General features: G+C 65.1%; 100 protein-coding genes (2 of these 100 cut by a window edge). 53 read left to right on the forward strand and 47 right to left on the reverse strand.

What is annotated here, in order from left to right; genetic code table 11:
• On the reverse strand, positions 1-132 hold the start of the coding sequence (locus I6F17_RS02710) for a peptide ABC transporter substrate-binding protein (RefSeq protein ID WP_225124012.1). It extends 1,560 nt beyond the left edge of the window; only the first 132 of its 1,692 coding nucleotides appear in the window; the start codon lies at positions 130-132; its stop codon lies beyond the left edge, outside the window.
• Between the two features lie 219 nt (positions 133-351).
• On the opposite strand from I6F17_RS02710, the gene I6F17_RS02715 reads away from it, so the two are divergent.
• Positions 352-984 carry a cupin domain-containing protein gene (locus I6F17_RS02715; protein ID WP_225124011.1) on the forward strand — a complete coding sequence of 211 codons (633 nt, stop codon included), beginning with the start codon at positions 352-354 and terminating at the stop codon, positions 982-984.
• Between the two features lie 30 nt (positions 985-1,014).
• Here the strand turns inward: I6F17_RS02715 and I6F17_RS02720 are convergent, their stop codons facing one another.
• Positions 1,015-2,040 carry an AraC family transcriptional regulator gene (locus I6F17_RS02720; RefSeq protein ID WP_225124010.1) on the reverse strand — a complete coding sequence of 342 codons (1,026 nt, stop codon included), beginning with the start codon at positions 2,038-2,040 and terminating at the stop codon, positions 1,015-1,017.
• Between the two features lie 187 nt (positions 2,041-2,227).
• Here I6F17_RS02720 and I6F17_RS02725 point away from each other — a divergent pair, with 187 nt between their 5' ends.
• The 6 genes from I6F17_RS02725 to I6F17_RS02750 all read left to right on the forward strand — a co-directional run bounded on the left by I6F17_RS02725 (position 2,228) and on the right by I6F17_RS02750 (position 11,004).
• Positions 2,228-2,677, forward strand: a complete 450-nt coding sequence (locus I6F17_RS02725) for a cupin domain-containing protein (protein WP_036042217.1) — start codon at positions 2,228-2,230, stop codon at positions 2,675-2,677.
• A 100-nt stretch (positions 2,678-2,777) separates the two neighbouring features.
• Positions 2,778-4,268 (forward strand): NAD(P)/FAD-dependent oxidoreductase, encoded by a 1,491-nt coding sequence (locus I6F17_RS02730; protein WP_225124009.1) that lies wholly within the window; start codon positions 2,778-2,780, stop codon positions 4,266-4,268.
• Positions 4,269-4,350: 82 nt separating this feature from the next.
• Positions 4,351-5,421 (forward strand): hypothetical protein, encoded by a 1,071-nt coding sequence (locus I6F17_RS02735; protein ID WP_225124008.1) that lies wholly within the window; start codon positions 4,351-4,353, stop codon positions 5,419-5,421.
• Between the two features lie 67 nt (positions 5,422-5,488).
• A complete protein-coding gene (locus I6F17_RS02740) occupies positions 5,489-6,469 on the forward strand; it encodes an NAD-dependent epimerase/dehydratase family protein (RefSeq protein WP_225124007.1) in 981 nt (326 codons plus the stop codon).
• A gap of 173 nt (positions 6,470-6,642) precedes the next feature.
• Complete coding sequence (locus I6F17_RS02745; RefSeq protein ID WP_225124006.1) at positions 6,643-7,839, forward strand: efflux RND transporter periplasmic adaptor subunit; 1,197 nt, start codon at positions 6,643-6,645, stop codon at positions 7,837-7,839.
• A gap of 12 nt (positions 7,840-7,851) precedes the next feature.
• Positions 7,852-11,004 (forward strand): multidrug efflux RND transporter permease subunit, encoded by a 3,153-nt coding sequence (locus I6F17_RS02750; protein WP_225124005.1) that lies wholly within the window; start codon positions 7,852-7,854, stop codon positions 11,002-11,004.
• 209 nt (positions 11,005-11,213) lie between these two features.
• Here the strand turns inward: I6F17_RS02750 and I6F17_RS02755 are convergent, their stop codons facing one another.
• Positions 11,214-12,386 carry an MFS transporter gene (locus I6F17_RS02755; protein WP_225124004.1) on the reverse strand — a complete coding sequence of 391 codons (1,173 nt, stop codon included), beginning with the start codon at positions 12,384-12,386 and terminating at the stop codon, positions 11,214-11,216.
• Positions 12,387-12,447: 61 nt separating this feature from the next.
• Here I6F17_RS02755 and I6F17_RS02760 point away from each other — a divergent pair, with 61 nt between their 5' ends.
• Positions 12,448-13,299, forward strand: a complete 852-nt coding sequence (locus tag I6F17_RS02760; RefSeq protein WP_225124003.1) for a helix-turn-helix transcriptional regulator — start codon at positions 12,448-12,450, stop codon at positions 13,297-13,299.
• Between the two features lie 224 nt (positions 13,300-13,523).
• Entirely contained in the window at positions 13,524-14,876 is a 1,353-nt protein-coding gene (locus I6F17_RS02765; RefSeq protein ID WP_225124002.1) for a malonyl-CoA decarboxylase, read from the forward strand.
• A 191-nt stretch (positions 14,877-15,067) separates the two neighbouring features.
• Here I6F17_RS02765 and tarD read toward each other — a convergent pair whose 3' ends face one another.
• The 5 genes from tarD to I6F17_RS02790 all read right to left on the reverse strand — a co-directional run bounded on the left by tarD (position 15,068) and on the right by I6F17_RS02790 (position 19,067).
• Positions 15,068-16,237 carry a D(-)-tartrate dehydratase gene (gene tarD, locus I6F17_RS02770; RefSeq protein WP_225124001.1) on the reverse strand — a complete coding sequence of 390 codons (1,170 nt, stop codon included), beginning with the start codon at positions 16,235-16,237 and terminating at the stop codon, positions 15,068-15,070.
• 171 nt (positions 16,238-16,408) lie between these two features.
• Positions 16,409-16,651: a DUF3297 family protein gene (locus tag I6F17_RS02775; protein ID WP_036007363.1), complete on the reverse strand. Its 243-nt coding sequence runs from the start codon at positions 16,649-16,651 to the stop codon at positions 16,409-16,411.
• Positions 16,652-16,662: 11 nt separating this feature from the next.
• The gene (locus tag I6F17_RS02780) at positions 16,663-17,139 is read right to left on the reverse strand and encodes a glutathione peroxidase (RefSeq protein WP_225124000.1); all 477 of its coding nucleotides are present in this window, start codon (positions 17,137-17,139) and stop codon (positions 16,663-16,665) included.
• A 2-nt stretch (positions 17,140-17,141) separates the two neighbouring features.
• A complete protein-coding gene (locus tag I6F17_RS02785; RefSeq protein WP_225123999.1) occupies positions 17,142-18,542 on the reverse strand; it encodes an amidase family protein in 1,401 nt (466 codons plus the stop codon).
• Positions 18,543-18,809: 267 nt separating this feature from the next.
• Positions 18,810-19,067, reverse strand: a complete 258-nt coding sequence (locus tag I6F17_RS02790; RefSeq protein WP_036007354.1) for a hypothetical protein — start codon at positions 19,065-19,067, stop codon at positions 18,810-18,812.
• A 263-nt stretch (positions 19,068-19,330) separates the two neighbouring features.
• Between I6F17_RS02790 and pqqA the strand changes: the two genes are divergently transcribed.
• The 10 genes from pqqA (at position 19,331) to I6F17_RS02840 (ending at position 29,324) form a co-directional block, all read left to right on the forward strand.
• On the forward strand, positions 19,331-19,411 hold the full coding sequence (gene pqqA / locus I6F17_RS02795; protein ID WP_007595659.1) for a pyrroloquinoline quinone precursor peptide PqqA: 81 nt from the start codon (positions 19,331-19,333) through the stop codon (positions 19,409-19,411).
• 130 nt (positions 19,412-19,541) lie between these two features.
• Entirely contained in the window at positions 19,542-20,471 is a 930-nt protein-coding gene (gene pqqB / locus I6F17_RS02800; RefSeq protein ID WP_225123998.1) for a pyrroloquinoline quinone biosynthesis protein PqqB, read from the forward strand.
• The gene (pqqC, locus tag I6F17_RS02805; protein ID WP_225123997.1) at positions 20,468-21,247 is read left to right on the forward strand and encodes a pyrroloquinoline-quinone synthase PqqC; all 780 of its coding nucleotides are present in this window, start codon (positions 20,468-20,470) and stop codon (positions 21,245-21,247) included. The genes pqqB and pqqC overlap by 4 nt, the downstream gene beginning before the upstream one ends.
• Positions 21,248-21,258: 11 nt before the next feature.
• Complete coding sequence (gene pqqD / locus I6F17_RS02810) at positions 21,259-21,570, forward strand: pyrroloquinoline quinone biosynthesis peptide chaperone PqqD (RefSeq protein ID WP_225123996.1); 312 nt, start codon at positions 21,259-21,261, stop codon at positions 21,568-21,570.
• On the forward strand, positions 21,567-22,748 hold the full coding sequence (pqqE, locus tag I6F17_RS02815; protein WP_225123995.1) for a pyrroloquinoline quinone biosynthesis protein PqqE: 1,182 nt from the start codon (positions 21,567-21,569) through the stop codon (positions 22,746-22,748). Before pqqD ends, pqqE begins: the two co-directional genes overlap by 4 nt.
• Entirely contained in the window at positions 22,738-23,724 is a 987-nt protein-coding gene (pip, locus tag I6F17_RS02820) for a prolyl aminopeptidase (RefSeq protein ID WP_036042235.1), read from the forward strand. Before pqqE ends, pip begins: the two co-directional genes overlap by 11 nt.
• A 13-nt stretch (positions 23,725-23,737) precedes the next feature.
• Positions 23,738-24,415 (forward strand): DUF4286 family protein, encoded by a 678-nt coding sequence (locus I6F17_RS02825; RefSeq protein WP_225123994.1) that lies wholly within the window; start codon positions 23,738-23,740, stop codon positions 24,413-24,415.
• 240 nt (positions 24,416-24,655) lie between these two features.
• Positions 24,656-26,455 (forward strand): FAD-dependent oxidoreductase, encoded by a 1,800-nt coding sequence (locus tag I6F17_RS02830; RefSeq protein WP_036042239.1) that lies wholly within the window; start codon positions 24,656-24,658, stop codon positions 26,453-26,455.
• Complete coding sequence (locus tag I6F17_RS02835; protein WP_225123993.1) at positions 26,425-28,272, forward strand: 2-oxoacid:acceptor oxidoreductase subunit alpha; 1,848 nt, start codon at positions 26,425-26,427, stop codon at positions 28,270-28,272. The genes I6F17_RS02830 and I6F17_RS02835 overlap by 31 nt, the downstream gene beginning before the upstream one ends.
• Positions 28,269-29,324, forward strand: a complete 1,056-nt coding sequence (locus I6F17_RS02840) for a 2-oxoacid:ferredoxin oxidoreductase subunit beta (RefSeq protein ID WP_036042243.1) — start codon at positions 28,269-28,271, stop codon at positions 29,322-29,324. The genes I6F17_RS02835 and I6F17_RS02840 overlap by 4 nt, the downstream gene beginning before the upstream one ends.
• On the opposite strand, the gene I6F17_RS02845 is transcribed toward I6F17_RS02840, so the two are convergent.
• Together I6F17_RS02845 and I6F17_RS02850 are read right to left on the reverse strand one after the other, a co-directional pair.
• The gene (locus tag I6F17_RS02845) at positions 29,325-29,771 is read right to left on the reverse strand and encodes a DUF4399 domain-containing protein (RefSeq protein ID WP_225123992.1); all 447 of its coding nucleotides are present in this window, start codon (positions 29,769-29,771) and stop codon (positions 29,325-29,327) included.
• A 17-nt stretch (positions 29,772-29,788) separates the two neighbouring features.
• Positions 29,789-31,354, reverse strand: coding sequence for an SUMF1/EgtB/PvdO family nonheme iron enzyme (locus I6F17_RS02850; RefSeq protein WP_225123991.1), 1,566 nt, complete (start codon positions 31,352-31,354; stop codon positions 29,789-29,791).
• 304 nt (positions 31,355-31,658) lie between these two features.
• Here I6F17_RS02850 and I6F17_RS02855 point away from each other — a divergent pair, with 304 nt between their 5' ends.
• The 6 genes from I6F17_RS02855 (at position 31,659) to I6F17_RS02880 (ending at position 34,443) form a co-directional block, all read left to right on the forward strand.
• Positions 31,659-32,291, forward strand: coding sequence for a hypothetical protein (locus I6F17_RS02855; RefSeq protein WP_225123990.1), 633 nt, complete (start codon positions 31,659-31,661; stop codon positions 32,289-32,291).
• Positions 32,292-32,330: 39 nt separating this feature from the next.
• A complete protein-coding gene (locus I6F17_RS02860; RefSeq protein WP_036042249.1) occupies positions 32,331-32,780 on the forward strand; it encodes a DsrE family protein in 450 nt (149 codons plus the stop codon).
• 216 nt (positions 32,781-32,996) lie between these two features.
• A complete protein-coding gene (locus tag I6F17_RS02865; protein ID WP_036007297.1) occupies positions 32,997-33,320 on the forward strand; it encodes a metalloregulator ArsR/SmtB family transcription factor in 324 nt (107 codons plus the stop codon).
• Positions 33,317-33,745, forward strand: coding sequence for an SRPBCC domain-containing protein (locus I6F17_RS02870; RefSeq protein WP_036042251.1), 429 nt, complete (start codon positions 33,317-33,319; stop codon positions 33,743-33,745). The genes I6F17_RS02865 and I6F17_RS02870 overlap by 4 nt, the downstream gene beginning before the upstream one ends.
• A gap of 42 nt (positions 33,746-33,787) precedes the next feature.
• The gene (locus tag I6F17_RS02875) at positions 33,788-33,991 is read left to right on the forward strand and encodes a hypothetical protein (protein ID WP_036042253.1); all 204 of its coding nucleotides are present in this window, start codon (positions 33,788-33,790) and stop codon (positions 33,989-33,991) included.
• Positions 33,992-34,002: 11 nt separating this feature from the next.
• Positions 34,003-34,443 carry a DUF1801 domain-containing protein gene (locus I6F17_RS02880; protein ID WP_036042257.1) on the forward strand — a complete coding sequence of 147 codons (441 nt, stop codon included), beginning with the start codon at positions 34,003-34,005 and terminating at the stop codon, positions 34,441-34,443.
• A 63-nt stretch (positions 34,444-34,506) separates the two neighbouring features.
• Here the strand turns inward: I6F17_RS02880 and I6F17_RS02885 are convergent, their stop codons facing one another.
• Genes I6F17_RS02885 through I6F17_RS02895 form a run of 3 tightly spaced genes read right to left on the reverse strand, consistent with a single transcriptional unit; the run spans position 34,507 to position 39,293 of the window.
• Positions 34,507-36,045, reverse strand: a complete 1,539-nt coding sequence (locus tag I6F17_RS02885) for a SpoVR family protein (protein WP_036042255.1) — start codon at positions 36,043-36,045, stop codon at positions 34,507-34,509.
• Positions 36,042-37,319 carry a YeaH/YhbH family protein gene (locus I6F17_RS02890; RefSeq protein ID WP_193374965.1) on the reverse strand — a complete coding sequence of 426 codons (1,278 nt, stop codon included), beginning with the start codon at positions 37,317-37,319 and terminating at the stop codon, positions 36,042-36,044. The genes I6F17_RS02885 and I6F17_RS02890 overlap by 4 nt, the downstream gene beginning before the upstream one ends.
• Before the next feature lie 30 nt (positions 37,320-37,349).
• Positions 37,350-39,293, reverse strand: a complete 1,944-nt coding sequence (locus I6F17_RS02895) for a PrkA family serine protein kinase (protein WP_036007284.1) — start codon at positions 39,291-39,293, stop codon at positions 37,350-37,352.
• 853 nt (positions 39,294-40,146) lie between these two features.
• On the opposite strand from I6F17_RS02895, the gene I6F17_RS02900 reads away from it, so the two are divergent.
• Genes I6F17_RS02900 through I6F17_RS02930 form a run of 7 tightly spaced genes read left to right on the forward strand, consistent with a single transcriptional unit; the run spans position 40,147 to position 48,339 of the window.
• Positions 40,147-42,996: a bifunctional transaldolase/phosoglucose isomerase gene (locus I6F17_RS02900; protein WP_225123989.1), complete on the forward strand. Its 2,850-nt coding sequence runs from the start codon at positions 40,147-40,149 to the stop codon at positions 42,994-42,996.
• A gap of 14 nt (positions 42,997-43,010) precedes the next feature.
• Positions 43,011-44,009, forward strand: a complete 999-nt coding sequence (gene gnd / locus I6F17_RS02905; RefSeq protein ID WP_225123988.1) for a phosphogluconate dehydrogenase (NAD(+)-dependent, decarboxylating) — start codon at positions 43,011-43,013, stop codon at positions 44,007-44,009.
• A gap of 28 nt (positions 44,010-44,037) precedes the next feature.
• A complete protein-coding gene (gene zwf / locus I6F17_RS02910) occupies positions 44,038-45,549 on the forward strand; it encodes a glucose-6-phosphate dehydrogenase (protein ID WP_225123987.1) in 1,512 nt (503 codons plus the stop codon).
• Positions 45,549-46,298, forward strand: a complete 750-nt coding sequence (gene pgl / locus I6F17_RS02915; protein ID WP_225124037.1) for a 6-phosphogluconolactonase — start codon at positions 45,549-45,551, stop codon at positions 46,296-46,298. The genes zwf and pgl overlap by 1 nt, the downstream gene beginning before the upstream one ends.
• Positions 46,285-46,827 carry a gluconokinase gene (locus I6F17_RS02920; protein ID WP_225123986.1) on the forward strand — a complete coding sequence of 181 codons (543 nt, stop codon included), beginning with the start codon at positions 46,285-46,287 and terminating at the stop codon, positions 46,825-46,827. Before pgl ends, I6F17_RS02920 begins: the two co-directional genes overlap by 14 nt.
• Complete coding sequence (locus tag I6F17_RS02925; protein WP_225123985.1) at positions 46,824-47,636, forward strand: HAD family hydrolase; 813 nt, start codon at positions 46,824-46,826, stop codon at positions 47,634-47,636. The genes I6F17_RS02920 and I6F17_RS02925 overlap by 4 nt, the downstream gene beginning before the upstream one ends.
• A gap of 25 nt (positions 47,637-47,661) precedes the next feature.
• Positions 47,662-48,339 (forward strand): phytanoyl-CoA dioxygenase family protein, encoded by a 678-nt coding sequence (locus I6F17_RS02930; RefSeq protein ID WP_225123984.1) that lies wholly within the window; start codon positions 47,662-47,664, stop codon positions 48,337-48,339.
• A 17-nt stretch (positions 48,340-48,356) separates the two neighbouring features.
• Here I6F17_RS02930 and I6F17_RS02935 read toward each other — a convergent pair whose 3' ends face one another.
• Positions 48,357-50,159 (reverse strand): glycoside hydrolase family 15 protein, encoded by a 1,803-nt coding sequence (locus I6F17_RS02935; RefSeq protein WP_225123983.1) that lies wholly within the window; start codon positions 50,157-50,159, stop codon positions 48,357-48,359.
• A 30-nt stretch (positions 50,160-50,189) separates the two neighbouring features.
• On the reverse strand, positions 50,190-52,151 hold the full coding sequence (malQ, locus tag I6F17_RS02940; protein ID WP_225123982.1) for a 4-alpha-glucanotransferase: 1,962 nt from the start codon (positions 52,149-52,151) through the stop codon (positions 50,190-50,192).
• A 204-nt stretch (positions 52,152-52,355) separates the two neighbouring features.
• Here malQ and I6F17_RS02945 point away from each other — a divergent pair, with 204 nt between their 5' ends.
• Genes I6F17_RS02945 through treY form a run of 6 tightly spaced genes read left to right on the forward strand, consistent with a single transcriptional unit; the run spans position 52,356 to position 66,371 of the window.
• Entirely contained in the window at positions 52,356-54,302 is a 1,947-nt protein-coding gene (locus tag I6F17_RS02945; protein ID WP_225123981.1) for a maltotransferase domain-containing protein, read from the forward strand.
• Positions 54,303-54,313: 11 nt separating this feature from the next.
• Positions 54,314-57,607: a maltose alpha-D-glucosyltransferase gene (gene treS / locus I6F17_RS02950; protein WP_225123980.1), complete on the forward strand. Its 3,294-nt coding sequence runs from the start codon at positions 54,314-54,316 to the stop codon at positions 57,605-57,607.
• On the forward strand, positions 57,600-59,738 hold the full coding sequence (glgB, locus tag I6F17_RS02955; protein WP_225123979.1) for a 1,4-alpha-glucan branching protein GlgB: 2,139 nt from the start codon (positions 57,600-57,602) through the stop codon (positions 59,736-59,738). Before treS ends, glgB begins: the two co-directional genes overlap by 8 nt.
• A 3-nt stretch (positions 59,739-59,741) precedes the next feature.
• Positions 59,742-61,820: a glycogen debranching protein GlgX gene (glgX, locus tag I6F17_RS02960; RefSeq protein WP_036042309.1), complete on the forward strand. Its 2,079-nt coding sequence runs from the start codon at positions 59,742-59,744 to the stop codon at positions 61,818-61,820.
• Positions 61,817-63,568 (forward strand): malto-oligosyltrehalose trehalohydrolase, encoded by a 1,752-nt coding sequence (treZ, locus tag I6F17_RS02965; protein ID WP_225123978.1) that lies wholly within the window; start codon positions 61,817-61,819, stop codon positions 63,566-63,568. Before glgX ends, treZ begins: the two co-directional genes overlap by 4 nt.
• Before the next feature lies 1 nt (position 63,569).
• Positions 63,570-66,371 (forward strand): malto-oligosyltrehalose synthase, encoded by a 2,802-nt coding sequence (gene treY / locus I6F17_RS02970; RefSeq protein WP_225123977.1) that lies wholly within the window; start codon positions 63,570-63,572, stop codon positions 66,369-66,371.
• Positions 66,372-66,373: 2 nt separating this feature from the next.
• Here treY and I6F17_RS02975 read toward each other — a convergent pair whose 3' ends face one another.
• A complete protein-coding gene (locus I6F17_RS02975; RefSeq protein WP_036007246.1) occupies positions 66,374-66,691 on the reverse strand; it encodes a polyhydroxyalkanoic acid system family protein in 318 nt (105 codons plus the stop codon).
• A 181-nt stretch (positions 66,692-66,872) separates the two neighbouring features.
• Between I6F17_RS02975 and I6F17_RS02980 the strand changes: the two genes are divergently transcribed.
• A complete protein-coding gene (locus I6F17_RS02980) occupies positions 66,873-67,037 on the forward strand; it encodes a DUF3309 family protein (protein ID WP_225123976.1) in 165 nt (54 codons plus the stop codon).
• 107 nt (positions 67,038-67,144) lie between these two features.
• On the opposite strand, the gene ligD is transcribed toward I6F17_RS02980, so the two are convergent.
• The gene (gene ligD / locus I6F17_RS02985) at positions 67,145-69,817 is read right to left on the reverse strand and encodes a DNA ligase D (RefSeq protein WP_225123975.1); all 2,673 of its coding nucleotides are present in this window, start codon (positions 69,815-69,817) and stop codon (positions 67,145-67,147) included.
• 118 nt (positions 69,818-69,935) lie between these two features.
• Here ligD and I6F17_RS02990 point away from each other — a divergent pair, with 118 nt between their 5' ends.
• Positions 69,936-70,820, forward strand: a complete 885-nt coding sequence (locus I6F17_RS02990; RefSeq protein ID WP_225123974.1) for a Ku protein — start codon at positions 69,936-69,938, stop codon at positions 70,818-70,820.
• A gap of 172 nt (positions 70,821-70,992) precedes the next feature.
• On the opposite strand, the gene I6F17_RS02995 is transcribed toward I6F17_RS02990, so the two are convergent.
• The 8 genes from I6F17_RS02995 to I6F17_RS03030 all read right to left on the reverse strand — a co-directional run bounded on the left by I6F17_RS02995 (position 70,993) and on the right by I6F17_RS03030 (position 80,114).
• A complete protein-coding gene (locus tag I6F17_RS02995) occupies positions 70,993-71,682 on the reverse strand; it encodes a response regulator transcription factor (RefSeq protein WP_225123973.1) in 690 nt (229 codons plus the stop codon).
• Complete coding sequence (locus I6F17_RS03000) at positions 71,679-74,402, reverse strand: sensor histidine kinase KdpD (RefSeq protein WP_225123972.1); 2,724 nt, start codon at positions 74,400-74,402, stop codon at positions 71,679-71,681. The genes I6F17_RS02995 and I6F17_RS03000 overlap by 4 nt, the downstream gene beginning before the upstream one ends.
• A 40-nt stretch (positions 74,403-74,442) precedes the next feature.
• Complete coding sequence (locus I6F17_RS03005) at positions 74,443-75,048, reverse strand: K(+)-transporting ATPase subunit C (RefSeq protein WP_225123971.1); 606 nt, start codon at positions 75,046-75,048, stop codon at positions 74,443-74,445.
• Between the two features lie 111 nt (positions 75,049-75,159).
• Positions 75,160-77,277 carry a potassium-transporting ATPase subunit KdpB gene (kdpB, locus tag I6F17_RS03010; protein ID WP_225123970.1) on the reverse strand — a complete coding sequence of 706 codons (2,118 nt, stop codon included), beginning with the start codon at positions 77,275-77,277 and terminating at the stop codon, positions 75,160-75,162.
• Positions 77,278-77,300: 23 nt separating this feature from the next.
• The gene (kdpA, locus tag I6F17_RS03015; protein WP_225123969.1) at positions 77,301-79,004 is read right to left on the reverse strand and encodes a potassium-transporting ATPase subunit KdpA; all 1,704 of its coding nucleotides are present in this window, start codon (positions 79,002-79,004) and stop codon (positions 77,301-77,303) included.
• A gap of 113 nt (positions 79,005-79,117) precedes the next feature.
• The gene (locus tag I6F17_RS03020; RefSeq protein WP_035698142.1) at positions 79,118-79,207 is read right to left on the reverse strand and encodes a K(+)-transporting ATPase subunit F; all 90 of its coding nucleotides are present in this window, start codon (positions 79,205-79,207) and stop codon (positions 79,118-79,120) included.
• Positions 79,208-79,218: 11 nt separating this feature from the next.
• Positions 79,219-79,374 (reverse strand): hypothetical protein, encoded by a 156-nt coding sequence (locus I6F17_RS03025; RefSeq protein WP_225123968.1) that lies wholly within the window; start codon positions 79,372-79,374, stop codon positions 79,219-79,221.
• Positions 79,375-79,532: 158 nt separating this feature from the next.
• The gene (locus I6F17_RS03030; RefSeq protein WP_225123967.1) at positions 79,533-80,114 is read right to left on the reverse strand and encodes a TetR/AcrR family transcriptional regulator; all 582 of its coding nucleotides are present in this window, start codon (positions 80,112-80,114) and stop codon (positions 79,533-79,535) included.
• A gap of 84 nt (positions 80,115-80,198) precedes the next feature.
• Here I6F17_RS03030 and I6F17_RS03035 point away from each other — a divergent pair, with 84 nt between their 5' ends.
• The 3 genes from I6F17_RS03035 to I6F17_RS03045 all read left to right on the forward strand — a co-directional run bounded on the left by I6F17_RS03035 (position 80,199) and on the right by I6F17_RS03045 (position 83,267).
• The gene (locus I6F17_RS03035; protein ID WP_225123966.1) at positions 80,199-80,939 is read left to right on the forward strand and encodes a crotonase/enoyl-CoA hydratase family protein; all 741 of its coding nucleotides are present in this window, start codon (positions 80,199-80,201) and stop codon (positions 80,937-80,939) included.
• An 84-nt stretch (positions 80,940-81,023) separates the two neighbouring features.
• A complete protein-coding gene (gene upp / locus I6F17_RS03040) occupies positions 81,024-81,659 on the forward strand; it encodes a uracil phosphoribosyltransferase (RefSeq protein ID WP_225123965.1) in 636 nt (211 codons plus the stop codon).
• Positions 81,660-81,692: 33 nt separating this feature from the next.
• Positions 81,693-83,267, forward strand: coding sequence for an AMP-binding protein (locus I6F17_RS03045; RefSeq protein ID WP_225124036.1), 1,575 nt, complete (start codon positions 81,693-81,695; stop codon positions 83,265-83,267).
• Between the two features lie 20 nt (positions 83,268-83,287).
• Here I6F17_RS03045 and I6F17_RS03050 read toward each other — a convergent pair whose 3' ends face one another.
• Positions 83,288-84,454: an acyl-CoA dehydrogenase family protein gene (locus tag I6F17_RS03050; protein ID WP_225123964.1), complete on the reverse strand. Its 1,167-nt coding sequence runs from the start codon at positions 84,452-84,454 to the stop codon at positions 83,288-83,290.
• Positions 84,455-84,550: 96 nt separating this feature from the next.
• Here I6F17_RS03050 and I6F17_RS03055 point away from each other — a divergent pair, with 96 nt between their 5' ends.
• Together I6F17_RS03055 and I6F17_RS03060 are read left to right on the forward strand one after the other, a co-directional pair.
• Positions 84,551-85,054, forward strand: coding sequence for a MaoC family dehydratase (locus I6F17_RS03055; protein ID WP_338076419.1), 504 nt, complete (start codon positions 84,551-84,553; stop codon positions 85,052-85,054).
• Complete coding sequence (locus I6F17_RS03060; RefSeq protein WP_225123963.1) at positions 85,054-85,905, forward strand: CoA ester lyase; 852 nt, start codon at positions 85,054-85,056, stop codon at positions 85,903-85,905. The genes I6F17_RS03055 and I6F17_RS03060 overlap by 1 nt, the downstream gene beginning before the upstream one ends.
• 31 nt (positions 85,906-85,936) lie before the next feature.
• Here the strand turns inward: I6F17_RS03060 and I6F17_RS03065 are convergent, their stop codons facing one another.
• Positions 85,937-86,338, reverse strand: coding sequence for a hypothetical protein (locus I6F17_RS03065; RefSeq protein WP_225123962.1), 402 nt, complete (start codon positions 86,336-86,338; stop codon positions 85,937-85,939).
• A gap of 264 nt (positions 86,339-86,602) precedes the next feature.
• On the opposite strand from I6F17_RS03065, the gene I6F17_RS03070 reads away from it, so the two are divergent.
• Both I6F17_RS03070 and I6F17_RS03075 read left to right on the forward strand, forming a co-directional pair.
• Positions 86,603-86,821 carry a hypothetical protein gene (locus tag I6F17_RS03070; protein ID WP_225123961.1) on the forward strand — a complete coding sequence of 73 codons (219 nt, stop codon included), beginning with the start codon at positions 86,603-86,605 and terminating at the stop codon, positions 86,819-86,821.
• Entirely contained in the window at positions 86,818-86,994 is a 177-nt protein-coding gene (locus I6F17_RS03075; RefSeq protein WP_225123960.1) for a hypothetical protein, read from the forward strand. The genes I6F17_RS03070 and I6F17_RS03075 overlap by 4 nt, the downstream gene beginning before the upstream one ends.
• A gap of 232 nt (positions 86,995-87,226) precedes the next feature.
• Here the strand turns inward: I6F17_RS03075 and I6F17_RS03080 are convergent, their stop codons facing one another.
• The 4 genes from I6F17_RS03080 to I6F17_RS03095 all read right to left on the reverse strand — a co-directional run bounded on the left by I6F17_RS03080 (position 87,227) and on the right by I6F17_RS03095 (position 89,951).
• Positions 87,227-88,297 (reverse strand): trypsin-like peptidase domain-containing protein, encoded by a 1,071-nt coding sequence (locus I6F17_RS03080; protein WP_225124035.1) that lies wholly within the window; start codon positions 88,295-88,297, stop codon positions 87,227-87,229.
• A gap of 200 nt (positions 88,298-88,497) precedes the next feature.
• Positions 88,498-88,833 carry a hypothetical protein gene (locus tag I6F17_RS03085; protein ID WP_225123959.1) on the reverse strand — a complete coding sequence of 112 codons (336 nt, stop codon included), beginning with the start codon at positions 88,831-88,833 and terminating at the stop codon, positions 88,498-88,500.
• A gap of 86 nt (positions 88,834-88,919) precedes the next feature.
• Positions 88,920-89,411, reverse strand: coding sequence for an Hsp20/alpha crystallin family protein (locus tag I6F17_RS03090; RefSeq protein ID WP_225123958.1), 492 nt, complete (start codon positions 89,409-89,411; stop codon positions 88,920-88,922).
• A gap of 78 nt (positions 89,412-89,489) precedes the next feature.
• Positions 89,490-89,951, reverse strand: coding sequence for an Hsp20 family protein (locus I6F17_RS03095; RefSeq protein WP_036042370.1), 462 nt, complete (start codon positions 89,949-89,951; stop codon positions 89,490-89,492).
• A gap of 309 nt (positions 89,952-90,260) precedes the next feature.
• Between I6F17_RS03095 and I6F17_RS03100 the strand changes: the two genes are divergently transcribed.
• A complete protein-coding gene (locus I6F17_RS03100; protein ID WP_225123957.1) occupies positions 90,261-91,823 on the forward strand; it encodes a hypothetical protein in 1,563 nt (520 codons plus the stop codon).
• Here I6F17_RS03100 and I6F17_RS03105 read toward each other — a convergent pair.
• The gene (locus I6F17_RS03105) at positions 91,812-93,113 is read right to left on the reverse strand and encodes an MFS transporter (RefSeq protein WP_225123956.1); all 1,302 of its coding nucleotides are present in this window, start codon (positions 93,111-93,113) and stop codon (positions 91,812-91,814) included. The genes I6F17_RS03100 and I6F17_RS03105 overlap by 12 nt on opposite strands.
• 363 nt (positions 93,114-93,476) lie before the next feature.
• Between I6F17_RS03105 and I6F17_RS03110 the strand changes: the two genes are divergently transcribed.
• From I6F17_RS03110 to I6F17_RS03120, 3 genes are all read left to right on the forward strand, one after another.
• Positions 93,477-94,691, forward strand: a complete 1,215-nt coding sequence (locus I6F17_RS03110; protein ID WP_225123955.1) for an ABC transporter substrate-binding protein — start codon at positions 93,477-93,479, stop codon at positions 94,689-94,691.
• 8 nt (positions 94,692-94,699) lie between these two features.
• Positions 94,700-96,433, forward strand: a complete 1,734-nt coding sequence (locus I6F17_RS03115; protein WP_225123954.1) for an FAD-dependent oxidoreductase — start codon at positions 94,700-94,702, stop codon at positions 96,431-96,433.
• Positions 96,434-96,510: 77 nt separating this feature from the next.
• Positions 96,511-97,305, forward strand: coding sequence for an IclR family transcriptional regulator (locus I6F17_RS03120; RefSeq protein ID WP_225123953.1), 795 nt, complete (start codon positions 96,511-96,513; stop codon positions 97,303-97,305).
• A gap of 152 nt (positions 97,306-97,457) precedes the next feature.
• Here the strand turns inward: I6F17_RS03120 and I6F17_RS03125 are convergent, their stop codons facing one another.
• The 4 genes from I6F17_RS03125 to I6F17_RS03140 form a co-directional block, all read right to left on the reverse strand.
• A complete protein-coding gene (locus I6F17_RS03125; protein WP_225123952.1) occupies positions 97,458-98,237 on the reverse strand; it encodes an SDR family oxidoreductase in 780 nt (259 codons plus the stop codon).
• A gap of 139 nt (positions 98,238-98,376) precedes the next feature.
• Positions 98,377-99,120 (reverse strand): aspartate/glutamate racemase family protein, encoded by a 744-nt coding sequence (locus I6F17_RS03130; RefSeq protein WP_225123951.1) that lies wholly within the window; start codon positions 99,118-99,120, stop codon positions 98,377-98,379.
• Positions 99,121-99,129: 9 nt separating this feature from the next.
• Positions 99,130-100,395 carry an FAD-binding oxidoreductase gene (locus I6F17_RS03135; protein WP_225123950.1) on the reverse strand — a complete coding sequence of 422 codons (1,266 nt, stop codon included), beginning with the start codon at positions 100,393-100,395 and terminating at the stop codon, positions 99,130-99,132.
• 4 nt (positions 100,396-100,399) lie between these two features.
• Complete coding sequence (locus I6F17_RS03140; RefSeq protein ID WP_225123949.1) at positions 100,400-102,061, reverse strand: thiamine pyrophosphate-binding protein; 1,662 nt, start codon at positions 102,059-102,061, stop codon at positions 100,400-100,402.
• 213 nt (positions 102,062-102,274) lie between these two features.
• On the opposite strand from I6F17_RS03140, the gene I6F17_RS03145 reads away from it, so the two are divergent.
• Positions 102,275-102,964: an aspartate/glutamate racemase family protein gene (locus I6F17_RS03145; protein ID WP_225123948.1), complete on the forward strand. Its 690-nt coding sequence runs from the start codon at positions 102,275-102,277 to the stop codon at positions 102,962-102,964.
• Between the two features lie 30 nt (positions 102,965-102,994).
• Here the strand turns inward: I6F17_RS03145 and I6F17_RS03150 are convergent, their stop codons facing one another.
• The 6 genes from I6F17_RS03150 to I6F17_RS03175 all read right to left on the reverse strand — a co-directional run bounded on the left by I6F17_RS03150 (position 102,995) and on the right by I6F17_RS03175 (position 108,877).
• Positions 102,995-103,780 carry an ABC transporter permease gene (locus I6F17_RS03150; RefSeq protein ID WP_225123947.1) on the reverse strand — a complete coding sequence of 262 codons (786 nt, stop codon included), beginning with the start codon at positions 103,778-103,780 and terminating at the stop codon, positions 102,995-102,997.
• A complete protein-coding gene (locus tag I6F17_RS03155) occupies positions 103,777-104,589 on the reverse strand; it encodes an ABC transporter permease (RefSeq protein ID WP_225123946.1) in 813 nt (270 codons plus the stop codon). The genes I6F17_RS03150 and I6F17_RS03155 overlap by 4 nt, the downstream gene beginning before the upstream one ends.
• 68 nt (positions 104,590-104,657) lie before the next feature.
• Complete coding sequence (locus I6F17_RS03160; protein WP_225123945.1) at positions 104,658-105,704, reverse strand: ABC transporter substrate-binding protein; 1,047 nt, start codon at positions 105,702-105,704, stop codon at positions 104,658-104,660.
• Between the two features lie 21 nt (positions 105,705-105,725).
• Positions 105,726-107,033 (reverse strand): FAD-binding oxidoreductase, encoded by a 1,308-nt coding sequence (locus tag I6F17_RS03165; protein WP_225123944.1) that lies wholly within the window; start codon positions 107,031-107,033, stop codon positions 105,726-105,728.
• Positions 107,034-107,047: 14 nt separating this feature from the next.
• Entirely contained in the window at positions 107,048-107,764 is a 717-nt protein-coding gene (locus I6F17_RS03170; RefSeq protein ID WP_036042390.1) for an HAD family hydrolase, read from the reverse strand.
• A 33-nt stretch (positions 107,765-107,797) separates the two neighbouring features.
• A complete protein-coding gene (locus I6F17_RS03175; RefSeq protein ID WP_036042391.1) occupies positions 107,798-108,877 on the reverse strand; it encodes an ABC transporter ATP-binding protein in 1,080 nt (359 codons plus the stop codon).
• Between the two features lie 210 nt (positions 108,878-109,087).
• On the opposite strand from I6F17_RS03175, the gene I6F17_RS03180 reads away from it, so the two are divergent.
• Positions 109,088-110,026, forward strand: coding sequence for a LysR family transcriptional regulator (locus I6F17_RS03180; protein ID WP_225123943.1), 939 nt, complete (start codon positions 109,088-109,090; stop codon positions 110,024-110,026).
• A 140-nt stretch (positions 110,027-110,166) separates the two neighbouring features.
• Here I6F17_RS03180 and uxuA read toward each other — a convergent pair whose 3' ends face one another.
• The 5 genes from uxuA to I6F17_RS03205 form a co-directional block, all read right to left on the reverse strand.
• The gene (gene uxuA, locus I6F17_RS03185; RefSeq protein ID WP_225123942.1) at positions 110,167-111,357 is read right to left on the reverse strand and encodes a mannonate dehydratase; all 1,191 of its coding nucleotides are present in this window, start codon (positions 111,355-111,357) and stop codon (positions 110,167-110,169) included.
• A gap of 72 nt (positions 111,358-111,429) precedes the next feature.
• Positions 111,430-112,479, reverse strand: coding sequence for an L-idonate 5-dehydrogenase (locus I6F17_RS03190; protein WP_225123941.1), 1,050 nt, complete (start codon positions 112,477-112,479; stop codon positions 111,430-111,432).
• Positions 112,476-113,882 carry a TRAP transporter large permease gene (locus I6F17_RS03195; protein WP_036042393.1) on the reverse strand — a complete coding sequence of 469 codons (1,407 nt, stop codon included), beginning with the start codon at positions 113,880-113,882 and terminating at the stop codon, positions 112,476-112,478. The genes I6F17_RS03190 and I6F17_RS03195 overlap by 4 nt, the downstream gene beginning before the upstream one ends.
• A 4-nt stretch (positions 113,883-113,886) precedes the next feature.
• Positions 113,887-114,465, reverse strand: coding sequence for a TRAP transporter small permease (locus I6F17_RS03200; RefSeq protein ID WP_036042394.1), 579 nt, complete (start codon positions 114,463-114,465; stop codon positions 113,887-113,889).
• Positions 114,466-114,685: 220 nt separating this feature from the next.
• Positions 114,686-114,765: the 3' end of a sialic acid TRAP transporter substrate-binding protein SiaP gene (locus tag I6F17_RS03205; protein ID WP_225123940.1), read on the reverse strand. 898 nt of this gene lie beyond the right edge of the window; 80 of the gene's 978 nt are visible here — the last part of the coding sequence; its start codon lies beyond the right edge, outside the window — the gene reads right to left on this strand; its stop codon occupies positions 114,686-114,688.

Genomic DNA, 114,765 nt, shown 5'->3' on the forward strand with positions numbered 1-114,765 from the left:
GGTCTGTGCGAAGGCGTTCCCTGAAAGCGTCCAGCCTGCGGCTGCGCCCGCGCCAAGCTGGAAGAATTGACGGCGATTCGGAATGCCGAGATGCCCTGCCGCAACGCCGAACTTGCCGGTGTTGTCTACCATGACCCACTCTCCGATCCGCACGCGGCACCGTCTCCCGCGCCCCCGAGACCCCGGCAAAGGGACAAGGAGTGGGCTTTAGTGCTTCTAAATTTTTCTGGCAAAAGTTCATCACGACTAAATACAGCTGTCAATCGCATTGCTAGAATGCTCCAGCTTTTCACTCCGATTAACGCCACGGGCGCGACGCCCGAGGGCTGAGATGATGCATGGGAGAGCGACATGGATGGTCGCGGCGATACAAACGGCAGCAAGGACGCTTCGGCGATCGAAGCTGACGATGCGGTCGACCAGCGCCTGGGTGAAACCGTGCGACTGCTGCGTCAGCGCGCCGGCCTGTCGATCCAGGACGTCGCCAACAAGACCGGCCTGTCGACCGGCATGATCAGCCAGCTCGAACGTGCGCGCGCGATGCCGTCGATCCGCACGCTGCGCCTGCTCAGCATCGCGCTCGACGTTCCCATCTCCTATTTCTTCGAGAGCAGCGATCCTGCCGAAGCGCCGCGCTACACCGTGCGCAAGAACGCCAGGCGGCTGCTGCGGCTCACCGCCAGCGGCGTCGTCAAGGAAGCGCTGACGCCGGAAGGCAAAGGCCAGCTCGAGCTCTACGAGCTCACGCTCAATCCCGGCGCCTCCTCCGGCACCGACTTCCTGCAGCACACCGGCGAGAAGGCGGGCTACATCCTCTCGGGCAGCCTGCGGCTGTGGCTCGACAACCAGGCCCATGTGCTGGAAGCCGGCGACAGCTTTCGTTTTCCGAGCATCGTGCCGCACATGTTCGACAACCCGACCCAGCAGGTGGCGCGCGTGATCTGGGTGACGACGCTGTGCCAGACCGACTCGCCGGCGGGTTGAGGCCCGGCATCCAGGCCTGGTGATACGGACCTAGCTCATCCTTCGCCGCAGCGTTGCCGAGGGCGTCTCGCCGAATTTCTCGCGGTAGGCGCCGGCCATCCGGCCGAGATGGGTGAAGCCGAGATCGAAGGCGATCTCGGTGATGGAGGCATCGGGGGCGGCTTGCGCGAGGCGCGCGTGGAGGCCGGCGAGGCGCATGTCGAGCAGCATCTGCGAGATCGACACGCCGAAGTGGCGGCGGAAGCCGAGCTGGAGCGCGCGGATGCCGATGCCGGCCACGCAGGCGAGCTGCGCGAGATCGAGCGGCTCGCCGGCACTGTCTGCCAGATGGTCGCGCGCGGCGCGGAGCGCGCGGGGCAGACGCTCGGCCTGCCCCGAGAACGTTTCAATCGCATCCGACAGGCCATGCCGCTGCCGGTTGAGCAGATGATCGAGCAGCGCTTCGCGCCAATCGGCCATCGCGGCCGGCGAGAGCCGGCCTGATGGCCCGAGGCGCTCGGCGAGCGTCATCAGCTCGGCGAGCCTCGTCTGCAGGGCCCGCCCGGACGGCGCATCCAGCTCGATCACCGGATCGAACTCGACCCTGCCTGCCGCCCTGCCCGACAAGGCCGCGGCGCGCTGCTCGACCATGCGGCGATCGAGCAGCAGGATCGCCTGCGCACAATCGCTCCACATCATCCGGGTCGGAATCGTCGGCGACAGCAGCGACGCGATCCGCCCCGGGGCCGCATCGAGCTCACGACGACCGGCACGAATGCGGGCGCTGCCAGCAAGCGGGACCTGCACCAGGAAGAAGCGCTCGAGGCAGCCCGGATCGATGCTGACCGCTCCGCCATAGGCGACGTAGTTGATGGAGAAACCCTCGAACGCCGCGCAATTGTGCCGGGCCGAGAAGCCGGCCGCGCGCGCCTGTGTCGGCTTGAGATCATGCGGGCAGAAGATGCGCCCGATCTGCTCGGCCGCCTCGTCGACGTCATCAGTGGTGACGCGGGCGAAGGCCGCAAGCCGTTCGGCTGCAGAGGCTGTTGCGCTCATTTCCAGCTCGGCTGCGGACATCGTCGACCATGCTTCGCGCCCGGAATTCCTTTAAGCCTATAATAGTTCCGCGGGGGCGAAAAGGGCGGAGCTCGCAAATTCGTCGTGCTGCATGGCAATAGGTTCATCCGGATTCGTTTAGCGGATAGACAGGCGGTCCGTCCTCGGACGATGCTCCGTCCCCGCCGGAATCCATGAGGAGCAAGCCATGACTGCACTCGAAAAAGGCATCACCGCGAACGGCACAGGCTACGGCGGCAAGAGCTGGAACATCCTTGGCCAGGTCTATTTCCCCAAGGCCGTCACCGACTCCACTTTCGCGTTCGAGACCAACAGCGATCCCGGCCAGTTCGTGCCGGTGCATATCCATCCGACCCAGGACGAGTTCATCCTGGTGCAGGAAGGCACGCTCGATCTCAAGCTCGACGGTCAATGGGTCAAGGCCAATGCCGGCGACCTCGTGCGCATGCCACGCGGCATCCCGCACGGCTATTTCAACAAGTCCGACAAGCCGTGCCGCGCGCTGTTCTGGGTCTCACCGATGCAGAAGCTGGAGGCGCTGTTCAACCAGCTGCACAATCTGACCGACCCGGCCGAGGTCGTGCGCATCTCGGCGCTGCATGAGGTCGACTTCCTGCCGCCTGAGGCCAACGACTAGCCGTCGCCGCTTCCTCCGCTTGCATCTGCTTGCAGCCCCGGCCGGCCGCGCCTTGTGGCCGAACGCGGCCGCTTGCGCGCCAAACACATCGAGCAATCCCATGGTCAGCCCAAAACATGTCTGCGTGATCGGCGCCGGAGTCTCCGGCCTTGCCGCCGCGAAAGCATTCTCCACCCGGGGCCACCGCGTCACCATCGTCGAGCGCAGCTCAGATCTCGGCGGCGTCTGGGAGCCGGCGCGCTCCTACCCCGAGGTGCAGACCCAGAGCCCGAAGGAGCTCTACCGCTACACCGACCGCGCCATGCCGGATGCCTATCCGGAATGGCCGACCGGGCCGCAGGTCCACGCCTACCTCGCCGACTATGCCAAGAGTTTTGGCCTCGAGCGCATGCTGCGGCTCAACACCGAAGTCGCCGGCATGGCGCGCCGTGGCGACGGCAGGCCGGGATGGACGCTTGCCTTGAAGGACAGGAACGGCACGACCACGAGCGAGGATTTCGATTTCGTTGCGGTCTGTACCGGGCAATTCAACGAGCCACGCGAGCTGCATTGCCCCGGCGAGGACGGCTTTCTGGCGCAGGGCGGCCAGATCCTGCACTCGTCGAAATACGGCGATCCGACCCTGGCGAAGGAACGCCGCGTCGTCGTGCTCGGCGGCTCGAAGTCCGCAACTGACATCGCCGTGAATGCGGTGAAGTCGGGCGCCCGCGAGGTCACGATCGTGATGCGCGAGCCGGTCTGGCGCATTCCCTATTTCATCGGCGGTCTCGTGAACTTCAAGCGCATCCTCTACATCCGCGCCCAGGAGGAGATGTTTCCGGGCTGGGGCATCGGCGCGATGGGACGGCTCGCGCACCGCATCGCCGCGCCGCTGGTCTGGGCCAATTGGCGCGGGCTGGAGAGCCTGTTGAAGGCGCAGCTCAAGCTCGGCCGCTGCAAGATGGTGCCGAAGGAGCGCATCGAGGACGGCGTCAACTGCTCGGTGCCCATCGCAACGCCGGGCTTCTACCCGATGGTCGCCGACGGCCGCATCAAGGCCGTGTTCGGCACGTTCGATCATTATGAGGGCGACAGCATCGTGATGAGCGGCGGCGAGCGCGTGGGCGCCGACGTCGCCGTGCTCGCGATCGGCTACAAGCTCGGCGTGCCGTTCCTGCCCGAGGCCTACCGGCAGAAACTGGTCGATGCCGACGGGCAGTACCGGCTCTATCGCCTGATCGCCAATCCGGATCTGCCCGAGCTCGGCTTCGTCGGCTTCAACTCCTCGTTCTGCACCGTGCTCTGCGCTGACCTCGCGGCGAACTGGCTGGTGCGTTATGCCGACGGCCAGCTCGCCAACCAGCCGTCGGCCCAGGCGATGCGCGACAACATCGAGATGATGCTGCACTTCAAGCGCGTCGAGCGCCCGGCCGCGGGCGTCTATGGCGGCCTCTGCGTCGCCCCCTATCACTACCGCCATTTCGACGAGCTGATGGCCGATATCGGCGCGAAGAACCAGAAGACCGGCGGGCTCAAAGGACGCTTCCAACCTCCGGATGCGGATGCTTACGGCAAATTCCTCGCGACGGCGCCGGACTATCGGGCGGCGTGAGAGGAGAATTGCGGCAGCTCGCCTCCGGAGTCTACGATCTCGCTGGCCATCGAATCGACGGGAACCAGCCACAGGATCGGTCATGGGATCGAGACGACTTGCCGCCGCGGCGCTTGCGGCCGTTGCCTTCTTCGTGGCGGCGCCGGTCGATGCGCAGAAGGCACCGTCGCCGCAGCAATCGGCGGCGCTCGCCACTTACGAGCGCGCGCTCGGCGACTTCAAATCCGTGCTCGCCGAGCGGCGGCGCCAGATCGAGGCGAAGCAGCCGCTGCCGAACCTGCCGGGGCAGGCGCTGTATCTCGCACGCGTCGCCGTCATCAGCAGCTACAAGGACTTGACCGACGTCACGCCGTCGCGGATCGGCCGGCCCAACAAGTTCGAGATTCCCCCGGCCTATTTCGACGCCGACATCGAGCCGCTGGTCGAGGAATACGGCAGGCTGTTCGACATCATGGAGGCGCCGCCTGCCGGCGCGCAGAGCTCGCCGACGCCGTTCAAGGACGTCGTCGATCTTGCGGTCGCGATTGCGCGCGCCAAGGGCCTCGCTCCCGAACACGCCGAAGCTGCCGGGCGGATCAGCCTCGGGCTGTTCTTTGCGGAGACCAACGGCAAGCAGAATGTCCGCAATGCACGCTCGAACACCTATATGGGCAGCTTCCAGACAGGCCCCTCCGAAGACCGCAACGGCCGGCGGAAATGGGAGGCCATCAAGAGCGACATCGCCGCGATCGATCCGCACCTGAGCGCGCGCGACGACAAGGAAGAGGCGCGCGCCCGCGGCATCGATCACCGCTTCAACCACTGGACCAATGTGCGCGACGGCCTGATGAACGCGCACGCCGATCTGTTTCGTGAGATCCCGAAAGTCGTGAAGACGCTCCCTGATACGATCGACCAGATGAAGCTGTTCGAGCTGATCCAGATCGTTCCGACCCCGACGCGGTCGGCGCTCAAATCGGGCGATCTCCTGAACTACCGGGTGTCCAGCCCCACGATCATGAAGCACCTGCGCAACAACAGCATCTTTGCCTTCGGACGGGCCGACCGGGCGAAAACCTCGGCAAGCTACCGCGAAATCCTGGCTGCGATGTGGCTGTTCAACCGGAAGTTCGAGAAAGCGATGGCGAAATACGCGGAGATCAGGGCGCGCTGAGGAAGCGGGTTGCAACTGCCAGCGCAGGTTGTAGTCTCGCGGTGGCATCGATCACGCGGACGTTTCCATGCGCATTCTCGTTCTCGGCGGCAGCCAGTTTCTCGGCCGGGCGATCGCAAGCCATGCCTGCGCTGGCGGGCATGACGTGACCTGCGCGGCCCGCGGCCTTGCGGGGCCGATTGCCGCCGGCGCCCGCTTCCTGCGGATCGACCGCGACGTGGCCGACGGACTTGCGCCGCTCGCGGGTGAGACATTCGACGCCGTGGTCGATGTCTCGCGTCATCCCGGCCAGGTCCGTCGCGCAGTCGCCGCGCTGAAGCGGCCGGGCGTGCATTGGACCTTCGTCTCGACGATCAGCGTTTATGCGGACAACCGCATCCCGGGGCAACGCGCCGACTCCGCGCCGCTGCGCGAGCCTGTTGCGGGAGAGATCGAGCACAGCACCGAGGCGATCTACGGCGCAGCCAAGGTCGCCTGCGAACAGGCGGTCGGCGATGACGCCTTCATCTGCCGCGCCGGACTGATCGCAGGGCCCGAGGACCCGACCGGACGGTTCGCCTACTGGCCGGCGCGGCTTGCGCGCGGCGGCGAGGTGCTGGCGCCGGGATCGCCGGAGGATGCGGTCCAGTTCATCGACGTGCGCGATCTCGCGCAATGGATCGTGCATGCGGCAGAGAGCGGTCTCACCGGCATCTATGACGGGATTGGGCCGATCCGCACGCGCGGCGGATTCCTGAGCGAATGCGCATCCGCGCTGAACGCGTCCTGCACCTTCACCTGGATCGATCGCGCCTTTCTGGAAGCGCATGACGTCAGGCGTTGGGCGGGCCCGCGGTCCTTACCGATGTGGCTGCCATTGCCTGATTACGCCGGCTTCCTGACGCGCGATACCTCGCCGGCACGCGCGGCCGGCCTGACCTCGCGACCGCCGGGAGACACCGCGCGCGATACGCTTGATTGGCTCAACGCCGTCAACGGGCCCGTCGTCGGTCTCACTGCCGAAGACGAGAAGGATGTGCTCGCGGCGTGGCATGCGCGCCAGCTCTAGGTGCGGACGGGCCAATCGTTCGCCGGTGAAAAGCGCCTTGTCGTGACAAATCTGTCAAAGGCCACACTGCCGTTTTCGGTGCAAGACCCGTGACCGCCATGGCTATGGTGTTCCACGACTGCCCGTTTGTTGGTAGCCTGCCGCACCGACAGACAGCAATCGGGGACCACCGAATGAGCCGCGCAAATCCCCCATCTCCCGCACGACGCAATGGAGCAGCGAGGAAACATATCGGTCGGGCACTCGCCGCAACCGCGGCATTGGCTGTGCTCGCCGGCTGCGAGGACAAGAACACGTTCGTGGCGCCGCCGCCGCCCAAGGTCGACATCGCGACGCCGGTGCAGCGTCCGGTGACGCGCTACATCGAGGCGACCGGCAACACGGCACCGATCAAGAGCGTCGATCTCGTCGCGCGCGTGCAGGGCTTTCTGCAAACGATCGACTATCAGGACGGCACATTCGTGAAGCAGGGCGCCCAGCTGTTCACGATAGAGCCTGAGACCTACAAGCTCAAGCTCGAGCAGGCGCAGGCGGCCGAAGTCGGCGCGCAGGCCTCGCTCCGGCAGGCGGAGGCCGACTACAAGCGACAGGCCGAGCTGGTGCAGCGCCAGGCGGTCTCGCAAGCCACGCTCGACACCTCGACCTCGAACCGCGACAACGCCCAGGCCAATCTGCAGCAGGCCCAGGCCAACACCAAGCTCGCCGAAGTCAATTACGGCTACACCAAGGTCACGGCACCGTTCGACGGCATCGTCAGCGCGCACATGGTCTCGATCGGCGAGCTCGTCGGCGTCTCCTCGCCGACCCAGCTCGCCACCATCGTGGCGATGGACCCGATCTATGTGAACTTCACCGTCAACGAGCAGGACGTGCTGCGCATCCGCGCCGAGGCGACCCGTCGCGGACTGACGCCCGCGGACATGAAGCACTTCCCGATTCAAGTGGGGCTGCAGACCGATACCGGCTACCCTCATGAGGGCAAGCTCGACTACGTCTCGCCGACCCTCAACCAGTCGACCGGCACGCTGGCCGTGCGCGGCCTCGTTCCCAACGACAAGCGGGTGCTGCTGCCTGGCTATTTCGTCCGGGTCCGCGTGCCCTTCGACCAGGAGAAGAGCGCCCTGCTCGTTCCCGACACCGCGCTCGGCAGCGACCAGGGCGGCCGCTATCTCCTCGTCGTCAACAGCGACAACGTCGTTGAGCAGCGCAAGGTACAGATCGGCCCGGTCGACAACGGCCTGCGCGTGATCGAGAGCGGCCTGAAGCCAGAGGATCGCGTCGTGACCGCGGGGCTCTTGCGCGTCATCCCGGGCCAGAAGATCGACCCGCAGGTGACGAAGATCGAGCAGACGCAGGCCTCGAGCAAGTAGGGGCTGCCAGCCATGATCTCAAAGTTCTTCATCGAGCGGCCTGTCCTCTCGAACGTCATCGCGCTGTTGATGATCCTGATCGGCGGCGTCGCGCTGTTCAATCTGGCCATCGCGCAATATCCCGACGTGGTGCCACCGACCGTGCAGGTCACCACGCGCTATCCCGGCGCCAGCGCCAAGACCGTGATCGATACCGTGGCGCTGCCGATCGAGCAGCAGGTCAACGGCGTCGAGGACATGCTCTACATGCAGTCCTACAGCGGCTCCGACGGCACCTACACGCTGACCGTGACCTTCAAGATCGGCACCGACCTCAACTTCGCGCAGGTGCTGGTGCAGAACCGCGTCTCCAGCGCATTGTCGCAATTGCCGCAAGCCGTGCAGAACCAGGGCGTCACCGTGCAGAAGCGGTCGACCTCGATCCTGCTGTTCGTGACGCTCACCTCGCCGGATGCGAGGTACGACAGCCTCTACTTGAGCAACTACGCCACCATCAACATCCGCGACGAGCTCTCGCGCCTGCCCGGCGTCGGCAACGTCACCGTATTCGGCGCCGGGCAATACTCGATGCGGATCTGGCTCGATCCCAACAAGCTGCAGGTGCGTGGCCTGGTGCCGCAGGACGTGATCCAGGCAATCCAGCAGCAGAGCCAGCAGGTCGCCGCCGGTCAGGTCGGCGCGCCGCCGACGCCGCCGGGACAAGCGTTCCAGTACACGCTGAACGTCAACGGACGGCTCGACGATTCCGGCCAGTTCGAGAACATCATCGTCAAGACGGGCACGAGCGGCGACGTCACGCGGGTGCGCGACGTCGGCTGGGTCGAACTCGGCGCGCAGACCTACAGCCAGATCTTCTCGCTCAACAAGCAGCCCGCGGTCGGCATCGGCGTGTTCCAGTCGCCGGGCGCCAACGCGCTGCAGGTCGAGCAGGCCGTCGAGAAGAAGATGGCGGAGCTCGCCAAGCGCTTCCCCGAAGGCATCAAGTACGACACGCCGTTCGACACCACCAAGTTCGTCGAGGCCTCGGTGCACGAGGTCTATATGACCCTGATCGAGGCCGGCCTGCTGGTGCTGGTCGTGATCCTCATCTTCCTGCAGGACTGGCGCGCGATGCTGGTGCCGGCGACGACCGTGCCTGTCACCATCATCGGCGCCTTCGCCGCGATGGCGGCACTCGGCTTCACCATCAACATGTCGACGCTGTTTGCGATCGTGCTCGCGATAGGCATCGTGGTCGACGACGCCATCGTCGTGGTCGAGGGCGCCGCCCACAACATCGAACAGGGCATGAACGGCCACGACGCCGCGATCCGCGCGATGGACCAGCTGTTCGCGCCGATCGTCGGCATCACGCTGGTGCTGATCTCGGTGTTCCTGCCCGCTTCGTTCCTCGCCGGACTGACCGGGCGCATCTACTCGCAATTCGCGCTGGTGATCGCCGCGACCGCCCTGCTCTCCGCCATCAACGCCGCGACCTTGAAGCCGACGCAATGCGCGCTGTGGCTGCGGCCGGCCGTGCCGCCGGAGCAGCGCAATTTCTTCTATCGGGGCTTCAATGCGGTCTACAACCGCGTCGAGCGCGGTTACACAAGGCTGATCACGTTCCTCGTGAAGCACGCCACCATCTCGGTCGCGTTCGCACTGCTGATCATCGCCGCCAGCGGCTATGGCCTGTCGCGGGTGCCGACCGGCTTCCTGCCGATCGAGGACCAGGGCTATCTGATCGCCGCGGTGCAGCTGCCCGACGGCGCCGCGCTGGAGCGGACGCAGGCCGTGCTCGACAAAGCGAGCGGGCTGATCAAGGACACGCCCGGCGTGGCGCAGGTCATCACCATCGCCGGCATCTCCGCGCTCGACAACAGCGCCAGCCTCGCCAATGCCGGTGTCGCCTACATCATCCTGAAGGATTGGGACGCGCGTAAAGGGCCCGGTGAGGATCTGCGCTCGCTGGTCTTTGGCCTGAACGACAAGCTCGCTGATATCATGGAGGCGCGCACCATCGTGTTGCCGCCGCCGCCGATCCAGGGCATCGGCAACGCCGCCGGCTTCTCGATGCAGGTCGAGCTGCGCGACGGCAACAGCGATTTCGCCAAGCTGCAGGCCATCACCGGCGCGATGGTCACCAACGCTCAAAGCCAGAGCGCGCTGCAGCGCGTGCAGTCCTCGTTCCGCTCCTCGGTGCCGCAATTCAACGTCGAGATCGACCGCGTCAAGACTCAGACGCTTCATGTCACCACGGATCAGGTGTTCTCGGCGCTGTCGACCTATCTCGGCTCTTCCTATGTCAACCAGTTCAACAAGTTCGGCCGCGTGTTCCAGGTCTATACGCAAGCCGATCCCGCCTTCCGCGTCACCGAGCGCGACATCGCCAACATGCAGGTGCGCAACTCGAACGGCGACATGATCCCGCTCGGCACCGTCGCCCAGATCACGCCGGCCACGGGGCCGTCGCTGATCAGCCTCTACAATCTCTATCCGTCGTCGACCGTGATCGGCCTGCCGGCGCAGGGCTATTCGTCGGGCCAATCGCTGAAGCTGATGGAGGAGATCGCGGACAAGACGTTGCCGCCGGGCACCGGCTATGAATGGACCGCGATGTCGTATCAGGAGAAGGCGGTCTCGAACCAGATCTACTGGGTGTTCGGGCTCGCCATGCTGCTGGTCTATCTCGTGCTCGCCGGCCAGTACGAGAGCTGGTACGCGCCGATCTCGGTGATTCTCGCCGTGCCGCTGTCGCTGCTCGGGCCGATGCTGATCCTCTCCGCCCTCAAGATCGACAACAACCTCTATTGCCAGATCGGCCTGATCCTCCTGATCGCGCTGTCGGCCAAGAACGCCATCCTGATCGTCGAGGTCGGGCTCGAGCTGCACGGCCGCGACGGCAAGCCGATCATCGAATCCGCGATCGAGGCCGCGCGCGCCCGCTTCCGGCCGATCCTGATGACCTCGTTCGCCTTCATCCTCGGCGTCGTCCCGCTGGTGCTCGCCACCGGCGCCGGCGCCAGCGCGCGCAAGTCGATCGGCATCACCGTGTTCTCGGGCATGCTGGCCTCGACCTGCCTTGCGGTGCTGTTCGTGCCGGCCTTCTTCGTCGTGGTGCAGCGTTTCGAGAACTGGCGGTCGTCGAAGAAGAAGCCGCAGGCGGTGGCGGAGGTGAAGCCTTAACTTCTCTTCGTCCGCTCAAAACAAGAAGTGCGAAAAACAACCCCATGCACAGTAGGGATGGGGTTGAAAAGGCTTACAAAAATTTCTGTTTCGCCGAAACGACTTGTGTCGTCGGGCAAAACAGGGGCATAATGGCATCATCGGCGGCATTTCGAGGGTGCCTCCTCATCCTCAAGGGCTCCTCGCAATGACGGTGGAGAGAGTCTCCCTCACACCACCTGCGGCGTGCGGATCTCGCGCGGCAGGATCAGCGCGGCGGCGATCGCGAGCAGGCAGAGGGCGGCGAAGGCGTGCAGCATGGTGACGAAGCCGCCCCGCTCATAGAGCCAGGCGACCAGACCGACGGAGGCGCCAGCCGCGGTGAAACCGACGAAATAGCGCACGGCATAGGCGCGCGAACGCCACTCTTCCGTGGTGTATTTGCCGACCATGGCATCGTTCACCGTGACCTGTCCGAACGCGCCCATGACGATGCCGATCGACACCAGGATCAGCGGAAGATTGTTCAGGCTCGCGGCGAGATACAGGAACGGCGCCAGCATGAAGGACAGCGGCAGCGCCACTGTCTTCAGGGAGTAGCGGTCGAGCAGCCGGCCGATCGTGTACTGCGTCATCGCGCCGAACACGTAGACGCCGGCGGCGATGACCCCGAGCAGCGCCGGGCTCTTGGTCAGGTCGGCAAGGCGTTCGGCGAACAGCTTTGGCAGCGCCACGGTGACGGCGTTGAAGGTCGTGGAGATCGCGATCACCACGATCAGCAGCGCCAGGATCACACGCCACATGTCCTGCCTGGCCACCCGCGCCTGCGCCGCCGCTTGCTTCGAGCCCTTGCGGTCCTCATGCACGACGCTCAGCGCGAAGGCAATGCCGATCAGGACCGTAACCGCGCCAGGAACGATGAACGCAAAACGCCAGCCGAGATATTGGCCGATCACGCCGGTGACCAGGGCCGACGACGCCACGCCGAGATTGCCCCAGACGCCATTGATGCCCATCTCGCGGCCGAGCCGGTCGGCGTAGGACACGATCATGGCGGTGCCGACGGGATGATAGATCGACGCAAAGATGCCGATCGCAAGCAGCGCCGCGCCGAGCTGCACGGGGGTCTGCACGAAGCCGACCGCGATCATCGAAAGGCCGATGCCGACGAAGAAGATCAGCATCATGTGGCGGCGGCTCCAGCGATCGCCCAGCCAGCCGGTGAGCAGCGAGCCGGCGCCGAAAGCAACGAAGCCCGGCGTCGCGTAGGGCAAGAGTTCCGAATAGGCCATGCCGAGCGCCGGGCCCATGATGATGACAGCGGCGGCGAAGATCAGCATCGAATAATGGTCGATGAAATGACCTGCGTTGACGAAACCGATGACCCGACTGGGGCTGTTCATTCCCGAATCCTCTCCTGCTCCGAAATGAGTTATATGTCCTCCCCATGACGGGATGCTGCCAATGACTGTCTTGGAAACGCCAATCCTGCGGGAGGTCCGGAGCAACCACCGCTCGCCCGCGGGCGTGCACCTGGTCGCCCGCGACTATCCCAAGGGGATGCGGATCGATCTGCACATGCACCGCGAGGCGCAGCTGATCTATGCGGCAAAGGGCACGATGCAGGTGACGACGCCCGCCGGACGCTGGCTGGTGCCGCCGGACCGCGCGGTCTGGGTGCCGGCCGGGCTCGAGCATGCCATCGACCTGCTGGCCGACATCGAGATGCGCACGCTGTATTTCGACCTGTCCTGGCTGAAGCGCGAGCAGCGCTATGACGGCCTGACCAGGGAATTCGTGGTGCGGGTGTCGCCGCTGCTCAATCAGGCGATTCTCGCGCTGTTCGACGGGCGCAACACCGAAGAGCGCACCGAGCTCCTGGTGCGCCTGGTGATGCTGGAATTGCACCAGGCCGAGGATTCCGCGACCTTCGTGCCGCTGCCGCGCGAAGCGCGCTGCCGCCGCGCGGCGATGATCGTGCTCGACGATCCCACCGGCCTGCACGACATCGACACGCTGGCGCGCGCGGTCGGAACCTCCGCGCGTACGCTGTCGCGGCTGTTTTCGAGCGAGACGCAGCTGAGCTTCAAGAGCTGGTGCCAGCGCGCGAGGATTGCGGCGGCGATCGAGCGGATATCGACGGATGCGAGCGTGTCGGTGAAGCAGCTCGCGACCCAGCTCGGCTATGCCAGCGTGCCGGCGTTCTCGGCCGCATTCCGCCAGGTGACGGGTCGGACGCCGACGGAGTTTGCAACACACGCGGTGTCGTCGCCCGGCTTGACCGGGCGACCCAGTACGCCGAGACGGCTCGGCTAGAATCGAGAAGCTGCGGCGTACTGGATGCCCCGGTCAAGCCGGGGCATGACAGCGCGTTGGAATGAGCACTGCCCGGCATATCATCGACCCGTTCCGGCATGCCCTCATTCTCCAAACGCACGGCGGAGCGAAAGATGCCGCATTCGCCTGCTTGATTGTGATCGGCTTGCACCCAAATCCCGTGTAAGCTTGCCGCATCGCACAGACCTGATACGAAAGCCCCGATGGCCAACGCCTTCTTCTCCGACCTGCTTGCCACCATCTCCGAGCGCGGCCGCACGTTGCTTCGCCGGGGGGACGCCGCCGATACCAAGCATGATGCCGACGGACTGCTCGAGCTCTGCGATGCGCTGCTGTCGGGCCGGGGCGAAGCCTCGGGCACGGCGATGGCGCGCGAGGTGCTCGACATCTACCGGGAGCTGGACGCTGCGGGACGCCGCGCCTTCTTCGAGGGATTGGTGCGCGATTTCGGTCCCGACCGGGAGCGCCTGTCCAAGGCGATCGAGACATGGCGGGCCGCGCCCAGCGACGAGGACGCAAGCTCGCTGCACTTCGCTTCCGAGCCGCGCCGGCAGGAGCTGATCCGGCGGCTCAACCGCGCGCCCGGCGGTACCGGCGATCTCGTCAACATGCGCGCCGATCTGCTCGGCATGATGAACGGGCACACCGATCTCGCCGCGCTCGACCGCGACGTCTCGCATCTTCTTTCTTCGTGGTTCAATAGGGGGTTTCTCGTGCTGCGCAGGATCGACTGGTCGACGCCGGCCAACATCCTCGAAAAGATCATCCGTTATGAGGCCGTGCACGAGATCTCGGACTGGGATGATCTGCGCCGCCGCATCGATCCGGTCGACCGGCGCTGCTACGCCTTCTTCCATCCTGCGATGGTGGACGAGCCCTTGATCTTCGTCGAGGTGGCGCTGACCGAGACGATCCCCGGCGCGATCCAGCCCCTGCTCGCAGTCGACCGCCAGCACCTGCCGATCGAGCGCGCGCGCACCGCCGTGTTCTATTCGATCTCCAACACCCAGCGCGGCCTAGGCGGCATCTCCTTCGGCAGCTTCCTGATCAAGCAGGTGGTGGAAGAGCTGCGCCGCGAGTTGCCGAAGCTCGACACCTTCGTCACGCTGTCGCCGGTGCCGGGCTTCATGGCCTGGGTTAAGCAGGACAAGGATCTGCCGCTGTCGGACGAGGACCGCGAGGTGCTGAGGCGCCTCGACGATCCCAGATGGTTCGAGAGCCCGGAGACGGCGGCGCTGCTCCGCGCCGTGCTGGAGCCGCTCGCGGCGCACTATTTCCTCAAGGCGCGCACGCCGAAGGGCAAGCTGATCGATTCCGTCGCCCGCTTCCATCTCGGCAACGGCGCTCGGCTGGAGCGCATCAACTGGCTGGGCGACCTCTCGCCCAAGGGAATGCGCGAGTCCGCCGGCCTCATGGTCAACTACCTCTACCGCCTCGACGACATCGAGAAGAACCACGAGGCCTATGCCAATGACGGCGAGGTCGTGGCGTCGAGCGCGGTGAAGAAGCTGCTGAAGGGCGAAGGGCGAAGGCTGCTGGATATGCGGCTGTCGTAGGGGGCATACTCAGTCGTCGTCCCGGACAAGCGAAGCGCAGGTCCGGGACCCATAATCACAGGCAGATGTGGTTACGGGGACTCGGAGTTTCCAGTTCGCGCAACGACTCCTCCCTGGGGTTATGGGTCCCCGCCTTCGCGGGGACGACACCGATGTTGGCGCAACCGTTGCGGTCCAATCGCTCACCACCCCTACTCCGCCAGCGCTTTCATCTCCTTGTACAGATCGGACTTGCCTTCGAAGCCGATGCCTGCAAGCTCGGGCATGGTAATGTGGCCGTTCTCGACGCGGACGCCGTCGGGGAAGCCGCCATAGGGCTGGAACAGGTCGGGATAGCTTTCGTTGCCGCCTAAGCCGAGGCCGGCGGCGATGTTGAGCGACATCTGGTGGCCGCCGTGCGGGATGCAGCGGCTCGGCGACCAGCCGTGGGTCTTCAGCACCTCCAGCGTGCGCTGGTATTCGCACAGGCCATAGGACAAGGCGCAATCGAATTGCAGCCAGTCGCGGTCGGGGCGCATGCCGCCGTAGCGGATCAGATTGCGGGCGTCCTGATGGCTGAACAGGTTCTCGCCCGTCGCCATCGGGCCCGGATAGAATTCGGCGAGCGCGGCCTGCAGCGCGTAGTCGAGAGGATCGCCGGCTTCCTCGTACCAGAACAAGGGATAGTCACGCAGCATCTTGGCGTAGGCGATGGCGGTCTCCAGGTTGAAGCGGCCGTTAGCATCGACGGCGAGCTGCGCGTCCTTGCCGATTTCCTTCAGCACTGCCTCGATGCGCCTGCGGTCCTCGTCGATATCAGCGCCGCCGATCTTCATCTTGACGACATTGTAGCCACGATCGAGATAGCCGCGCATCTCGGCCCGCAGCATCGAGAGATCCTTGCCGGGATAATAGTAGCCGCCCGCGGCGTAGACGAAGACGCGCGGATTGGCTTTGACGCCGTGGCGTTCGGCGAGCAGACGGAACAGCGGCTTGCCCGCGATCTTCGCCACCGCGTCCCACACCGCCATGTCGATGGTGCCGACCGCGACCGAGCGCTCGCCGTGGCCGCCCGGCTTCTCGTTGGTCATCATCGCGGCCCAGACCTTGTCGGGGTCGAGATTGTCGCCGGTGCTATCCAGCAGCGACTTGGGATCAGCTTCCGTGATGCGCGCGGCAAAGCGCTCGCGGATCAGGCCGCCCTGCCCGTAACGGCCGTTGGAGTTGAAGCCGTAGCCGACGACGCGCTTGCCGTCGCGGACCACGTTGGTGACGACGGCGACGAGGCTGGTCGTCATCTTCGTAAAGTCGATATAGGCGTTGCGGATTGGCGAAGAGATCGGCTTTGTAATTTCGCGGACGTCGACGATGCGGACGGACATGGGGTGGGCCTTCAGTGGTTATTATCGTCATTGCGAGGAGCGAATCGACGAAGCAATCCAGACTGCCTCGGCGGAAAGATCCTGGATTGCTTCGCTGCGCTCGCAATGACGAGGAGAGAGTGCGCGCTCCTCGCAATGACGAGGAGCGAACGGCGCGCGCTCAGGTCAAGCCTATTTCTTATCCCTGAAATACGGCTCCACCGGACCGTGCACCTTGATGGTCAGCGGGTTGCCGTGGCGGTCCTTGGCGTTCCCTGCGGTGACGCGGACCCAGCCTTCGCTGATGCAGTACTCCTCGACATTGGTCTTCTCGATGCCCTTGAAGCGGATGCCGACGTCGCGCGACAGGATCTCCGCGTTGTAATAGGGGCTGTTCGGGTCGACCGACAGGCGGTCCGGAAATTCGTCGCTCATGATTGTCTCGCTCACAACATTGTTTCGATTTGATTGCGCAATCCTTCGGGCCGGGCGGTCGGCGCGTAGCGCGCGACCACGCGGCCCTCACGGTTCACCAGGAATTTGGTGAAATTCCATTTGATGGCGGCGCCGAGAAGCCCGGATTGCTGGCGTTTCAGGTACTCGTACAGAGGATGCGCCTTCGGCCCGTTGACGTCGATCTTCTCGAACAGGGGGAAGGTGACGTCGTAATGGGTCGAGCAGAATTCCTGGATCTCGCTCGCCTGCCCTGGCTCCTGCGCGCCGAACTGGTTGCAGGGAAAGCCGAGCACCGAGAAGCCGCGGGGAGAGAGGTCGCGATGGAGATCCTCGAGGCCGCGATATTGCGGCGTGAAACCGCATTTGCTCGCGGTGTTGACGATCAAGAGCACCTGCCCCTCGAAACGCCGCAGGGCGACCTCCTCGCCGGCCAGCGAGTTGGCCTTGAAGTCGTAGATGGCGGTCATCGCTAGCCCACGGGATCGATCGGCGATGGCGGCACGCCGCCGGCCTCGATCGCTTCGCCGGCGAGCAGGCACAGATCCTCGCGATAGCGGCCAGAGACGATGTGCACGCCGACCGGCGCCCTGCCGACGAGACCTGTGGAGACCACGAGGCCCGGCAATCCCATGAAGGGAATCGCGATCTGCGGCAGCTGCGCTTCCCAGACCCGCTTGAAGGAATCCTCGTCCTTGCGGTCGAGATGGTCGGGGAACGGCAATTCGCCGGAGACCGGCGTCAGCAGCACGGCGTATTTTTCGAAGAACAGCATCCAGTCGCGGGTCAGCGTGGCTCGCCGGGTCAGCGCCTTGGCGTAATTGGCCTGATCCATCGGCGTGACCCGGGCGCGGTTGCCGCGCAGGCAGGCCAGTGCGCCGGGATCGCCCTCGCGCTCGGCCATCTCCAGCTGCGCCTCATAGCCGTCACCGAGCCAGAGCTTGATCTGCCATTCCACCGCTTCGCGCATCGGCGGCGTGTCCTCGATCACATCGACGGTCCAGCCCGCACGCTCCAGCCGCTTGCCGGCATCGCTCACCGCGGCCTTCACCTCCGGTGCGGTGGCAAGGCCACTCGGATTGAGGCACAGCGCAGCGCGCTTGTCCCGTGCGGGTCCTTGCAGCGGCACCGGCGCGAACCAGGGATCGCGGATGTCGCGGGCCGACATCGCTTCAAGCGAGATGCGCAAATCGTTGACCGTGCGCGCCAGCGGGCCCGAGACCGCCATGATCTGCGGACCGATCGGGCGCTCCGGCAGCGCCGGGTTGAAGGCGGGAATGCGTCCGAGCGTCGGGCGCAGACCGTGCACGCCGCAGGCATAGGCGGGATAACGGATCGAGCCGGCGATGTCGGTGCCGTGCGCGATGTGGCCGATGCCGGCCGCGACCGCCGAGCCGGCGCCGCCGGACGAGCCGCCCGGCGTCAGCGAAGCGTCGCGGGGGTTCTTGGTGTCGCCGTGGATGAGATTGGTGGTGAACCAGCGGTAGGAGAAGGCCGGGCAATTGGTGCGGCCGAGCAGGATGGCGCCCGATTTCCGGAAATTGGCGACCACCGGATTGTCCTCGCGCGCGATCAGGTCGCGCTGCAGCTTGAGGCCGTTGGTGGTGGCAAAGCCTTCCTGGTCGACATTGGCCTTGATGGTGACGGGCACGCCCGCGAGGACGCCGGGGTCCTCGCCCCGGCTAATTGCGGCATCGACGGCATCGGCCTGCTTGAGCACGTCATCCGGCCGGTGGTCGATCACCGCGTTGAGCTGGGGATTGACGGCATCGAGCCGCGCGAGACCGGCCTTGGCGGCCTCCCTGGCGGAGACTTTTTTGGACCTGACGAGGGTGGCGAGGTCGGCGGCCGACAGGCGCCAGAGATCTTGCATGGCTTGCTCCGTATGACAGGCGTCTTTTAGCGCCGGGAACGCGGCAAAGCCATGCGGATTTCGCGGGGGTGAAAGGCGGGTTGCGCCGGGCGTTGCCTCATTCTCCGTCATTGCGGGGAGCCCTTGCGACGAAGCAATCCAGGCTGCCTCCGGGGGAGGGATTCTGGATTGCTTCGCGGAGCCTGTCATCGGGCCGCGCTTCGCGCGGACCCGTTGGCTCGCAATGACGTGGAGAGAGCGGTGAGCCCCTTACCCTACCGCGTCCGGCTAATGCCTCGTCGCGGACTGGTCCGGCATGTCGAGCAGCGCTTCGGTGAAGGGAAACTCCAGCACGATCTCGCCGTCGGCATCGGTGACCTCGATGACGGCCTCCAGCAGCGCCGGCTGGGTTCCTTCCGACTTCACGACCTCAAGGATCATCTGCCGCGCGACCTCCCAGGCGCGATCGGGGTTGCGCAGGTCCTCGCCGTCAGGATCCACGATCAGTTCGTCGCCGATGCGGGTGTTGAAGAAATATCTGGGCATGCCTGATCCAATGGGGGTCATCTGTCGCCGATGAGAAGCCGGTCCATACTCACAACTGGTTTATCCCGACAGGGATCACGACCTATCGGCAATTTTGCGTATCTGATCCGCTCATCTTTGCGGCCGCAATACGCCATCTTTGCAGTGCAACAATTCCCGCAGCCTACTACCTAGGTCGGGAAAATTTCACTGGCGAACTTTGCCGTCCGCACTAATTTGTCCAATGGGCGGATACGTCCGAATTCGCGAAAATGGAGAGCCAAATGGCCTGGAAAGCCCCTAAGATCGTCGAAGTGCCCTGCGGCATGGAAATCAATATGTATGTGAGCGCCACCCGCAAGTAAGCGGCTGGTGGAAACGCGTTCTGCGCAGGTGGTTCTTTCGGTCACGATACGTTTCCGGGAGAGAGAAACCTTGTCCGAAACTGTCTCGGCCTGAGATCCACCTCGCCAATTCGCCTCCAGGAGACGGATCATGCTTCGCGTCGTCGTCCTGGGCGCCGGGGCCGGCGGCGGAGTTCCGCAGTGGAATTGCGGCTGCGAAGGCTGCCGCGCGGCTCGTGCGAAGGGACAAGAGCTGTTTCGAACCCAGGCTTCTGTCGCCTTCAGCGGCGACGGCGAGCACTGGTTCCTGATCAACGCCTCACCCGATCTTCGCCAGCAATTCAACGCCACGCCGCAGCTGCACCCAAAGGCGGGCGCGCTGCGCCACACGCCGATTGCGGGCGTGATCTTGACCAACAGCGAAGTCGATGCGGTGGCCGGCCTGCTGTCGATGCGCGAAGGCTCGCCCTTCACGATCTATGCGCACGAGAAGGTGCTGGCGATCCTTGCCAGCAACAGCATCTTCAACGTGCTGAACGAGAAGAACGTGCGGCGCCAGCCGATCGCGATCCGCGAGCCGTTCGAGCCGCGGCTGCCCGACGGCACGCGCTCGGGGCTCGAGGTGCTGCCCTTTGCCGTGCCGGGCAAGGCGGCCTGGTATCTCGAAGGCAAGGTGCATCCGGGCGGCGAGAGCGGCGACGGCGACACGCTGGGCCTGAAGATCACCGACAAGGCCACGGGCAAGTTCTTCTACTTCATCGCGGCCTGCGCCGAAGTGACCGACGCGCTCAAGGCCGAGATCGACGGTGCTTCGCTGGTGTTCTTCGACGGCACCGTCTGGCGCGACGACGAGATGATCAGGGCCGGCCTCGGCCACAAGACCGGCAAGAGCATGGGCCATGTCGCCATGTCCGGCGAGGACGGCGCCATCGCCCGGCTGGCCGATCTCAATATCGACAGGAAGCTGTTTCTGCATATCAATAACTCGAATCCGGCGCTGCTGCCCGGCTCGCCCGAGCGCAAGCTCACTGAGGAGGCGGGCTGGCAGATACCCGCTGACGGAACGGAGATCGTGCTGTGAACGCCGCATCACTGACTGGAATGACCGCGCTCTCGATCGGCAAGGACTTGAGGCTCAACTCCGCCGAGGAGCTGGAGGCAACGCTGCGCCACATCGGCGCCACGCGCTATCACAGCCTGCATCCGTTCCATAAGCTGCTGCATGGCGGCAAGCTGAACAAGGGCCAGGTGCAGGCCTGGGCGCTCAACCGCTACTATTACCAGAGCACGATTCCGATCAAGGACGCGGTGGTGATCTCCCGCTTCCGCGACCGCGCTACCCGCCTGGAATGGCGCCATCGCATCGAGGACCATGACGGCGATGTCGGCAGCGAAGGCGGCATCGAGCGCTGGATCAAGCTGACCGAAGGGCTCGGGCTCGACACCGCTTACGTCGAATCCACCGAAGGCATCTTGCCGGCGACGCGCTTCGCGGTGGAAGCCTATGTGCACTTCTGCCGCGAAAAAAGCCCGCTGGAGGCGATCGCCTCCTCGCTCACCGAGTTGTTCGCGCCGAACCTGCATGAGGAACGCATCTCGGGCATGCTGGAGCACTACGACTTCGTCAACCCCGATATCATGAGCTACTTCAAGCGCCGCCTGACCCAGGCGCCGCGCGACGCCAATTTCGCGCTCGATTATGTCAAGAGGCACGCCACGACGCCGGAGCAGCGCGCGCAGGTCTGCAACGCGCTGATCTTCAAGACCAACGTGCTGTGGGTGCAGCTGGACGCGCTCCAGCATGCCTATGTCGAGGGCCACATTCCGCCGGGCGCGTTCGTGCCCAAAGCGAGCTGAGGATTAAAGCGATGGCCGGGCCGCGGAACATCAGCGTCAGCGAGGCGAGCCGCCCCGTGCTGCCGCGGCATGCCAAGCTGAAATACGACGAGACCCGCAAGGTCTGGGTGATCCTGGCGCCGGAACGGGTGCTGGCGCCGGATGAGATTGCGGTCGAGGTCTTGCAACTCTGCAACGGCGAGCGCAATGTCGGCGAGGTCGCCGATCAGCTCGCCGCAAAGTACGCTGCGCCGCGCGAGGCGATCCTGGCCGACGTCATCGCCATGCTGCAGGATCTCGCCGACAAGGGCTTTCTCACCGAGATCAGGGAGAAGACGTCATGAGCGACGTGACCATCCCGCCCAGCGACAGCCTCGCGGTGCTTGAGAAGCAGCGCTCGACGGCGGAGACGTTCGGCATCCCGCTCGCGGTGCTGCTCGAGATCACTCATCGCTGCCCGCTGCAATGTCCCTACTGCTCGAACCCGGTCGAGCTCGACCGCTCCGGCAAGGAGCTGACGACGGACGAGTGGAAAAAGGTGCTGAGCGAGCTCGCCGAGATCGGCGTGCTCCAGGTGCATTTCTCCGGTGGCGAGCCGACGGCACGGAAAGATCTCGTCGAGCTGGTCAAGCATGCCAGCGACGCCGGGCTCTACACCAATCTCATCACCTCGGCCGTGCTGCTGACGCGCGAGAGGCTCAGCGATCTCGCGGATGCCGGGCTCTGCCATGTGCAGATCTCCTTCCAGGGCATCGAGGACGGCCTCGCCGATCGCGTTGCCGGCTACAAGGGCGGCCACCGCAAGAAACTCGAAGTCGCGAAATGGACGCGCGAGCTCGACCTGCCGCTCACCGTGAACGCGGTGATGCACCGGCAGAACCTGCACCAGTTGCCCGACATCATCCAGATGGCGCTCGATCTCGACGCCGACCGGCTCGAAGTCGCCAATGTGCAATATTACGGCTGGGCGCTGAAGAACCGCGCCGCGCTGATGCCAACCGTGGCGCAGCTCGATGAGTGTACCCGCCTCGTTGAGGAGGCGCGCGAGCGGCTGAAGGGCCGACTGACCATCGACTACGTGGTGCCGGATTATTACGCGCTGCGGCCGAAGAAATGCATGGGCGGCTGGGGCCGGCAGTTCTTCAACATCTCGCCCGCCGGCAAGGTGCTGCCCTGCCATGCCGCCGAGAGCATCACTGGGCTCGATTTCGAATCGGTGCGCTCCAACCATTCGATCGCCTGGATCTGGCAGAACTCGGAGGCCTTCAACCGCTATCGCGGCACCGGCTGGATGAAGGAGCCGTGCAAGAGTTGCGAGTTCCGCGACATCGATTTCGGCGGCTGCCGCTGTCAGGCCTTCGCGCTGACCGGGGACGCCGCCAACACCGACCCGGCCTGCGCGCTGTCGCCGCTGCACGAGACCATTTTCAAGCAGGCGGAAGCCGAGGCCGAGGGCGAGACCAGCCGCTTCCTCTACCGCAACTTTGCCGGCGGCACCCTGGAATCCGAGAATGACGCCTGACGCCGACGCGGGCACAGCGGCCAAACGCACTGATCCCTTTGCGCCGCTGACCTCCGAGATGCTCGACGTCGGCGACGGCCATGAGCTCTATGTCGAGAGCGTCGGCCGCAGCGACGGCATCCCCGCGGTCTATCTGCATGGCGGGCCCGGCAGCGGCTGCCAGCCCGACCATCGCCGGCTGTTCGATCCCGACCGCTTCTGCGCCGTGCTGTTCGACCAGCGCGGCTGCGGCCGCAGCCGGCCCAAGGGATCACGCGAGCACAACACCACACAGCATCTGATCGCGGACATGGAAACGATCCGCGAAAAGTTTGGCTTCGAACGCTGGATGGTGGTCGGCGGCTCCTGGGGCGCGACGCTAGCGCTGGCTTATGCAGAGACGCATCCCGAGCGCGTCTCGGGCATAGCGCTGCGCGCGACGTTTCTCGGCACGCGGGCCGAGGTCGAGACGGCCTTCACCTCGCGCCTGTCGCAATTCCATCCGGCGCTGTACGAGGATTTCCTCAGCGTGCTGCCGCCAGAGGAACGCGACCGGCCGGTGGATGCCTATTGGCGCCGCATCCTCGATAGCGACCCTGCCGTGCATGGCCCGGCGGCGAAGGCCTGGCACGACACCGAACGCGCTCTATCCGAGCACAAGCCGGCACGCACGCGGCTCGACCTCGCCGCGCTGAACGTCTGGCGCACATTGCCGGCGACGCCGTTCATGGAAGCGCATTATTTCATCAACGACAGCTTCATGAACGAGGACCAGCTCCTGCGAAACGCGGGCCGGCTCGACGGCATTCCCGGCATGATCGTGCAGGGGCGCTATGATCTGTTGTGTGCTCCCGCGACAGCGCAGGCCCTTGCGAAAGTATGGCCCGGTTCCGAGCTTCGCATCGTGGAAGAAGCCGGGCATTCGCTCTATGATGGCGGCGTGAGGGACGCGGTCATGAAGTCGATCGCGGACCTTGCGTCGAAGATCGGGCGATGAGAGGACAAGAAGAATGCCGCTCGCCGGAAAGGGCATGCTGCTGACGTCGATGAACATCGACGCTGCGGACGAGGCCGATTTCAACCGCTGGTACGATCGCGAGCATCTGGAAGAGCGTGTCGCGATCGACGGATTTCTCGAAGCGCGGCGCTATGTCGCGCATGCCGCCAACCCCAAATATCTCTCGCTGTACTCGACCGAAACGCTCGGCGTGCTCGACAGCCCCGCCTACCGGGCGCGCCTCGCCGACCAGACCGAATGGTCGCGGCGATCCATGGCGCGCTTCAGGGACATGCTGCGCGTGGTCGCGCGCATCACGATCAGCAAGGGTACTGGCCGCGGCACGTCGCTCGGCCTGGTGCGGCTGCGGCCGACGCCCGACAACGCCGGTGCGTGGCGTGATGCGCTGCAAGAAAAGCTGGCGCCGCAAGACCGCGACGGCATCATCTCGATGCACCTGCTCGAAAGCGAGCCGGAATTGTCGGGCGCAACGGCGGGAATTCCGGCGGTGCGCAACGAGGGCGCGCGCGACTGGTTCGTGCTGATCGACGGCACGCATGTCAATGCGGTCTCTGCCGTCATCGCCGAACGCTTCACCGGCCCGGCTGCGGCGCCCTTCCCGCTTCCCATCTCCGTCGGCACCTACTGCCTGATGTGGGACCTCGCCAAGAGCGATGTCGCGCGCGGCTGAACGGCATCCGCATCGCAGCATATTGCACCGCACGCATCTCGTGCGCCGCGCGTTAATGCTTTGCGCGCGTAGCTCCCATGAAAGCGGTGACGCGCGCAAATTTGCCGTTGTACTTCGGAACGGTTCTAATAAGCTAACCCAATGACGTCATTCAGAAACCAGATCGAAGCGCGTTAAGCGCTCGCCAAGCTCTAACAAAAAAGGCCGCGGGGTCTTTGGGCCCGCGCGGACAGGGTAGGAATGAAACCGACCGACATCGCGGCCCCCGACTACTTTCACAAAGTGGTCGATTGCCAATGGGCCTGTCCTGCGCACACCCCGGTTCCCGAATACATCCGACTGATCGCCCAAGGCCGCTACAGCGATGCCTACATGATCAATTGGAAATCGAACGTATTTCCCGGCATTCTGGGACGCACCTGCGATCGTCCCTGCGAGCCGGCGTGCCGGCGCGGACGCGTGGAGGAAAATCCTGTCGCGATCTGCCGCCTCAAGCGTGTTGCAGCGGATTTCAAGGACGACATCAGGCAGCGGCTGCCGAAGCCCGGGCCGAAGAACGGCAAGCGCGTCGCGCTGGTCGGTGGCGGTCCCGCTTCGTTGACGGTGGCGCGCGATCTCGCGCCGCTCGGCTATCACTGCACCGTGTTCGATGCCGACCCGGAAGCCGGCGGCATGATGCGCACGCAGATCCCGAAATTCCGCCTGCCCAATTCCGTGATCGACGAGGAGACCGGCTACATCCTTAATCTCGGCGTCGAGTTCAAAGGCGGCCACCGCATCGACAGCATGAAGGCGCTGCTTGCCGAGAAATACGACGCCATCTTCGTCGGCTCCGGCGCGCCGCGCGGCCGCGAGCTCGAGCTTCCCGGCCGGAAAGAGGCCGCCGCCAACATCCATATCGGCATCGAATGGCTGGCCAACGTGTCATTCGGCCATGTCGACAAAATAGGCAAGCGCGTCATCGTGCTCGGCGGCGGCAACACCGCGATGGATTGCTGCCGCACCGCGCGCCGGCTCGGCGGCGAGAAAGTCACGGTGGTCGTGCGTTCCGGCTTCGACGAGATGAAGGCCTCGCCCTGGGAGAAGGAGGACGCGATCCACGAGGACATCCCGATCCTCAACTACATGGTCCCGGTGGCCTTCAAGCACGTCGCCGGCAAGCTGATCGGCGTCACCTTCCAGCACGTCAAAGCCGAATACGACGCCAAAGGCCGCCGCAATCTGGTGCCTTCGGGCGATCCCGATCAGACCATTCCCTGCGACGACGTGCTGGTCGCGGTCGGTCAGGAGAACGCCTTCCCCTGGATCGAGCAGGATTGCGGCATCGAGTTCGACAAATGGCACATGCCGAAGGTCGATCCGAAGACCTTCGCCTCGACCAATCCGAAAGTGTTCTTCGGCGGCGATGCCGCGTTCGGCCCGAAGAACATCATCTGGGCGGTCGCGCACGGCCATGACGCCGCGCTGTCGATCCACAAGATGCTCTCCGGCGAAGCGGTCGACGAGCGCCCGCTGCCGGAGGTGCAAATCTCCTCGCAGAAGATGGGCATCCACGAATGGAGCTATGACAACGACATCTCGCCCGACAAGCGCTACAAGGTGCCGCATCGCGACAAGGTCGTTGCGCTGAAGGACATCCGCGCCGAGGTCGAGCTCGGCTATGACGTCAAGCTCGCGCTCGGCGAAGCGCATCGGTGCTTGAACTGCGACGTGCAGACCGTGTTCTCGACCTCGCTCTGCATCGAATGCGACGCCTGCGCCGACATCTGCCCGATGGATTGCATCACCTTCACCAGTAACGGCGAGGAAAGCGATCTGCGCCAGCGCCTAAAGGCGCCCTCTGCTCACCCGGACCAGGACCTCTACGTCTCCTCGGACCTGAAGACCGGGCGCGTGATGGTGAAGGACGAGGACGTCTGCCTGCATTGCGGGCTGTGCGCCGAGCGCTGTCCCACCGGCGCCTGGGACATGCAGAAATATTTCATCGAGATGACCCACGCAGGTTCGACATGTCCGACAAAAAGCCGATCAGCAGCGTAAACGACTTCGTCGTCCGCTTCGCCAACGTCAACGGCTCGGGCTCGGCCAGCGCCAACGAGATGTTCGCGCGCGCGATCTTGCGCCACGGCGTGCCTGTCAGCCCACGCAACATCTTCCCCTCCAACATCCAGGGCCTGCCGACCTGGTATGAGGTGCGGGTGACGGAAGCCGGCCATCTCGGCGCCCGCGGCGGCGTCGACATGATGGTGGCGATGAATCCGCAGACCTGGGACAAGGACGTCGCCGGCATCGAGCCCGGCGGCTACCTGTTCTACGATTCCACCAAGCCGATGCCGTCGACCAAGTTCCGCGACGACATCACCGTGATCGGCGTGCCGCTGACCGCGATCACCAACTCGACCTACACCGATCCGCGCCAGCGCCAGCTGTTCAAGAACATCATCTATCTCGGCGCGCTCTCGGCACTGCTCGACATGGATCCCAAGCTGATCGAGCAGCTGATCGGCGAGCAGTACAAGGGCAAGGAGAAGCTGCTGTCCTCCAACGTCCATGCGCTGCATCTCGGCCGCGATTGGGCCTTGCAGAACCTGAAATGCCCGATCGGGCTGCGCGTGAAGAAGTCCGACAAGGTCGGCGACCGTATCTTCATCGAAGGCAACAGCGCGGCCGCGCTCGGCGCCGTCTATGGCGGGGCCACCGTGTGCGCCTGGTATCCGATCACCCCGTCTTCGTCGGTGGCGGAGGCCTTCACCGCCCATTGCAAGAAGTACCGGCACGATCCTGAGACTGGCAAGGCGAAGTACGCGATCGTGCAGGGCGAGGACGAGCTGGCGTCGATCGGCATCGTCATCGGCGCTTCCTGGAACGGCGCCCGCGCCTTCACGGCGACCTCCGGCCCCGGCATCTCGCTGATGACGGAGTTCATCGGCCTCTCGTACTTCGCAGAGATCCCGGCCGTGATCATGAACATCCAGCGCGCCGGCCCCTCCACGGGCATGCCGACCCGCACCCAGCAATGCGACATCATCGCCTGCGCCTATGCCTCGCATGGCGACACCAAGCATGTGCTGCTGTTCCCCGAGGACCCGGCCGAAGCGTTCGAGTTCGCGGCGGCCGCCTTCGATCTCGCCGAGCGGCTGCAGACCACGATTTTCCTGATGCTCGATCTCGACATCGGCATGAATCACCGGCTCTGCCGCCCGCTGAAGTGGGACGATGCAAGGCAATATGACCGCGGCAAGGTCATGACGGCGGAGATGCTGGAGGAGGGCCGCGACTTCGGCCGCTATCTCGACGTCGACGGCGACGGCATTCCCTACCGCACCTATCCCGGCACGCATCCGACCAAGGGCTCCTACTTCACCCGCGGCACGTCGCGCGACCGCTATGCGCGCTACTCCGAGGAAGGCACGGTCTACGCCGACAACATGCAGCGCCTGGTGCGCAAGTTCGAGACGGCGCAGGACCTCGTGCCGCGTCCGCTGCAGGCCAATGCGGAACGGCCGACCAAATATGGCGTGATCTATTTCGGCTCGACCTCGCCGGCGATGGACGAAGCGATCGGTCTGCTGGAGGCGCGCGGGCATCAGCTCGACCGCCTGCGCATCCGCGCCTTCCCGTTCCACTCCAGCGTGGCGAGCTTCCTCGCCGAGCACGATTTCGTCTACGTGGTCGAGCAGAACCGCGACAGCCAGCTGCGCCAGCTCATCGTCAACGAGAACGGCATCGATCCCGTCCGGCTGGTGCCGATCGTGCATTACGACGGCACGCCGATCACTGCCCGCTTCATCGCCAAGGCCATTGGCGACCACCAGGACCACCTCAAGGTGACCCCGCTCCGCAAGGCCGTCTCATGACTTACATCGCAAAGCCGAAATTCCACCATCCGGGTCTGAAGAAGAACGCGCTCGGCTATACGCATCGCGATTACGAGGGCAAGATCTCGACGCTGTGTGCGGGCTGCGGCCACGATTCGATCACGGCCTCGATCATCGAGGCCTGCTACGAGCTCTCGATCGAGCCGCATCGGGTGGCGAAGATCTCCGGCATCGGCTGTTCGTCGAAGACGCCGGACTATTTCCTCGGCAATTCGCACGGCTTCAACTCCGTGCACGGCCGCATGCCGAGCGTGCTGACAGGCGCCAATCTCGCCAACCGCGACCTGATCTATCTCGGCGTCTCCGGCGACGGCGATTCCGCCTCGATCGGTTTCGGGCAGTTCGCGCATTCGATCCGGCGCGGCGTCAACATGACCTATATCGTCGAGAACAACGGCGTCTACGGCCTGACCAAGGGTCAGTTCTCGGCGACCGCCGACCGCGGCTCGAAGAGCAAGAAGGGCGTCACCAACACCGACAACGCCATCGACCTCGTCGCCATCGCGCTGCAGCTCGGGGCCACCTTCGTGGCGCGCTCGTTCTCCGGCGACAAGAGCCAGCTGGTGCCGCTGATCGCCGCCGCGATCGGCCACAAGGGCGCGTCCTTTATCGACGTGATCAGCCCCTGCATCGCCTTCAACAACCATGCCGGCTCGACCAAGAGCTTCGACTATGTCCGCGAGCACAATGACGCCGTGAACCGGCTCGACGTGCTGGTCGGCCGCGACCCGATTGCGGTGGACTACGCGCCCGGCACGGTGCAGGTGGTCGAGCAGCACGACGGCAGCAAGATCGCGCTGCGCAAGATCGATGCGGATTACGATCCGCACGACCGCCTGGGCGCCCAGACCTTCCTCGCAAGGCACGCCGCCAAGGGCCAGATCGTCACCGGCCTTCTGTATGTCGACCCCGACGCGGAGGATTTGCACGAGCATCTCAACACGGTCGAGACGCCGCTCAACGCGCTCGAGGCGGACACGCTCTGCCCGGGCTCGGCGGTGCTGGACAAGATCAACGCCAGCCTGCGGTGATCATCTTCGCGCTGATGCCGCCGGCCTGACGCGTATCGTGATCTTCTCCGACACGACGGGTGGTTCGAACGGATAGTGCTTGGCGTCGCCAAGCACCAGTTGCAGCGTGTGCGTGCCGGGCGGAAGCTCGAGGAACGTTTCGGTTTGTCCTGCTCCGAAATGCAGATGGGACTTGTCCTGCGGAATCGGCTCCTTGGCATCGATGGGGTCTTTCACATCGATCAACAGATGATGGTGGCCGGCATTGTGGTAGTCGTCGCCGGCATGCGTCACGCCCATGTTGCGCAGCCCGAACCGGACCCAAAACCCACCACGTATCTTCTGGCCGTCATACGGCGAGATGAAATAGAGCTTGGCGTCCTTTGGCGCAGTTTTGCCTTGCGGATGGGCCGCGCCGGGGTGCAATGCGATGGCGGCCGCCAGCGCGATACAGGAAACGATCTTCATCAAATTGACTCCAGTACCTACGGACTGAGCGCGATCCGGAATCCATGCGTGGGGTAACGAACACCGGTGTCGTATCCACCGCGGTTTGACGGCCGCACATATCTCGCATCGTTCTTCCAGGAGCCTGAGCGCAGGACATGAGAGCCGCAGTCAGCGCTGGTCCACGCCGAGCCGTCGCTGGGCGCGCCCTGATACGTCCTGTGCCAGCAGTCTGCGACCCACTGATCGATGCCGCCGCCCATGTCGTAAAGCCCGAATGGATTGGGCTTGAAACTGCCGACCTTGGCCGGCTGCTCGGCCGCAAGTTCACCGCAATCCTTGCAGCCCGCCATGCCCGGCTGGAGCTTGTCGCCCCACCAATATTTGGTCTGTGTCCCGCCGCGTGCCGCATATTCCCATTCGGCTTCGCTGGGAAGCCGGTAGGGCTTCTTCGTCGCTTGCGCGAGCCAGGCGACATATTGCTGCGCATCGGTCCAGCTCACATTGCTGACCGGGGCATCGTCCTTGCCGGTGGCCGTGAATCCGCACGCCTTGGCGGCAGCGCATTCGTTCCACTCCTGCACCGTTACCGGGTATTTTCCGATCGAGAACGGCTTGATCGTGACCTGATGGACGGGTCGTTCGGTCGGATCGTCATTGCTTCCCATCGCGAAGCTGCCGCCACGAATGGCGATCATTTCGGGTTCCCGGACCGGCGTCACCGATGGACTGGATGCCGGAGACGGTGAAGGCGATGCTGCGGGCGGTGGCACCGTTGTGGGCAACGGAGAAGCCGCGGGTGCGGCTTGTGGCGCCGGTGCTGCCGGGCTCGGTAACGACGGAACGGATTGCGGCGTCGGCGAAGCCAACGGCGCCGCGATCGGGGGAGCGGCAGCCTGTTGCCCCACCTGGCTGCGGTGCTGCACCAGCACGTACCAAAGCACGTAGCCGGCAATCACCAGCAATGCCGTGATCAGAAGAAAGAGCAGGACGTTCTCGCGCCGGCTTCTTGTCTTGCCGACGGCATCCGCATCCGGCAGCACGCGATAGACGCGCACGGGATCGGTGATGTTCTTGACCTTGCGGTCGCCGAGTGACTCATAACCGCACACGATCTTGTGCTTGATCTGCTCGTAGATCGCGCCGGATATGTAGACCTGCCCCGGCTGCGCGATGCCCTCGATACGCGTGGCGATATTGACGCCGTCACCATAGATGTCGTCCGGCTCCACGATGACGTCACCGAGATTGACGCCGATCCGATATTCGAGCCGGGAATGCTTGGGAATCGAGGCGTTCCGGCCGACGAGATTCTGCTGGATGACAATGCTGCATCGAACGGCTTCCACGGGACTGTCGAAAACGGCGATGAAGCCGTCGCCGGTCGTCTTCACCAGACTTCCATGGTGCTCGATGATGCTGGGCTGGATGATGTCGCGCTCGATCCGCTTGACGCGGGCGTGCGTGCCTTCCTCGTCGGCCTGCATCATGCGGCTGTACGAGGCGATGTCACCGACGATGATCGCGGCAAGGCGACGAGGCATTCCGCTGTGCGGCGGCGGCTCGTCGGGATTTCCGGGTCTGAAGTTGCGAATTTCGCCCATGCGGGGGACTCCACAAACTTGCAAGGCAGCCCCAGCCTACGAGCGCCAAAGGCGGTCGTCTGTGAAGGCTACCACATTGACGAACCGAGACAATGTCGCGGCACGCACCGACGTTCGGGTTCCCGGCAATCAAGTCGTCACACCCCTTGAACCTTCTTGACCGGAGCGGTGACTAAGTCCCGCCGTGGCCGCTGCCCGACAACGAGCGACGTGCGACGGTTGAACGCGCTCCACTTCGCCTGCGACCAATGGCAGACCGGCCCGCGGATGGCGGGCGGATGCCCATCAGGCGCTCGGTGCGACCATGAAGCTTGCCCTTGTCCTTCCGCTTGTTCTTCCCCTTGCCTTGGCTGCATTGACCGGCGCTGCCCGGGCCGATGACGGCGATGATATTCGCGAGGCCAGCAAGGCCGAGGCCGAGACCTTCAATACGCGGATGTATGCGAAGCCTCCCGGCGACAAGGCCTATGCCTGCTTCGTCCGCCGCTACGATGCCGACCATCTGGCGCGGCATCCGAAGCAGAAGGTTGCCGCGATGAAGCTGCTGATCTCCGCGGAGTTCGACAAGGAGGACAAGGAGCTGCACCACTCGTTCCGCCTTGGCTTCAGGTACCGTCACCGCAGCGGCGATTTCGACTCCAGTGGCTCGTGCAACCACGCCGTATTCACCAAGAGCGGCGACGAGGTGCGCCTCGGCTGCGGCGTCGACTGCGATGGCGGCGGCATCGGCGTTGCGCTCTCCAAGGACGACAGATCGGCGATCGTGCGGCTCGAACGTGTCAGGGTCTGGCAGAACAACAAGCCGGACGATGACGCCGAGCATTCGCTGACCGCCGGCGCCGACGACAAGATTTTTCGCCTCGACCGCGCCGACAATCGCGAGTGCGCCTCACTGGTGACCGACCGCAAGGAACTCGCGGCGCTGCGCCACAAGTGATATGCCTGCGGCAATGCTAGGCAATCCAAGGAGAATGCCATGAACCGCCGCAGCATCTTGTGGAGCGCCGTCTCGGCTTTGGGCGCAGCGCTTGGCGCCTCCAGCGCGAAAGCCACGACCGCCACCGCGCCGTCGAACAAGCTCAAGGTGGTCTATCACCTCAGCGACGCCGAGAAGGTCCATTTCGTGCTCGGCAACATCCAGAACCACTTCGACGGCGTCGGCGGACCCGAGCACGTGACGATCGCGCTGGTGATCCACGGCCCGGCGCTGAAGGCATTTCACTCGGCGCAGGCCAACCCCGACGTCAGCAAGCGGATCAGCGATTTCTCCAAGGGCGGCGTCGAACTCGCGGCCTGCGGCAACACGATGAAGGCGCAGAACGTGACGCTGAGCGAGCTGCTGCCGGGCTTCGTCAACGCCGAGAACGGCGGCGTGGTGCGGCTCGCCGAGCTGCAGTCGCAGGGGTATCTGTATTTGCGGCCGTAGGCGGGGCACGGCGATGGCTGGCGCAGCCCTTTCCGCGTCATTGCGAGGAGCCCTTGCGACGAAGCAATCCAGACAGCCTCCGCGGACAGATTCTGGATTGCTTCGCTGCGCTCGCAATGACGGGAGTATGGCGGCGCCGCAGCCCCCGTCGGACTTGACTTACCCATAACTCCACAGTTATGAGTCTATCCATAACTTCCTAGTTATGGATTTTTCATGTCCCCCACCCCCGACCTCCTGTTCAGGACGCTCGCCGACCCGACCCGGCGGGCGATCTTCGAGCGGCTGTGCCGTGAGGGGGAGCAGACGGTCGGGGCGCTGACAGCACGATCCGGCGTGTCGCAGCCGGCGGTGTCGAAACATCTTGGCGCCCTGAAGCAGGCGGGCCTGGTGCGCGACCGGCACGAAGGACGGCAGACCCATTACAGCGCGCAGCCCGGTGCGCTCAATCCGCTGATCGACTGGACCGGCCAGATGGCCGGGTTCTGGCAGAAAAGGTTAGATGCCCTCGACGATCTCCTGAAGAGGATGGACCAATGAACGCCCCCGCCGAGACGCGCTCCGTCGTCATCGAGCGCGAATTTGCCTATCCCGCCGAGCGGCTCTGGCGCGCGCTGACGCAGCCGCATCTGATCGAGGAATGGCTGATGAAGAACGACTTCAAGCCGGACGTCGGCCATCGCTTCAACCTGCGCGGCGAATGGGGCGGCGTGCTGGACTGCGAGGTGCTCACCATCGAGCCGCAGAGGACGCTGGCCTATACCTGGAATTTCTCGCACGAGGACGCCGCGTTCGACCTCAAGAGCATCGTCACCTTCACGCTGACGCCGACCAGCGCGGGCACGCATCTGCGCGTCGAGCAGGCGGGCTTCCGCCCGACGCAGAAACAGGCGTTCGGCGGCGCGCATGCCGGCTGGAAGCAATTCCTGGCCAAGCTGGACGATCTGCTGGCGCGGGCGAGCTAGCCCCGCGGGCGTCCATTTCGATCAATACAACGGGAGGAACCAATGAGCACGCAGATGTGGATTCGGCAAATTCATCGCTGGCTGTCGATGGCATTCACGCTCGCCGTCATCGCCAACATCGTGGCGATGACGATGCAGGTCGAGGCCGTGTGGATCGGCTTCCTGGCGCTGGTGCCGCTGATTCCGCTGCTCGCGACCGGGCTCTATCTGTTCGCGCTGCCTTATCGCGGCCGCAGCAACGCGTGAACGAGGCCATGATGAAGAAGCCCGTGGCGGCGAAGACGAACAGCGCGAAGCAAGCAGGTACCGCCTCGCCATCCAAGCTGATCGACGGCAGGATCAAGGAGCTCGGCGACTGGCGCGGCGAGATGCTGGGGCGGGTTCGCGCGCTGATCAAGGAGGCCGACCCTGATGTCGTCGAAGAGTGGAAATGGCGCGGCGTTCCCGTCTGGGAGCACGACGGCATCATCTGCACCGGCGAGACCTACAAGGAGATGGTGAAGCTGACCTTCGCCAAGGGCGCCGCGCTGGCGGATCCCGCAGGTCTCTTCAATTCCAGCCTCGACGGCAATGTGCGCCGCGCGATCGATATTCGCGAGGACGACAAGGTCAACGAAAAGGCGTTGAAGGCGCTGATCCGCGCGGCGGTGGAGCTGAATGCGTCGAAGAAGAAGCCGGCCCAAAAGCGGTCGGTGTGAAGCGCTAAGAGTTCCGTTGATCGCGATGCCAGCCGCGGACCGGCTCTAAAAGAGGAGACAGCCTCACGCCACCGCCGCCGCGATCGGGCGCGGGCTGACGACGTATTCGCGCAGGACCTTGTCGTTGGCATCGACCTCGATCAGTGCGACGTCGTAGGTCCAGAGATCGGCCAGGTGCTGCAGCACGCGCTTGGCGTCGGTCTCGTTGAGCTGCGAGCCCTTGATGACGTGATGATGCAGGATCAGGCGGCGGTCGCCGGAGAGATCGACGTCGACCACCTCGATATTGGCGTCGATGTAGCCGACATCGTGCTGCCGCGCCAATTCGCGGCGGACGCGGCGGAAGCCGCGCTCGTCGTGGATGGCGTCGACCCGGATGCCGGCGCGCTCCTCGGGATCATCGTGCAGGTGGAACATGCGGAAGTGCCGCATCAACTTCGGGCTCAGGAATTGGCCGATGAAGCTTTCGTCGCGGTAATTGGCCCAGACGTCGCGCAGCACGCCCATGACGTCGCCCTTGCCGGCGATGTCGGGGAACCACTCGCGGTCCTCGTCTTCCGGATTGGCGACGATGCGCTCGATGTCCTGCATCACCGCGAAGCCGAGCGCGTAGGGGTTGAAGCCGGAGAAGCGCGGGTCGTCGAACTCGGGCTGGAACACCACGTTGGTGTGCGACCCCAGGAATTCGAGGAAGTTGCCGTCGCTGATGCGACCCTGCTCGTGCAGCTTGGTCATGATGCGATAATGGACGTAGGTCGCCGTCCCCTCGTTCATGACCTTGGTCTGGCTCTGTGGATAGAAATATTGCGCGATGTGGCGGACGATGCGTAAGAGCTCGCGCTGCCAGGGCGCCAGCCGCGGCGCGCTCTTCTCCAGGAAATAAAGCAAATTCTCCTGCGGCAGGCCGAGCAGCTTGCGGCGGCGCTCTATGCTGAGGGCGGAGCGGCTCTTGGCAGCCCCCTTCGGCACGGTGCGCCAGAGATCGTTGAAGACCTCCTCCTCGTGCTGGCGGCGGCGCCCTGCCCGCTTCTCCTCGGCGCGCAGATCTAGCTTCTTCTTGCCGGGGTAACGGTCGATGCCGTGCGACATCAGCGCGTGCGCGGCGTCGAGCGTGCGCTCGACCTCGATGCGCCCGTAGCGATCCTCGCACTGCATGACGTAGTTCTTGGCGAAGTCGAGATAGTCCAGGATGCCGTCGGCATCGGTCCACTGCTTGAACAGATAATTATTCTTGAAGAAATGGTTGTGGCCGAAGGCGGCGTGCGCGATCACCAGCGTCTGCATCGTCGCCGTGTTCTCCTCCATCAGGTAGGAGATGCAAGGCGAGGAGTTGATGACGATCTCGTAGGCGAGCCCCATCAGGCCCTTGCGGTAGGACGCCTCATGGAAGGCGAAGTGCTTGCCGAACGACCAGTGCTTGTAGAACAAGGGCATGCCGACCGACGAATAGGCATCCAGCATCTGCTCGGCAGTGATGACCTCGATCTGGTTCGGATAGACGTCGAGGCCGAGATCCTTCAACGCCACCTCCTCGCAGGCATCGGTGATGCGCTGCAAGGTGTGGAAATCCCAATCGGCGCCTTCGAACAAACGTTCCTTCATGGAGCGGCCTTCTCCTGGGCAGTGTCGCGGCGCTGGAACAGATCGTGGAATACCGGGAAGATCTCGCTGCGCTCCGAGACCTTGCGCATCGAGAGCGGGGCGCCGCTGTTGCGCAGGCGTTCGTAGAGGCTCCAGAGCGAGGAGTCGGAGAGATCGAAGGCGCTGCCGCCGGCCTCGCCGACCTCGAGATAGGCGAAGAACTGGCAGACCGGCAGGATCTTCTCGGTCAGGAGGAGCCCCGTGAGCTCGCCGTCGGAATAGGAATTGTCGCCGTCGGAAGCCTGCGCGGCGTAGATGTTCCAGTCCGACGGGTTGAAGCGCTCGCGCACGATCTCGTGCATCGCCTGCAGCGCGCTGGAGACCAGCGTGCCGCCCGAGGCCGGACCGTAGAAGAAGGTCTGCTCGTCGACCTCCTCGGCGCGGTCGGTGTGGCGGATGAAGACGATCTCGACGTGCTTGTAGCGCCGCTTCAGGAAGACGTAGAGCAGCATGTAGAAGCGTTTCGCCAGGTCCTTCATGTGCTCGGACATCGAGCCGGAGACGTCCATCAGGCAGAACATCACGGCCTGCGCGACGGGCTTGGGCACCGTCTCGAAGCGCCGGTAGCGGATGTCGAGCGGATCGATGAAGGGGATGCGCTTGGATTTCGCCTTCAATGTTTCGAGCCGGGCCACGAGAGCCGCACGCTCGTCCTCGTCCGTGCAGGCTTCGATCGCAGCTTCCAGCTCTTCGATCTCGTCCTTGCGCGGGCGCTTGAGCGCGATGCGGCGGGCGAGCGCGAGCTTCACCGTCCGGCTCACCGAGATATTGGCGGGCGAGCCGGTCATGGTGTAGCCGGCGCGCTGGATGCCTTCGCTCTCGGTCTGCGCGATCTTGCGCTTGGCGAGATCCGGAAGCTCGAGGTCGTCGAGGAAGAGATCGACGAACTCGTCGCGGCTCAGCACGAAGCGGAAGGCGTCCTCGCTGTCGCCTTCGCCGGGGCCGGAATCCTTGGCGCTGCCCTGGCCGGAGCGCTGGAGATAGTCGCCTTCGATGAACTTCTTGTTGCCGGGCAGGACCATGTCGCGCGTCCCGCCTTCACGGCGAAAACGCGGCTCGTGCATGCCGTCGAGTGGAATCGTGACCTCACCACCCTCCAGGACGTCCTTGATGTCGCGTTCCTGCGAGGTCTTCTTGACGGCGCCCTGCACCAGGGATTTGGCCCGACGCAAGAACCGCTGGCGGTTCTCAAGACTCTTGCCGCCTGGATTCAGGCGCCTGTCAATAATGTGAATGGGCACTTTACCATTCGCCTCCCATCCGCCTCAACCGGCCTGCTTCACGCGCATGTACCATTCCACGAGCCGGCGAACCTGACGTTCGGTATAGCCGCGCTCCACCATGCGTGCGACGAACTCGCCGTGCTTCTTCTCCGTCTCGCCGTCCTTCTTCGACCCGAAGGAGATGACCGGAAGCAGGTCCTCGACTTGGGAGAATATCCGCTTTTCGATCACATCGCGAATCTTCTCGTAGGAGGTCCAGGTCGGGTTTTTGCCGCCGTTCTGGGCCCGGGAGCGTAACGAGAATTTGACGACCTCGTTGCGGAAATCCTTGGGGTTGGCGATGCCCGCCGGCTTCTCGATTTTCGTCAGCTCCTGGTTCAAAAGCTCGCGATCGAGCAGCTGGCCGGTATCGGGATCCTTGAAGTCCTGGTCCTCGATCCAGGCGTCGGCATAGTCGACGTAGCGATCGAACAGGTTCTGGCCGTAATCCGAGTAGGATTCGAGATAGGCCTTCTGGATCTCGTTGCCGATGAACTCGGCGTAGCGCGGTGCGAGCTCGGCCTTGATGAATTCGAGATAGCGTTTCTCGGTCTCCTCAGGCAGCTGCTCGCGGCGGATCGCCTGCTCCAGCGCGTACATCAGATGCACGGCGTCAGCGGCCACCTCCTGCGGATCGTGGTTGAACGTCGCAGCCAGGATCTTGAAGGCGAAGCGGGTCGAGGCACCATCCATGCCCTCGTCGACGCCGGCGGCGTCGCGATATTCCTGGACGCTGCGCGCCTTCGGATCGGATTCCTTCAGGCTCTCGCCGTCGTAGACCCGCATCTTGGCGAACAGGGTGGAGTTCTCGTGCTTGCGCAGGCGCGACATCACCGAGAACCGCGCCAGCGTCTCCAGCGTCGACGGCGCGCAAGGCGCCGAGGCGAGCTCGGAGCCCTGGATCAGCTTCTCGTAGATCTTCTGCTCCTCGGTGACCCTGAGGCAGTAGGGCACCTTGATGACGCAGATGCGGTCGATGAAGGCTTCGTTGTTCTTGTTGGCCTTGAAGCTCGCCCACTCGGCTTCGTTCGAGTGCGCCAGGATGATGCCGGTGAACGGGATCGCGCCGATGTTCTCGGTGCCGATATAGTTGCCTTCCTGGGTTGCGGTCAGCAACGGGTGCAGCATCTTGATCGGCGCCTTGAACATCTCGACGAACTCGAGCACGCCCTGGTTGGCGCGGTTGAGGCCGCCGGAATAGCTGTAGGCGTCGGGATCGTTCTGGGCGTAGGTCTCGAGCTTGCGGATGTCGACCTTGCCGACCAACGAGGAGATGTCCTGATTGTTCTCGTCACCGGGCTCGGTCTTGGCGATCGCGATCTGGCGCAGCCTCGACGGCTGGATCTTGGCGACCCGGAATTGCGAGATGTCGCCGCCGAAGGCTTCGAGCCGCTTGTAGCACCACGGGCTCATCAGGCCGGTGAGGCGACGGCGCGGAATGCCGTACTTCTCCTCCAGCATCGGACCGAGCTGATCGGGATCGAACAGGCTGAGCGGGCTCTCGAACACAGGCGAGAGCTCGTCGCCGGCCTTGAGCACGTAGATCGGCTGCACTTCCATCAGCGACTTGAGCCGCTCGGCGAGCGAGGACTTGCCGCCGCCGACCGGGCCGAGCAGGTAGAGGATCTGCTTGCGCTCTTCGAGACCTTGCGCCGCATGGCGGAAGAAACCGACGATGCGCTCGATGGTTTCCTCCATGCCGTAGAAGCCGGCGAAGGCTGGATAGGTGCGGATGGTGCGGTTCAAAAAAATACGGCCAAGGCGTGGGTCCTTGGCCGTGTCAATCGTCTGAGGCTCACCGATCGCCGCTAGCAGTCGTTCAGCCGCGTTCGCGTATTTCATGGGATCGCTTCGACACGATTCCAGATATTCCGCCATCGACATGTCGTGCTGGCTTCTCGCCTCGAACGACCGAGCGAAAGCGTTGAATAGAGAATCGTTGTACATGATCCCTCTCCGCGTGAGTTCCGCTACAAGCTGAAACGAAAGCAGTTACCGGACCGTTCCTCAGGCCGTTTCGAATCAGCGTGAGCACATGACAATCATTGGACACCCTGGTGCCAACTCGACGCAACGCACAACGTAGGCACTCCATGAGTTACGAACAGGCACCTGCCTGTAATTTGTGCGAATCTCTGTCTATTCTGGCTCATTTCCAGAAAATGTCACTCGGTCGCCACATCCGGGCGTTCCCGGGGATGGCCCCATCCGGCGGTGCAGCATAGCGATCGGGGAGCGGCGATCTTATGACGCTTGTACGGCGAAGCCTTGCGGTCCCCGTTCATCTTCCTGCTGCAATGCGGTGTGCTGGCGGCCTGTACGTCGCGGTAACGCGCAGCACCGTGGCACAATCGCTGCCAGGCTAGGCCCATCACCCGGCGGATGACAACGCGATCGTTCTGTGCGTAACGGCCAGCTGGGGATGCTGCGGAGCTCTTCGAATGTCCGGCGTCGGCCTCAGCACGATCATTTCGTGACCGCGGCAATCTTCGAGCAAGATCTCCGCTATCGAACCCCGTGGCAGAAATTCATTGTCGATACGGGAGAGCGCGGATGCGAAGGAGTGGATGACGACGACATGCCCGCTGGGCAGCGAGGCGCTAAGACGGGCGGATGGTGAACGACCTTTACGCAACAGCAAGCTGCCCGTCCGGATCGCCATGATCGCGACGGAGTTACACTGGAGGGTATGACTCCCGCACCCTTGATTGGTTCCCTCCCGGGTGCATGTAGGCTAGAGGATAGCGCGTCAGACCTTCGCGAAAACCCCTCGTCCGCAGGCTTGGAGATAATAAGCATCATGAATCCCGTCAAAGAACTGGAAAAGCACGGACAGGCGGTCTGGCTCGACTTCCTGGCCCGCGGCTTCATCGCCAAGGGCGACCTGAAGCGGCTGATCGACACCGACGGCGTCAAGGGCGTCACCTCCAACCCGTCGATCTTCGAGAAGGCGATCGGCAGCTCGGACGAATATGACGCCCCGATCGGCAAGGCGCTGAAGCGCGGCGACCGCACCGTGGCCGACCTGTTCGAGGCCGTCGCGATCGAGGACATCCAGAACGCCGCCGACGTGCTGCGCCCGGTCTATGACCGCCTCAAGGGCGGCGACGGCTATGTCAGCCTGGAGGTCTCGCCCTATCTCGCGATGGACACGTCAGGCACGGTCGCGGAGGCGCGGCGGCTCTGGAAGGACGTCGGTCGCAAGAACCTGATGGTGAAGGTGCCGGCGACACCGGAGGGCCTGCCGGCGATCGAGCAGCTGATCAGCGAGGGCATCAGCATCAACATCACGCTGCTGTTCTCCAAGGCGGTCTATCTCGAGGTGGCCGAAGCCTACATCGCCGGTCTCGAGACCTACGTCGCCGGCGGCGGCGATCCGTCGCATGTGGCCAGCGTCGCCAGCTTCTTCGTCAGCCGGATCGATTCGGTGGTCGACAAGCAGCTGGACGAGAAGATCGCCCGCGCCAACGATCCGTCCGAGAAGGAACGTCTCGCCGTGCTCAAGGGCAAGGTGGCGATCGCCAACGCCAAGCTCGCCTACCAGGACTACAAGCGCCTGTTCGCAGGCCCGCGCTGGGAGAAGCTCGCCGCCAAGGGCGCCAAGCCGCAGCGCATGCTGTGGGCCTCCACCGGCACCAAGAACAAGGATTACAGCGACGTCCTCTATGTCGAGGAGCTGATCGGCCCGGACACCATCAACACCGTGCCGCCGGCAACGCTGGATGCGTTCCGCGACCACGGCAAGCCGCGCGACAGCCTGGAGGAAAACGTCGAGGACGCGAAGCGCGTGCTGGAGGAACTGGAGCGCTCCGGCATCTCGCTCGATGCGATCGCCGAGGAGCTGGTCAAGGACGGCGTCAAGCTGTTTGCGGATGCAGCCGACAAGCTCTACGGCGCCGTCGCCCACAAGCGCGCCGTCGTGCTCGGGCCCGCACTCGACCGCCAGCAGCTCTCGCTGGGCGACGGGCTCGGCAAGGCGCTTGCCAAGACCACGGAGGACTGGCGGGCGTCGGCCAAGATCCGCAGGCTGTGGCAGCGCGACAAGTCGGTCTGGACCGGTGCGGACGAGGACAAATGGCTGGGCTGGCTCGACAGCCCGCACCAGGCCGACATTGCCGATTACGAGGACTATGCGGGCCGCGTGAAGGGCCAGAAATTCTCCGACGCCGTCGTGCTCGGCATGGGCGGCTCCAGCCTCGGCCCCGAGGTGCTGGCGGAGACCTTCGGCAAGAAGCCCGGCTTCCCCAAGCTGCACGTGCTCGACTCCACCGATCCGGCGCAGGTGCGGGCGATGGAGGCGAAGATCGACATCGCCAACACCGTCTTCATCGTCTCCAGCAAGTCCGGCGGCACCACCGAGCCGAACGCGATGAAGGACTATTTCCATGAGCAGGTTGCCAAGGCGGTGGGTGCAAAGGTGAAGACCGGTCATCGCTTCATCGCGGTGACCGACCCCGGCTCGTCGCTGGAGAAGGCGGCGAAGAGCCTTCATTACGCCCGCATCTTCCATGGCGAGCCCTCGATCGGCGGACGCTATTCGGTGCTCTCGCCGTTCGGGCTGGTGCCGGCGGCAACCGCCGGCATCGACGTCAAGAGCTTCGTCAAGCATGCGCTGGCGATGGCCCGCTCCTGTGGTCCCGACGTGCCGCCGTCCGAAAACCCGGGCGTGCAGCTCGGCCTTGCCATGGGTCTCGCCGGGCTCGAAGGCCGCGACAAGATGACGATCCTGGCGTCGAAGAAGATCGCCGATTTCGGCGCCTGGGCCGAGCAGCTGATCGCGGAATCGACCGGCAAGGAGGGCAAGGGCCTGATCCCGATCGAGGGCGAGCCGCTGGGCGATCCCTCCGTCTACGGCAACGACCGCTTCTTCATCGACATCCGCGTCGAAGGCGAAGCGGATGCTGCACACGATTCCCAGCTTGCCGCGATCGAGGCGGCGGGTCACCCCGTGGTGCGCATCGTCATGAAGTCGATCGAGCATCTCGGCCAGGAATTCTTTCGCTTCGAGATGGCAACCGCCGTGGCCGGCAGCATTCTCGGCATCAACCCGTTCGACCAGCCGGACGTCGAAGCGGCCAAGATCAAGACCCGCGAGCTCACCGCCGCGTTCGAGAAGACCGGCAAGCTGCCGGCGGAAGAGCCGGTGGTCAGCACCAAGGACGCCGATCTCTACACCGACGAGGCCAATGCCACGGCGCTGCGCGCCGCCGGCGCCAATGGCGATCTCGGCTCCTGGCTGAAGGCGCATCTGTCGCGATCCAGCGACGGAGACTACGTCGCCCTGCTCGGCTACATCGCGCGCGACAAGGCCACGATCGACGCGCTCCAGGCCATGCGGCTCGAGGTGCGCGAGAAGCGGCATGTCGCAACCTGCGCCGAGTTCGGCCCGCGCTTCCTGCACTCGACGGGACAGGCCTACAAGGGCGGGCCCGACAGCGGCGTGTTCCTCCAGATCACCGCCGATGACGCCAAGGACCTGCCCGTTCCGGGGCAGAAGGCGAGCTTCGGCGTGATCAAGGCGGCGCAGGCCCGCGGCGATTTCGACGTGCTGACGGAACGCGGCCGGCGTGCGCTGCGGGTGCACCTGAAGGGCGGGCTCAAGAAAGGCCTCGCCGCGCTAAATGCAGCGCTCAACGACGCGCTGAACTAAAGGGAATAATGCAGATGCAACTCGGCATGATCGGCCTCGGCCGAATGGGCGGCAACATCGTTCGCCGCCTGATGCGGCACGGGCATTCGACGGTGGTCTACGACAAGGACGCCAAGGCCGTCGCCGGCCTTGCCGCCGATGGCGCGGTCGGCTCGGCGACGCTGGAAGAGTTCGTCGCAAAGCTGGAGCGGCCGCGCACGGCCTGGGTGATGCTGCCGGCAGGACGCATCACCGAGACCACGATCGAGACGATCGCCGGTGTGATGCAGGAAGGCGACGTCATCATCGACGGCGGCAACACCTTCTGGCAGGACGACGTCCGCCGCGGCAAGGCGCTGAAGGCGCGCGGCATCCATTATGTCGATGTCGGCACCTCCGGCGGCGTCTGGGGGCTCGACCGCGGTTACTGCATGATGATCGGCGGCGAGAAGCAGGTGGTCGACCGGCTCGATCCGATCTTCGCGGCGCTCGCGCCGGGCGCCGGCGACATTCCGCGCACGCCAGGGCGCGAGGGCCGCGATCGCCGCGTCGAACAAGGCTACATCCACGCCGGGCCCGTCGGCGCAGGCCATTTCGTCAAGATGATCCACAACGGCATCGAGTACGGCCTGATGCAGGCCTATGCCGAAGGTTTCGACATCCTCAGGAATGCCAATATCGAGGCTTTGCCGGCGGATCATCGCTACGATTTCGATCTCGCCGACATCGCCGAAGTGTGGCGGCGCGGCAGCGTGATTCCGTCCTGGCTGCTCGACCTCACCTCGACCGCCCTCGCCGACAGTCCGCAACTGTCGGAATATTCCGGCTTCGTGGAGGATTCCGGCGAAGGCCGCTGGACCGTGAATGCGGCGGTCGACGAGGCCGTGCCGGCCGAGGTTTTGACCGCGGCGCTCTACACACGTTTCCGTTCCCGCAAGGAACACACCTTCGCCGAAAAAATTCTTTCGGCGATGCGTGCAGGATTCGGCGGGCACAAGGAGCCGACGCAGCCGGGCGCGGCGAAGCCGAAGTAACGAGTAACCAAGCGAAGGCCGACCATTCGTGACAAAAGACCCGCAGCCAAAGCGCAAGCCGGAAAATTGCGCCTTCGTCATCTTCGGCGTCACCGGCGATCTCACCCATCGCCTGGTGATGCCCTCGCTCTACAACCTGGCCGCCGAGCATCTTCTGCCGGAGAAATTCTGCGTCGTCGGCGTCGCCCGCAGGGGCCAGTCGGATGAGGAGCTGCGCGACAGCCTGCTGAAGGGCTTGCGGCAATTCGCGACGCGCCCGGTGGACGACGACATCGCGACGAGGCTTTTGGAATGCGTGACCTTCGTCGAGGCCGACGCAAAGGATCCGCCCTCCTTCGACCGCCTGCGCGGGCACCTGGATTCGCTGGAATGCGCGCAGGACACCGGCGGCAACCGGCTGTTCTATCTGGCAACGCCGCCGGCCGCGTTCGCGCCGACCGCGCGGGAGCTCGGCCGCACCGGCATGATGAGGGAGAACGGCGCCTGGCGGCGGCTCGTGATCGAAAAGCCGTTCGGCACCGATCTGGCCTCGGCCCGCGCGCTGAATGCCGAGCTCTTGAAGATCATGGACGAGCACCAGATCTACCGGATCGATCATTATCTCGGCAAGGAAACGGTGCAGAACATTCTGGTGCTGCGCTTTGCCAACGGCATGTTCGAGCCCATCTGGAATCGCAACCACATCGACCACATCCAGATCACCGTGGAAGAGAAGCTCGGGGTCGGCCACCGCGGCGGCTTCTATGATGCCACCGGCGCGCTGCGTGACATGGTGCCGAACCACTTGTTCCAGCTGATGTCGCTGGTCGCGATGGAGCCTCCCGCCCGCTTCGACGCACATTCCGTACGCTCCGAGAAGGCGGACGTGCTGACATCGATCCAGCTGCCCAGCCGGGAGGACGCACTGAAGAATTCGGTGCGCGCGCAATATCTCGCGGGCCGCAGCGGCGACGACGAGATCACGGACTATCGCAAGACCGCGGACGTCAAGCCAGACAGCACCACCGAGACCTTTGTCGCGCTCAAGCTGATGATCGACAATTGGCGCTGGGCCGGCGTGCCGTTCTACTTGCGCACCGGCAAGGCGCTCGGCCACAAGCGCACCGAAGTCGCGATCAAGTTCAAGCAGGCGCCGCTGTCGATGTTTTCGGGGACGGACGTCGACCGCCTGTCGCAGAACTTCCTCACCATCGGCATCGCCCCGACCGAGACAATCGAGCTGCAGTTCAACGCCAAGATCCCGGGGCCGAGCATCACCATCGACGGCGTCGAGATGAAGTTCCGCTATGGCGACTATTTCCGCGCCGATCCCTCGACCGGCTACGAGACGCTGATCTACGACTGCATGATCGGCGACAACATCCTGTTCCAGCGCGCCGATGGCATCGAGGCCGGCTGGCAGGCCGTGCAGCCGTTCCTGGACGCCTGGAAGAGCGCGGGCAACAACGGCATCGAAACCTATGAAGCCGGCAGCGACGGCCCTGCCTGCGCCGACGAGCTGCTCCGGCGTGACGGGCGCAGCTGGCGGAAGTACTCGTGATGGCTCTGGCCGAGCAGCCGACGCTGATCGTCGAGGCCGATGCCGAAGCTCTCGCCCGCGCCGCGGCCGAACGCGTGATGGCGCGGATCGCAGCCAATCCCGGCCGGATCGCGATCTGCCTCACCGGCGGCTCCAGCCCGAAGAAGCTGTATCAGTTGCTCGGCAGCGAGGCTTGGCGCAGCAGGATTCCGTGGGATCGCGTGCACTGGTTCATCGGCGACGAACGCTTCGTGCCCGAAAGCGACCCCCTCAACAACATGGCGGTCGCGCGCGCGACCTTTCTCGACCGCCACGCGCCCGCCGGCCATATCCACCCGATCCCGACCACAGCCGAAAATCCCGATACCGCCGCAGAAGACTATGCGCGTGAGCTGCAGGCCTTCTATGCTGGAGACCAGCTCGATCCCGCACGTCCGCTGTTCGATCTCGTCCTGATGGGCGCAGGACCGGACGGCCACACCGCCTCGCTGTTTCCCGGTTACCCCGAGATCGAGGAGACCCGACGCTGGGTCGTCGGCGTTCCCAAGGCCAATGTCGCGCCGTTCGTGCCGCGGGTCTCGCTCACCCTGCCCGTCTTGGCCTCCTGCCGCGAGATGCTGTTCGAGATTGCCGGGCCCGACAAGCGGCCGATCTTGACGCGCCTCTGCAATGGCGAGAATCTGCCGGCCTTGCGCGCGCGCTCGAACGGCGAAACCGTGTGGCTTGTCGACAGGGCCGCGCTTCCGGAGGACATTCGTGGGCCGCGCTGAAGCACCTTGTGCATTGATCGTGATGGGCGTGTCGGGCTCGGGCAAGAGCACGGTCGCGAAGGCGCTCGGCGAGCGCCTCGGCTGGCGGTTCGAGGACGGCGACAGCTTCCATCCCGCCAGCAATGTCGAGAAGATGCGGGCCGGCCATCCCCTCACCGACGAAGACCGCTGGCCCTGGCTGAATGCCATCGCCGACGAGATCGCACGGGTCTGCGGCCGCGGCGAGCACGTCATCATCGCCTGCTCGGCGCTGAAGCACGCCTATCGCGACGTGCTGCTGCGCGGACGCGACGACGTCGGCTTCGTGTTCCTGAAGGGCACGAAGGAGCTGATCGCCGAGCGGCTCGCCCAGCGCAAGGGGCACTTCATGCCGCCCGGACTGCTCGCCAGCCAGTTCGAGACGCTGGAGCCGCCGGAGCCGGGCGAGCACGTCATCACCGTCTCGATCGACGAGACCGTCGAGGCGATCGTAGACGGCATCGTGCGGCAGCTCAAACTGGGCGGCGCAACACCCAAGGTTCTGCCATGACCCAAATCTCACTCGTGGTCTCCGACGTCGACGGCACGCTGCTGACCAAGGACAAAACGCTAACGGAGCGCGCGAAGAACGCCGTGCAGCGGCTGCACCAGGCTGGCATCGGTTTCACCATCACCTCCAGCCGTCCGGCGATCGGCATGCGCTTCTTGATCGAGCCGCTGGCGCTGTGGCTGCCGGTTGGGCCGTTCAACGGCTCCTCGATCGTCGATCCCGAGATGCGGGCGGTCGAGCAGCACCTGATTCCGGCCCGCGCGGCCGAGCGCACCTTGCAGATCCTCCGCGACTACGGCGCCGACGTCTGGCTGTTCACCACCGACAAATGGCTGATCGACAATCCCGACGGCAGCTACGTCGCGCACGAGCAGCACACGATCCGCTCCGATCCGACGATCGTGATTGACTTCTCGCCCTATCTTGCCAGCGCCTGCAAGATCGTCGGCGCCAGCGCCGACGCCGCACGCCTCGAGGCGTGCGAGAAGGTGTTGCAGGAAGCCCTCGGCAGCACGGCGACCGCGGTGCGCTCGCAGACCTATTATCTCGACATCACCCCGCCGGGCTTCAACAAAGGCACGTTCGTGCAAGCGATGGCCAAGCGCCTCGGCATCTCCACCGACGCGGTCGCCACCATCGGCGACATGCAGAACGACCTCGCGATGTTCCGCGTCAGCGGCACCTCGATCGCCATGGGCAACGCCGCCGACAACGTCAAGGACGAGGCGACGCATGTCACTGCGACCAACGAGCAGGACGGCTTTGCCGAGGCGATGGAGATGATCTTGACGCGGAATGGGGTGAGCTGAACGATCATCTATTCGGTGCGCGACCTTGGAAATTGAACGGCTGACTTTTCTGGATGACGGCGCGCAGCTGTGCCGACAGGCACTGGCATCGCATCGATTAGACGAGCTCAGGGCAACCCTGCGCCGTTTGCCGCCCGATCACGCCGGACTGAGGTTGAGAGGCATCGACGGTCTCGCTCCCTTCCTTGCCGCCAGCGGAGATGTCGGCAGCTGTGCTGCGTCGGTCCTTGGGGAGGCGTGCCGCCCGGTCAGGGCCATCCTGTTCGACAAGACGGCCGCGACGAACTGGGCCCTCGGCTGGCATCAGGACCGCACCATCGCGGTGAAAGAGCGCATTCTGGTGGATGGCTTCGACATGTGGAGCATCAAGAGCGGCATGCAGCATGTCGAGCCACCCTTTGCGTTGCTGTCAGGCATGGTGACCCTGCGGGTTCATATCGATCCGGTCCCGGCTAGCAATGCGCCGTTGCTGATCGCGCCCGGATCGCACAAGCTTGGACGGATCCCGGAAGACGAGATGCGGGACGTCGTTCGACGTTGCGGCACGGTTGCGTGTCTGGCTGATGCCGGCGACATCTGGCTGTACGCAACGCCGATTCTCCACGCTTCTGACGCCGCCACCGCCCCAATGCATCGCCGCGTCCTGCAAGTCGACTTTGCCGTCAGCGAGCTTCCGGGCGGCCTGGAGTGGCTTGGGGTCTAGGGCCCAAGCGGTTGTTACTACTTCGACCGCTGCACCGCCGGCTTCTCGCTGCCTTGCCGTGCCGCCGACAAATTGTGTGCCGTGTTGATCAGCGCGATGTGGGTCAGCGCCTGCGGGAAATTGCCGGTCTGGCGGCGGGCCACGGAATCGTATTCTTCGGCCAGTAGCCCGACGTCGTTGGCGATACCGACCACGCGGTCAAGCAGAACTTGCGCCTTGTCAAGATCGCCCGACAGCACATAGGCATCGGCGAGCCATAGGCTACAGGCCAGGAACGCGCCTTCGAGCGGCGGCTGGTCCGGGGGCAGCTCGCGCGGGTCGTGCCGCAGCACGAAGCCGTCGCGCATCAGGCATTTTTCGGCCGCGGCGATGGTGCCGCGGATGCGCGGGTCGTCTGCCGGCAGGAAGCCGACGGCGGGCAGCAGCAGCACGCTGGCGTCGAGCATCTTCGAGCCGTAGGACTCGACGAACGAATTCTCCTCCGCATCGAATCCCCTGTTGCAGACATCGCGATGAATGGCTTCGCGTAGCGCACGCCAGTGCAGCAGCGGCGCCTTGAAGCCGAAGGTCTCGGCGCTCTTGATGCCGCGGTCGAAGGCGACCCAGGTCATCACCTTGGAAAACACATAGTGCTTGGGCTGGCCGCGCCGCTCCCAGATGCCGTGGTCGGGCCGGTCCCAGACTTCGGCCAGATGATTGAGCACGGCGCATTCCAGCGCCCAGGTCGTCTCGTCGTCGAGCTTGAGCCTCGCCATGCGCGACTGGTGGAAGGCGTCGATCAATTCGCCGTAAACATCGAGCTGGAGCTGCGCGTGGGCGGCATTGCCGACGCGCACCGGCTGCGCACCCTCATAACCGTCGAGCCAGCCCGCCTCCCATTCCAGGAGGCGCCGCTGGCCCCAGATGCCGTACATGATCTGCATGTTCGCGGGCGAGCCGGCCGCGGCGCGCAGCAGCCAATTGTGCCAGGCCAGGGCTTCCTGGGTGTAGCCCGAGTTCATCAGCGCCAGCAGCGTGAAGGTGGCATCGCGCAGCCAGCAGAAGCGATAGTCCCAGTTCCTGCTGCCTCCGAGCTTCTCCGGCAAGGAGGTGGTGGGTGCCGCGACGATGCCGCCGGTCGGCGCGAAGGTCAGCGCCTTCAGCGTGATCAGCGAGCGCAGGACGAGGTCCTGGTAGTCGCCGTCGCGGGTGCAGTGGCCGCACCAGTCCTCCCAGAATTTTTCGGTCTCCTGAAGCGCCAGCTCCGCATCGATCGGCGCAGGCGGGGCGAGATGCGAGGGCCCGTAAGTCAGCACGAATGGCACGGTCTCGCCTTCCTTCACCTCGAAGTCCGAGACGGTGGTCAGATCCTCGCCGCGGGTCTCGACCGGCGTGCGCAGCACCGTCATGTCCTGGCCGGCGATGGCCATCAAGGAATGGTCGATCCGCCGCACCCAGGGAATATCCGCGCCGAAGCCGAAGCGGATCACGAGCTCCATCCGCATCTTCACGGTGCCACGGATGCCGCGGACCAGCCGCACGATGTCGGACGCCTTGCCGCGCAGCGGCATGAAATCGATCAGCGCGACGGTGCCGCTCTTCGTCTCGAACCGCGTTTCGAGGATGAGGGTGTTGCCGAGATAGCGCCGCGAGATGGAGGTTGCGCCCTCGCTCGGCGCGACCAGCCAGCGGCCGTTTTTGTGCGTACCGAGGATGGCGGCAAAGCATGCGTCGGAATCGAAGGCCGGCCAGCACAGCCAGTCGATCGAGCCGTTGCGCCCGACCAGCGCCGCGGTCTCGCAATCGCCGATCAGCGCATAGTCCTCGATCCTCTGAGCCAATGTCGTGCGAGCCTGGCAAGTCTCGGCGGTTCAATTCCCGCCGGGCAATGAACGTTCCCGTGTCGCAGCCTTCAAAGCTGCGAGATCGATCTTGGACGCGATCTTGTCGAGCGCGACCGGCAGGCGCTGGCGCCAGTTCGGATGCTCGTCGATCGTGCCGGGAATGTTGGGCTGGTCGATCACGCCGAGCAGATCCTCCATCGACACCGCGAGCAGCCGCGACGGCGTGCGCGACAGGAAGGCCAGCACAGAGTAGAGATCGTTGGCGCTGATGCCGTTCTGGCGCAGGATCTCGTCGAGCCTGCCGAGCGCATCCCAGCGCGCCTGGTCGTTCTCGCCGGGATCGAGCCCGAGCGAGCGCTTCATCTTGAGATCGCTGAAGGAGCGCCAGCCGGCATAGGTCGACAGATCATGCGTGTTCAGCGTCACCAGCGCATTGGGCCGGTAATGGTCGACATTGCGAAAATGGCCGGCATCGTCGCGCTCGAACATCATGACGAGATAGGACCAGATGCCGAAATCCTGCATCATCTCGCGGAAACCTTCCGGCACGGTGCCGAGATCCTCGCCGATCACGATGCATTTATGGGCCGCGCTCTCGCGCGCTACGGCGGCCAACAGCGCCTCGAACGGCATCTGCACATAGGCGCCGTTGTCGGGCTTGAAGCCGCGCGGCACCAGATAGAGCCGTTTCAGGCCGAGCACGTGATCGAGCCTGATCGCGCCGGCATGGCGCATCGACGCCGCGAGCATGTCGGCGAACGGGACGAAGGATTGCGCTTCCAGCCCACCGGCATTGAAGCCCGCAAGGCCCCAATCCTGGCCGATCGTGTTGAGCACGTCGGGCGGCGCACCGACCGCGAGATGACGCGAGATCGCCGTCTGCTCGTTCCAGGCATCGAAGCCGTTGGACTGTACGCCGACGGCGACGTCGAGATAGAGCCCGACCCGCATACCGAGCTGGCCGGCGAGCGCCTTGGCCGCATGCAGCTGGCTGTCGGCCGTCCATTGCACGAATTCGACGAACTCGACCTCGCGCTTGTCGGGACCATTGCGCAGCTCGGCGCATTTCGCCTCGTCCGGCCGCTGCCATTCCGCCGGCCATTCCCACCAGGGTCCGGTGAAACGATGCCGCAGCACCTCGAAACAGGCAAAGCGGGACAACAACGGCGCGCGCTCCGCACGGAAGGCGTCAAACGCCTTGCGACGCGCCTCGCTCGCGCTTGTCACGAAGCTGTTAAAGGCGGCGCGCAGACTCAGCCATTTCAGCGCCGCCATGTCGGTATAAGGGACGCGGTCGCCCTCGCGCAGACGGGCGGCCGTCGCGACCGCGTCGGGCACGAGGTCGGCCGAGAATTCAGGGATAGCCTCGACGTCGATATAGAGCGGGTTGAGGAAAAGCCGGCTGTTCGGCGAATAGGGGCTGCAATCGGCCGGGTGGTCGTCGAACAGGACATGCAGCGGATTGAGTCCGACGCCGTCGGCCCCGAGCTGCTTGGCGAGCCGGACGAGGCCAGCGAGATCGGTGAAATCGCCGATGCCCCAATTGCGGTCGGAGCGGACGCTGTAGAGCTGCACGGCGAGCAGCCAGCCGCGGTCGAAATCGCCGCCGAAACAGCGCTCGGGCGCCACGATCATCGGCACGTCTTCGCTCGCACCTTCGGCATCGGTCAGCGTCAGGCGGTGATACCCGAGCGCCAGGCCCGCGGGCCAGGCGATCACCGGCTCCCGCGTCTCGCCTGCCGCGATTACATTGCCGTTGCCGACGATTTTCCATCGCAGCGGCGGCGCGCCAACCGACGCCAATTCCGTGCGCGGGCGTCCGAGCGCACGGACCACGACCGGCCCGCTGACGAAGCGATAGACCCGCTTCTCAGGCAGGGCATCGAGGATGGATTTGAGGGCCTCGGGCGCGGTGACCCGCAGCTTGCCGAGGGCATCAATGAATTCGGATTGAACGCCCTTGATCCGGGCTTGAGCTAAAAGATCCATTCGGCACGCAGCTTGCAGGCCATTGTTTGGCCAGGGGCATCGAGAATAACGAGATCGCGGAAGAGGTTAGTCAGGGGTAACTCGCAAACTGCGCTTGCCGTTCCCAAGGGAACCAATGACACACAAGCGGCTTTCTATCATGGTACCAAGCGTGGGTTCCCGACAAGGGAAACGGGCTCCTGCTTTCTTGTCAATGGCATCACCGTGAACAAGACAATTCAAACTGTCGAGAGTGCCGCGGCCGGCAGCGCTTTCCTGATCGAGGACGTCTATCCCGCGATCGACGGCGGCCGTTTCGCCGTGAAGCGGATCGCCGGCGAGCCGGTCGAGGTCTGGGCCGACATCTACCGCGATGGCGAGGCCGTGATCTCAGCCGCGCTGATCTGGCGAGGAGAGCAGGAGCGCGAATGGCGGAGCGAGCCGATGACCCATCACGGCAATGACCGCTGGTCCGGCGCGTTCACGCCCCCCGAGCCCGGCCAATATGTCTACGCGATCGAAGCCTGGACCGACGAGTTCGCTACATGGTCGCACGCCGCCGCGCGAAAGCGGCGCACCGGGGCCGATGTCAGCCTCGATGCGATCGAGGGCGCCGGGCTTTTGACCAAGGCGCATGGCGCGCGGCAGGACGCCGCAGCTATCATCATCAGGCAGTGCGAAGATTACTTGAGGAACGGCGACATCGCCTCGCTGCTCGCGACCGAGCTCGGCCAAGCCATGGCCGAGAGCCAGTCGCGGCCGGACCTGACGCGTTCGCCGTTCTTCCCGCTGACCGCCGACCGCGACAAGGCGCGCTTCAGCACCTGGTATCAGATGATGCCGCGCAGCCAGAGCGCATTGCCGGGCCGGCATGGCACCCTGCGCGACTGCATCGCGCGCGTGCCTGACATCGCCGCGATGGGCTTCGACGTGCTCTACTTCACGCCGATCCACCCGATCGGCAAGACCAGCCGCAAGGGCCGCAACAATGCGCCGGTGGCCCGTGAAGGCGATCCCGGCTCGCCCTATGCGATCGGCTCGGCCGAGGGCGGCCACGATGCGCTGCATCCGGAGCTCGGCACGATCGAGGACTTCCGCGCGTTGGTCGCCACATGTCTTGAATACGGGCTCGAGCTTGCGCTGGACTTCGCGGTGCAGTGCTCGCCGGATCATCCCTGGCTGACGCAGCATCCGGAATGGTTCAAATGGCGGCCCGACCGCTCGGTGAAGACGGCGGACGGCCCCTATTCCGACATCGTTATCCCCGACTTCAATTCGGTCGATCGCGTCGGGCTGTGGAATGCGTTTCGCGACGCCATGCTGTTCTGGATCGACAAGGGTGTAACCATCTTCGCCATCGACAATCACGACACCGCGCCGCTCGCGTTCTGGGAGTGGCTGATCCGCGACATAAGCCGCCGTCATCCCGACGTGATCCTGTTCTCCAAGACCTATGCACGGCCAAAGCTGATGAAGGGCCTCGCCAAGCTCGGCTTCGCACAGTCCTTCACCTATTTCCCCTGGCGCACGGAAAAATGGGAGCTGGAGCAATATCTCGGCGAGCTGAAGCGCTATCCCGAACGCGACTTCTACCGTCCGAACATGTTCGTCAACACGCCTGACCTGTTGCCCTTTCACCTCCAGAGCGGAGAGGCCTGGGCCTTTAAGTCGCGGATCGCACTGGCGGCAACGCTCTCGGGCAATTACGGCGTCTACAGCGGATTCGAGCTGCTGGAGCACGACGCCATTCCCGGCCGCGAAGAATATCTGGATTCCGAGAAGTACCAGATCAGGCAGCGCGACTGGGACAGATCGGGCAACATCAAACCCTACATCGCCGCGCTCAACCGCATCCGCAACGAGAACGCGGCGCTCCAGCAGACCGCGAATTTGCGCTTCCTCGCCATCGAGGACGGCGGGACCATCGCCTTCGCCAAGGAGGCGGCCGATCCGGCCAACATTGTCGTCGTCGTGATCGCGCTGTCGCGCCACGTGCGGGAATGCTGGCTGCCGCTCGGCGATCTCACAGTTGACGCCGGCGGACGGCGTCACCATGTGACGACACTCGAAAACCTCCTCACCGGCGAACAGTCCCGCATCGAATGGGGCGGCATCAAGTTGCGTATCGATCCCGACCGCGATCCGGCACTTCTGTTCCGCTGCCTGGCGTAAGGGGTCACGCCATGAATGTTCTGTCTTCCGTCGATACCAAGAAGGCTGAGGCTGCCGAGGTCGTGGATGAGCTCTGGTACAAGGACGCCATCATCTACCAGCTCCACGTCAAAGCCTTCGCCGACAGCAACAATGACGGCGTCGGCGACTTCGCCGGGCTAACCGAGCGACTGCCCTATCTGCAGGAGCTCGGCGTCACCGCGCTGTGGCTGCTGCCGTTCTACCCTTCGCCCGGCCGCGACGACGGCTACGACATCGCCGATTACGGCGCGGTCAATCCCGATTTCGGGACGATGAAAGATTTCAAGCGCTTCATCCAGGAAGCGCAGAAGCGCGGCTTGCGCGTCATCACCGAGCTCGTCGTCAACCACACCTCGGACCAGCACAAATGGTTCAAGCGCGCGCGGCGCAGCCATCCGGGCTCGAGCGCGCGCAACTGGTACGTCTGGAGCGACACCGACCAGAAGTACCAGGGCACGCGCATCATCTTCACCGACACGGAGAAGTCGAACTGGACCTGGGATCCGGAGGCCGGCGCGTTCTACTGGCACCGCTTCTTCTCGCACCAGCCCGATCTCAATTTCGACAATCCGCGCGTGGTCAGTGCCATCATCCAAGTGATGAAGCGCTGGCTCGATGCCGGCGTCGACGGCTTCCGGCTGGATGCGATTCCCTATCTGTGCGAGCGCGAGGGCACCTCGAACGAAAACCTGCCCGAGACGCATGCGATCATCAAGCGCCTGCGCCAGGAGCTCGACGCGTATTCCAAGGGCAAGCTGCTGCTGGCCGAGGCCAATCAATGGCCGGAGGACGTGCAGGAATATTTCGGCCGTGGCGACGAGTGCCACATGGCCTATCACTTCCCGTTGATGCCGCGCATCTACATGGCGATCGCCCAGGAGGACCGCTTCCCGATCACCGACATCCTGCGCCAGACGCCTGATATCCCGGCGAGCTGCCAATGGGCGCTGTTCCTGCGCAATCACGACGAGCTGACGCTGGAGATGGTCACCGACGTCGAGCGCGACTATCTCTGGACCACCTACGCCAACGATCCCCGCGCGCGCATCAATGTCGGCATCCGCCGGCGCCTTGCGCCGCTGATGGACAACGACCGGCGCAAGATCGAGTTGATGAACTCGCTGCTGCTGTCGTTCCCGGGCACGCCGATCATCTATTACGGCGACGAGATCGGGATGGGCGACAACATCTATCTCGGCGACCGCAACGGCGTCCGCACGCCGATGCAATGGAGCCCGGACCGCAACGGCGGCTTCTCGCGCTGCGACCCCGCCCGCCTCTACGCGCCGCTGATCATGGATCCCGTTTACGGCTATGAATCCGTGAACGTGGAGGCGCAGTCGCGCAGCCTATCCTCGCTGCTCAGCGCCACCAAGCGGCTGATCTCGGTGCGGAAGTCGACGCTCGCCTTCGGCCGCGGCACCATGACCTTCATCCGCCCGGCCAACCGCGCCGTGCTCGCCTATGTCCGCCAATACCGCGACGAGGTGATCCTCTGCGTCGCCAATCTGTCGCGCGCCGCGCAGGCCACCGAGCTCGACCTGTCGCCGTGGAAGGACCGCATCCCGCAGGAGATGCTCGGCCGCACGCGCTTTCCCGCCATCGGCGAATTGCCCTACATGATCACGCTGGGGCCCTACGGCTTCTACTGGTTCCAGCTTCAGGAGCGCGACAAGTCCGAGCCGGTTGTGCCGCGCGCGGTGCCGGAATTCGAGACGCTGGTCGTGCCGGTGAACTCGAACTGGGTCTCGCTCGCCCGCGAGCGCGGCGTGTTCGAGCGCGACGTGCTGCCGGGCTTCCTGTCACGGACGCGCTGGTATCCCGAGAACAATCCCAAGCACATCCGGACCACGCTGACCTCCGCGGTACCGTTCAGTGACATCGGCGACAACAGACCCTGGATCGCGTTCTTCGAGACGACGCGGGACGAGGTGACGACGCGGTACGTGATGCCCATGCAGATCGAATGGGTGCGTTTCGACCGCGAGCGCTTCAACCCGAAGGCGCTCGCCGCCGTCCGCCAGGGCGCACGCGAAGGCACGCTCCTCGACGTCGCGACCGAGCAGATCTTCATCGGTCTGTTCTTACGAGGGCTGTCGCAAAACCTGGTCGTGGACGAGAACAATCTGCGGCTCGAGTTCAAGGCGACCAGCCGTTTCGCCGACTACACCATCAAGGAGCCCGAACGCATCCGCGCCATCGAACAGTCGAACAGTACCGCGCTGGTCGACAACAAGTACGTTGCCAAGATCTATCGGCGGCTGGAGAGCGGCATCAGCCCCGAGATCGAGATCGGCTACTATCTCACCGAGGTCGCCCGCTTTGCCAACACGCCGGCACTGCTCGGCAGCGTCGAGCTGGTCGACGGCAACCAGCGCAGCGCGCTCGGCGTGCTGCATGCCTATGTCGAGAACCAGGGCGACGGCTGGACCGTGACGACCGGATATCTCGACCGCTATATCGACGAGCAGCGCGTGGCGCCCGCCGATGAGATGCCGCGCGAAACCCAGGAGCAGGCGCCCTATCTGCATTTCATCGCGCAGATCGGCCGGCGGCTCGCCGAGCTGCATGTCGCTCTCACCGCGGCGGAGCCCGCCGATCTCGCCCCGGAGCCGATCGACTCCGCCCAGATCAAGGCTGCGCTCTCCGACCTCAAGGCGCGTGCCGAGCGGATTCTCGAGCTGCTTGCCGACAGCCGCGACGGGCTGCGGGAGATGGACCGGCCCCTGATCGACCGGCTCATCGCTGCACGTGCGGACCTGTTCGACCGCCTCAATGCGCTCTTGCCATCCGAGATCGGCGGGTTGAACATCCGTCATCATGGCGACTTCCGGCTCGGGCAAACTCTGATCGTGAAGGACGATATCTTCATCATCGACTTCGACGGCGATCCGCGTGTGCCGCTGGCCAACAAGCGCCGCAAGGCGCCGGCCGCGCGCGACGTCGCCGGCCTGATCCATTCCATCGACCTTTCTGTGAACGTGGCGCTGAGCCGTGCGCTCACGGGTGCTTCCGACGAGCAGGACCGGCTCGCGGCCGCCCTCGACGAATGGCGCGAGCGCGCCACCGCGACCTTCATGTCCGCCTACCGCGAAGCCATGACCGATCGGAGGCTGTGGCCGGACGATCGGTCCTGCGCGGAAGGCCTGTTGAGATTTTTCCTCCTGGATCGAGCGTTCCACGACGTAGAGTACGAGCTGTCCCGCCGGCCTGAGGGACTCCATGCGCCGCTGACCGGACTGCTTCGCATTCTGTCAAGTGCCGAGAGCGAAGCCCATGCCTAAACTGCCTGCAGAAGCCTACGCGATCATCGAGGGCCGCCACTCCGACCCCTTCCACTATCTCGGGCTGCATCCCGAGGGCGGAAAGAGCGTTGTCCGCGCGTTTCTGCCCGAGGCCACCAATGTCGAGGCGGTCGGCGACCACGGCGAGGTCGCGCCGCTCGATCGCGTCCACGATTCCGGCCTGTTCATCGGCGCCCTGCCCAACGGCTCGAAGCACTACCAGCTGCGCGCGAAGTTCGGCAACGACGTGGTCGAGTTCGAGGATGCCTACCGCTTTCCCCCGATTCTGACCGATTTCGACCTCTATTTGCTCGGCGAAGGCACCCATCAGCGCCTCTACGACAAGCTCGGCGCGCATCCGATGCGGCTCGAGGGCGTCGACGGCATCGGCTTCGTCGTGCTGGCGCCGAACGCGCGGCGCGTCTCCGTGGTCGGCGACTTCAACTACTGGGACGGGCGGCGCCATCCGATGCGGGTGCGCGGCAATGGTTATTGGGAATTGTTCATCCCGCATGCGAAGGCCGGCGATCATTACAAGTTCGAAATCGTCGGACCCCATGGTCATCTGCTGCCGCTGAAATCCGATCCGATGGCATTTGCCAGCGAGCTGCGGCCCAAGACGGCCTCGATCGTGTTCGAGGAAGCGCGCCTGCCGCGGCCGCGCCCGGCGCCCGAAGGCATCAACGCATTGTCGGCGCCGATGTCGATCTACGAGGTGCATCTCGGCTCGTGGCGGCGCAAGGACAACAATGAATGGCTGACCTATCGCGAGCTGGCCGAGCAGCTGCCGGCCTATGCCCGCGACATGGGCTTCACCCATCTCGAATTCCTGCCCGTGAACGAGCATCCGTTCGATGGCTCCTGGGGCTATCAGCCGACCGGCCTCTATGCGCCGACCAGCCGCTTCGGCAGCCCTGAGGATTTTGCGGCGCTGATCGATGCCTGCCACCGCGAAGGCATCGGCGTGCTGCTCGACTGGGTGCCGGGCCACTTCCCCGACGATCCCCACGGGCTCGGCCATTTCGACGGCACCGCGCTCTATGAGCACGCCAACCCGCTCCAGGGCCGCCACCTCGACTGGGGCACGCTGATCTACAATTACGGCCGCACCGAAGTGACGAACTTCCTGGTGTCGAATGCGCTGTTCTGGATGGAGCGTTACGCCATCGACGGTCTGCGCGTCGATGCGGTCGCCTCCATGCTCTATCTCGACTACAGCCGGCCGCCCGATGCCTGGATCCCGAACCAATATGGCGGGCGGGAGAACATCGAGGCGATCAACTTCCTGCGCCGCTTCAACACGGAAGTGTTCGCCCGCTTCCCGCAGGCGACCACCGCCGCCGAGGAGTCCACCGCCTGGCCCCAAGTCTCGCGCCCGGTCGAGTTCGGCGGGCTCGGCTTCGGCTACAAGTGGAACATGGGCTGGATGCACGACACGCTGAACTACATCAGCAAGGATCCGATCCACCGCAAGCATCACCACGGCGAGATCCTGTTCGGCCTGCACTATGCGTTCTCGGAGAACTTCATCCTGCCGCTGTCGCATGACGAGGTCGTGCACGGCAAGCGCTCGATCCTCGGCCGCATGCCCGGCGACGAGTGGCAGCGCTTTGCCAATTTGCGCGCCTACTACAGCTTCATGTTCGGCCACCCCGGCAAGAAGCTCTTGTTCATGGGCGCCGAGATCGCGCAGAGCCGCGAATGGAATCACGACCAGTCGCTCGACTGGCACCTGCTCGAATACAAGGTCCATGCCGGCGTCCAGGCCTTGATCCGCGACCTCAACCGGCTCTATCGCGCGGTTCCGGCGCTGCACCAGATGGATTGCGAGCAGGCCGGCTTCGAATGGCTGATTACCGATGATGCCAACCGCAACGTCTTCGCCTGGCTGCGCAAGGGATTCGACGAGAATGCGCGGTGTCTCGTCATCATCAACTTCTCGCCCAACGTCTACCAGAACTATCGCGTTCGCGTGCCCTTCGGCGGCAAGTGGAAGGAAGTGCTCAACTCCGATTCCGCCCATTACGGCGGCAGCAATGTCGGTAATGTCGGCGAAGTCAATGCCGAGGGCGGCGAGCTGCGCCTCACCATTCCGCCGCTGGCTGCGATCTTCCTCGTTCCGGAAAGCTGATCGATGCGCCTGACTGCCGGATCGCCCGCGCGGCTCGGCGCAAGCTGGGACGGACGCGGCACCAATTTCGCGCTGTTCTCCGCCAACGCGCAGAAGGTCGAGCTCTGCCTGTTCGACACCCAAGGCCGCCGCGAGCTCGAGCGCATCGAGCTGCCCGAGAAGACCGAGGATGTCTGGCACGGCTATCTCAACGACGTCTCGCCGGGCCAGCTTTACGGCTATCGCGTGCACGGCCCGTACGAGCCCGAGCACGGCCATCGCTTCAATGCCAACAAGCTGCTGCTGGACCCCTATGCCAAGCGGCTTGCCGGGCGCTTGGTCTGGAGCGATGCGCATTTTGCCTACCGCACCGGAAGCCCGCGCGAGGACCTGTCGTTCGACCGGCGTGACAATGCGCGCGGCATGCCCAAGGCCGTCGTGGTCGACGAGACCTTCAACTGGGGCCGCCGCGAGATCCGGCCGAATATTCCCTGGGAAGACACGATCATCTACGAGGCCCACGTCAAGGGCCTGACGCAGAAGCGCGAGGACGTGCCGCCGAATTTGCGCGGCACCTATGGCGGCCTGTCATCGCCCGCGATGATCGAGCACCTGAAGAAGCTCGGCGTCACCACGGTCGAGCTGCTGCCGGTCCACAGCTTCGTCGACGACCGCATCCTGGTGGAAAAGAAGCTCGCCAATTACTGGGGCTACAACACGCTGTCGTTCTTTGCGCCCGAGCCACGCTACGCCCAGGACAACGCGCTCGATTCCTTCCGCACTACGGTGGCGCGGCTGCACGATGCCGGCATCGAGGTGATGCTCGACGTCGTCTACAACCACACCGCCGAGGGAAATCATCTCGGTCCGACGCTGTGCTATCGCGGCATCGACAACGCCTCCTATTATTGGCTGAACCGCGAGAACCCGCGCTATTACGACGACTTCACCGGCTGCGGCTCGTCGGTGAACCTCACCCATCCGCGCGTGCTGCAGATGGTGATGGATTCCCTGCGCTACTGGGTCGAGGTCTGCCACGTCGACGGCTTCCGCTTCGACCTCGCCACCACGCTGGCGCGCGGGCCGAACGGTTTCGATCGCGGCAGCTCGTTCCTGACCGCGGTACGGCAGGACCCGGTGCTGGCGACGGTCAAGCTCGTCGCCGAGCCGTGGGACCTCGGCCTCGGCGGCTACCAGGTCGGAGCCTTTCCCTCGCAATGGTCGGAATGGAACGACCGCTATCGCAGCGCCATGCGCCGCTACTGGAGCGGTGAAGGCAGCCTGATCGGCGACATCTCGAGCCGCATGACCGCATCATCCGATCTGTTCAACCACGACGGACGGCGGCCGCGCGCCAGCATCAATCACATCACCGTCCACGACGGCTTCACGCTCGCCGACCTCTTCAGCTACAACGAGAAGCACAACGAGGCCAACGGCGAGGACAATCGCGACGGCTCCAACGACAATCACAGCAACAATTGCGGCGTCGAGGGCCCGACCGATGATCCTGGCATCATCAGCCTGCGCCGCCAGCTGCGCAAGAACGTGCTGGCCTGCCTGATGTTGGCCCAGGGCGTTCCGCTGATCCTCGCCGGCGACGAGGTCGGCAACTCGCAATCAGGCAACAACAACGCCTATTGCCAGGACAATGAGGTCGGCTGGGTCGGCTGGGACAATCTCGGCAAGGACGGCGACGACATGATCGACTTCGTCGCCCAGCTCGCCGACATCCGCCGCCGTTTCTCACAGCTGCGCAGCCATCGCTGGCTCGACGGCCGCCCCAAGGACGGCGTCTCCTACGGCGCATTGTGGCTGACGCCCGCCGGCAACGAGATGACGGAGAGTGACTGGACATTCCCGGATGGGCGGTTTCTCTCCTATGTGATGGGCCCGATGGAACCGGGTGGGGCTGCGATCTTTATCGTACTGAACGCCGCTCCCGAAGAGATCGCATTCAAATTGCCCAAAATGACCGAATACAAGAGTTGGCAGCAGCTGCTGAACACGACCGATGCCAAGCTGAATACGATCGACTTCCTGCCTGGGAGCGACAGCAAGGCGCCGCCGCGCTCCGTGCTCGCCTTCGCAGGCGCGCTATGAGGCCATCCTTCGGGGCGAGGCCGACCAAGGACGGCGTGTCGTTTCGGCTGTGGGCGCCGGCCGCGCGCCGCGTCGATCTCCTGCTCGACCGCAGGCACGCGATGCAGCGCCGGCAGGATGGCTGGTTCGTCGCCGAGATCGCCGGCTTGTCATCTAGCAGCAAGTACAAGTTCAGGATCGACGACGACATCGACGTGCCGGATCCCGCTTCGGCCTTCCAGCCCGACGACGTGTTCGGCCCGAGCGAGGTGATCGATCACGATGCCTTCGTCTGGCGCGCGCGCGATTGGCGCGGCCGTCCCTGGGAAGAGACGGTGCTGATCGAAACCCATGTCGGCACCTTCACGTCCGAAGGCAGCTATCGCGCCATGATCGACAAGCTCGATCACCTCGCCGCGACCGGCATCAATGCGCTGGAATTGATGCCGCTCGCCGATTTCGCAGGCCGCCGCGGCTGGGGCTATGACGGCGTGCTGTGGTATGCGCCGGACAGCGCCTATGGCCGGCCCGAAGACCTGAAGACGCTGATCGACGAGGCGCATCTGCGCGGGCTGTTGGTGTTCCTCGACGTCGTCTACAATCATTTCGGCCCGGAAGGAAACTATCTCGGCCGTTACGCGCCGACCTTCTTCACCGATGCGCACACGCCATGGGGCAGCGCGATCGATTATCGCGTGCCGCAGGTGCGAGCCTTCGCCGTCGAGAATGCGCTGTCCTGGCTCGGCGACTACCGCTTCGATGGCCTCAGGCTCGACGCCGCCAACCACATCATGGCTGTCCCGGGCGAGCAGTCCATGCTGCAGGATATCAGCGTTGCCACCGGCGAGCTCGCCAAGGCCACGGGACGCCACATCCATCTCGTGCTGGAGAACGGCGACAACCGCGCCAGCCTGCTCGACGCTGCGCAGGACCCGCCGAACGGCAAATATCGCGGGCAGTGGAACGACGATTATCATCACGTCTGGCATGTGATGCTGACCGGCGAGCATGCCGGTTACTATGGGGATTACCAGACGCCGCGCATGGATCTGGCACGCGCGCTCGCCTCAGGCTTCGTCTATCAGGGCGAGATCTCGGAATTCTGGGGCAAGAAGCCGCGCGGCGAGCCGAGCGGCCAGCTGCCGCCGGCGACCTTCGTCAATTTCCTGCAGAACCACGACCAGATCGGCAATCGCCCGCTGGGCGAGCGGCTGGAAAGCCTGGCATCACCACAGCAGATCGAGGCCGCGCTCGCGGTCACCCTGCTCGCGCCGATGGTGCCGATGCTGTTTCAGGGCGAGGAATGGGGCTCGACGGTCCCCTTCCCGTTCTTCTGCGATTTCCAGGGCGAACTCGCCGATACCGTGCGCAAGGGACGCAAGCGCGAATATGCCTGGGCTTACGAGAAATACGGCGACGAGGTGCCCGACCCGCTCGATCCGACAACGCTGCAATCGGCCGTGCTCGACTGGACCGGCCGCACGCCGCAACAGGAAGCGCGACTCGCGCTGGTGCGGGAGTTGCTCGGCGTCCGTCGCAAGCAGATCGTGCCGCGGCTGAAGGGCGCAAGCTTCGGTGATGCCGAAGCGGCCGACAACGGCCTCGTCACCGCACATTGGCGCATGGGCGACGGCACCACGTTGCGTCTTGTCGCCAACCTGTCGGATCATGAGATCACCTCCAGCGTCAGCGCGGGCACGCCGATCTGGGGCGGCGGAGCCGGCGAGCGGCTCACGCCCTGGTCGGTGGTTTGGCGCCTCGGAGGTTAGAATGCCTCCCGCCATTCCGCTCGCGACCTACCGGCTCCAGCTCACCGCGGATTTCGATTTCGACAAGGCCGCCGCGGTCGTTCCCTATCTCAAGGCACTGGGCATCACGCATCTCTACGCCTCGCCGGTGATGAAGGCCCGCAAAGGCTCGACCCATGGCTACGACACGGTCGATCACGGCCAGTTCAATCCCGAGCTCGGCGGCGAGGCCGGCTTTACGCGGCTGAGCCAGGCGCTTCAGCAGCACGATCTCGGGCTCATCATCGATTTCGTCCCCAACCATGTCGGCGTGCATTTTGCCGACAATCCGTGGTGGCTCGACGTGCTGGAATGGGGCCAGGCCTCGCCGCACGCGGCGTCCTTCGACATCGACTGGGACCAGCTGGCCTACCGCGCCCGCGGCGGCGTGCTGCTGCCGATCCTCGGCGCGTCCTACGGCGAGGCGCTGGAGCGCGGCGATATCGAGCTGCGCTACGACCCGGACGAAGGGACTTTTTCCGCCTGGTATTTCGAGCACCGCTTACCGATCGCGCCGGAGCGCTATGGCGAGATGCTGCGGATCGTCGCCAAGGAGGCGGACGCGGCGGAAACGGAGCCCGGCAAGCGCCTGCTGTCGCTCGCGACCCGCTACACGGGGCTGCGGCGCCCCAATCGCAAGGAAGCTCCCGGCTTCAAGGCCGAGCTCAAGGAGATCGCAGGCGCCGCCGACATCATCAAGCGCGGCCTTGCCGCCTATCGTGCCGGCAAGGACCGCCCGGCACAGACACTGACGCTGCATCACCTCCTGGAGCGCCAGCACTACAAGCTCGGGCACTGGCGGCTTGCGTCCAGCGACATCAACTATCGCCGCTTCTTCGACGTCAACGGCCTCGCCGGCCTGCGCGTCGAGGACGCGAGCACGTTTGCCGCCACGCACCGGCTGGTGAAGCAGCTCATCGCCGACGGCAAATTGCAGGGAATCCGGCTCGATCACATCGACGGCCTGCGCGATCCCGCCCAATATTGCCAGCGGCTGCGCCGGCTGGTGCGCGACGCCCAAAGCAACACCGCCCAAGGCAACACCAAGCCGTTCTATACCGTGATCGAAAAAATCCTGTGCGAGCACGAGCGCCTGCCGCATTTCGCCGGCGTCCAGGGCACCACGGGCTATGAATGGATGAACGTCATCACCCACGTGCTGATCGATCCCAGGGGACTGGAGGCGCTGGACGAGACCTGGCGGCAGATCAGCAACCGGCCGCCGCGGCTTGTGCCTTACGTCAAGGACGCCAAGCGGCGCGTGCTGGAGACGCTGCTCACCAGCGAATTCACCGTGCTGACGCGCCTGCTCGCGCGCATCGCCAACGGCCATTATTCGACGCGCGACTTCTCGGCCGACAGCCTGCGGCAGGCGCTCGAGCTCTATGTGTTGCATTTCCCGGTCTATCGCACCTACCTGACGCATAGCGGCCCGACCGCAGCGGACCGCAAGCTGATCGACGACACCATCGCGCGCGCCCGCCGCGACTGGTTCGCCGCCGACGAAGGCATCTTCGACTTCCTGCGCGATGCCCTGACCATGGACCTGCTCAAGCCCGGCCGTCCGCCGCACAGCGCCCCGCGCGTGCGCCGCTTCGCGCTGAAGGTGCAGCAATTCACCGGGCCGATGATGGCGAAGTCGCTGGAGGACACCGCGTTCTATCAATTCCACCGGCTGCTGGCGCTGAACGAGGTCGGCGGCGATCCCGCCAGCACCGGCCTCAGCATTCCCGCCTTCCACCAGGCCATGCAGGGCCGCGGCAGGGAATGGCCGCAAGGCATGACGGCAACCGCCACCCACGACACCAAGCGTGGTGAGGATGCGCGCACGCGCATCGCATCGCTCAGCGAGATTCCCGGCGAATGGACCAGCGCAGTGGCGCGCTGGAAGGTGCTGAACGCGCCGCACCTCACGCTGCACGGCAATTTCCGCGCGCCGTCGGCAACGTTCGAATACATGCTCTACCAGACCCTGCTCGGTGTCTGGCCGGTTCAAGCGCCGGCCGATGCTGCCTTCATCGAGCGCGTCCAGGCCTATGCCCTCAAGGCCGCGCGCGAGGGCAAGGAGGAGACGAGCTGGCTCAACCCGCATGAAGCGTACGAGAACGGGATCCGCGACTTCATCGCGAAGATCCTCGACCCCGACCAGTCCGCGGAATTCCTTCAGGCCTTGCAGACGCTGGCGCGCCGCGTCGCGCTGCTCGGCACGCTGAACTCGCTGAGCCAGCTCACGCTCAAGGCGACGCTGCCGGGCGTGCCGGACTTCTATCAAGGCACCGAATTCTGGGACCTGTCGCTGGTCGATCCCGACAACCGCCGCCCGGTCGACTTCGCCGCGCGCCACGCGGCGCTGACATCACTGGAGGCGCCGGACTGGAGCGGCCTGATCAAGAGCTGGCCGGACGGCAAGCTCAAGCTGGCCTGGACGCGGCATCTGCTCAAGCTGCGCAACGAGCTGGCCGACGTCTTCGCGCAGGGCGACTACCAGCCGCTTGAGGTACGGGGCGCCCATGCCGACCATGTCATCGCCTTCGCGCGTCGTCATGGCCGCGCCGCCGCCATCGTCGTCGTCGGCCGTCATTTCGCGCCGTTCACCCAAGCCGGCCGGGAATGGCCCGCACCCGAAGCTATCGACGCCACCATCGACATCACGGGCTATGCCGTGCCCGGCCTTGCCGGCAACGACTTGCCGCTCGCGCAGGCCTTCCGTGACTGTCCTGCCTTGATCATCGCCGCCCGAACGGCGAATACTGTCAGGGCGCCGCGGCAACGCGTGCGCGCCTGAAGTTACTTCTCCCCGTCCTTGGTCAGCAGCAATTGGCCGCGCTTCCTGATCGTGGCCTGCGCCATCTCGGCGAAGCGCTGCAGCAGCCAAGGCAGCACCACCTCGACCCGGACCTGATCGTCGCCGACATCGACCTGCCCCGTCGCGACCTGGCCGAGCGCGCGGATGCGGAAGGCCATAGTGTCGCCGCTCCAGCGTTCCTCCTCGACCTGCATCACCGGAATGCTCGCCGCGGCGCGGCCGAGCCCCGTCTTGAGCCGGCGCACCGCCTCCTCACGGCCGAGACGATGCGGAATCGAGACGACGAGCGGTGCTGACATGGTCCTGCCTCTCCTGACTGACGTCACATAATCATGCCGGGTCGACCAGCAAAGGTTCCATGCAAGTTGATCCCTTGGGGCGTGTTTCAAAGCCGGAACTTTACAACCTGCGGGAAGTTGCCCTCGCACAACGGGACAGGTTTGCAATGACCCTTTTCACGAAGGGCTGGAGGAGATTCGCATGTCAGTCGGCACGATCATTCTGATCATCTTGATCATCGCCCTGCTCGGCGGCTTCAGCGGCATCGGCGGCGGCCCGTTCTATGGCACCGGCTATTACGGCGGCGGCGGCCTCGGGCTTGTCATCGTCATTCTGCTGATCCTGATCCTGATGGGAAGGATCTAGATGCAGACTTCGTAGGGTCCACCTCTTCGTTCGAACGAAACAAGATGGTGGGCACGCTCCGCTTTGCCCACCCTACGAGGCCTGCCTTCGGCACAACAGCGGCAGACCTACTTCACCTTCCCCGCCAGCTTCTTCATCGCGGCCTTGATCGACACGGCGGCATCGTCGTAACCCTCCCACGCTTTCGATCGCGCCAGCAGGGCCGGCACGGTGCGCAGCGTATAGCGCTTGGGATCGAGGTCGCTCTTCACCTGCGCCCAGGTGACCGGCATCGACACGGTCGCGCCGGCGCGCGCTCGCGGCGACAGCGGAGCCACCGCCGTCGACATGCGGTCGTTGCGCAGATAATCCAGGAAGATCTTTCCCTTGCGCAGCTTCTTGGACATGTTGAGCAGATAGCGTTCGGGATCGTCGTCGGCCATCCACTGGCAGACGCCTTGCGCAAAGGCCTTGGCTTCCTCCCAGCTCACCTTGTCGCGCGCGCCATGGAGCAGCGGCACCACGACGTGAAGGCCCTTGCCGCCCGTGGTCTTGCAGAAGCTGTCCATGCCGATATCGGCGAGCCGCTGCCGCATCTCCTTGGCCGCCTCGACCACGTCGGGAAAGTCCACGTCAGGCGCGGGATCGAGATCGAACACCAGGCGGCCCGGGGTATCATAGGCATAGGGCGCGCAGTTCCAGGGATGCAGCTCGACGCCGCCGATCTGCGCCACCGCGGCGAGCCCTTCGATCCGGTCGATCTGAAGATACGGCTTGCGGTCGCCGGAGACCCGCGCGAGCTCCAGGAGGTTCGACGTTCCCTGCATCGCATGGCGCTGGAAGAAGCATTCGCCCTTGATTCCGTCGGGCGCGCGGATCAGCGAACAGGGCCGGCCCTTCAGATGCACGATCATCCATTCGCCGACGGCTTCGAGGTAGCGGGCAAGATCCAGCTTGGTGACGGCACCACCATCGCCGTCATCCGGCCAGAGCTCCTTGTCCGGCTTGGAGATGACGACACCCATGACCTCGGCATTTTGAGCGGCCTGCTTCGAGCGCCCGCCCGCCTTGGTGCGCGCCGTCTTCCTGGCCCGGGGCTCGGCGAGCTCGGTGTCGACGGGCGTCTCGGCCTCGACCTCCTCCGCCGCCTTGTCCTGCCGCAATCCCTTGAAGGCGGCCTGGCGAATATTGCCGTCGGCCGTGAAGCCCGCGAACTCGATTTCGGCGACGAGCTCCGGCTTCAGCCAATGCACGTCCCGCGTCTTCTTCGGCGCGTTCTTGCCGCCGAACGGGCTTTCCTTGCTCTCGATCGCTTTCAGCGCCGGCATGATGCGCTTGACTTTATCAGCGCCAAAGCCGGTACCGACCATGCCGACGAAGGCGAGATGATCGCCGCGCTGCACGCCTGCCATCAGCGAGCGGAATTTGCCGTTGGTGGTCTTGTAACCGCCGATCACCACCTCGTGGCCGGCGCGGCATTTCGATTTGACCCAGCTCTCGGTGCGCCCCGAACGATACGGCGCATTCAGCTTCTTCGACACGACGCCTTCGAGCTCGAGCTTGCAGGCCGATTGCAGCACGGCATCGCCGCCGCTCTCGAAATGCTCGACATAGCGGATCTGAGTCGATTTCCGCTTGCGCGCTTCCAGCAGCTTCTTGAGTTGCGCCTTGCGCTCCCCTAGCGGCAGCCGACGGTAGTCCTGCCCTTCCGCGAAGAGCAGATCGAAGGCGAAGAAGATCAGGTCGTCGGTCTTGCCATCGGACAGCGCAGCTTGCAGCGACGAGAAGTTCGGCGCGCCGTTATGGTCGAGCGCGACGATCTCGCCGTCGATCATCACGTCCGGCAGCGCGGCGGCTTCCTCGGCGATGGAGGCGAACTTGCTGGTCCAGTCGAGACCCTTGCGCGTCTTCAGCGTCGCCTCGCCGTCCTCGACCCGGAGCTGGACGCGATAGCCGTCGAACTTGATCTCGTGGCACCAGCCCTCGTCTCCGGGCGGCCGCTCGACCAGCGTGCAGAGCTGCGGCGCGACGAAATCCGGCATCGCCGAGACCGTCCTGGCGTTCGTCGCGGTCGTGGCGCTCTTCTTCGCTTTGCCGCGCTTCAACGCGGTGCGCGGCGCCGGCTTGACCGTGCGCCCTTTCGTCTCCTCGGCACGATTGGACTGCCAAACCGCGTCGGCCTTGGCCTTCGTGCCCTTGGCGAGCATGAAGGGCCTTGGCGCGCGGCCCTTTCCCTCCGCGATCTGTTCCATCGCGCGGCCGGAGGCCACGGACTTGTCCTGCTCCAGAATATCGTTGTCCGCGCCTTCGCGGACATACTCGTCACGATGCTTGATCAGGAGCCAGTTGGTCCGCTTCTCGCCGCCGCGGTTACGCATCCGCACCAGGACCCAGCTTCCCTGCAGCTTGTCGCCATGGAGCGTGAACTTCAGGTCGCCTTTCTTGAAGCCGGCTTCCGGATCGTCCGATTCCCAGGTGCCGCGGTCCCACAACATCACGGTGCCGCCGCCGTACTGGCCTTCCGGAATCGTGCCTTCGAAATCGCCGTAGTCGAGCGGATGGTCCTCGACTTCGACGGCAAGCCGCTTGTCGTGGGGATCGAGCGAAGGCCCCTTCGTCACCGCCCAGGACTTGAATACGCCGTCGAATTCGAGCCGGAGGTCGTAGTGCAGCCGGGTCGCATCATGCTTCTGGATCACGAAGCGCCGCTGCTGCGATGGCGCCACGGCTGTCTTGCCCGATGGCTCCGGCGTCTTCTCGAAGTCCCGCTTCTGTCGGTAAGTGGAGAGTTTTTGCAGCACGACCGGTCCCGCTTCTCTTTCGGCACTTGAAGCCTATCACGGCGAAAGTCCCGCCCGGAACCAAAACCCGATGGGACGGTTGGGGTTCCAAAACGCCTTGAAAACGCTGGAGAATGGAATGGCCCCGCGCGCCTACTGGAAGGGAACGTTGAAGCTGTCGCTGGTCAGTTGCCCGGTCGTGCTCTATCCGGCGACCACCGCGGCCGAGAAGACGCGGTTTCACCTGATCAACCGCGAGACCGGGAACCGGCTCAAGCAGCAGATGATCGATTCCGAGACCGGCGACGTCGTCGAGAGCGACCAGAAGGGCCGCGGCTACGAAGTGCGCAAGGGTAAATACGTCGAGATCGAACCGGAGGAGCTCGAGGCGGTCCAGATCGAGAGCAATCACACCATCGACATCGAGAGCTTCGTGCCGCGCGAGGAGATCGACCAGCGCTATCTCAACCATCCCTATTACATCGCGCCCGACGGCAAGGCGGCGGTCGATGCGTTCGCGGTGATCCGCGACGCGATGAAGGACCAGGAACGCGTGGCGCTCGCCAAGATCGTTCTGACCAATCGCGAGAACGTCATGGCGATCGAGCCGCGCGGCAAGGGCCTGCTCGGCACCACGCTGCGCTTCCCTTACGAGCTGCGCGAGGAGGACCAGTTCTTCGACGACATCAAGAGCCCGAAGATCACCAAGGACATGGTCGAGCTCGCCGGCCACATCCTGCAGACCAAGGCGGCGCATTTCGATCCCAGCAAGTTCAAGGACGAATACGAGGACGCACTGAAGGCCCTGGTGAAGGGCAAGGCCAGCGGCAAGAAGATCGAGCTGCCCGAGCCCGAGGAGCGGCCGAGCAACGTCGTCAGCCTGATGGACGCACTAAAGCAGAGCCTAAAGGGACGCGGCGGGAAGAAGTCGGCGGCGAAGTCGCACGCGCGGCGCGCGACCGGACGGCACCGCAGCGCGAAGAAGGCGCACCGGTCGACCGCGCGGCATCGCAAGGCGGGTTGATCTTTGCTTGGTCATTGCGGAAGCAGGCTTGCGCCACAACCTCAGTCGTCATGCCCGGGCTTGACCCGGGCATCCACGCGCGTCCTCGCTTGCGGATAGACGTGGATGGCCGGGTCAAGCCCGGCCATGACGAGTTTGCCTCAAGCCGGCGCTCGATGCCGCCGAGCTACGCTCAATCCCCTGCCTTGAGCCGATACCCGATCCCCGTCTCCGTCAGCACATATTGCGGCCGCTCCGGATCGGCTTCGATCTTCTGGCGAAGCTGGCGGACATAGACGCGCAGATATTGCGCGTCGGTCAATTCATCCCACAGCTCCTTCAGCAGGAAGCGGTGGGTGAGCACCTTGCCGGCGTGCTGCACCAGCACCCGCAACAGGTCGTATTCCTTCGGCGAGAGCTTCACCTCGCGATCGCCGACCTTGACGATGCGGCGGACGAGATCGACGGAGAGATCGCCGGTGCGGAACACCGGGCGTTCGCCCTTGACCTGAAGCTGGTGGCGCAGCGCGGCGCGCAGGCGCGCCAAGAGTTCCTCCATGCCGAACGGCTTGGTCAGATAATCGTCGGCGCCGAGATCGAGCGCCTGGACCTTGCCGGCTTCGTCGCCGCGGCTCGACAGCACCACGATCGGCACGCCGTCGTTGCGGGCGCGGATGGTGCGGAGCAGCTCATGGCCTTGAACGTCGGGCAGGCCGAGATCGAGGATGATCAGCGCCGGCTCCTCGGCGAGCTTCTCCAGCGCCGTCTTGCCGTTCGGCGCTTCCAGGATTTCGTAGCCCTGCGTCGTCAGCCCCATTCGCAGCAATTTGCGGATCGGCGGCTCGTCGTCGATGACCAGGACCTTGATCGGAGCAGCGCTCATGCGGCGGTATCCAATGCGTGGCTCTCTGCCGGAACAGGCAGGCGAATGGTGAGGACCGCGCCGCTCCGCCCGCTGCGATTGGCGGCGGAGATCGTGCCGCGCATCGCCTCGACGAAGCCGCGCGAGATGGCAAGCCCGAGCCCGGTGCCGGGACGGACGTGATCGCCCTTCTGCACGCGATAGAACTTGTCGAACACGCTCTCGAGCTCGTCCGGTGGAATGCCGGCGCCCTCGTCGGCGACCTCGAGCACGACATGAGCGCTGTCGCGCCGGCCGCGGATCGAGATCGTGGTTTCGGGGGGCGCGTATTTCGCGGCATTGTCAAGCAGGTTGAACAGCACCTGCTCGAACAGCACGGCATCGAGCTGGAGCATCGGCAGATCGGCGGCCAGCACCAGCTCGACCTTGTGGTCGGTCAGGATCTTGCTCGCGCGCCGAAGCGCGCTGCCGACGATCTCGCCGAGATCGTGCAGCGCCGTGTTGGGCACGATGGCGCCGGATTCGAGCTTGGTCATGTCGAGCAGATTGGCGATGAAGCGGTTGAGCCGCTCGGATTCGTCGATCACGGTGGCGAGCAAATCGCGCTTCTCGGTGTCCGAGAGCGCGCCGGAGAGATCGCGCATGGTGGAGGCCGCCCCCAGCACCGAGGCGAGCGGCGTCTTCAAATCGTGCGAGATCGAGGTCAGCAGCGCCGAGCGCAGCCGCTCGGATTCGACGGTGCGCTTGACGCGGTCCATGTCCTCGACCAGCAGCACGCGCTCGATCGCGAGCGCGCCCTGGTCGACCAGCGCATCGAGCAGCCGCCGCTGGTCCGGCGTCAGCAGCGGGCCGGTGCGGTCGTTGTCGATGCCGATCACACCGATCGGCCCGCGCCCGGTGCGCATCGGCAAAAACAGCCGCTTGGCGCCCGGCAAGGTGTCCGAGCCGCGGCCGGCGGGACGATCGTTGCTCCAGGCCCAATTGGCGGCGGCAAGATCGGCCTGGTCAAGCTCGTCCTCGGGCGGATAGCCTGATTTCACCGTCAGCAGGCCTTCATCCGGCAACAGCAGCACCACGCGGACCTTGAGCATCAATGCGGTCTGGTAGGCGCTCGCCCACAAGACGTCGTCCAGCGTGGCAGTACCGGCGAGCTTGCGGCTGAAGGCATAGAGCTGCTCGGTCATCCTGATCCGGCCAATCGCGGTGTCGGCCTGGATCCGCACGCGCGCCGCGACATTGGAGACGATCATCGCCACCACCATGAACAGCACGAAAGCGGCGACATTGGTCGGGTCGGTGATCGTGAAGGTGTAGATCGGCGGGATGAAGAAGAAATTGTAGCAGAGCGAAGCCGCCACCGTGGCCAACAGCGAGGGCCACAGGCCGTAGCGCACGGCAACTGCGACGACCGAGGTCAGCAGCACGAGATCGACGTTCTCTATGCCGAAATACGGCTGGATCAGCTTGGCAGCGCCGAGACCCACAAGCACGATCCCAAGCGCCTTGAGAAAAGGCAAGGGATCGAACGGCTCGGATCGTGCGGCGGTCTGCACCGCCATCTTGGGCGCCGCCTCTCCGGAAAGCTCGTTGCCCGGAATGAGGTGAACGCTGATATTGCCCGCGCGGCGCACCAGATCGTGCACGACCGAGCCGCGTGTCATCTCGAACCAGCGCGAGCGCGTCGACTTGCCGATCACGATCTGCGTGACGTTGTTGCCTTGCGCGAAACCGATGAGATCGTCAGCGATGCGGCGGCCGACGGCGGGAATGGTCAGCGCCTCGCCGCCGAGCGATTCCGCAAGCCGCAGCGTGTCGGCCAGCCGATCCCGCTCCTCGTCGGACAATTGCAGCGATCGCCGCGTCTCGATCGAAATCGCGGTGAACGGCGCATGCAGCCGGTCAGCCAATCGCTTGGTGTAGCGCACGAGGCCGGCCGCGCGCGGGTCCTCGCTGACGCAGACCAGGATGCGCTCACCCGCGGCCCAGGGCCCCGGAATCGCATTCGCCTGCATGTGGTTGAGCAGCTGCTCGTCGACCCGCTCGGCGGTGCGCCGCAGGGCGAGCTCGCGGAGCGCCGTGAGATTGCCCGGCGAGAAATAATGCTCCAGCGCCCGCTCGGCTTGCTTGGGCACATAGACCTTGCCCTCCTTCAGGCGCTGGATCAGGTCGTCTGGCGTGAGGTCGATCAGCTCGATCGCGTCAGCGCGGTCGAACACCGAATCCGGCACGGTCTCGCGCACCCGGACATGGGTGATCTGGGCAACGACGTCGTTCAGGCTCTCGATGTGCTGGATGTTGACGGCGGTATAGACGTCGATGCCGTGCGAGAGCAGCTCCTCGACGTCGAGATAGCGCTTGGGATGGCGGCTTCCGGACGCATTGGTGTGGGCGAGCTCGTCGACCAGCGCAATCTGCGGCCGCCGCGCAATAACCGCATCGAGGTCCATCTCCTCGACGATCTGGCCGCGGTAGTCCAGCCGCTTGCGCGGGACCACTTCGAGGCCGCGCACCAGCGCCTCGGTCTCGGCGCGGCCATGAGTCTCGACGAAGCCGACCACGACATCGATGCCGGCCTTGCGCTTGGCCTGGGCGCTTTGCAGCATCTCGTAGGTCTTGCCGACGCCGGGAGCGGCGCCGACGAAGATCTTCAGCCTGCCGCTCGCACCCTCCTCCCGGCGCGCCGCTTCCAGCAGGGCCTCCGGTGACGGACGTTGTTCGGGATCGCGACGCTCTCGGATCATCTTGTCAGTATAATCACCCGTCCACTGCGAGCCTAGACTTCTACTTCGCGGCCATGCGATCGAGCGCGAGATTCAATGTCAGAACGTTAACCCGGGGCTCGCCGAGCAGACCGAGCAGGCGGCCTTCGATGCTGGCGGCCACGAGCTGCTTGACCTGATCCTCGGGCAGATTGCGCGCCTTCGCGACGCGCGGCACCTGGAATTGCGCCGCTTCCGGCGAGATGTTCGGGTCGAGGCCGCTGGCCGAAGTCGTCACCAGGTCGACCGGCACCGAGGCGTTCGGATTCTCGCGCCTGAGCTTGTCCACATCTTCCTTCAGCCGGTCGGCCAGCGCCTTGCTGGTCGGACCGAGATTGGAGCCGCCCGAATTGGCGGCGTTGTAGGGCGCGGGCAACGTCTTGGTCGAATCGTTCGGGTCCGGCGCCAGCGTCGCCGAGGGGCGGCCGTGGAAGTACTTGTCGTCCTTGAACTCCTGCCCGATCAGGGCGGAGCCAATCACCTTGCCGTCTTTCTCGATCAGGCTGCCTTGCGCCTGCACGGGAAACAGCGCGCCGGCAATGCCGGTCATGGCGAGCGGATAGGCAAGGCCCGTGATGGCGGTGAGCGCCAGCAAGAGGACGATGGCAGGGCGGATTTCTCTGAGCATGTGCTTTCTCCGATTTCTCCCGTCATTGCGAGGAGCGAAGCGACGAAGCAATCCACACTGTCAACCGCGGAGGCATTCCTGGATTGCTTCGCTTCGCTCGCAATGACGAATTCAAACCAAGTGCAAGGCGGTCACCGCGAGGTCGATCGCCTTGATGCCGATGAAGGGAATGACGATGCCGCCGAGCCCGTAGATCAGGAGGTTGCGGCGGAGCAGCGCGCCGGCACCGACGGCGCGATAGGCGACGCCCTTCAGGGCGAGCGGGATCAGCGCGATGATGACGAGCGCGTTGAAGATGATCGCCGACAGGATGGCGCTCTGCGGGCTCGACAGGTTCATGACGTTGAGCACGTTGAGCTGAGGGTAGAACGCCAGGAACATCGCCGGGATGATCGCAAAATACTTGGCGACGTCGTTGGCGATCGAGAACGTCGTCAGCGCACCGCGCGTCATCAGGAGCTGCTTGCCGATCTCGACCACCTCGATCAGCTTGGTCGGGTTAGAGTCGAGATCGACCATGTTGCCGGCCTCGCGGGCGGCTTGCGTGCCGGTGTTCATGGCGACGCCGACGTCGGCCTGGGCGAGCGCCGGCGCGTCGTTGGTGCCGTCTCCGCACATCGCCACCAGCTTGCCCTTGGCCTGCTCGTCGCGGATCAGCTTCAGCTTGTCCTCGGGCGTTGCCTGGGCCAGGAAATCGTCGACGCCGGCTTCCGCGGCGATGGCGGCCGCCGTCATCGGGTTGTCGCCGGTGATCATGATGGTGCGGATGCCCATGCGGCGCAGTTCGGCGAAGCGCTCGCGGATACCGCCCTTGACGATGTCCTTGAGCTGGACGATGCCGAGCAGCTTTCCGTCCTTGGCGACCGCAAGCGGCGTGCCGCCGGCCTTCGAGATCTGATCGGCGATGGTCTGGATCTCGCGGCCAACCTCAGAGAGCCCGCCGGGCTGAAGGGCACGCGCGGTGCTGCCCGAGGTAACCGCCAGCGGTGCACCGCGGCCGACATAGTTCAGCATCGCATCGACCGCGCCCTTGCGCACCGACGAGCCGCCGGCGTCGACGCCGCTCATGCGGGTCTGCGCCGTGAACGGAACGAAGGTCGCACCCAATTCGGCCATATCGCGGCCGCGGATGCCGTACTTCTCCTTGGCCAGCACGACGATGGAGCGGCCTTCCGGCGTCTCGTCCGCCAGCGAGGCGAGCTGGGCGGCATCCGCCAGCTCCTGCTCGGTGACGCCGCGCACGGGACGGAAGGCGGTCGCCTGCCGGTTGCCGAGCGTGATGGTGCCGGTCTTGTCGAGCAGCAGCGTGTCGACGTCGCCGGCGGCCTCGACCGCGCGGCCCGACAGCGCCAGCACATTGAAGCGCACCAGGCGGTCCATGCCGGCGATGCCGATCGCCGACAACAGCGCACCGATCGTGGTCGGAATCAGCGTCACGAACAGGGCGACCAGCACGACCACCGAGATCGAGCCGCCGGCATAGGCAGCGTAGCTCGGGATCGTCACCGTGGCGAACACGAAGATGATGGTGAGGCCGGCGAGCAGGATGTTGAGCGCGATCTCGTTCGGCGTCTTCTGCCGCTCGGCGCCCTCGACCAGCTTGATCATGCGGTCGATGAAGGTCGATCCCTGCGCGGCGGTGATGCGGACGCGGATCCAGTCCGACAGCACCTGCGTGCCGCCGGTCACCGCCGAGCGGTCGCCGCCGGATTCGCGTATCACGGGCGCCGACTCGCCGGTGATGGCGGCCTCGTTGACCGAGGCGACGCCCTCGATCACCTCGCCATCGGAGGGGATCGTGTCGCCCGCCTCGACCAGCACGAGATCGCCGACCTTCAGGTTGGTGCCTGAGACGAGCTTGTAGTCGCGGCCCGCGCCGCTCAGGAGCTTGGCCTGGCTCTCGGTGCGGGTCTTGCGCAGCGTCTCGGCCTGCGCCTTGCCCCGGCCCTCGGCCACGGCTTCGGCGAGGTTGGCGAACAGCACGGTGAACCACAGCCAGAGGATGATCTGGAAGGTGAAGCCGAGATTCTCCCCACCGGTGACGAGATCGCGCAGGAAGATCACGGTGGTGAGCGCGGCCACGATCTCGACCACGAACATCACGGGGTTCTTGATCATGGCGCGCGGATCGAGCTTGGTGAAGGCCGCGCCGATCGCCGGCATCATGATCTTGGAATCCAGCATCGCCGAGACCGGCATGCGCTTGTTGGATTTTTGGACAGGTTCCATGGAGGTCACTCCGAAAAGCGAGATCAGAAGACGTTGCCGGCGTTCATTGCGAGATGCTCGACGATGGGACCGAGTGCGAGCGCCGGGAAGAAGGTCAGGCCGCCCATGATCACGATGACGCCGACGACGAGGCCGACGAACAGGCCGCCGGTGGTCGGAAAGGTGCCCATCGACGGGGGGATCGACTTCTTGGCCGCGAGCGATCCTGCGATCGCCATCGCCGGAACGATCATGAAGAAGCGACCGACGAACATCGCACTGGCGAGCGTGAGATTGTAGAACAACGTGTTGCCGGTGAGGCCTGCGAAGGCCGAACCGTTATTGGCCGCCCCCGACGTGAAGGCGTACAGCACTTCGGTGAAGCCGTGCGGTCCGGCATTCACCATCGACGCCACTGCCGCGGGATAGACCACAGCGACGGCGGCCCAGCCGAGAATCATCAGCGGCAGGACGAGAATGGCGAGCATCGCCATCTTGACTTCCCGCGCCTCGATTTTCTTGCCGACATATTCCGGCGTGCGGCCGACCATCAGGCCTGCGACGAAGATCGCCAGGACGACGAACAGCAGCATGCCGTACAGGCCGGCGCCGACGCCGCCGACGATGATCTCCCCTAACTCCATGTTGATCAGCGGGATCATGCCGCCGAGCGCGGTGAAGCTGTCGTGCATGGCGTTCACGGCGCCGCACGACGCGGCGGTGGTGATCACCGCGAACAGCGAGGACGCAACGATGCCGAAGCGGACTTCCTTGCCCTCCATGTTGCCGCCGGACAGGCCCAGCGCATGCATGGTGGCGGTGCCGTTGGCTTCCGCCCAATAGCAAACGGCGACGCCGGCGACGAACAGCACGCCCATCACGGCGAGGATCGCCCAGCCCTGGCGCTGGTTGCCGACCATGCGGCCGAACACATTGGTGAGCGCCGCGCCGAGCGCGAAAATCGACAGCATCTGCACGAAGTTCGACAGCGCGGTCGGATTCTCGAAGGGATGCGCGGCGTTGGCATTGAAGAAGCCGCCGCCATTGGTGCCGAGCATCTTGATCGCGACCTGCGAGGCGACAGGACCGACCGCAATGGTCTGCTTGGCGCCCTCGAGCGTGGTCGCTTCGACGTAGTCGCCAAGCGTTTGCGGGATGCCCTGCCAGACCAGGAACAGCGTGAACACGACGCAGATCGGCAGCAGGATGTAGAGCGTGCAGCGGGTCACATCGACCCAGAAATTGCCGATTGTGCGCATGGACGCGCGGGCAAAGCCGCGGATCAGGGCAACCGCGAGCACGATGCCGGTCGCCGCCGACAGGAAATTCTGGTGCGTCAGGCCGACCATCTGGGTCAGATAGGACAGCGTGCTCTCGCCGCCGTAGTTCTGCCAGTTGGTATTGGTGATGAAGGAGATCGCGGTGTTGAAGGACAGATCCTCGGCGACCGCGGATTGGCCGGCTGGATTGAACGGCAGCACGGCCTGCAGCCGCATCAGGCCGTAGATGATGAGGAAGCCACCGACATGAAACAGCAGCATCGCGACCGTGTAGGTCAGCCAGTGCTGCTCGCGCTTCTCGTCGACGCCGGAGAGCCAATAGATGCCGGCCTCGATCGGGCGCAGGACGGGCGACAGGAACGTGCGCTCACCGTTGAACACGCGCGTCATGTACCAGCCGAGCGGCTTGGTCAGCGCGACCACGATCGCGCAATAAAGAATGATCTGGAACCAACCGATCGCAGTCATGGCATTAACCCTTCAGGCTTTTGGTCCGGCGCAAAAGCGGCAGGAGCAGCGCGAGCAGGCCCGCGACGAGCGCAGCGTCGGCCAGCAGTAATTCGACGAGCAGCAGCACGGCATCAGAACCGCTCGGGCCGCAGCAGTGCATAGGTGAGATAGATCAGGAGGCCGAACGAGACGGCGCCGGCGAGCGCATAATCGAAGATCATGGTCCGCTCCCTCACAGCCGTTCGCAGGCATAGGTGTAGCCGATCGCGAGGGCAAAGAAGAAGAAGCCCAGCGCCAGCATCAAAAGGTCCATCATGGCGATATTCCTTGGTACGACACGATCGCCGGCCGAGTTCAATGCAAGCGCATCGCCAGCCGGAAACTTCACCGCTGACGTGCCACTGCGCGCATAGCTTTTCGAGGTGAGGGCTATGGTAACGTTATAGGAATCTCATAAAGGCCGGCGGGAGCCAGCGGCTATGCGCAATGCGTCCCCCGCGGTCGCTCTGGACGGGGCGGAGACCTGGTAGTGCCCGGCCTCGGCGTCTAGCTCCTCACCTCCGCCTCGATCAGTCGCGCCAGCTCCGACGCGGTAACCTCGATCGGCCGGCCGCTGCGCTCGACGCGGGCCTGGATCAGCGCGCCCTGGAGCGCCGACGTGCAGAGCACCGCCAGCGCCTCCGCCCGCGGCCTGGCAAACCCGTCGGCGACGAGCTTGTCACGCAGGATCGATAGCCGTGCCGCATAGGCCTTGCGACCGGCCTCCGACACGCCGCGCTCGCGCGGCGCCAGCTCGAGCAGCACGGTCGTGATCGGGCAGCCATTGCGGAAGCCGGAGCCCTGCATCCAGCCTGCCAGCAGTCTGGCGTGCGCGCGCAAGAGCTCGCCGGTCGAGCCGCACTCTGCCGCGAGCTCGGCGACCGTCGCCGCGACGCGGCGGCCCGCCTCCTCCACCGCCGCCACCGCGATCGAGGATTTTCCGTCCGGAAAGTAATGATAGAGCGACCCCTTCGGCGCGCCGCTGACGTCGACGATGTCGTTGAGGCCGGTGCGGGCAAATCCGTGGCGGCGGAATAGCGTCACCGCGGCATTGATGATGGGCTGACGGTGCTTCGGCACGGCCGGCATGGCACTCTCCTCCGCTCGGAAATTATATTGATTGGTCTACATCAGCCTCCGACAGTCAAGCATGACAATGACGGAGAGAGGCAGATGCCTGAGAGAGTGATCTATGAACTGAACGACGGCGTGGCGCGGATCGGGCTCGACGACGGCAAGGTCAACGTGATGTCGGCCGCGATGCTGGGCGAGATCGGCGCCGCCTGCGACCGCGCCGAGACGGAGGCAGAGATCGTGGTGCTGCGCTCAGGCCGGCCCGGCATCTTTTCCGCGGGCTTCGATCTGAAAGTGTTCGCCTCGGGCGATGCCGCCAAGAGCCTCGAGATGGTCCGGGCCGGCGCCGAGCTTGCGCTGCGGCTGATGTCGTTTCCGCATCCGACCATCGGCGTGATGGAGGGCCATGCTTACCCGATGGGAACGTTCCTGCTGCTCGCCTGCGACGTCAGGCTGGGCGCGCGCGGACCGCACCGCATGGGGCTGAACGAGGTGGCGATCGGCATCGCGCCGCCCAGCTTTGCCATCGAGCTCGCGCGCAGCCGGCTGCATCCGGCCTGGCTCAGCCGTACCGTCACGCTTGGCGAGATGTACGAGCCCGAGGAGGCGCAGACGGCCGGCTTTCTCGATCGCGTGGTTGCACCTGAGATGGTCGACGCCACGATCGAGACGATCATCACCGGCCTGCGCGCCATCCACAAGCCGTCGCATGCCACCGCAAAGCGGCGCCTGCGCCGGGGAGCCATGGAAGCCATGCGCGCGGCGATCGACCGCGAGCTGACCATGGCTGCCTATGAGGCAAGCAACCGCGCGCGCAGCGCAGTCGCGCTGCCCGGTTGAGGCCGGCTATCCCGCGGAAAAGGCGTTGCCTAAAACTACCTGGCCGATCTGGCGCAGTTTCACGGAACCGTGTAGAGCGGTTTCATGAGCACCAGCAATGTCAACGTCGTCGCCCACCCCCTGGTCCAGCACAAGCTCTCCCTGATGCGGGAGAAGGACCGCTCGACCAAGAGCTTTCGCGAGATCCTGAACGAGATCGGGATGCTGCTCGGCTACGAGGTGACGCGCGACCTGCCGCTGGAGCTGGTGGACATCAAGACGCCGATCGCGCCGATGCAGGCACCCAAGATCGCCGGCAAGAAGCTCACGCTGGCGCCGATCCTGCGCGCCGGCGTCGGCTTTCTCGACGGCATGCTCGCCCTGATGCCGTCGGCGCGCATCGCCCATATCGGGCTCTACCGCGACCCCGAGACGTTGCAGGCCGTGGAATATTACTTCAAGGCGCCGCAGGACCTGTCCGACCGCACCGTGATCCTGATGGACCCGATGCTGGCGACCGGCAACTCGGCCTGCGCCGGCGCGTCCCTGCTCAAGGCGCGCGGCGCCCGCGACATCCGCTTCGTCTGCCTCCTGGCCGCCCCTGAAGGCATCGCCAAGTTCCAGAGCGAGCATCCCGACGTGCCGATCTGGACCGCCGCGATCGACGAGCGGCTCAACGACCACGGCTATATCGTGCCGGGCCTGGGCGACGCCGGCGACCGGATGTTCGGCACCAAGTAGACAGGCTTGCGCGACCGGGTTAGTCCGATGGCCATGAGTGCCAACGATTTTTCGCTGCAATCGCTGCTCCGGATCAAGACCGCCGCCGACCCTGCCCTGGTCTTCGACGGCAAGGCCGTCTCTCGCGCGGAATTCTCGGCGAAGATCGAGCAGACCGCCGCCTGGCTAGCCGCGCAAGGCATCGGCAAGGGCGACGTCGTCGCGGTCTGGCTGGTGAACCGGGTCGAATGGCTCGCGCTGCTGTTCGCCGCGGCGCGGCTCGGCGCGGTCATCGCCGCCGTCAATACGCGCTATCGCAGCGCAGAAGTCGCGCACCTGCTCAAACTCTCAGGCGCGAAGCTCATGGTGGTCGAGGCGGCATTCCGCGCGATCGACTTTGCCGCCATCCTCACCGATGTCGCCGAGGCCGAGGTGCCCGCGCTGCAACGGCTGGCCGTGGTCGGCGCGGATGCGATCCCCGCACGCTGGCCCTGCGTGCGGTTCGATGCGTTCGAGACGCCTTACCCGCCCCCTCCGCTGCCCCAGGATGATGTCGACCTGCCCGGGCTGCTCTACACCACGTCGGGCACGACCAAGGGGCCGAAGCTGGTCGCGCATTCGCAGCGGACGCTGGCGACGCACGCCGCCTCCGTCGCCCACGCGCTCCAGCTCGATCCCCACCGTCATTCGTTGCTGGCGATGCTGCCGTTCTGCGGCACGTTCGGCATGACGAGCCTGCTCGGTTTCCTCGCGAGCGGTGCGACCATTCACGTGCTCGATGCCTTCGACGCAGCGCCGGCGCTGCAGATCCTCAGCACACAACGGATCACGCATTCCTTCGGTTCGGACGAGATGTTCCGGCGCATCCTCGCCCTCACCGATGCGCCGCGCCCGTTTCCGCATCTCGAAGTCTGCGGCTTCGCCGCGTTCCAGCCCGGCTGGCGCGAGCTGGCTGTGGAAGCCGAAGCGCGCGGCATGAAGCTGTTCGGCCTCTACGGTTCGAGCGAGGTGCAGGCGCTGTTCTCGATCGGCGGCCCCAGTGATGCCTTTGCCGATCGCATCGAGGGCGGCGGCTGGCCGATGTCGCCGGAGGCGAAAGTCCGCGTGCGCGATGTCGAGACCGGAGAACTTGCGGCCAGCGGCGTCTCCGGCGAGATCGAGATCAGCGCGCCCTCGCGCTTCCTCGGCTACTTCAACAATCCGGAGGCGACGCGCGAGGCGATCACTGCCGACGGCTTCTTCCGCACCGGCGACATCGGCCGGCTGCGCGGCGACGGGTCCTTCGTCTACGAGACTCGCGCCGGCGATGCGATGCGGCTCGGCGGCTTCCTGGTCGCGCCCGGGGAGATCGAGGACGAGCTCAAATCCTGCGCCGGCGTCGCCGACGCCCAAGTCGTCGCGGTTGACCTCAAGGGCCAGGCGCGCTGCGTCGCCTTCGTGATCCCGACAACGGAGCCGCCCATCCAGGAGACGCTGATCGCGCGTCTGCGCGAGCGGCTCGCCGGCTACAAGGTGCCGGCGCGGATCTATGTCGTGGATGCCTTTCCCGTCACCGACAGCGCCAACGGCGTGAAGATCCAGCGCGCCCGGCTTCGCGCCATGGCGATGGAGTGGATCGCCGCCGAATAGACCCGCTCAGTACGACTTGTTCAGTACGATTTGGCGAGCCCCAGCACCTTTTCCGCGATGAAGCTGAGCGCGAGCTGCGGGCTGACCGGCGCGATGCGCGGGATCAGCACCTCCCGCAAATAGCGCTCGACATGGAATTCCTTGGCGTAGCCGAAGCCGCCATGGGTCATCACCGCCTGCTCGCAGGCCGAGAAGCCCGCCTCGCCCGCCAGATATTTTGCGGCATTGGCCGCGGCGCCGCAGGGCATGCCCTTGTCGTATTGCCAGGCCGCCGACATCACCATCAGCCAGGCCGCCTCGAGCTCGACCCAGTTCACCGCGAGCGGATGCTGGATGCCTTGATTTTTGCCGATCGGACGATTGAACACGACGCGCGTCTTGGCGTATTCGGTCGCGCGCGACAGCGCGAGCTTGCCGAGACCGACCGCCTCGGCCGCGATGAGAATGCGCTCCGGATTCATGCCTTCGAGGATGTACTCGAAGCCTTTGCCCTCCTCGCCGATGCGGTCCTCCATCGGGATCTCGAAATCCTCGAAGAACAGCTCGTTGGAATCGACGATCTTGCGGCCCATCTTCTCGATCTCGTGGACCTTGATCCTGTTGCGGTCGAAATCGGTGTAGAACAGGCTGAGCCCGTGGGTGGGCGAGCGCACCTCTTCCAGGGGCGTGGTGCGCGCCAGCAGCAAAATCTTGTGCGCGACCTGCGCCGTCGAGATCCACACTTTCTGACCATTGACGATGTAGCGGTCGTTCTTGGCGACCGCGCGGGTCTTGAGCTGGGTGGTGTTGAGGCCGGTGTTGGGCTCGGTGACGGCGAAGCACGCCTTCTCGCGGCCCTCGACCATCGGCGGCAGCATGCGCCTGCGCTGCTCCTCGGTGCCGAACACGACCACCGGATTGAGACCGAACACGTTGATATGGACGGCCGAGGCACCGGACATGCCGGCGCCTGACTCGGCGATGGTGCGCATCATGATCGCAGCTTCCGTGATGCCGAGCCCGGAGCCGCCATACTCTTCCGGCACGCAGATGCCGAGCCAGCCGGCGTCCGCCAGCGCCTTGTGGAAGTCGTGCGGGAAGCCGCCGTCGTGGTCCTTCTTCAGCCAGTAGGCGTCGGGAAAGCCTTCGCAGATCTCGGCGATGGCGTCGCGGATGGCTTCCTGCTGATCGGTGAGCGCGAAATCCATGGTCTTGACCTCCCTTCGCCAAGCATTGTTTAGCTCGAAAAACTACATGCAGATACGTGAATTTGCCCGCGAAGTGTGTCTACCATGCATGGGGTCATGCGGCGCGACGTGACGAATGCGCCGTTATTTCGCAGGGAGGAAACCGCGATGGCCGGACTTTATTTCGAGGACTTTTCCGTGGGCCAGGAGTTCAGGCATCCGCTGACCCGGACCGTCACGGAGATGGACAACACCATGTTCAGCCTGCTGACGCTCAATCCGCAGCCGCTGCACATCGACGCGCATTTCGCCGAGAAGACCGAGTTCGGCCAGCGCATTTTCAACAGCCTATACACCCTCGGCATCATGATCGGCATGACGGTCTATGATACGACCTTGGGCACCACCGTCGCCAATCTCGGCATGACCGACGTCACCTTTCCAAAGCCGGTCTTCCATGGCGACACGTTGCGGGCCACGACAAAGGTGCTCTCGGTGCGGGAATCCAGATCGCGGCCCAAGGCCGGCATCGTCGAGTTCGAGCACCATGCCCTGAACCAGAATGACGAGATCGTCGGCAAATGCCGCCGCATGGCGATGATGCACAAGAGGCCGGTCTGATGCGTTCGATGCTGTTCGTGCCGGGCGATTCCCCGCGCAAATTCGAGAAGGCGAGCGAAGGCAAGGCCGACGCGCTGATCATCGATCTCGAGGATTCCGTCGTCACCGAGAAGAAGGCGGAGGCGCGTGAGCTCACGCTTTCGATGCTGAAGAGCCGCCCCGGCCCGCATCAGCTCTATGTCCGCGTCAACGCGCTCGACACCGGCATGACGCTGGCCGATCTCGCCGCGATTATGCCGGGCAGGCCTGACGGCATCGTGCTGCCGAAATCGCAAGGCGGCGACGACGTGCGTCAGGTCGCGACCTGGCTCGAAGCTTTGGAAGCCGCCTCCGGCATCGCGATCGGCGCGACCCGCATCGTCTGCGTCGCGACGGAGACCGCCGGCTCGATCTTCGGGCTCGGCAGCTACAAGGGCTGCTCCCCTCGCCTCGCCGGCCTGATGTGGGGCGCGGAAGATCTCTCCGCCTCGCTCGGCGCTACCGAGAAGGCGAGCGGCGGCGTGTTCCACAGCCCCTATCGCCTGGCGCGGGATCTCTGCCTGATGGCGGCGGCAGCCGCCGAGGTCGCGCCGATCGACACGGTTTACACCGACATCGACAACCTTGCCGGCCTCGAAGCCGAAACCTGCGCCGCGCGGCGCGACGGTTTTTCGGCCAAGGCGCTGATCCACCCCAAGCATGTCGACATCGTCAACGCGGCCTTCGCGCCGACGGAGGCCGAGCGCGCCTGGGCGGAGAAGGTGATCGCGGCGTTCGCGAGCAATCCCAATTCCGGCACGTTGCGGCTCGACGGTCAGATGATCGACAAGCCGCACCTTCGCGCGGCGATGAAGATTCTCGGCCAGTCCTAGAGCGGGACGCAAGCCGGGCCGGCTGCCGGCCTCAGTCGAACCCTTGAACGGGCGGTGCCGGGGAATGCGCCGGCGCGGCAGGCGCGGCTTGAACCGGCGGAGCCTGGACCGGCGGGGCTGGATTGCCGGCAGCTCTCATCTGGCCGTTAGCGGCCATCGCCTCGCGCGTGCGCGACGGGCTGCCGGTCGCGGCGGCGCGACGCGGCGGCGGCTGCCGGTGCCTGGCCGACTGCGAGCCTCTCAGGCCCCAGGACCGGGCGATCGAAGGTCCGGCCGTGTAGCCGATCAAGGCGCCGGCGACCGCACCCACCGGCCCAAGCACGACCGCACCCGAGACCGCGCCGAGCGCCGCATCGCCCGCGCGCTCCTGCGCAAGCGCACCCGCGGGCACGCAGGCCAGCATTGCGACAGCAGTGATCAGTGCCTTGTTCATCGGAGCGCCTCCCTCGCGACAGATCACTCCTGCTCAAATATGGCCACACGAGGTTCGCTTGCCGGCCAACAAAAGGCAATCGCGCCCGGAACCCGGGCGTCCGGACAGCTCGATGGCTGACCATCGATCTCCAGGAGCCAGCGACAAGGGGAGGCGCGCCAACATCTTGACACCGCTCACCCGCTGAATATTTTTTTCGCCGAGAAGAGATCTTCTCATCCTCGCAAACCAAAGGATCTAACGCGACCGTCTGGAGAGACGACGATGCTCGATGAGAATTTGGCCCGCATTCGTGCGCACCGCAACAACATCCACCGTTACCGGCGCCTGCTGAAGACCAGGCTGTCGCAGCTCGAGCGCCAATTCATCGAGAGGCGACTTGCGGAAGAGCGATCGGCGCTCGATGGCCTGACCGCCACCACCTTTCCCGTCGGCTTCCGCGCCGCCGAAGCGCCGGCGAACGCGTTGGGAATGGCCCAATGAACAGCCAACGCGACCTGCTCATCCGCGGCAGCGAGAAGGTCATCGGCCATTACGAGCTGCTTCTTGCCGGCGCCAAGAACGAGCATGAGCGCGAGCTCTATCGCCAGCGCATCGAACGCGAGCGGCGGCTGATCCGGGACCTGCAAGACGAATGGGATCACCGCGCGGCCTGAGCTGGGAGATCACACGCCCCCGGGCTATCGCACATGAGATGTGGCTATGTGCACCGACTGTCTCCACAGCGTCATGGCCGGGCTTGTCCCGGCCATCCACGCCTTTCCACGCAGCACAAAGAACGTGGATGCCCGGGACAAGCCCGGGCATGACGACCTCCGCAAAATTCAAATGCCATAGCCCTGCCATTACAGGATGAACCGCTTGCGCGGTTCGTCCTGCGCATTCGTTTCAGCGGACGAGGCGATTGGGGCCTGCGAGCGCGCTGCTCGACCCGGCTGCCGGCACCACTCTCACGGTGGCGGTGAACGGCGCACCGTTGCGCAGCAGCGTGAGCTTCACGTCCTCGCCGATCCGCGCCAGGCCGATCGTGTTGCGGAGCTGGGCGGCAGTGCGGATCGGGCGGTCGTCGGCGCTGGTCACGATGTCACCCTTGCGCAGGCCGGCCTTCTCTGCGGGCGAATCCGCCGCGATCTCGGCGATGACGGCGCCCTGGTTCAATCCCTTGTTGACCGACGGATGCAGGTCCTTCAGCGAAATGCCGATGCGGCCACGCTCGACACGGCCGCTCACGATGATCTGCTCCATCACCTTGCGCGCCATGTTGACCGGAATGGCAAAGCCGATGCCGACATTGCCGCCCGCGGGCGAGATGATCGCCGAGTTGATGCCGACGAGCTCGCCGCGCAGGCTGACCAGCGCGCCGCCGGAATTGCCGGGATTGATCGCTGCATCGGTCTGGATGAAATCCTCATAGCCCTGCTTGCCGAGGCCGGTGCGGCCCAGCGCGCTGACGAGCCCCGAGGTCACGGTCTGGCCAAGGCCGAAGGGATTGCCGATCGCAAGCACGAAATCGCCGACATCGAGCCCGTCGCTGTCGCCGAAGGCAAGCGCCTTGAGCCCGACCGGGTTCTGGACCTGGAGCACCGCGACATCCGTGGGCGGGTCACGGCCGACGACCTTGGCGGAAAACTGCCGGCCGTCCTTGGTCGTTATCTGAACGGCGGATGTGCCCTCGACCACGTGATTGTTGGTCAGCACATAGCCGCGCTGGGCGTCGACGATCACCCCGGAGCCGGTCGCATTGACCTCCTTCTCGATCTGCCGGGGAACGTCGAAGAACTCGCGAAACAGCGGATCGCGATAGAGCGGGTTGTCCTCGCGCACGCGGCCATGCACGGAAATGTTGACCACCGCGGGCGTCACCTGGCGCACCAGCGGCGCCAGGGTCGGCACCGGGCCGCCGGTCTTTAGATCCGGGATCTGGCCGGCGGCAGGCTGCGACGCCGTGAGCGTCAGCATCAGCAAGGCCAGGAACAGCAGACGCACAGCATTCATCATCGTCACCCTGCCGCGTTGTGTTGGGGGAGATTCGAAACCTTCGTGGTTTCAGTCTTCGTCGCCTGATGCGACGATCCAGCCTTGCAGGGCCAGAAGCGGGACGGTCCAGGCTGCCGCGGCCTGACCGAGCAGCACGAGGGCGAGGACGGTGGGCGTGACCATCATGCCGCTTGCCCTTCGGCGGCGGCCCATGGCCGCCGCAGCCGCATCGGCACGCCGCCGCCTCGCGGCGGGTCGTCATTGTCGTTGTCGCCGTCGAGCTTGCGCAAGGCGGCCAGAATGTCGGCGAGCCGGACCGTGTGGCTCATGCCGGGAATCTCGCGCAAGGCGGGATAGGATTCGACGGCGTACATGTCCGATGCCCAGGACGACAGGATGACGCGCTTCTCGGGCGACGAGAGCTCCTCGGCATTCAGGACGTCGGCAGGCGAGTCGTAGTGGGCGGCAGGATGAAACAGCGGATTGAGAGTGCCGGAATTGGTATTCACGTTGGTCATCGGTGGGTCTCCCACATGCTCCTTTCCACGGGGACGGCTTGTTGACGATGAGACGGCGGCGCCACATCTCCGCCGTCTCACTTGACTTAATGCGTGTTGATCGCGATGCGCTTGACGCCTTCGCGTGCCTTCTCCGACTTCGGCAGCGACACGGTCAGGACGCCGTTCTTGAACGACGCCTCTGCCTTGTCCTCCTCGACGCCATCGAGCGGAATCTGCCGTTCGAACGCACCGTAATAGCGCTCCGTGAAGTACCTGCCCTCTCCGTTGCGCTCGGCTTTCTTTTCGCCGCGAAGGGTCAAGACGCCATTGGCGATCTCGACCTGAACGTCCTTCTCCGTCAGGCCGGGAAGTTCGGCCGAGACGGTCAGCGTCTTGTCGGTCTCGCTGAGCTCGACCTTCGGCCAGCCGAAACGGCCTTCCATCAGCGGCGACAGGCTGGTCGCCCCGAAGCCGCGGAAGACATCGTCGAACAGACGGTTCATCTCGCGGTGAAGCGTCAGGAACGGATCGAAATTGTCGCGCGCAGGCGCGAGCTCCTGTTTCCCTGACCAGGGAATGAGATCACGAAAAGCCATGGTACCCTCCTTCATGCATCGGAAAGCGCGGCCCGCGCACGCGCGCGCCGCGTTCCGCTACCTGTTCCGATCGAGCGCTCAGGCTGCTTTCTTCTGCTCGATCTGCGTTGCCGCAGGAGCGCCGCCCGCGATCGGAATGCGGCGCGGCTTCATGGCTTCCGGAACCTCGCGGACGAGGTCGATGATCAGGAGCCCGTCCTGGAACGAGGCTTGCTTCACCTGGACGTAATCGGCGAGGTTGAACACGCGCCGGAACGGACGCGCGGCGATGCCCTGGTACAAATATTCCCGCGCGGCGGTCTCGGGCTTCCGGCCCTCGATGGTGAGCGCGTTCTGTTCGGCCGTCACGGTGATGTCGTTGGCGCCGAACCCTGCCACGGCAAGGCTGATCCGGTAATGGTCTTCGCCGGAACGCTCGATGTTATAGGGGGGATAATTGTCCTCGGTCGCCTGGCGCAGCGTGCTGTCGACGAGGTCGGCCAGGTGGTCGAAGCCGATGGTGGAGCGCCACAGCGGCGCGAAGTCAAAACTGGTCCTCATAACCAAGTCCTCCTGAGAGCAAGATGGATACGAAGGAGCGCAAGGCGGGATTTCAGACGGGTCCGAAAGACCAACCCGGCGCCCGTGCCGGACCCGGTTGGCATCCGACACACCGCTCTCGCGGCGAAAAACGACTTAGAAAACCGGAAACCGGTTTCAAGAGGGGCCAACGGATTTTTTTTCGACCCCATCGATGGTCCGCCGAGCCCGGACGCTCTCGGCGGCAACGGCAAGGTAAAATAGGGGTAAAATGGGCGGGTCGAGGGTAAGGCCACGTTGCCTCCGCGCATCGGGCCCCGGGCAACGCGCATGACGAACCAGGCGGCAGCACACCGCAGACCAGGGACCCGACCGCGTCCGGCCGGTCGCACGGCCGGCGCGATTGCCCTGCTGGCCGCCGCAACCGCCTTTGCGGCGCAGGCCGACGACATTGCCATCTCGCCTGCCGGGCTGAAGACGCTCGGAACGATCGATGCGCGCTTTCAATCCTACAACATCGAGATGGTGGAGGTGACCGGCGGACGGTTCTGGAAGCCTTATCCGCGAACCGCACGTGCCTTCGACGAACGGGATCGTTACAGCGCGCGGCCGCCGATCGATCTTGCCAATGCGCGACTGCGCCTGCTCGCCGCGGCGTTGTCGCCGGCCTATCTGCGCGTGAGCGGCACCTGGGCCAATGCGACGTTCTTTGCCGAGGCGCCGGGAGCCCCACCGCCGGGATTCAACACGGTGCTCAGCCGAGCGCAGTGGCGCGGCGTCGTGGAGTTCGCGCGTGCGGTCGATGCGGAGATCGTCACCTCCTTTGCGATCAGTCCCGGCAGCCGCGACGACCACGGCATGTGGAAGCCGGATCAGGCGCAGCAGCTGGTCGACACCACGCGCGCTCTGGGCGGGCGCATCGCCGCCGCCGAATTCATGAACGAGCCGACGCTCGCAGCGACGGGCGGTGCACCGGCGGGCTATGACGCGGCCGCGTATGGCCGCGACTTCAAGGTCTTTCGCGAGTGGATGCGGCGCGCCGCACCGGAGGCGCTGATCCTCGGTCCCGGCTCGGTCGGCGATGCACCATCGCCGTCCGGAGCGGGGCTCACCACGCGGGACCTGCTTGCCGCATCCGGTCCCGACGTCGATCGGTTCTCCTATCACCATTACAATACGATCTCGCCGCGCTGCGGCGGGCACGACGATCCGGCGCAGGCCCTCTCGGAGCAATGGCTGGCGCGCACGGATGCGACACTCCGGACCTACCAGGCGCTACGCGACACATTCGAGCCGGGCAAGCCGATCTGGTTGACCGAGACGGCTGATGCCGCCTGCGGCGGCGGCTTATGGGACAGGACTTTTCTGGACACGTTCCGCTATCTCGACCAGCTCGGACGCCTGGCGAAGGCCGGCGTCCAAGTGGTGATGCACAACACGCTGGCTGCCAGCGATTACGGCCTGCTCGACGAAACAACGTTCGGACCGCGGCCGAGCTATTGGGCCGCGCTGCTCTGGCGCCGGCTGATGGGGACGATCGTGCTCGACGCAGGCAAACCTGCTGCGCGCGATCTCCATCTTTACGCGCATTGCCACCCAGCCACGACAGGTGCGGTGTCGCTGCTCGCAATCAACACGTCGCGCGGCACATCGCGCACGCTATCGCTGCCGGATTCCGCCGAGCGGTACACGCTGCACGCAGCGCAGTTGCAGGGTACGATTGTGCAGTTGAACGGCAAGAGGCTCACACTGACCCCTGAGGGCCAGCTGCCCCGGCTCGAGGCACGCGCAGCACCGCCGGGAGCAGTCAGGCTTGCGCCGACGACCATCACCTTCCTGGTGTTTCCGAACGCTGCAAATCCGGCTTGCCTGTCCCGGCGCTCAGGATCTTAGCGAGTCCCGCGCCGTCTCCGGCGCCAGCAGCGTCGCGACGATCGTGATGACCGACAGCGCGACGATGTAGACCGACACCGCCCAGTACGATCCGGCCCAGGCCAGCAGCGCCGCCGCGATCAGCGGCGAGAAGCCGCCGCTGAGCGCCGCCGCGACGTTGGCGCCGAGCGAGGCGCCGCTGTAGCGCACCTGGGTGCGGAACAGCTCCGGCATGAACGCGGCCTTCGGCCCGAACAGCAGCGCATGGGTGAGCGTCATCGTGACGACGAGCGCAAGCGTGATCAGCGCCGGCTCCCTGGTGTCGAGGAACCAGAACAGCGGAAACGCCAGGGCCACCGAGAAGACGCCGCCGGCCAGATACAGCGCCTTGCGTCCGAAGATGTCGGACAGCCAGCCGGCCAGCGGCAGCGTCGCGAACTCGACGATCGCGGCATAGACCACGGCATCCAGGATCACCTGCCGGGGCAGGCCGAGCCTGGTCGTCGCGTAAACCACCGTGAACACGGTGAGGAGATAAGCGAGCCCGACCTCCGACACCGTGATGCCGATCGCGAGCAGAAAGCTGCGCCAGTCGCGGCGCAGCACTTCGAGGGCCGGCTGCGCCAGCACCTCCTTGCGCGCGACGATCTCCTTGAAGTGAGGCGTCTCCGCGAGCTTGAGCCGCACGATGAAGCCGACGCCGACCAGCAGAATGCTGATCAGGAACGGCACGCGCCAGCCCCAGCTGAGGAAGTCCGCCTCGGGCAGCTTCGTCAGCAGGGCGAAGATGCCGGTGGAGGCGGCGACGCCGACGGGGAAGCCGACCTGCACCAGGCTGCCGTAGAAGCCGCGGCGATTGCCGGCGTGCTCGATCACCATCACGACCGCGCCGCTCCACTCGCCCCCGAGCCCGATGCCCTGAACGAAACGGAGGATCACGAGGAGTATCGGCGCCCAGACGCCGATCTGATCGTAGGTCGGCAGGCACCCGATCAGAAAGGTGCCGAGCCCCATCGCGATCATGGTCGCAACCAGCATGGTCTTGCGGCCGAGCCGGTCGCCGTAATGCCCGATGATGGCGCCGCCGATCGGCCGCGCAACGAAGCCGACCGCATAGGTCGAGAATGCCGCGAGCGTGCCGACGAAGGGATCGAAGCTCGGGAAGAACAGCTTGTTGAAGACGAGCGCCGCCGCCGTGCCGTAGATCAGGAAATCGTACCACTCGATCGCGGTGCCGAGCGCGCTCGCCCACACCACATGCGCCGTCGTCGATCGCTCCGCGGAAGCGGAGACCCGCGTTGCTGTCGTCATGCCCTGCCCCAACGATTCCAGTGGGCATCATGGCCAAACGTTGTGACGGCTGCAATCTGTGGAGGTGTTGCCTCCCACAGGATTACGGCGCGGGATTTTGTGCGCAGGTGGCGCAACACCCGTCATTGCGAGGAGCCCTTGCGACGAAGCAATCCAGACCGCCTCCGCGGCAAGACTCTGGATTGCTTGGCTTCGCTCGCAATGACGGGTGTTGAGGCAGGAGCGCTCCTTACGCGGCATCGCCCGGCCATCGTGGAACCCACCCGGCACCACAGTTCGCCATTGACAAATTTATTCGCCATTATCTAATTTTGCTCCACACGACCCCGCCGCGCCAAGCGGCCAAAAAGAGAGGAAACGACAATGAGAGGGCTCCTGGCCTGCACCGTGCTCGCGGCCATGACTTCGGCGGCCATGACATCGGCGGCGACCGCGCAAGTGTCCGACGACGCGGTGCGGATCGGCGTGCTGACGGACCTGTCGAGCTGGGGCCGCGACAACTCTGGACCGGGCTCGGTCGAGGCCGCCAAGATGGCCGTGGAGGAATTCGGGCCGACCGTGCTCGGCAAGCCGATCGAGATCATCAGCGCCGACCACCAGATGAAGACCGATGTCGGCGTTCAGATCGTCCGCGGCTGGTTCGACAACGGCAAGGTCGACGCCGTCGTCGACATCCCCAATTCCGGCATCGCCATCGCCGTGCACAACATGGTGCGCGAGCGCGGCAAGGTCGCCCTGCTCTCCGGCCCCGGCGCGAGCTCGCTGACCGACGAGCTGTGCAGCCCGAACACCGTGCACTTCACCTACGATACCTATGCGCTCTCGAAGGTGACGGCCTCCGCCGTCATCAAGGAAGGCGGCAAGTCCTGGTACTTCATCACCGCGGACTATGCCTTCGGCCAGCAGCTCGAGAAGGACGCCACGCGCTTCATCAACGAGATGGGCGGCAAGGTGCTCGGCGGCGTCAGGCATCCGACCAACACCGCCGACTTCTCCTCCTTCGCGCTGCAGGCGCAGAGCTCGAAATCCGACGTGGTCGCCTTCGCCAATGCCGGCCAGGACACGGACAACGCCATCAAACAATCCGGCGAATTCGGCCTGGTCCAGGGCGGCCAGAAGCTGGTCGGCCTCTTGATGTTCGACACCGACGTGCACGCCATCGGCCTGAAGGCCGCGCAGGGCACCTATATGACCACGGCGTCCTACTGGGCCATGGACGAGGCGACCCGCGCCTGGTCGAAAAAGTTCTACGAACGCACCAAGGTGATGCCGACCATGATCCAGACCGGCGTTTATGGCGCGGTGCTGCATTATCTCAAGGCGATCAAGGCCGCCGGTACCGACGATTCCGCCAAGGTGATGGCGAAGATGCGCGAGCTGCCGATCGAGGATATCTTCGTCCATGGCGGCAAGTTGCGCGAGGACGGCCGTGTGATCCGCGACATGTATCTCGCCAAGGTGAAAAAGCCCGAGCAGTCCAAGGAGCCCTGGGATTATCTGGACATCGTCAAGACCGTGAAGGGCGATGACGCCTTCCGTCCGGTCTCCGAGTCCAAATGTCCGCTCCTGAAGAAGTGAGGTGAGCAATGACCGGCAACGAGCATAGCGGCGTTGAGACTTACGAGTGCGACGTGCTCGTGGCCGGATCGGGTTGCTCCGGCATGTCGGCCGCGATCACCGCGCGTCATCGCGGGCTCGACGTGCTGATCGTCGAGAAGGAGCCGCGCTTCGGCGGCACCACGGCCCGCTCCGGCGGCTGGCTCTGGATTCCCGGCACGTCGCTGGCAAAGGCATATGGCATCGAGGAAACGCCGGAGCAGGCCCGCACTTATCTGAGGCACGAGGCCGGCAACAATTATGATGCCGCGCGCGTCGATGCGTTTCTCTCAGCAGGTCCCGAGGCGGTCGATTTCTTCACCACCAAGACCGCGCTGCGTTTCGACATGCCGCTGGTGTTTCCGGACTATCACGCCGAGGCGCCGGGTGGCGCGCAGGGCGGGCGCTCCATGGTGACGCGCCCGTTCGACGGCCGCGAGCTCGGCGATCTCATCAAATCGCTCGGCATGCCGCTGCCCGAGCTCACCGTGTTCGGCATGATGCTCGGAAGCGGCAAGGAGATCATCCACTTCATGCGCGTGACGAAGTCGCTGACCTCGGCGGTCTATGTCGCCAAGCGCCTGACGCGGCATCTCATGGACGTGCTGCGCTATGGCCGGGGCATGACGCTCACCAACGGCAATGCGCTCGCAGGCCGCCTGGCAAAGTCCGCGCTCGACCTCAAGATTCCGATGTGGCTGTCCTCGCCGGTGCGCGAGCTGACGGTCGAGAACGGCACCGTGACCGGCGCCATCGTCTCGCGCCAGGGACGTGAGGTGCGCGTTCGTGCACGACAGGGCGTCGTGCTCGCCTGCGGCGGCTTTCCCCATGACGTCGAGCGGCGCAAGAAGATGTTCCCGCACGCGCCGACCGGCGTTGAGCATTATTCGCCCGGGCCTACGGGCAATACCGGCGACGGCCTGCGCCTTGCGGAAGGCGCCGGCGGCCGCATCGAGAACCGCCTGCCGAACGCGGCGGCCTGGGTGCCGGTGTCGCTGACCACGCGCAAGGACGGCTCCAAGGGCGTGATGCCGCACTTTATCGACCGCGCCAAGCCCGGCGTGATCGCGGTGATGCGCGACGGCAGGCGTTTTGCCAATGAGGGCAATTCCTATCACGACTTCGTCCAGGCCATGATCAAGGCGGCCAAGCCCGGCGAGGAGATCGCCGCCTTCCTGGTCTGCGACCACAGGACCTTGCGGAAATACGGCCTCGGCTGCGTGCCGCCGTTTCCGATGCCGCTGGGTCATCATTTGAAGACCGGCTATCTCATGCGCGGCGACACGCTGGAAGCGCTGGCGGCGAAAGCCGGGATCGATGCCAAGGCGTTCGCCGAGACCGTCAGGCAGTTCAATGCGACGGCGCCGCTGGGACAGGACGCCGCCTTCGGCAAGGGCTCGAAGGCCTATAACCGATACCAGGGCGATGCGCTGCACGGCCCCAACCCCTGCGTCGCGCCGATCGAGAATGGTCCGTTCTACGCCATCAAGATGGTGATCGGCGATCTCGGCACCTATGCCGGCATCGTCACCGACGCGAACGCGCGGGCGCTCGATGCCGAGGGCCGGGTGATTCCCGGCCTCTATGCCGCCGGCAACGACATGGCGAGCATCATGGGCGGCAATTATCCCGGCGCCGGCATCACGCTAGGGCCGGCGCTGACCTTCGGCTACATTGCCGGCCGACATCTTGCCGACAGCGCTGCCAAGCGCGACGCGGCGTAGAGCATGATCCGGAAAAGTGTGCAGCGGTTTTCCGAAGAGATCATGCTCAAACAACGACTGAGGCGCATCGGAGGCGCATGAAGAGAGAGAGCCGCGGCATCCAGTCGATCGAGGTCGGCGGCGAATTGCTCCGCGCGCTCGCCCGCAGCGGCGAGCCGATGATGCTGCGCGATCTCGCCCGCGAGGCCGGCATGACGCCGGCCAAGGCGCATCCCTATCTCGCCAGCTTTTCCCGCATCGGCCTGATCGAGCAGGACGAGAGCACCGGCCGCTACGAGATCGGCGCGCTGGCGCTGGAGCTCGGCCTGATCAGCCTGCGCCGCCTCTCGGGCGTGCGCATCGCGCGGCCCAAGATCGCGGGCCTTGCGAGCCAGATCGGCCACGCCGTCTCGCTCGCGGTCTGGGGCACGCACGGCCCGACCGTGGTGCAGCTCGAAGAGCCGGCCCAGCCGGTGCACATCGTGATGCGCGTCGGCTCGGTGATGGCGCTGCTGGAGACCGCGACCGGCCGCGCCTTCGCGGCGTTCCTGCCGGAGCAGACGATCAGCGCGGCACTCAACAGCGGCCTCGACCGCCATGGCGTCGGCTACAACCCGAAGCGCGCCGTTAAGGGGGCGAAGGTCGCCGAGATGCTGACCGAGGTGCGCAAGCACGGCCTCGCCCGCGCGCTCGGCGATCCCCTGCCCGGCGTCAACGCGTTCTCCGCCCCGGTGTTCGATCATTCCGGCCACGTCGCGCTGGTCATCACCGCGATGGGCCCGGAAGGCACTTTTGATGCCCGCTGGGACAGCCCGATCGCGCACGCGCTGCGCGACTGCGCGGGGGCCATCTCCAAGCGGCTCGGTCACGGGCTGACGGTTGCGGCGGAGTGAGGGCAGACTGCCCGCCTCACGACGACTGTCATTCCCCGCGAAGGCGGGGAATCCAGTACGCCGCGGCCCATCGATTCAATCACGACCGCCTCGGAATACTGGATCGCCCGGTCAAGCCGGGCGATGACAGCGAGAGTGGGGCGACAACGGCCCTACTTCTCCTTCACCGGCACCGTGTAGTTCAGGACCAGCCGGCCACCATCCGGGTAGATTGTCTGCCCCGTGATATAGGACGCATCGTCGCTGGCAAGGAACGCCACGACGGCGGCCACTTCGCTCGGCTCGCCGCCGCGGCCCGCCGGCGTGCGCGACAGCACGGTCTTGCGCGCGTCCTCGGACGTGTAGATCGCTGAGGCCACCATGTCCGTCAGGATCGTGCCCGGCCCGACCGCGACGACGCGGATGTTGTGCGGAGCGAGTGCGACGGCGGCGACCGAGGTCAGCTGCTTCATGCCGCCCTTGGACATCGCGTAGGTCGCGAGCGCCGGGATCGCGAGCAGCGCGTTCACTGATGACATGTTGATGACGACCCCGCCGCCGCCTTGCGCGATCATTTGCCTTGCCGCCGCCTGCACGCCGAAGAACGCGCCCTTCAGATTGATGCCGATGATCTCGTCGAACTCCTCCTCGGTGATGTCGAGGATGTCGCGGTTGCGGGCGACGCCGGCATTGTTGACCATGATGTCGAGCCGGCCGAACTCCTTCACCGCGGTTGCGACCAGCTGATCGACATCAGCACGCTTGGCGACGTTGCCGACGATGGCGCGCAGGGAATCCGGCCGCCCAAGCTCGGCGGCCGTGGCCGCCAAGCCCTCGGCATCGACGTCGGAGATCACGACCTTGACGCCGTCGTCCAATAATCTCTTCGCGCAGGCCTTGCCGATGCCGCGCGCCGCGCCGGTGATGGCGGCGACCTTGCCGGATAGTTTCATGGGTTCACTCCTGGACTAAAGCGCGATGAGATGAGGACGAATCGTCATCGCGCTTTGGGTTATTGTTTGAGCATGATCTTTTCGGAAAACCGCTGCGCACTTTTCCGGATCATGCTTAGTGACGATCTCACGGACGCATTCACGCAAAGACGCGCGGGCGCAGCCCGGCATGAAACCAGGTGATCATGGAATAGATGTCATAGACGGGCAATCCGACTTCGGCCTGAAGCGCGGCGGCATAAGGCGGCATGTTGGTGCATTCGAGCACGATGGCGCCGACATCCGGATGTCTGGCGACGAGCTCCCTGCCGGCCTCGACCACGTCGCGCTCGGCTTGTGCGATGTCCATGTCGTCCTTCTCGGCCTTGATCAGGACGCGGAAGAACTCCTTGCCGTTCTCGGTGCCGACCAGCGGCGTGTCGAGCGGCACGCCGGCACCTTCGAGATGGGCCGGCGTCAGGGTCGAGCCCGACACCGTGACGAGGCCGACACGCTTGCCCGGTGGTAGGGTCGCCTGCACCCACGGCACCTGCATCAGCGAGGAGGTCGCGACGGGAACGCCGACGGCCGCCGCGATCTCCTTCTGGAACAGCGAGAGGAAGCCGCAATTGGTGGTGATGGCCTCCGCCCCTAGCCGCACCAGATCCTTGGCCGCATCGATGAAGTCGGGCAAGAGGCCGGCCGCGCCCTTCAGCACCACCTTTTCCGGCGAGGCGCCGCTCACCACGCGATAGAGCACCGGGAATGGCCATGTCGTGCCGTTGCCCATGTCGCCGGGAATGCGGGGAAAGCGCGCTTCCAGCATCAGGATGCCGAGCGGCGCGCCGTAGATGGCCTTGCCGCCACGGGCGATGCGGGAGGACGAGCTGGCTGAGGTGGTCATGGTGCGTTCTCAGAGGAAACGATCGGGCGCGAACGGCGCGAGTGGAATCTCCGGCGCCTTGCCGCTCACGAGCTGGGCGACCAGACGGCCGGTGCGGGCCGAGCCGACCAGGCCGACATGGCCGTGGCCGAAAGCGTAGACGATATCGCGCGAGGCGCGCGCATAGCCGATGCAGGGACGTCCGTCCGGCATGCTCGGGCGATGGCCGAACCAGGTCTTGACGCGCGAGGCCGGAATGTCCTTCGGCAGTTTCGGGAACATGCTGACGAGGTGGTTGCGCAGGATCTCGGCGCGCTTCCAGTTCGGCGCGGCCTCGAGGCCCGCGATCTCGACCGTCCCGGCGGCACGCAGGCCCTTGTTGGTCCAGTTCACCACCAGCTTGGCGTCGGAGGCCATCATCGAGCTGCGCGGACCTGCTTCCGGATTCTCGATCACGACATGATAGCCGCGCTCGGTCTCGAGCGGGAGGGGATCGCCGACCGATGCGGTGAGCTGTTTCGAGCGGGCGCCGGCCGCGACCACCGCGGCATCACAAGCAATCTCGCCGGTCTCGGTGACGACAGTCACGAGCCTGCCGCCCTTGAGCTTCAGCCCGGTCGCCTTGGCGCGTACGTGCTTCGCGCCGCTGGCGATCGCATGATTGGCAAGGGCTGCAACATAAGCGCCGGGATCGCGGCAGCGCCCGGCCTCCTCCACCACGACGCCGAAGGTGTAGCGCGGATCCAGATCCGGCTCACGCTGGCGCATCTCGTCGGCGTTGAGCTCCAGCCATTCGACGCCGACCTTCCTGCGCAGGCGCCAGCCGAGATCATTGTCGAAATTGCCGCGCGAGGTGAACACGTGCATCACGCCGTTGCGCTCGATCAGCTCGGGGACGCCGGCTTCTTCCGCGAGCTTCCTGTGCAGCAGCGGCGCGTCCTTCAAGAGATCGCGCAGCGCGAACGCCGTGGTCTCGACCCGCGCCGCGGTCCAGCCCGACAGCAGATACTTGATCAGCCAGGGCAGCGCCTTCGGCAAGTAAGACCAGCGGATCGCGAGCGGGCCGAGCGGGTCCAGGAGATAGCCCGGCACCTTCCTCCAGACGCCGGGCTCGGCCGGCGGGATCACCGAATGCGACGACAGCCACCCGGCATTGCCGTAGCTCGCCGCCTGTTCGCCGCCGGGCTCGCCCGGATCGATCAGCGTGACGCGGTGCCCCTCGCGCAGCGCCTCGATCGCGCTGATCACGCCGACCGCGCCGGCTCCGATGATGGCGACGTGGCGGCCGTCAGGCATCGCTTTAAGCCTTCACTGCGGGCGTAAAATCCTTGCCGACCGAGATCGCCCTGGGATCGATGATGCAATGGAGGATCGACGGCTTGCCCGAGGCCAGCGCGCGCTCGAACGCCGGTGCGAACTCTTCGGTGCGCTCGACACGCTCGCCATGGCCGCCGAACGCCTTGGCATACATCGCAAAGTCCGGGTTCTTGAGCTGGGTGCCGACGACGCGGCCGGGATAGTCGCGCTCCTGGTGCATGCGGATGGTGCCGTATTGCGAATTGTCGATGATGATGACGACGAGCGGCGCATCATATTGCACGGCGGTGGCGAATTCCTGGCCGTTCATCAGGAAGCAGCCGTCGCCGGCAAACGCGACCACGACGCGATCCGGATATTGCCGCTTGGCCAGCACGCCCGCCGGCACGCCATAGCCCATCGAGCCCGAGGTCGGCGCGAGCTGGGCGGCGAAGCTGTGGAAGCGGTGATGGCGATGGATCCAGCCGGCGTAATTGCCGGCGCCGTTGCAGACGATCGAGTCCTTCGGCAGGCGGTCGCGCAGCCAGGTCATCACCTCGCCGTACTGGAACCTGCCCGGCAGCTCGCGCGCCTTCTCGGTCCAGGCCAGATAATCGGCATGCGCCTTGGCGGCTTCGCCCTTCCACGCCACCGCGCCGGAAGGCTTCAGCGGCTCGACGGCGGCGGCGAAGGCGGCAGGCGTCGCCTGGATCGCCAGATCAGGCTGATAGATGCGGCCGAGCTCTTCGGAGCCCGGATGCACATGGATCAGCTTCTGCTTCGGATTGGGAATGTCGAGCAGCGTATAGGACGAGGACGGCATCTCCGACATGCGGCCGCCGATGAGCAGGAGGACGTCGGCATTGTCGATGCGCGCCTTCAGGCCCGGGCTCGGCCCGATGCCGAGGTCGCCTGCATAATGCGAATGATCGGCATCGATCAGCGAGGCCCGGCGGAACGAGGTCGCGACCGGCAGGTCGAACCGCTCGGCGAACCGCGCGATGCTCTTGGTCGCCTCGACGGTCCAGCGCGAGCCGCCGAGAATGACGAGTGGCGCCTTGGCGCCGGCCAGCATGGCGCCAAGCTTCTCGATATCGGCCGGCGCCGGCCAGCTCACGGCGGGCTCGATGCGCATGGCGTCCGCCACCGCCGCCGTCTCGGTCAGCATGTTCTCCGGCAGCGCGATCACCACGGGACCGGGGCGGCCCTGCATGGCGATTCGGAAGGCGCGCGCGACCAGCTCCGGGATGCGGTCGGGGCGATCGATCTCGACCGCCCATTTCGCCATCGAGCCGAACACCGCCTTGTAGTCGAGCTCCTGGAACGCCTCGCGCTCGCGCATGCCGGTGTCGACCTGGCCGACGAACAGGATCATCGGCGTCGAATCCTGCATCGCGATGTGAACGCCGTGGCTGGCATTGGTGGCACCGGGGCCGCGGGTGACGAAGCAAACGCCGGGCCGCCCCGTGAGCTTGCCATAGGCCTCCGCCATCATCGCCGCACCGCCTTCGGCGCGGCAGATCACGACGTCGATCGGGCTGTCATGCAGCGCATCGAGCGCCGCCAGATAGCTCTCGCCCGGCACGCAGGTGACGCGCTCGACGCCTTGGGCGACGAGCTGATCGATCAGGATCTGGCCCCCGGTGCGGGTGTTGCGAATGGTCATGTCGGCTCCCTCAAGACTTCGGCGATACGCACGTGTTCGGGAACTGGCCTAAGACAGGCCGAGAGCGTGTGCAAGGTCGAAAGGCTTCTCGCAGCCTGCGCAGGCGTCATGCCCGTCCCTGCCGTTTGCACTACAGGCCCTGCCGCGGCCATGATGGCGAGGTTCGGCATCTTCGTCTACGATCCCTCTGAATCACTGTTCGGGAGCACCGGAATGCAAACCATTGGCCTGATCGGCGGCATGAGCTGGGAGAGCACCGCGCTTTACTACAAGCTCATCAACGAACGGGTCCGCGACCGCATCGGCAAGCTGCATTCGGCCCCGCTTCTGATGTATTCCTACGATTTCGAGGAGATCAAGCAGATGCAATATGCCGGCCGCTGGCAGGAGGCGGCGGCGAGCCTGGCGGAGGTCGCGCGGCTGCTCGAAAGTGCCGGCGCGCAGGCGATCGTGCTGTGCACCAACACGATGCATAAATTGGCGCCCGAGATCATATCCAGCGTGAGCGTTCCGTTCATCCACATCGGCGATGCGACGGCCGAGCGGATCCGGGGCAAGGGATATCGGCGGGTCGGGTTGCTTGGCACCAAGTTCACGATGGAGGAAGACTTCTACATCGACCGATTGCGCGCGCACGGTCTCGACGTCATGGTCCCTCCCGCGGACGAGCGCGCCGAGGTGAACCGCATCATCTACGACGAGCTGTGCCTCGGCAACGTCGCCGCGCCCTCGCGCCGCCGCTACCAGGAGGTGATGGCGGCGCTCGTCGCCGGCGGCGCCGAGTGCATCATCCTCGGCTGCACCGAGATCACCATGCTGGTCGGCCCTAATGACACGTCGGTCGAGACGTTCGACACCACCGCCATCCATGCAGAGACGGCCGCCGATTTCGCCATCGGGTGATTTGATCTCCTCAATTTCAGCCCGTTATCCTCACCCGCTTCGCTTCTGCCGCGCGCTCGCCAGCAGCACCAGCATGAATGAGGCCGCCGTCATCAAGGTCGAGATCGCGGCGATGGTCGGATCGATCTCGTCGCGCAGCGCTGTGAACATGCGCTTGGTCAACGGCTGATACTGGCCACCGGAAATGAACAGCGCGACGATGGTCTCGTCCATCGCCGAGATGAAGGCGAAGATTCCGCCCGCAACCACGCTGGACTTGATCTGCGGCAGCGTCACCGCGAAGAAGCTGCGCAGGCGGTTCATGCCGAGGCTGCGTGCCACCATCTCCTGCGCGGGATCGAAACTCTGCAGGCCCGCGAGCACCGAGATGACGACATAGGGCAGGCCCAGCATCACGTTGGCCAGCACGAGGCCGGGCATGGTCGCGACCAGACCGACTTTGGCATAGACGAAGAAAATGCCGACGGCGGTGATGATGATCGGCACCACCAGCGGCAACAGAAGCGCCAAGTGGATCAGCCTCATGATGCGCAGCTTCGACTGGCTGATGGCATAGGCGGCGGCCACCCCGAACGGGGTCGCGATCACGACGGTGAGGAGGGCGACCGCCAGCGTCACCTGCGTCGCCTGCATCCAGGCGGGATTTGAGAAATATTGCTGGTACCAGCGCAGCGAAAAGGACGGTGGCGGAAAGGTGAGAAAGCGCGCGCTGGAGAACGAGATCGGCGCGATGATCAGAACGGGAATGATCAGATAGATCAGCACCAGCGCGCTGATCACATAGAGGGCAATCCGTGCGGGCGAGGCGCGCATCATTTCTGCCCCAACACGCGATCGAGCGAGATGAAGCGGCTTACAATGAAGAAGATCACGAGCACACTGATGAGCAGCACGACGGCGACCGCGCTCGCGGCGCCGAACTGGTTGTAGAGCTCGACATTGCGGCTCACCAGCATCGACACCATCACGGTGCGGCCGCCGCCGAGCAGCTCCGGCGTGATGTAGAAGCCGAGGCAGAGCACGAACACCATGGTGCAGCCGGCGAGCACGCCCGGCAGCGACAGCGGCAGGAACACGCGGACGAAGGTCAGCGAGGGACTCGCGCCCAGGCTGGCACCAGCCTGCATGAGATCGTTCGGAATCTTCTGCATGGCGGCGTAGAGCGGCAGCACCATGAAGGGCAGCAGGATGTGCACGGTCGCAACCACCGTGCCAAAGGTGTTGTGGACCAGCGCGAGCGGCTCGGAGATCACATCGAGATAGCGCAGGAACTGGTTGATCACGCCGGTGCGCTGCAGCAGCGCCAGCCAAGCATAGGCGCGGACCAGCACGCTGGTCCAGAACGGCAGCACGACCAGCGACAGGATGACGATGCTCCACCCTTTCGGCACCGAATTGGCGAGGTAGGCCACGGGATAGCCGAGCAGCAGCGCGATGGCCGTGACCGCGAGGCTGATCTCGAAGGTCAGCGCAAAGCTGCGCCAGTAGACGTCTTCGGTGAAGACGCGGCGATAATTCTCCAGCGTGAAGCCGTCATGGTAGATCGACTGCCAGGCCAGCCAGCCGACCGGCAGCACGATCAGAGCCAGGATCACCAGCAGCGCCGGCGACACCAGTGCCAGCATCAGGCCGTGCTCACGGCGCTGATGTTTTTGGGAGGGATCTGGCACTGAAGTCGTCAACGCTGCCTCGCTCACTTCTGCATGAAGGACGCCCAGCGCTTCTCGGCGGCTTCGCCGGCCGGCGAGGACCACCAGGCGTAGGACATCAGCGCTTGCTTCGCCGCATTGGCCGGCTCGCTCGGCAATTGCGCGGCGCGCTCGGGCTTGATCACGCTGGTCTCGAATGCCTTGGGATTGCCCGGACCATAGTCGATGTGCAGTGGCAGATTGGCCTGGTGCACGGGATCAACGGCCTCGTTGAGGAATTTTATCGCGCTGGCGAGATTCGGCGCGCCCTTGAGGATACAGAGCGAGGTGCTCTGCAGGATGCCCTGGTTGTAGGTGAAGCTAACCTTCGCGCCTTCCTTGGCGACGGCACTGACGCGGCCATTCCAGGCCATCTCCATGTCGACCTCGCCGTCATTGAGCAACTGCGCCGACTGTGCGCCCGAGGTCCACCACACGGTGATGTGCGGTTTGATCTCTTCCAGCTTCTTGAAGGCGCGGTCGACGTCGAGCGGATAAAGCTTGTCCGGTGCGACGCCGTCGGCCATCAGCGCCGCCTCTAACGTTGCAAACGGATGGTTGCGCAGCGCGCGGCGGCCGGGGAATTTCTTCACGTCCCAGAAATCGGCCCAGCTGTTCGGCGCGTCCTTCGGGAATTTCTTCTGGCTGTAGGCAAGCACGCTGGAATAGAACTCGTAGGATACCGAATACGGGCTGCGATAGGCCTCCGGCATCGCCGCGCCGTTTGGAATCTTCGAGAAGTCGAGCTTCTCCATCAGCCCCTGTTCGCCGCCGCGCAGGCAGTTACCGGTCGGGGTGTCGACGACGTCCCAGATCGGCTTGCCGCTGCCGACCTGCGTCTTGATCGCGGGCCAGGCATCGGGAATGGAGTCCTGGTTGATGGTGATGCCGAGCTTCTTGGCGGAGGGATCGAGGATCGCCACCGTCTGCGCCTTCTGATAGGCGCCGCCCTGCGAGACGAAGGTGATCTGCTCGGCGGCATCAGCCGCGCTGGTCAGTCCGATTGCGCCCAGCAGCGCGCAGCCCAATCCAAATTTCTGCTTCATTGTCATCCTCACCTCCTCCAAATGATCTCACCGACCGATCGCATCGAGAAACTGGTACCAGCCGGCGACCATGCGCACGGCGGGCTCCCGCAGCGGATAGAACGGAATCGCCTTCATGCGCCGCGCGTCGAGCAGGCCGACGTCGGGCGTCTCGCCGCGCACGAAGGCGGCGAGATAGCTGCCCATCAGGCTCGACATCGCAACGCCTGCGCCGTTGTAGCCGACCGAGAAGAGCGTGCGGTCATCGAGCCGGCCGATATGCGGGACCGAGTCCAGCGTCATCGCGACCAGGCCCGACCATTTGTATGCGAGCGGGACATCGGCGAGATCGGGGAAGATGCCGACCATCGCCTTGCGCAAGGCATCGAATGCGGCCTGCGAGTCCTGCTTGCCGAAGGCGCCGCGGCCGCCGAAGATGACGCGGTTGTCGACCATGCGGAACCAGCGCATCATGCGCTTGGTCTCGGTGTAAGTGCGCCCCGTCGGCATCAGTTTTCCCGCGAGATTGCCGGGAAGCCGCTCGGTTGCGACCATGGCGCTGCGGAACGGGATCAGCGTGCGCTGCAGATGCGCCGTCGCGCCGGTCAGATCCGAATAGCTGTTGGTGGCGATGATCGCCTGCCTGGCGCGCACCGCGCCTTTCGGTGTCTCGGCAACGATGCCGTCCTTCTCGCGCCGGAGCTTGACGACCGGCGACTCCTGGAAAATCGGAACGCCGCGGCTTGCAACGCCATTTGCGAGGCCGCGCAGATAGTTCAGCGGATGGATCCCGCCCGAGCCGGGATTCAGCACACCGCCGACAAATATCTCGGAGCCGGTCTCCTCGCGCACGCCGTTCTTGTCGAGGATGCGGACCGCGGCCGAGCCCATCTCGCGCGTCATCCAGTTGGCTTCGTCGATCGCGGCCTTGAGCGTCGTCTCGTTGTGCGCGGCCTTGACCTGGCCGGTGCGCACAAGGTTCGCGCTGGTAATGCCGAGTTCGGAGACGAGCTCCTCGACCATGTCGGTCGATTCATGCGCGATCTCGTACATGCGCCGCGCCATGGCGCGACCATGCGCGGCGTCGATCTCGCGGAACGAGAGGCGGAATTTTGCGGTGATCACGCCGCCATTGCGCCCGCTCGCGCCCCAGCCGGGACGGTTGGCCTCGAGCACGACGGGGCTGAGCCCGCTCCTGGCGATGTGGTGCGCGGCGGAGAGGCCAGTGTAGCCGGCGCCGATGATCACCACATCCGCCTGTTGCTCGCCCGACAGCACGGGAAACGCGCGCGCCGGCTCCGCCGTGGCTTCCCACAGCGAATTGACCGAAGGCAGCGCGCGCCAGTCCCGTGTCATGCCACAGCGCTCCGTTACGCCGCCGGACCGATGGCCGCGTCGGCAAGCGCCTTCAACGTCGGATAATGGAAGTCCGGCTTGGTCAGCGTCTCCACTGCCGGCGTACCGCCGAAGCCGGCAATGCCCTGGCGGCGCTCGATCCAGCACACCTTGTAGCCGAGCTTCCGCGCGATCCCGATGTCGTGATACTGGCTCTGCGCGACGTGCAGGATGTCGGACTGCTTGTAGCCGAAGGCGGACTGGCGGCCCTTGTTGTAGGCGAAGAATTCCGGGTTCGGTTTTGCAACGCCGGTGTCGTCAGCACAGACGGTGTCATCGAAGGGATTGCCGAGCGCATGCGCGTAGCACGACAGCGCCACGCGGTCGGCATTGGTCATCGCGACCAGGCGGAATTTCGTGCGCAGGCGCTTCAGCGCCTCGACCGAGTCCGAGAACGGCCCCCAGCGCAGCACGGCGAGCTGGAACACGTCACAGGAGGCATCGTCCGCCGGCAGCCCGAGCTCCTTGGCGAGATAGCGATACACGTGGAACATCACCTCGCTCGAACGCTCGTAATGCTTGTCGCGCCCGCGCTTGTAGGATTCGAAGATCTGCTCGTCGCTGAGCTCGGTCGCCTTCTTGCCTCCGATCTTGCGCACCGCTTCAAGTACGCCGGTCTCGAAATCGATCAAGGTGCCGACGACGTCGAAGGTGAGAACCTTGAAATTGCTGAACGAGGCTTGGGTCGACATATCGCTTCTTCTCTCGGTTGAACAAGGCTGGATTCAGTCCACCCTGGGCACGACAATGGTGTCCTCGGGATGGAGGGTGACGGTGAGGCTGCCGCCGAGCGGCGGAATGCGGTGATAGGCCTGGTGATAGCTCGGCTGGCGCAGGCTGAGCGCGATGCCGTCGGCGAGCGCGAGGAAAATGCGCAGGCTCTCGCCCTGATAGACGATGTCGGTGACGGTCCCGGTCAGCCGGTTACAGGCGACATCCTGCGCGCCGTCATCAATCAGCAGCTTCTCGCTGTGCACGGCCAGCATCAGGGCATCGCCATCGGGAATGGCGCGTGCGCTGCGCAGCAAGGCATTGCCGAGCGCAACGCTGGAAGCATCGACGCGGCGGACCGGCAGCATCGTGGCTTCGCCGATGAAGCTGGCGACGAAGGAATCGACCGGATGGTCATGCAGCCGCGCCGGCTCGTCGATCTGGACCAGCCGGCCGTCCTTCATGACGGCGACGCGGTCGCTCATGGTCAGCGCCTCGCGCTGGTCATGGGTGACGTAGATGATGGTCGCGCCGATGCGCTTGTGCAACGCGCGCAGCTCGATCTGCATGGATTCGCGCAGCTGCTTGTCGAGCGCGGAAAGCGGCTCGTCCATCAGGATCAGGCGCGGCTCGAAGATCATGGCGCGCGCCAACGCCACGCGCTGGCGCTGACCGCCGGAGAGCTGCGCGATGCCGCGCTCTTCATAGCCGGCAAGCCCGACCATGCTGAGCGCTGCGCGCACCTTGTCCGGCCAGAAGGATTTCGGCAGGCGTCGCGCGCGCAGGGGAAAGGCGACGTTCTCCCCGACGCTCATATGCGGAAACAGCGCGTAGTTCTGGAACACCACGCCGATGTCGCGCTTGTGCGGCGGCATGTAGGTGACGTCACGGCCTCCGAACAGAATCGTGCCTGAGGTCGGCAGGATGAAGCCGCCCAAAATGCCGAGCAGCGTGGTCTTGCCGGAGCCGGAGGGGCCGAGCAGCGAGACGAATTCGCCGGCGCCGACATTGAGGGAAACGTCGTCGAGGGCGCGAACGGCGCCATAGGCCTTGCTGGCCGACCTGATCTCGACGCTTTCCGCTCGTTTGTCCAACGATCGACCTCGCGTGTCCTTGCGCTGGCGTGCCTCACTGCGCGCCATAAGCCTGCTTTATAGACAGGGATTTGGAGCACACACGGCCGAAGCGTGCGCTGCACCAAATCCTCTCTCGAAGGGCCTGTCTTTAAGCTGTCATGCTGATGACACCAGACTTGGCAAAATCCGGCAATTGCCAAATTCTCACCGCGCTCATAACATGACGTTATGCCCGAGCTCCGCCGCATGCTGCCGTCCAGCAACGCCCTGTTCGTCTTCGACGCGGCGGCGCGCAATGGCAGCTTCACGGCTGCGGCCGCCGAGCTGAACGTCACGCAGCCGGCGGTGAGCCGGATGCTCGGCCAGTTCGAGGAGCATCTCGGCGTTCGCCTGTTCGATCGCAAGGCGGGCCGCGCGGTGCTCACCGAAGAAGGCGAGCTGCTCTATCGCCGCGTGCTCGAAGGCTTTCGCAGCATCGAGAGCGGGCTCGTCGAGATCGAGCGGCGTCGCAAGGGCACCGAGACGGTGACGCTGTCGGTCTCCTCCGCCTTCACCACGCACTGGCTGATGCCGCGCATCGACAAGCTGCAGAAGCAGTTTCCGCAAGTCGATCTGCGTTTCCAGTTGATTTCCGGCGCGCTGCGCGGGCCGGTGGAGAATGTCGATCTCGGCATGCGCTTCCGCGATCGCGACGAGCCGCCCTCCGGCGGCACGCTGGTGATGAAGGAAGTGATGCTGCCGATGTGCAGCCCTACCTATCTCGGCGAGACCGATCCCACCGAGGGCAACACCATCATTCGCCTCGCCGAGACGCCGGGCGACTGGGCCGCGGATTACGCTTCGCTTCTCACCGGCCGCCGCGGCGCGGCCAAGGCGCTGAGCTTCACCGACTATGCCGTCGTGGTGCAGGCCGCCCTGCTCGGCCAGGGCATTGCGCTCGGCTGGCTGACGGTCGCCTCGCACTGGCTGCTCACCGGCGCGCTGGTGCCGGCCTCCGACCGGCTCACCACCACGCGCCGCATCTGCGAATTCCTGCCGCCGCGCAACCGGGTCATGCGCCCGATCGCCGCCGAGATCCGCGACTGGATCATCGCGCAGATGAAAAGCGAGATCGCCGCGATCGACCGGCTCTATCCGAAGCTCGGCGCCATGGCGGCGTGTTATTGAGCAGGCGGCGTCGCGGTGAGCCCCGCTCTCTCCACGTCATTGCGAGCGCAGCGAAGCAATCCAGAGTCTTTCCGCGGAGGGATCCTGGATTGCTTCGTCGCAAGGGCTCCTCGCAATGACGGTGGAGAGAGCTTTGCCCGCTACCGATGCTCGATCGCCCTGATCGCGCCGCGGAGCTCTGCGAGGCCCCGCAGGCGGCCAATGGCGGTGTAGCCGGGATTGGTGCGCTTGGTGGCGGCGAGATCGTCGAGCATGCGGTGGCCGTGATCGGGACGGAACACGATTCTCTTGTCCGGTGCGCGCCGCGCGTTCTCCTTCAACAGCGCCTTGAGCACCGCGATCATGTCGACGTCACCGTCGAGATGGTCGGACTCGTAGAACGACAGGACGTCCGCCTCGCGCTTGGTCGCGCGCAGATGGGCGAACGCGATGCGCGGGCCGAAGCGCTCGGCCATATCAGGGAGATTGTTCTCCGCGCGCACGCCGAGCGAGCCGGTGCAGAAGCAGATGCCGTTGGCCTTGGACGGCACGGCATCGAACAGCGCCTGATAATCGTCGGCGCTGGAAGCAATGCGCGGCAGGCCGAACAGCGGCCGCGGCGGATCGTCCGGATGCAGCGTCAAGGAGACATCGAGCTGCTCGGCCACCGGCGTCACGCGCGCGAGGAATTCCGCGAGATGCTGCCGCAATATCTTTGGCGTGATGTCGCGATAGGTGTCCAGCCGATCGCGGAATTGCGGGATCGTCATCGGCTCGGTGGTCGAGCCCGGCAGCGCGCTGGCAATGACCATGACGAGATAGTCGATATCCGCCTGGCTCATCTGCTCGAACAGCTTTTTAGCGCGCGCCTGCTGCTCGGGGGTATACTCCTGAGCAGCCGCCGGGCGCTTCAGGATGTGCAGCTCGAATGCCGCAAAGCGGTCCTGGTCGAAGCGCATGGCACGGGCGCCGTTCGGCAGCTCCCATTCCAGATCGGTGCGGCACCAGTCCACCACGGGCATGAAGTTATAGCAGATGATCTTGATGCCGGACGCGGCGACCGCCTCCAGGCTCGCGATCCACGCCTCGATCGACTTGGTCGCTTTTCCGCCGAGGCGCTTGACGTCGTCAGGGATCGGAATCGATTCCACCACCGACCAGGTCAGCTGCGAGCGGCCGGGCTGGCCGTTCTCGATGAAGTTCTTGCGCTCCTCGACCGCCTTGCGCGTCCAGGCCTCTCCGATCGGCACCTGATGCAGCGCCGAGACGATCTGGCTCGCCCCGGCCTGCCTGACATCATCGAGCGAGACCGGATCATCCGGCCCGTACCAGCGCCATCCCTCCAGCATCATGTGCTGCCTCCCAAAGCGTTTTCGAGCGAAGTGGCTACCGGTTCGCGTGAAGAAAACGCGTCAAAACAAAAGTCAGTTCGCGGTCAGCACGACCTTGACGCTCTGCGAACGGTCGAGCGCCAGCCGCAGCGCGTCGGGCGCGGTCGAGAGCGGCCGCGCGGCGGTGACCAGCGACAGCACATCGACGCTGCCGTTGCCGATCAGTTCCACCGCATTCATGAACTCGAAGCCGAAGCGGAACGAACCGCGCAGGTCGATCTCCTTGGCCATCACCGCATTCGACGGCGTCGGGATCTGGCCGCCCGGCAGATTGCCGACCTGCACCACGACGCCGCCGCGCCTGACGATGCCGATCGCGCTGGCAAGGCCCGCGGCAGTGCCCGAGACCTCGAACGCGACGTCATAGGGGCGCGACGCAGCCTGCGCCTTCAACCCTTCCTCGCTGGCAGAGACGTTCTCGACGTGGGAGGCGCCGAGCTTGGTCGCAAAGGCCAGCGGCGCCGGGGCGATGTCGGCCACGGTGATGTCGGCCATGCCGGCGCGGTGCGCCGCGAGCATGGTCAGAAGCCCGATCGGGCCGGCACCGAAGATGATGCCGCGCTTGCCCTCGATCTTGCCGGCGCGCGCGACCGCGTGCAGGCAAACCGCGAGCGGCTCGGCCAGTGCCGCCGCCTGGTAGGAGACGTGATCGGGAATCTTCACGCACTGCGCCGGGATCGCGTCGAAGTAATTGGCGAAGCCGCCTTGCATGTGCGGCGTCTTCGAGGCCGAACCCATGAAATAGATGTTCTCGCACAGGTTCGGCCGTCCCTCGCGGCAGGCGACGCAATGGCCGCACCAGCGCGACGGGTTGACCGCGACGCGGTCGCCGACCTTCAGGTTCGCGGCGGCACCGGAGATCTCGACGACCTCGCCGGAGATCTCATGGCCCAGCACCAGCGGCGACTTCACCACGAAGTCTCCGGTACGGGCATGACGGAAATAGTGCATGTCCGAGCCGCAGATGCCGCCGGCGCCGAAGCGGATGCGCACCATGCCGTTAGCGAGCCTGTCGAGCGGACGCTCGATCATGCGCAGGTCTTCGGGGCCGAACAGGGTCGCGGCGAGAGCAGTCGAGGTCATTTGGAGAGTCCCATGTATTTTGGCAGCCAGAGGGTCAGTTCGGGAATGAAGGTGATCGCGATCAGCGCCAGCATCAGCGGCACCAGCCAGGGCAGGATCGCCACCGTCGTGCGCTCGACCGAGAGCTTTGCCACGCGGGCGAGCACGAACAGCACCATGCCGAGCGGCGGATGCAACAGGCCGATCATCAGGTTCAGCGTCATGATCAGGCCGAAATGAATGGGGTCGATGCCGAGCTTGAGCACGATCGGGAGCAGGATCGGCACCAGGATGGTGATCGCCGCCGTGGTGTCGATGAAGCATCCCACGAACAGGATCAGCACGTTGGCGAGCGCCAGGAACACCCATTTGTTCTGGGTGATGCTGAGCATCCAGTCCGAGAGCATCTGCGCCGCCTGTGACACCGTGAGCAGCCAGGCGAAGATCGAGGCCGCGGTGACGATGAACAGCACCGAGGCCGTGGTCTCGATGGTGTCGAACGTCGCCTTGGCGACGGTCTGGAACGTCATGGTGCGGTAGCGGACGAGGCCGAGGAACAGCGACCAGATCACCGCGGCGACGGCGGCTTCCGTCGGCGTGAACCAGCCGAGCGTCATGCCGCCGATCAGGATCACCGGCGCCATCAGCGCCATCACCGCCGAGAAGTCGAAATACCAGTCGATCAGGAGCAGCGTGCCGAGGCCGATGACGACGGCCGTGTTGACCGAAAGGCCGGCCAGCACCATCAGCCAGATCGCCATCGGGAACGACAGCACGATCAATATCTCGAGCCCGGCCGAGCCGAGCTGCGGCCAAGAGAACGGCGTGTCGCTGCCCCATTTGTTCTTGTGCGCGAAATAGGTGACGGTCACCATCATGAACAGCGTCAGCACGACGCCGGGAATGACGCCGCCGAGGAACAGCGCGCCGATCGAGACGTTCGCCATCATGCCGTAAATCACGAAGGGCAGCGACGGCGGGATAATCGGCCCGAGCGTTGCCGAAGCCGCGGTGACGCCGACCGAGAACTCGGTGGAGTAGCCGTGGTCCTTCATCGCCTTGATCTCGATGGTGCCGAGGCCGGCTGCGTCCGCGATCGCGGTGCCGGACATGCCCGAGAAGATCACCGAGCCGATGATGTTGACGTGGCCGAGGCCGCCGCGCATCCACCCCACCAGCGCGACGGCGAATTTGTAGATGCGCCCGGTGACGCCGGCGATGTTCATGAGATTGCCGGCCAGGATGAAGAAGGGCACGGCGAGCAGCGGAAAGCTCTCGACGCCAGCGATCATGCGCTGCGCCAGCGTAACGTCGGGCGTCACGCCGCTGACCAGGATGTAGAGCAGCGACGATACGGCCATGGCGATTGCCACGGGAACGCCGAGCAGCATGAGAACGAGAAAGCCTCCGAGCAACAGCAGCATGGTTTTATCCTTCCGATCCGTCGTAGGCACCGGGACGTTCGAGGACCGAGTAACCCTGCCGCCAGTTCTGGATTGCCACCTGCACGGAGCGTGCGAACATCAGCACGAACCCGAGCAGCACGGCGTAATACACATAGTCCTTGGGAAGATTGATGGTGGTCATCTGCTCGTCGCCGATGATCTGAATGTAGACCCAGACCAGCTTGATGGCGTAGCCGAAGAAGGCGATCCGGATCAGGTCGATCGCGGTCGACAGCACGCGCCCTACGGCATGCGGCAGGTAGCGATAGACGAGGTCGACCTGGATATGCCGTGACAGCCGTACGCACATCGACGAGCCGATGAAGACCACGCCGATCAGGCAATAGGTCGCGATCTCCTCGGTCCAGGCGTAGCTGTCGTTGAGCACGTAACGGGTGAAGAACTGCAGGAAGACGGCGAGCGCCATCACCCAGAAGATCGCCAGCGCCACCCAGTCCTCGAACGCGTAGACGCCGAGATCGACCTTCGGCGTCGCCTCCTCCTCGAAGGTGTGCGCGATCTCGTCCGCGGTGATCTGCCGGTGGATTTCGGCGGTGGACATGGGTACCTCTCTCCAAATCGTCGTTCCGGGGCGACGCGTCAGCGTCGGACCCGGAATGACGTCTTTGTTCTACTGTCTCACGCTTGCTCCGCTCCTCATCCTGAGGAGCTTGCGAAGCAAGCGTCTCGAAGGATGCCCCCCGGGCGACACCGGGCCTTCATGGTTCGAGACGCGCTTCGCGCTCCTCACCATGAGGGTCTTATGGCGGGGCAAGCGGCGGTCACTTGACCGCCTGGATCTTTTCCCAGTCGGCCTTGCGGTACCCGAACGTCTCGAACGCGACGTTCTTCAGCACGGTGT

Source organism: Bradyrhizobium sp. NBAIM18, assembly GCF_020193825.1.
Taxonomy (GTDB): domain Bacteria; phylum Pseudomonadota; class Alphaproteobacteria; order Rhizobiales; family Xanthobacteraceae; genus Bradyrhizobium; species Bradyrhizobium yuanmingense.

Excerpts from the sequence above, each read along its gene's own strand:
- I6F17_RS02715 (WP_225124011.1), top strand. The coding sequence starts at position 352 with ATGGATGGTCGCGGCGATACAAACGGCAGCAAGGACGCTTCGGCGATC.
- I6F17_RS02720 (WP_225124010.1), bottom strand. The coding sequence starts at position 2,040 with ATGTCCGCAGCCGAGCTGGAAATGAGCGCAACAGCCTCTGCAGCCGAA.
- I6F17_RS02725 (WP_036042217.1), top strand. The coding sequence starts at position 2,228 with ATGACTGCACTCGAAAAAGGCATCACCGCGAACGGCACAGGCTACGGC.
- I6F17_RS02730 (WP_225124009.1), top strand. The coding sequence starts at position 2,778 with ATGGTCAGCCCAAAACATGTCTGCGTGATCGGCGCCGGAGTCTCCGGC.
- I6F17_RS02735 (WP_225124008.1), top strand. The coding sequence starts at position 4,351 with ATGGGATCGAGACGACTTGCCGCCGCGGCGCTTGCGGCCGTTGCCTTC.
- I6F17_RS02740 (WP_225124007.1), top strand. The coding sequence starts at position 5,489 with ATGCGCATTCTCGTTCTCGGCGGCAGCCAGTTTCTCGGCCGGGCGATC.
- I6F17_RS02745 (WP_225124006.1), top strand. The coding sequence starts at position 6,643 with ATGAGCCGCGCAAATCCCCCATCTCCCGCACGACGCAATGGAGCAGCG.
- I6F17_RS02750 (WP_225124005.1), top strand. The coding sequence starts at position 7,852 with ATGATCTCAAAGTTCTTCATCGAGCGGCCTGTCCTCTCGAACGTCATC.
- I6F17_RS02755 (WP_225124004.1), bottom strand. The coding sequence starts at position 12,386 with ATGAACAGCCCCAGTCGGGTCATCGGTTTCGTCAACGCAGGTCATTTC.
- I6F17_RS02760 (WP_225124003.1), top strand. The coding sequence starts at position 12,448 with ATGACTGTCTTGGAAACGCCAATCCTGCGGGAGGTCCGGAGCAACCAC.
- I6F17_RS02765 (WP_225124002.1), top strand. The coding sequence starts at position 13,524 with ATGGCCAACGCCTTCTTCTCCGACCTGCTTGCCACCATCTCCGAGCGC.
- tarD (WP_225124001.1), bottom strand. The coding sequence starts at position 16,237 with ATGTCCGTCCGCATCGTCGACGTCCGCGAAATTACAAAGCCGATCTCT.
- I6F17_RS02775 (WP_036007363.1), bottom strand. The coding sequence starts at position 16,651 with ATGAGCGACGAATTTCCGGACCGCCTGTCGGTCGACCCGAACAGCCCC.
- I6F17_RS02780 (WP_225124000.1), bottom strand. The coding sequence starts at position 17,139 with ATGACCGCCATCTACGACTTCAAGGCCAACTCGCTGGCCGGCGAGGAG.
- I6F17_RS02785 (WP_225123999.1), bottom strand. The coding sequence starts at position 18,542 with ATGCAAGATCTCTGGCGCCTGTCGGCCGCCGACCTCGCCACCCTCGTC.
- I6F17_RS02790 (WP_036007354.1), bottom strand. The coding sequence starts at position 19,067 with ATGCCCAGATATTTCTTCAACACCCGCATCGGCGACGAACTGATCGTG.
- pqqA (WP_007595659.1), top strand. The coding sequence starts at position 19,331 with ATGGCCTGGAAAGCCCCTAAGATCGTCGAAGTGCCCTGCGGCATGGAA.
- pqqB (WP_225123998.1), top strand. The coding sequence starts at position 19,542 with ATGCTTCGCGTCGTCGTCCTGGGCGCCGGGGCCGGCGGCGGAGTTCCG.
- pqqD (WP_225123996.1), top strand. The coding sequence starts at position 21,259 with ATGGCCGGGCCGCGGAACATCAGCGTCAGCGAGGCGAGCCGCCCCGTG.
- pqqE (WP_225123995.1), top strand. The coding sequence starts at position 21,567 with ATGAGCGACGTGACCATCCCGCCCAGCGACAGCCTCGCGGTGCTTGAG.
- pip (WP_036042235.1), top strand. The coding sequence starts at position 22,738 with ATGACGCCTGACGCCGACGCGGGCACAGCGGCCAAACGCACTGATCCC.
- I6F17_RS02825 (WP_225123994.1), top strand. The coding sequence starts at position 23,738 with ATGCCGCTCGCCGGAAAGGGCATGCTGCTGACGTCGATGAACATCGAC.
- I6F17_RS02830 (WP_036042239.1), top strand. The coding sequence starts at position 24,656 with ATGAAACCGACCGACATCGCGGCCCCCGACTACTTTCACAAAGTGGTC.
- I6F17_RS02835 (WP_225123993.1), top strand. The coding sequence starts at position 26,425 with ATGTCCGACAAAAAGCCGATCAGCAGCGTAAACGACTTCGTCGTCCGC.
- I6F17_RS02840 (WP_036042243.1), top strand. The coding sequence starts at position 28,269 with ATGACTTACATCGCAAAGCCGAAATTCCACCATCCGGGTCTGAAGAAG.
- I6F17_RS02845 (WP_225123992.1), bottom strand. The coding sequence starts at position 29,771 with ATGAAGATCGTTTCCTGTATCGCGCTGGCGGCCGCCATCGCATTGCAC.
- I6F17_RS02850 (WP_225123991.1), bottom strand. The coding sequence starts at position 31,354 with ATGGGCGAAATTCGCAACTTCAGACCCGGAAATCCCGACGAGCCGCCG.
- I6F17_RS02855 (WP_225123990.1), top strand. The coding sequence starts at position 31,659 with ATGAAGCTTGCCCTTGTCCTTCCGCTTGTTCTTCCCCTTGCCTTGGCT.
- I6F17_RS02860 (WP_036042249.1), top strand. The coding sequence starts at position 32,331 with ATGAACCGCCGCAGCATCTTGTGGAGCGCCGTCTCGGCTTTGGGCGCA.
- I6F17_RS02865 (WP_036007297.1), top strand. The coding sequence starts at position 32,997 with ATGTCCCCCACCCCCGACCTCCTGTTCAGGACGCTCGCCGACCCGACC.
- I6F17_RS02870 (WP_036042251.1), top strand. The coding sequence starts at position 33,317 with ATGAACGCCCCCGCCGAGACGCGCTCCGTCGTCATCGAGCGCGAATTT.
- I6F17_RS02875 (WP_036042253.1), top strand. The coding sequence starts at position 33,788 with ATGAGCACGCAGATGTGGATTCGGCAAATTCATCGCTGGCTGTCGATG.
- I6F17_RS02880 (WP_036042257.1), top strand. The coding sequence starts at position 34,003 with ATGAAGAAGCCCGTGGCGGCGAAGACGAACAGCGCGAAGCAAGCAGGT.
- I6F17_RS02885 (WP_036042255.1), bottom strand. The coding sequence starts at position 36,045 with ATGAAGGAACGTTTGTTCGAAGGCGCCGATTGGGATTTCCACACCTTG.
- I6F17_RS02895 (WP_036007284.1), bottom strand. The coding sequence starts at position 39,293 with ATGTACAACGATTCTCTATTCAACGCTTTCGCTCGGTCGTTCGAGGCG.
- I6F17_RS02900 (WP_225123989.1), top strand. The coding sequence starts at position 40,147 with ATGAATCCCGTCAAAGAACTGGAAAAGCACGGACAGGCGGTCTGGCTC.
- gnd (WP_225123988.1), top strand. The coding sequence starts at position 43,011 with ATGCAACTCGGCATGATCGGCCTCGGCCGAATGGGCGGCAACATCGTT.
- pgl (WP_225124037.1), top strand. The coding sequence starts at position 45,549 with ATGGCTCTGGCCGAGCAGCCGACGCTGATCGTCGAGGCCGATGCCGAA.
- I6F17_RS02925 (WP_225123985.1), top strand. The coding sequence starts at position 46,824 with ATGACCCAAATCTCACTCGTGGTCTCCGACGTCGACGGCACGCTGCTG.
- malQ (WP_225123982.1), bottom strand. The coding sequence starts at position 52,151 with ATGGATCTTTTAGCTCAAGCCCGGATCAAGGGCGTTCAATCCGAATTC.
- treS (WP_225123980.1), top strand. The coding sequence starts at position 54,314 with ATGAATGTTCTGTCTTCCGTCGATACCAAGAAGGCTGAGGCTGCCGAG.
- glgB (WP_225123979.1), top strand. The coding sequence starts at position 57,600 with ATGCCTAAACTGCCTGCAGAAGCCTACGCGATCATCGAGGGCCGCCAC.
- glgX (WP_036042309.1), top strand. The coding sequence starts at position 59,742 with ATGCGCCTGACTGCCGGATCGCCCGCGCGGCTCGGCGCAAGCTGGGAC.
- treZ (WP_225123978.1), top strand. The coding sequence starts at position 61,817 with ATGAGGCCATCCTTCGGGGCGAGGCCGACCAAGGACGGCGTGTCGTTT.
- treY (WP_225123977.1), top strand. The coding sequence starts at position 63,570 with ATGCCTCCCGCCATTCCGCTCGCGACCTACCGGCTCCAGCTCACCGCG.
- I6F17_RS02975 (WP_036007246.1), bottom strand. The coding sequence starts at position 66,691 with ATGTCAGCACCGCTCGTCGTCTCGATTCCGCATCGTCTCGGCCGTGAG.
- I6F17_RS02980 (WP_225123976.1), top strand. The coding sequence starts at position 66,873 with ATGTCAGTCGGCACGATCATTCTGATCATCTTGATCATCGCCCTGCTC.
- I6F17_RS02990 (WP_225123974.1), top strand. The coding sequence starts at position 69,936 with ATGGCCCCGCGCGCCTACTGGAAGGGAACGTTGAAGCTGTCGCTGGTC.
- I6F17_RS02995 (WP_225123973.1), bottom strand. The coding sequence starts at position 71,682 with ATGAGCGCTGCTCCGATCAAGGTCCTGGTCATCGACGACGAGCCGCCG.
- I6F17_RS03000 (WP_225123972.1), bottom strand. The coding sequence starts at position 74,402 with ATGATCCGAGAGCGTCGCGATCCCGAACAACGTCCGTCACCGGAGGCC.
- I6F17_RS03005 (WP_225123971.1), bottom strand. The coding sequence starts at position 75,048 with ATGCTCAGAGAAATCCGCCCTGCCATCGTCCTCTTGCTGGCGCTCACC.
- kdpB (WP_225123970.1), bottom strand. The coding sequence starts at position 77,277 with ATGGAACCTGTCCAAAAATCCAACAAGCGCATGCCGGTCTCGGCGATG.
- kdpA (WP_225123969.1), bottom strand. The coding sequence starts at position 79,004 with ATGACTGCGATCGGTTGGTTCCAGATCATTCTTTATTGCGCGATCGTG.
- I6F17_RS03020 (WP_035698142.1), bottom strand. The coding sequence starts at position 79,207 with ATGATCTTCGATTATGCGCTCGCCGGCGCCGTCTCGTTCGGCCTCCTG.
- I6F17_RS03030 (WP_225123967.1), bottom strand. The coding sequence starts at position 80,114 with ATGCCGGCCGTGCCGAAGCACCGTCAGCCCATCATCAATGCCGCGGTG.
- I6F17_RS03035 (WP_225123966.1), top strand. The coding sequence starts at position 80,199 with ATGCCTGAGAGAGTGATCTATGAACTGAACGACGGCGTGGCGCGGATC.
- upp (WP_225123965.1), top strand. The coding sequence starts at position 81,024 with ATGAGCACCAGCAATGTCAACGTCGTCGCCCACCCCCTGGTCCAGCAC.
- I6F17_RS03045 (WP_225124036.1), top strand. The coding sequence starts at position 81,693 with ATGAGTGCCAACGATTTTTCGCTGCAATCGCTGCTCCGGATCAAGACC.
- I6F17_RS03050 (WP_225123964.1), bottom strand. The coding sequence starts at position 84,454 with ATGGATTTCGCGCTCACCGATCAGCAGGAAGCCATCCGCGACGCCATC.
- I6F17_RS03055 (WP_338076419.1), top strand. The coding sequence starts at position 84,551 with ATGCGGCGCGACGTGACGAATGCGCCGTTATTTCGCAGGGAGGAAACC.
- I6F17_RS03060 (WP_225123963.1), top strand. The coding sequence starts at position 85,054 with ATGCGTTCGATGCTGTTCGTGCCGGGCGATTCCCCGCGCAAATTCGAG.
- I6F17_RS03065 (WP_225123962.1), bottom strand. The coding sequence starts at position 86,338 with ATGAACAAGGCACTGATCACTGCTGTCGCAATGCTGGCCTGCGTGCCC.
- I6F17_RS03070 (WP_225123961.1), top strand. The coding sequence starts at position 86,603 with ATGCTCGATGAGAATTTGGCCCGCATTCGTGCGCACCGCAACAACATC.
- I6F17_RS03075 (WP_225123960.1), top strand. The coding sequence starts at position 86,818 with ATGAACAGCCAACGCGACCTGCTCATCCGCGGCAGCGAGAAGGTCATC.
- I6F17_RS03080 (WP_225124035.1), bottom strand. The coding sequence starts at position 88,297 with ATGCTGACGCTCACGGCGTCGCAGCCTGCCGCCGGCCAGATCCCGGAT.
- I6F17_RS03085 (WP_225123959.1), bottom strand. The coding sequence starts at position 88,833 with ATGACCAACGTGAATACCAATTCCGGCACTCTCAATCCGCTGTTTCAT.
- I6F17_RS03090 (WP_225123958.1), bottom strand. The coding sequence starts at position 89,411 with ATGGCTTTTCGTGATCTCATTCCCTGGTCAGGGAAACAGGAGCTCGCG.
- I6F17_RS03095 (WP_036042370.1), bottom strand. The coding sequence starts at position 89,951 with ATGAGGACCAGTTTTGACTTCGCGCCGCTGTGGCGCTCCACCATCGGC.
- I6F17_RS03100 (WP_225123957.1), top strand. The coding sequence starts at position 90,261 with ATGACGAACCAGGCGGCAGCACACCGCAGACCAGGGACCCGACCGCGT.
- I6F17_RS03105 (WP_225123956.1), bottom strand. The coding sequence starts at position 93,113 with ATGACGACAGCAACGCGGGTCTCCGCTTCCGCGGAGCGATCGACGACG.
- I6F17_RS03110 (WP_225123955.1), top strand. The coding sequence starts at position 93,477 with ATGAGAGGGCTCCTGGCCTGCACCGTGCTCGCGGCCATGACTTCGGCG.
- I6F17_RS03115 (WP_225123954.1), top strand. The coding sequence starts at position 94,700 with ATGACCGGCAACGAGCATAGCGGCGTTGAGACTTACGAGTGCGACGTG.
- I6F17_RS03120 (WP_225123953.1), top strand. The coding sequence starts at position 96,511 with ATGAAGAGAGAGAGCCGCGGCATCCAGTCGATCGAGGTCGGCGGCGAA.
- I6F17_RS03125 (WP_225123952.1), bottom strand. The coding sequence starts at position 98,237 with ATGAAACTATCCGGCAAGGTCGCCGCCATCACCGGCGCGGCGCGCGGC.
- I6F17_RS03130 (WP_225123951.1), bottom strand. The coding sequence starts at position 99,120 with ATGACCACCTCAGCCAGCTCGTCCTCCCGCATCGCCCGTGGCGGCAAG.
- I6F17_RS03135 (WP_225123950.1), bottom strand. The coding sequence starts at position 100,395 with ATGCCTGACGGCCGCCACGTCGCCATCATCGGAGCCGGCGCGGTCGGC.
- I6F17_RS03140 (WP_225123949.1), bottom strand. The coding sequence starts at position 102,061 with ATGACCATTCGCAACACCCGCACCGGGGGCCAGATCCTGATCGATCAG.
- I6F17_RS03145 (WP_225123948.1), top strand. The coding sequence starts at position 102,275 with ATGCAAACCATTGGCCTGATCGGCGGCATGAGCTGGGAGAGCACCGCG.
- I6F17_RS03150 (WP_225123947.1), bottom strand. The coding sequence starts at position 103,780 with ATGATGCGCGCCTCGCCCGCACGGATTGCCCTCTATGTGATCAGCGCG.
- I6F17_RS03155 (WP_225123946.1), bottom strand. The coding sequence starts at position 104,589 with ATGCTGGCACTGGTGTCGCCGGCGCTGCTGGTGATCCTGGCTCTGATC.
- I6F17_RS03160 (WP_225123945.1), bottom strand. The coding sequence starts at position 105,704 with ATGACAATGAAGCAGAAATTTGGATTGGGCTGCGCGCTGCTGGGCGCA.
- I6F17_RS03165 (WP_225123944.1), bottom strand. The coding sequence starts at position 107,033 with ATGACACGGGACTGGCGCGCGCTGCCTTCGGTCAATTCGCTGTGGGAA.
- I6F17_RS03170 (WP_036042390.1), bottom strand. The coding sequence starts at position 107,764 with ATGTCGACCCAAGCCTCGTTCAGCAATTTCAAGGTTCTCACCTTCGAC.
- I6F17_RS03180 (WP_225123943.1), top strand. The coding sequence starts at position 109,088 with ATGCCCGAGCTCCGCCGCATGCTGCCGTCCAGCAACGCCCTGTTCGTC.
- uxuA (WP_225123942.1), bottom strand. The coding sequence starts at position 111,357 with ATGATGCTGGAGGGATGGCGCTGGTACGGGCCGGATGATCCGGTCTCG.
- I6F17_RS03190 (WP_225123941.1), bottom strand. The coding sequence starts at position 112,479 with ATGACCTCGACTGCTCTCGCCGCGACCCTGTTCGGCCCCGAAGACCTG.
- I6F17_RS03195 (WP_036042393.1), bottom strand. The coding sequence starts at position 113,882 with ATGCTGCTGTTGCTCGGAGGCTTTCTCGTTCTCATGCTGCTCGGCGTT.
- I6F17_RS03200 (WP_036042394.1), bottom strand. The coding sequence starts at position 114,465 with ATGTCCACCGCCGAAATCCACCGGCAGATCACCGCGGACGAGATCGCG.